Annotated in this window: 114 protein-coding genes and 3 tRNA genes (2 of these 117 cut by a window edge); 59 read left to right on the forward strand and 58 right to left on the reverse strand. The window is 61.6% G+C overall.

The annotated features are described in order from the left end of the window. Together PH603_RS03205 and PH603_RS03210 are read left to right on the forward strand one after the other, a co-directional pair. Nucleotides 1-123: the 3' portion of a tetratricopeptide repeat protein gene (locus PH603_RS03205; RefSeq protein WP_289504485.1), read on the forward strand. The gene continues 420 nt to the left of window position 1, outside the view; 123 of the gene's 543 nt are visible here — the last part of the coding sequence; its start codon lies off the left edge, out of view; the stop codon is at nt 121-123. 100 nt (nt 124-223) lie between these two features. Then, a complete protein-coding gene (locus PH603_RS03210) occupies nt 224-889 on the forward strand; it encodes a hypothetical protein (RefSeq protein WP_289504486.1) in 666 nt (221 codons plus the stop codon). Here PH603_RS03210 and PH603_RS03215 read toward each other — a convergent pair. The 5 genes from PH603_RS03215 to tsaD form a co-directional block, all read right to left on the reverse strand. Next, nucleotides 886-1266: a Rieske (2Fe-2S) protein gene (locus PH603_RS03215; RefSeq protein WP_289504487.1), complete on the reverse strand. Its 381-nt coding sequence runs from the start codon at nt 1264-1266 to the stop codon at nt 886-888. The genes PH603_RS03210 and PH603_RS03215 overlap by 4 nt on opposite strands. Before the next feature lie 10 nt (nt 1267-1276). Next, nucleotides 1277-1684 carry an EVE domain-containing protein gene (locus PH603_RS03220; RefSeq protein ID WP_289504488.1) on the reverse strand — a complete coding sequence of 136 codons (408 nt, stop codon included), beginning with the start codon at nt 1682-1684 and terminating at the stop codon, nt 1277-1279. 10 nt (nt 1685-1694) lie between these two features. Next, the gene (locus PH603_RS03225; RefSeq protein ID WP_289504489.1) at nt 1695-1997 is read right to left on the reverse strand and encodes a YciI family protein; all 303 of its coding nucleotides are present in this window, start codon (nt 1995-1997) and stop codon (nt 1695-1697) included. Nucleotides 1998-2016: 19 nt separating this feature from the next. Continuing rightward, entirely contained in the window at nt 2017-3009 is a 993-nt protein-coding gene (locus PH603_RS03230) for an NAD(P)H-dependent glycerol-3-phosphate dehydrogenase (RefSeq protein ID WP_289505661.1), read from the reverse strand. A 125-nt stretch (nt 3010-3134) separates the two neighbouring features. Continuing rightward, nucleotides 3135-4262 (reverse strand): tRNA (adenosine(37)-N6)-threonylcarbamoyltransferase complex transferase subunit TsaD, encoded by a 1128-nt coding sequence (gene tsaD, locus PH603_RS03235; RefSeq protein ID WP_289504490.1) that lies wholly within the window; start codon nt 4260-4262, stop codon nt 3135-3137. A 101-nt stretch (nt 4263-4363) separates the two neighbouring features. Here tsaD and hemC point away from each other — a divergent pair, with 101 nt between their 5' ends. The 6 genes from hemC (at nt 4364) to PH603_RS03265 (ending at nt 11046) form a co-directional block, all read left to right on the forward strand. Then, on the forward strand, nt 4364-5317 hold the full coding sequence (hemC, locus tag PH603_RS03240; protein ID WP_289504491.1) for a hydroxymethylbilane synthase: 954 nt from the start codon (nt 4364-4366) through the stop codon (nt 5315-5317). Then, nucleotides 5317-6039, forward strand: a complete 723-nt coding sequence (locus tag PH603_RS03245) for a uroporphyrinogen-III synthase (protein ID WP_289504492.1) — start codon at nt 5317-5319, stop codon at nt 6037-6039. Before hemC ends, PH603_RS03245 begins: the two co-directional genes overlap by 1 nt. Further along, nucleotides 6036-7163 carry a hypothetical protein gene (locus tag PH603_RS03250; protein ID WP_289504493.1) on the forward strand — a complete coding sequence of 376 codons (1128 nt, stop codon included), beginning with the start codon at nt 6036-6038 and terminating at the stop codon, nt 7161-7163. The genes PH603_RS03245 and PH603_RS03250 overlap by 4 nt, the downstream gene beginning before the upstream one ends. Beyond that, nucleotides 7160-8515 carry a heme biosynthesis protein HemY gene (locus tag PH603_RS03255; protein WP_289504494.1) on the forward strand — a complete coding sequence of 452 codons (1356 nt, stop codon included), beginning with the start codon at nt 7160-7162 and terminating at the stop codon, nt 8513-8515. Before PH603_RS03250 ends, PH603_RS03255 begins: the two co-directional genes overlap by 4 nt. A gap of 85 nt (nt 8516-8600) precedes the next feature. Continuing rightward, a tRNA-Thr gene (locus PH603_RS03260) sits at nt 8601-8676 on the forward strand. Nucleotides 8677-8757: 81 nt separating this feature from the next. After that, nucleotides 8758-11046 (forward strand): PAS domain S-box protein, encoded by a 2289-nt coding sequence (locus tag PH603_RS03265; RefSeq protein WP_289504495.1) that lies wholly within the window; start codon nt 8758-8760, stop codon nt 11044-11046. On the opposite strand, the gene PH603_RS03270 is transcribed toward PH603_RS03265, so the two are convergent. From PH603_RS03270 to PH603_RS03305, 8 genes are all read right to left on the reverse strand, one after another. Then, a complete protein-coding gene (locus PH603_RS03270; RefSeq protein WP_289504496.1) occupies nt 11003-12454 on the reverse strand; it encodes a TrkH family potassium uptake protein in 1452 nt (483 codons plus the stop codon). The two genes, PH603_RS03265 and PH603_RS03270, sit on opposite strands and share 44 nt — an antisense overlap. A gap of 128 nt (nt 12455-12582) precedes the next feature. Then, nucleotides 12583-12909 (reverse strand): HesB/IscA family protein, encoded by a 327-nt coding sequence (locus tag PH603_RS03275; protein WP_289504497.1) that lies wholly within the window; start codon nt 12907-12909, stop codon nt 12583-12585. Between the two features lie 15 nt (nt 12910-12924). Further along, a complete protein-coding gene (locus PH603_RS03280; protein WP_434783337.1) occupies nt 12925-13374 on the reverse strand; it encodes an SUF system Fe-S cluster assembly protein in 450 nt (149 codons plus the stop codon). Nucleotides 13375-13436: 62 nt separating this feature from the next. Then, the gene (locus tag PH603_RS03285; RefSeq protein ID WP_289504499.1) at nt 13437-14684 is read right to left on the reverse strand and encodes a cysteine desulfurase; all 1248 of its coding nucleotides are present in this window, start codon (nt 14682-14684) and stop codon (nt 13437-13439) included. Continuing rightward, entirely contained in the window at nt 14681-15898 is a 1218-nt protein-coding gene (sufD, locus tag PH603_RS03290; protein ID WP_289504500.1) for a Fe-S cluster assembly protein SufD, read from the reverse strand. Before sufD ends, PH603_RS03285 begins: the two co-directional genes overlap by 4 nt. Nucleotides 15899-15912: 14 nt before the next feature. Next, complete coding sequence (sufC, locus tag PH603_RS03295; RefSeq protein WP_289504501.1) at nt 15913-16659, reverse strand: Fe-S cluster assembly ATPase SufC; 747 nt, start codon at nt 16657-16659, stop codon at nt 15913-15915. Between the two features lie 13 nt (nt 16660-16672). Continuing rightward, nucleotides 16673-18142 carry a Fe-S cluster assembly protein SufB gene (gene sufB, locus PH603_RS03300; protein WP_289504502.1) on the reverse strand — a complete coding sequence of 490 codons (1470 nt, stop codon included), beginning with the start codon at nt 18140-18142 and terminating at the stop codon, nt 16673-16675. Nucleotide 18143: 1 nt separating this feature from the next. Further along, a complete protein-coding gene (locus tag PH603_RS03305; protein ID WP_289504503.1) occupies nt 18144-18578 on the reverse strand; it encodes an SUF system Fe-S cluster assembly regulator in 435 nt (144 codons plus the stop codon). A 210-nt stretch (nt 18579-18788) separates the two neighbouring features. On the opposite strand from PH603_RS03305, the gene PH603_RS03310 reads away from it, so the two are divergent. From PH603_RS03310 to PH603_RS03320, 3 genes are read left to right on the forward strand one after another with little or no spacing between them, the layout of a single operon-like run. Then, nucleotides 18789-19760, forward strand: a complete 972-nt coding sequence (locus tag PH603_RS03310) for a thiamine pyrophosphate-dependent enzyme (RefSeq protein ID WP_289504504.1) — start codon at nt 18789-18791, stop codon at nt 19758-19760. Beyond that, nucleotides 19757-20734: an alpha-ketoacid dehydrogenase subunit beta gene (locus PH603_RS03315; protein ID WP_289504505.1), complete on the forward strand. Its 978-nt coding sequence runs from the start codon at nt 19757-19759 to the stop codon at nt 20732-20734. Before PH603_RS03310 ends, PH603_RS03315 begins: the two co-directional genes overlap by 4 nt. After that, nucleotides 20731-21378 carry a cytochrome b/b6 domain-containing protein gene (locus PH603_RS03320; protein ID WP_289504506.1) on the forward strand — a complete coding sequence of 216 codons (648 nt, stop codon included), beginning with the start codon at nt 20731-20733 and terminating at the stop codon, nt 21376-21378. Before PH603_RS03315 ends, PH603_RS03320 begins: the two co-directional genes overlap by 4 nt. Here PH603_RS03320 and PH603_RS03325 read toward each other — a convergent pair. Both PH603_RS03325 and PH603_RS03330 read right to left on the reverse strand, forming a co-directional pair. Then, entirely contained in the window at nt 21363-21815 is a 453-nt protein-coding gene (locus tag PH603_RS03325; protein ID WP_289504507.1) for a c-type cytochrome, read from the reverse strand. The genes PH603_RS03320 and PH603_RS03325 overlap by 16 nt on opposite strands. A 36-nt stretch (nt 21816-21851) precedes the next feature. Next, nucleotides 21852-22265 carry a GcrA family cell cycle regulator gene (locus tag PH603_RS03330; RefSeq protein ID WP_289504508.1) on the reverse strand — a complete coding sequence of 138 codons (414 nt, stop codon included), beginning with the start codon at nt 22263-22265 and terminating at the stop codon, nt 21852-21854. A 159-nt stretch (nt 22266-22424) separates the two neighbouring features. On the opposite strand from PH603_RS03330, the gene PH603_RS03335 reads away from it, so the two are divergent. From PH603_RS03335 to PH603_RS03350, 4 genes are all read left to right on the forward strand, one after another. Further along, nucleotides 22425-23249 (forward strand): ABC transporter permease, encoded by an 825-nt coding sequence (locus PH603_RS03335; RefSeq protein ID WP_289504509.1) that lies wholly within the window; start codon nt 22425-22427, stop codon nt 23247-23249. 143 nt (nt 23250-23392) lie between these two features. After that, on the forward strand, nt 23393-24586 hold the full coding sequence (locus PH603_RS03340; protein WP_289504510.1) for an aspartate aminotransferase family protein: 1194 nt from the start codon (nt 23393-23395) through the stop codon (nt 24584-24586). 33 nt (nt 24587-24619) lie between these two features. Further along, nucleotides 24620-25570: an ornithine carbamoyltransferase gene (gene argF / locus PH603_RS03345; protein ID WP_289504511.1), complete on the forward strand. Its 951-nt coding sequence runs from the start codon at nt 24620-24622 to the stop codon at nt 25568-25570. A gap of 11 nt (nt 25571-25581) precedes the next feature. Continuing rightward, on the forward strand, nt 25582-26523 hold the full coding sequence (locus tag PH603_RS03350; protein WP_289504512.1) for an Hsp33 family molecular chaperone HslO: 942 nt from the start codon (nt 25582-25584) through the stop codon (nt 26521-26523). A gap of 11 nt (nt 26524-26534) precedes the next feature. Here the strand turns inward: PH603_RS03350 and PH603_RS03355 are convergent, their stop codons facing one another. Continuing rightward, complete coding sequence (locus PH603_RS03355) at nt 26535-27314, reverse strand: LytR/AlgR family response regulator transcription factor (RefSeq protein WP_289504513.1); 780 nt, start codon at nt 27312-27314, stop codon at nt 26535-26537. Nucleotides 27315-27427: 113 nt separating this feature from the next. On the opposite strand from PH603_RS03355, the gene PH603_RS03360 reads away from it, so the two are divergent. The 3 genes from PH603_RS03360 to PH603_RS03370 all read left to right on the forward strand — a co-directional run bounded on the left by PH603_RS03360 (nt 27428) and on the right by PH603_RS03370 (nt 31487). Beyond that, a complete protein-coding gene (locus tag PH603_RS03360; protein ID WP_289504514.1) occupies nt 27428-28777 on the forward strand; it encodes an alpha/beta fold hydrolase in 1350 nt (449 codons plus the stop codon). A gap of 153 nt (nt 28778-28930) precedes the next feature. Continuing rightward, nucleotides 28931-30094, forward strand: coding sequence for an acyltransferase family protein (locus tag PH603_RS03365; RefSeq protein ID WP_289504515.1), 1164 nt, complete (start codon nt 28931-28933; stop codon nt 30092-30094). Nucleotides 30095-30140: 46 nt separating this feature from the next. Next, entirely contained in the window at nt 30141-31487 is a 1347-nt protein-coding gene (locus PH603_RS03370) for an amidohydrolase family protein (protein WP_289504516.1), read from the forward strand. A gap of 82 nt (nt 31488-31569) precedes the next feature. On the opposite strand, the gene PH603_RS03375 is transcribed toward PH603_RS03370, so the two are convergent. Then, nucleotides 31570-31794, reverse strand: a complete 225-nt coding sequence (locus PH603_RS03375; RefSeq protein ID WP_289504517.1) for a hypothetical protein — start codon at nt 31792-31794, stop codon at nt 31570-31572. Between the two features lie 283 nt (nt 31795-32077). Between PH603_RS03375 and PH603_RS03380 the strand changes: the two genes are divergently transcribed. Next, nucleotides 32078-32785 (forward strand): PEP-CTERM sorting domain-containing protein, encoded by a 708-nt coding sequence (locus PH603_RS03380; RefSeq protein ID WP_289504519.1) that lies wholly within the window; start codon nt 32078-32080, stop codon nt 32783-32785. A 74-nt stretch (nt 32786-32859) separates the two neighbouring features. On the opposite strand, the gene PH603_RS03385 is transcribed toward PH603_RS03380, so the two are convergent. From PH603_RS03385 to PH603_RS03400, 4 genes are all read right to left on the reverse strand, one after another. Next, complete coding sequence (locus PH603_RS03385; protein WP_289504520.1) at nt 32860-34701, reverse strand: DUF885 domain-containing protein; 1842 nt, start codon at nt 34699-34701, stop codon at nt 32860-32862. A gap of 124 nt (nt 34702-34825) precedes the next feature. Continuing rightward, nucleotides 34826-35476: a PEPxxWA-CTERM sorting domain-containing protein gene (locus tag PH603_RS03390; protein ID WP_289504521.1), complete on the reverse strand. Its 651-nt coding sequence runs from the start codon at nt 35474-35476 to the stop codon at nt 34826-34828. Nucleotides 35477-35734: 258 nt separating this feature from the next. Further along, entirely contained in the window at nt 35735-36448 is a 714-nt protein-coding gene (locus tag PH603_RS03395) for a PEPxxWA-CTERM sorting domain-containing protein (RefSeq protein ID WP_289504522.1), read from the reverse strand. A 381-nt stretch (nt 36449-36829) separates the two neighbouring features. After that, nucleotides 36830-37543, reverse strand: a complete 714-nt coding sequence (locus PH603_RS03400; RefSeq protein WP_289504523.1) for a PEPxxWA-CTERM sorting domain-containing protein — start codon at nt 37541-37543, stop codon at nt 36830-36832. A 536-nt stretch (nt 37544-38079) separates the two neighbouring features. Here PH603_RS03400 and PH603_RS03405 point away from each other — a divergent pair. Both PH603_RS03405 and PH603_RS03410 read left to right on the forward strand, forming a co-directional pair. After that, complete coding sequence (locus tag PH603_RS03405) at nt 38080-38286, forward strand: cold-shock protein (RefSeq protein ID WP_289504524.1); 207 nt, start codon at nt 38080-38082, stop codon at nt 38284-38286. 203 nt (nt 38287-38489) lie between these two features. Beyond that, nucleotides 38490-38681, forward strand: coding sequence for a (2Fe-2S)-binding protein (locus PH603_RS03410; protein ID WP_289504525.1), 192 nt, complete (start codon nt 38490-38492; stop codon nt 38679-38681). A gap of 82 nt (nt 38682-38763) precedes the next feature. On the opposite strand, the gene bfr is transcribed toward PH603_RS03410, so the two are convergent. Further along, on the reverse strand, nt 38764-39240 hold the full coding sequence (gene bfr / locus PH603_RS03415) for a bacterioferritin (RefSeq protein WP_289504527.1): 477 nt from the start codon (nt 39238-39240) through the stop codon (nt 38764-38766). Nucleotides 39241-39426: 186 nt separating this feature from the next. Between bfr and trhO the strand changes: the two genes are divergently transcribed. Both trhO and PH603_RS03425 read left to right on the forward strand, forming a co-directional pair. Beyond that, nucleotides 39427-40407, forward strand: coding sequence for an oxygen-dependent tRNA uridine(34) hydroxylase TrhO (trhO, locus tag PH603_RS03420; RefSeq protein WP_289504529.1), 981 nt, complete (start codon nt 39427-39429; stop codon nt 40405-40407). A 250-nt stretch (nt 40408-40657) separates the two neighbouring features. After that, the gene (locus PH603_RS03425) at nt 40658-41095 is read left to right on the forward strand and encodes an OsmC family protein (protein ID WP_289504530.1); all 438 of its coding nucleotides are present in this window, start codon (nt 40658-40660) and stop codon (nt 41093-41095) included. On the opposite strand, the gene PH603_RS03430 is transcribed toward PH603_RS03425, so the two are convergent. Further along, entirely contained in the window at nt 41092-41784 is a 693-nt protein-coding gene (locus PH603_RS03430; RefSeq protein ID WP_289504532.1) for a metallophosphoesterase, read from the reverse strand. The genes PH603_RS03425 and PH603_RS03430 overlap by 4 nt on opposite strands. Before the next feature lie 165 nt (nt 41785-41949). Between PH603_RS03430 and PH603_RS03435 the strand changes: the two genes are divergently transcribed. Both PH603_RS03435 and PH603_RS03440 read left to right on the forward strand, forming a co-directional pair. Then, complete coding sequence (locus tag PH603_RS03435) at nt 41950-42300, forward strand: hypothetical protein (protein WP_289504533.1); 351 nt, start codon at nt 41950-41952, stop codon at nt 42298-42300. A 4-nt stretch (nt 42301-42304) separates the two neighbouring features. Next, nucleotides 42305-43846, forward strand: a complete 1542-nt coding sequence (locus PH603_RS03440; protein WP_289504535.1) for a methyl-accepting chemotaxis protein — start codon at nt 42305-42307, stop codon at nt 43844-43846. A gap of 70 nt (nt 43847-43916) precedes the next feature. Here the strand turns inward: PH603_RS03440 and PH603_RS03445 are convergent, their stop codons facing one another. Then, entirely contained in the window at nt 43917-45698 is a 1782-nt protein-coding gene (locus PH603_RS03445) for an aminopeptidase P family protein (RefSeq protein ID WP_289504536.1), read from the reverse strand. Between the two features lie 167 nt (nt 45699-45865). On the opposite strand from PH603_RS03445, the gene PH603_RS03450 reads away from it, so the two are divergent. From PH603_RS03450 to PH603_RS03460, 3 genes are all read left to right on the forward strand, one after another. Then, nucleotides 45866-47953 carry a S9 family peptidase gene (locus tag PH603_RS03450; protein WP_289504537.1) on the forward strand — a complete coding sequence of 696 codons (2088 nt, stop codon included), beginning with the start codon at nt 45866-45868 and terminating at the stop codon, nt 47951-47953. An 84-nt stretch (nt 47954-48037) separates the two neighbouring features. After that, nucleotides 48038-48829, forward strand: coding sequence for a M15 family metallopeptidase (locus PH603_RS03455; protein WP_289504538.1), 792 nt, complete (start codon nt 48038-48040; stop codon nt 48827-48829). Between the two features lie 20 nt (nt 48830-48849). After that, on the forward strand, nt 48850-50007 hold the full coding sequence (locus tag PH603_RS03460) for a hypothetical protein (protein ID WP_289504539.1): 1158 nt from the start codon (nt 48850-48852) through the stop codon (nt 50005-50007). Nucleotides 50008-50013: 6 nt separating this feature from the next. Here the strand turns inward: PH603_RS03460 and PH603_RS03465 are convergent, their stop codons facing one another. Then, complete coding sequence (locus tag PH603_RS03465) at nt 50014-50457, reverse strand: protein tyrosine phosphatase family protein (RefSeq protein ID WP_289504540.1); 444 nt, start codon at nt 50455-50457, stop codon at nt 50014-50016. A 170-nt stretch (nt 50458-50627) separates the two neighbouring features. On the opposite strand from PH603_RS03465, the gene PH603_RS03470 reads away from it, so the two are divergent. Then, nucleotides 50628-51257: an OmpW/AlkL family protein gene (locus PH603_RS03470; RefSeq protein ID WP_289504542.1), complete on the forward strand. Its 630-nt coding sequence runs from the start codon at nt 50628-50630 to the stop codon at nt 51255-51257. A gap of 114 nt (nt 51258-51371) precedes the next feature. Here the strand turns inward: PH603_RS03470 and PH603_RS03475 are convergent, their stop codons facing one another. Together PH603_RS03475 and PH603_RS03480 are read right to left on the reverse strand one after the other, a co-directional pair. Continuing rightward, nucleotides 51372-52001: a DNA-3-methyladenine glycosylase family protein gene (locus PH603_RS03475; RefSeq protein WP_289504543.1), complete on the reverse strand. Its 630-nt coding sequence runs from the start codon at nt 51999-52001 to the stop codon at nt 51372-51374. A 15-nt stretch (nt 52002-52016) separates the two neighbouring features. Beyond that, nucleotides 52017-53663 carry a serine hydrolase gene (locus PH603_RS03480; RefSeq protein ID WP_289504544.1) on the reverse strand — a complete coding sequence of 549 codons (1647 nt, stop codon included), beginning with the start codon at nt 53661-53663 and terminating at the stop codon, nt 52017-52019. Nucleotides 53664-53774: 111 nt separating this feature from the next. On the opposite strand from PH603_RS03480, the gene PH603_RS03485 reads away from it, so the two are divergent. Further along, a complete protein-coding gene (locus PH603_RS03485; RefSeq protein ID WP_289504545.1) occupies nt 53775-54446 on the forward strand; it encodes a nitroreductase family protein in 672 nt (223 codons plus the stop codon). A 4-nt stretch (nt 54447-54450) separates the two neighbouring features. Here PH603_RS03485 and PH603_RS03490 read toward each other — a convergent pair whose 3' ends face one another. Together PH603_RS03490 and PH603_RS03495 are read right to left on the reverse strand one after the other, a co-directional pair. Then, on the reverse strand, nt 54451-55227 hold the full coding sequence (locus PH603_RS03490; RefSeq protein WP_289504547.1) for a MipA/OmpV family protein: 777 nt from the start codon (nt 55225-55227) through the stop codon (nt 54451-54453). 214 nt (nt 55228-55441) lie between these two features. Then, on the reverse strand, nt 55442-56815 hold the full coding sequence (locus PH603_RS03495) for an MATE family efflux transporter (RefSeq protein ID WP_289504548.1): 1374 nt from the start codon (nt 56813-56815) through the stop codon (nt 55442-55444). A gap of 172 nt (nt 56816-56987) precedes the next feature. On the opposite strand from PH603_RS03495, the gene PH603_RS03500 reads away from it, so the two are divergent. The 6 genes from PH603_RS03500 to PH603_RS03525 are packed head-to-tail and all read left to right on the forward strand — an operon-like array spanning nt 56988 to nt 63632. Further along, nucleotides 56988-58775 carry an OPT family oligopeptide transporter gene (locus PH603_RS03500; protein ID WP_289504549.1) on the forward strand — a complete coding sequence of 596 codons (1788 nt, stop codon included), beginning with the start codon at nt 56988-56990 and terminating at the stop codon, nt 58773-58775. A 14-nt stretch (nt 58776-58789) separates the two neighbouring features. Continuing rightward, entirely contained in the window at nt 58790-59347 is a 558-nt protein-coding gene (locus PH603_RS03505; RefSeq protein WP_289504551.1) for a hypothetical protein, read from the forward strand. Beyond that, nucleotides 59344-60627, forward strand: a complete 1284-nt coding sequence (locus PH603_RS03510) for a Xaa-Pro dipeptidase (protein ID WP_289504552.1) — start codon at nt 59344-59346, stop codon at nt 60625-60627. Before PH603_RS03505 ends, PH603_RS03510 begins: the two co-directional genes overlap by 4 nt. An 11-nt stretch (nt 60628-60638) precedes the next feature. Further along, complete coding sequence (locus PH603_RS03515; protein ID WP_289504553.1) at nt 60639-61910, forward strand: M24 family metallopeptidase; 1272 nt, start codon at nt 60639-60641, stop codon at nt 61908-61910. Between the two features lie 18 nt (nt 61911-61928). Beyond that, nucleotides 61929-62264: a hypothetical protein gene (locus PH603_RS03520; RefSeq protein WP_289504554.1), complete on the forward strand. Its 336-nt coding sequence runs from the start codon at nt 61929-61931 to the stop codon at nt 62262-62264. A 30-nt stretch (nt 62265-62294) separates the two neighbouring features. Continuing rightward, nucleotides 62295-63632 carry an APC family permease gene (locus PH603_RS03525; RefSeq protein ID WP_289504555.1) on the forward strand — a complete coding sequence of 446 codons (1338 nt, stop codon included), beginning with the start codon at nt 62295-62297 and terminating at the stop codon, nt 63630-63632. Here PH603_RS03525 and PH603_RS03530 read toward each other — a convergent pair. Then, nucleotides 63629-63970 (reverse strand): iron chaperone, encoded by a 342-nt coding sequence (locus PH603_RS03530; protein ID WP_289504556.1) that lies wholly within the window; start codon nt 63968-63970, stop codon nt 63629-63631. The two genes, PH603_RS03525 and PH603_RS03530, sit on opposite strands and share 4 nt — an antisense overlap. 119 nt (nt 63971-64089) lie before the next feature. On the opposite strand from PH603_RS03530, the gene PH603_RS03535 reads away from it, so the two are divergent. Next, nucleotides 64090-65217 carry a glycosyltransferase gene (locus PH603_RS03535; protein ID WP_289504558.1) on the forward strand — a complete coding sequence of 376 codons (1128 nt, stop codon included), beginning with the start codon at nt 64090-64092 and terminating at the stop codon, nt 65215-65217. A 67-nt stretch (nt 65218-65284) separates the two neighbouring features. Here PH603_RS03535 and PH603_RS03540 read toward each other — a convergent pair whose 3' ends face one another. The 4 genes from PH603_RS03540 to PH603_RS03555 all read right to left on the reverse strand — a co-directional run bounded on the left by PH603_RS03540 (nt 65285) and on the right by PH603_RS03555 (nt 68967). After that, nucleotides 65285-65902, reverse strand: a complete 618-nt coding sequence (locus PH603_RS03540; protein WP_289504559.1) for a PEPxxWA-CTERM sorting domain-containing protein — start codon at nt 65900-65902, stop codon at nt 65285-65287. A gap of 333 nt (nt 65903-66235) precedes the next feature. Continuing rightward, nucleotides 66236-67114 carry a hypothetical protein gene (locus PH603_RS03545; protein WP_289504560.1) on the reverse strand — a complete coding sequence of 293 codons (879 nt, stop codon included), beginning with the start codon at nt 67112-67114 and terminating at the stop codon, nt 66236-66238. 399 nt (nt 67115-67513) lie between these two features. After that, complete coding sequence (locus tag PH603_RS03550; protein WP_289504561.1) at nt 67514-68281, reverse strand: substrate-binding periplasmic protein; 768 nt, start codon at nt 68279-68281, stop codon at nt 67514-67516. Between the two features lie 77 nt (nt 68282-68358). After that, on the reverse strand, nt 68359-68967 hold the full coding sequence (locus PH603_RS03555; RefSeq protein WP_289504562.1) for a trimeric intracellular cation channel family protein: 609 nt from the start codon (nt 68965-68967) through the stop codon (nt 68359-68361). A gap of 158 nt (nt 68968-69125) precedes the next feature. On the opposite strand from PH603_RS03555, the gene PH603_RS03560 reads away from it, so the two are divergent. From PH603_RS03560 to PH603_RS03580, 5 genes are all read left to right on the forward strand, one after another. Further along, on the forward strand, nt 69126-69806 hold the full coding sequence (locus PH603_RS03560) for an energy transducer TonB family protein (protein WP_289504563.1): 681 nt from the start codon (nt 69126-69128) through the stop codon (nt 69804-69806). Between the two features lie 81 nt (nt 69807-69887). After that, nucleotides 69888-70790, forward strand: coding sequence for a DUF3034 family protein (locus PH603_RS03565; protein WP_289504565.1), 903 nt, complete (start codon nt 69888-69890; stop codon nt 70788-70790). An 8-nt stretch (nt 70791-70798) separates the two neighbouring features. After that, nucleotides 70799-71206 carry a group I truncated hemoglobin gene (locus tag PH603_RS03570; RefSeq protein WP_289504566.1) on the forward strand — a complete coding sequence of 136 codons (408 nt, stop codon included), beginning with the start codon at nt 70799-70801 and terminating at the stop codon, nt 71204-71206. Continuing rightward, nucleotides 71206-73152, forward strand: coding sequence for a sensor histidine kinase (locus PH603_RS03575; protein ID WP_289504567.1), 1947 nt, complete (start codon nt 71206-71208; stop codon nt 73150-73152). The genes PH603_RS03570 and PH603_RS03575 overlap by 1 nt, the downstream gene beginning before the upstream one ends. Continuing rightward, nucleotides 73133-73462, forward strand: coding sequence for a plastocyanin/azurin family copper-binding protein (locus tag PH603_RS03580; RefSeq protein WP_289504568.1), 330 nt, complete (start codon nt 73133-73135; stop codon nt 73460-73462). Before PH603_RS03575 ends, PH603_RS03580 begins: the two co-directional genes overlap by 20 nt. Nucleotides 73463-73474: 12 nt before the next feature. On the opposite strand, the gene PH603_RS03585 is transcribed toward PH603_RS03580, so the two are convergent. After that, nucleotides 73475-74638, reverse strand: a complete 1164-nt coding sequence (locus tag PH603_RS03585; RefSeq protein WP_289504569.1) for a type III PLP-dependent enzyme — start codon at nt 74636-74638, stop codon at nt 73475-73477. A 167-nt stretch (nt 74639-74805) separates the two neighbouring features. Here PH603_RS03585 and PH603_RS03590 point away from each other — a divergent pair, with 167 nt between their 5' ends. Next, the gene (locus PH603_RS03590; RefSeq protein ID WP_289504570.1) at nt 74806-75381 is read left to right on the forward strand and encodes a response regulator; all 576 of its coding nucleotides are present in this window, start codon (nt 74806-74808) and stop codon (nt 75379-75381) included. Nucleotides 75382-75452: 71 nt separating this feature from the next. After that, entirely contained in the window at nt 75453-75668 is a 216-nt protein-coding gene (locus PH603_RS03595) for a SlyX family protein (protein ID WP_289504571.1), read from the forward strand. On the opposite strand, the gene PH603_RS03600 is transcribed toward PH603_RS03595, so the two are convergent. Continuing rightward, nucleotides 75662-76468 (reverse strand): type 2 periplasmic-binding domain-containing protein, encoded by an 807-nt coding sequence (locus PH603_RS03600; protein ID WP_289504572.1) that lies wholly within the window; start codon nt 76466-76468, stop codon nt 75662-75664. The two genes, PH603_RS03595 and PH603_RS03600, sit on opposite strands and share 7 nt — an antisense overlap. 101 nt (nt 76469-76569) lie before the next feature. Continuing rightward, nucleotides 76570-78003 carry an alpha-amylase family glycosyl hydrolase gene (locus tag PH603_RS03605; protein WP_289504573.1) on the reverse strand — a complete coding sequence of 478 codons (1434 nt, stop codon included), beginning with the start codon at nt 78001-78003 and terminating at the stop codon, nt 76570-76572. Between the two features lie 113 nt (nt 78004-78116). On the opposite strand from PH603_RS03605, the gene selD reads away from it, so the two are divergent. The 4 genes from selD (at nt 78117) to PH603_RS03625 (ending at nt 82688) form a co-directional block, all read left to right on the forward strand. After that, nucleotides 78117-79157: a selenide, water dikinase SelD gene (gene selD / locus PH603_RS03610; protein ID WP_289504574.1), complete on the forward strand. Its 1041-nt coding sequence runs from the start codon at nt 78117-78119 to the stop codon at nt 79155-79157. A gap of 3 nt (nt 79158-79160) precedes the next feature. Then, nucleotides 79161-80261 (forward strand): tRNA 2-selenouridine(34) synthase MnmH, encoded by a 1101-nt coding sequence (mnmH, locus tag PH603_RS03615; RefSeq protein WP_289504575.1) that lies wholly within the window; start codon nt 79161-79163, stop codon nt 80259-80261. Between the two features lie 36 nt (nt 80262-80297). Further along, complete coding sequence (locus PH603_RS03620) at nt 80298-81842, forward strand: class I adenylate-forming enzyme family protein (RefSeq protein ID WP_289504576.1); 1545 nt, start codon at nt 80298-80300, stop codon at nt 81840-81842. A 96-nt stretch (nt 81843-81938) separates the two neighbouring features. Further along, nucleotides 81939-82688, forward strand: a complete 750-nt coding sequence (locus PH603_RS03625; RefSeq protein WP_289504577.1) for a substrate-binding periplasmic protein — start codon at nt 81939-81941, stop codon at nt 82686-82688. A 31-nt stretch (nt 82689-82719) separates the two neighbouring features. On the opposite strand, the gene PH603_RS03630 is transcribed toward PH603_RS03625, so the two are convergent. Then, nucleotides 82720-85176 carry a methyl-accepting chemotaxis protein gene (locus tag PH603_RS03630; RefSeq protein ID WP_289504578.1) on the reverse strand — a complete coding sequence of 819 codons (2457 nt, stop codon included), beginning with the start codon at nt 85174-85176 and terminating at the stop codon, nt 82720-82722. A gap of 208 nt (nt 85177-85384) precedes the next feature. After that, complete coding sequence (locus tag PH603_RS03635; protein WP_289504579.1) at nt 85385-87475, reverse strand: methyl-accepting chemotaxis protein; 2091 nt, start codon at nt 87473-87475, stop codon at nt 85385-85387. A gap of 493 nt (nt 87476-87968) precedes the next feature. On the opposite strand from PH603_RS03635, the gene PH603_RS03640 reads away from it, so the two are divergent. Continuing rightward, a complete protein-coding gene (locus tag PH603_RS03640; RefSeq protein WP_289504580.1) occupies nt 87969-88889 on the forward strand; it encodes a NotI family restriction endonuclease in 921 nt (306 codons plus the stop codon). Nucleotide 88890: 1 nt separating this feature from the next. On the opposite strand, the gene PH603_RS03645 is transcribed toward PH603_RS03640, so the two are convergent. The 15 genes from PH603_RS03645 to PH603_RS03715 form a co-directional block, all read right to left on the reverse strand. Continuing rightward, a complete protein-coding gene (locus tag PH603_RS03645) occupies nt 88891-90024 on the reverse strand; it encodes a DNA cytosine methyltransferase (protein WP_289504581.1) in 1134 nt (377 codons plus the stop codon). Nucleotides 90025-90292: 268 nt separating this feature from the next. Beyond that, a tRNA-Phe gene (locus tag PH603_RS03650) sits at nt 90293-90368 on the reverse strand. Nucleotides 90369-90490: 122 nt separating this feature from the next. Further along, a complete protein-coding gene (locus tag PH603_RS03655; protein WP_289504582.1) occupies nt 90491-90679 on the reverse strand; it encodes a DNA gyrase inhibitor YacG in 189 nt (62 codons plus the stop codon). Nucleotides 90680-90683: 4 nt separating this feature from the next. Further along, on the reverse strand, nt 90684-92072 hold the full coding sequence (locus PH603_RS03660) for a ribonuclease E/G (protein ID WP_289504583.1): 1389 nt from the start codon (nt 92070-92072) through the stop codon (nt 90684-90686). Further along, a complete protein-coding gene (locus PH603_RS03665) occupies nt 92069-92662 on the reverse strand; it encodes a Maf family protein (RefSeq protein ID WP_289504584.1) in 594 nt (197 codons plus the stop codon). Before PH603_RS03665 ends, PH603_RS03660 begins: the two co-directional genes overlap by 4 nt. A gap of 16 nt (nt 92663-92678) precedes the next feature. Next, a complete protein-coding gene (infA, locus tag PH603_RS03670; protein WP_191250466.1) occupies nt 92679-92897 on the reverse strand; it encodes a translation initiation factor IF-1 in 219 nt (72 codons plus the stop codon). Between the two features lie 184 nt (nt 92898-93081). Beyond that, the gene (locus tag PH603_RS03675; RefSeq protein WP_289504585.1) at nt 93082-93513 is read right to left on the reverse strand and encodes an arsenate-mycothiol transferase ArsC; all 432 of its coding nucleotides are present in this window, start codon (nt 93511-93513) and stop codon (nt 93082-93084) included. Beyond that, entirely contained in the window at nt 93510-94007 is a 498-nt protein-coding gene (locus PH603_RS03680) for a UPF0262 family protein (protein WP_289504586.1), read from the reverse strand. The genes PH603_RS03675 and PH603_RS03680 overlap by 4 nt, the downstream gene beginning before the upstream one ends. Next, complete coding sequence (hisD, locus tag PH603_RS03685) at nt 94008-95312, reverse strand: histidinol dehydrogenase (RefSeq protein WP_289504587.1); 1305 nt, start codon at nt 95310-95312, stop codon at nt 94008-94010. Beyond that, entirely contained in the window at nt 95296-95961 is a 666-nt protein-coding gene (gene hisG, locus PH603_RS03690) for an ATP phosphoribosyltransferase (RefSeq protein ID WP_289504589.1), read from the reverse strand. The genes hisD and hisG overlap by 17 nt, the downstream gene beginning before the upstream one ends. 27 nt (nt 95962-95988) lie before the next feature. Then, on the reverse strand, nt 95989-96432 hold the full coding sequence (locus PH603_RS03695) for a DUF2948 family protein (protein ID WP_289504590.1): 444 nt from the start codon (nt 96430-96432) through the stop codon (nt 95989-95991). A gap of 51 nt (nt 96433-96483) precedes the next feature. Then, nucleotides 96484-97767, reverse strand: a complete 1284-nt coding sequence (gene murA / locus PH603_RS03700; protein ID WP_289504592.1) for a UDP-N-acetylglucosamine 1-carboxyvinyltransferase — start codon at nt 97765-97767, stop codon at nt 96484-96486. 100 nt (nt 97768-97867) lie between these two features. Beyond that, nucleotides 97868-98653 (reverse strand): FkbM family methyltransferase, encoded by a 786-nt coding sequence (locus PH603_RS03705; RefSeq protein ID WP_289504593.1) that lies wholly within the window; start codon nt 98651-98653, stop codon nt 97868-97870. A gap of 4 nt (nt 98654-98657) precedes the next feature. Further along, nucleotides 98658-99212 carry a dCTP deaminase gene (gene dcd, locus PH603_RS03710; protein ID WP_289504594.1) on the reverse strand — a complete coding sequence of 185 codons (555 nt, stop codon included), beginning with the start codon at nt 99210-99212 and terminating at the stop codon, nt 98658-98660. A gap of 23 nt (nt 99213-99235) precedes the next feature. Further along, nucleotides 99236-99394, reverse strand: coding sequence for a hypothetical protein (locus PH603_RS03715; RefSeq protein ID WP_289504595.1), 159 nt, complete (start codon nt 99392-99394; stop codon nt 99236-99238). A 163-nt stretch (nt 99395-99557) separates the two neighbouring features. Here PH603_RS03715 and PH603_RS03720 point away from each other — a divergent pair. Then, nucleotides 99558-99632, forward strand: a tRNA-Thr gene (locus tag PH603_RS03720). A 69-nt stretch (nt 99633-99701) separates the two neighbouring features. Here the strand turns inward: PH603_RS03720 and PH603_RS03725 are convergent. From PH603_RS03725 to PH603_RS03740, 4 genes are all read right to left on the reverse strand, one after another. After that, the gene (locus PH603_RS03725) at nt 99702-100115 is read right to left on the reverse strand and encodes an SRPBCC family protein (protein WP_289504596.1); all 414 of its coding nucleotides are present in this window, start codon (nt 100113-100115) and stop codon (nt 99702-99704) included. An 8-nt stretch (nt 100116-100123) separates the two neighbouring features. Further along, nucleotides 100124-100627, reverse strand: coding sequence for an SRPBCC domain-containing protein (locus PH603_RS03730; protein WP_289504597.1), 504 nt, complete (start codon nt 100625-100627; stop codon nt 100124-100126). Continuing rightward, nucleotides 100617-100946 carry an ArsR/SmtB family transcription factor gene (locus tag PH603_RS03735; protein WP_289504598.1) on the reverse strand — a complete coding sequence of 110 codons (330 nt, stop codon included), beginning with the start codon at nt 100944-100946 and terminating at the stop codon, nt 100617-100619. Before PH603_RS03735 ends, PH603_RS03730 begins: the two co-directional genes overlap by 11 nt. Nucleotides 100947-101049: 103 nt before the next feature. Further along, nucleotides 101050-101406: a DUF2794 domain-containing protein gene (locus PH603_RS03740; RefSeq protein WP_289504599.1), complete on the reverse strand. Its 357-nt coding sequence runs from the start codon at nt 101404-101406 to the stop codon at nt 101050-101052. Between the two features lie 219 nt (nt 101407-101625). Between PH603_RS03740 and PH603_RS03745 the strand changes: the two genes are divergently transcribed. The 9 genes from PH603_RS03745 to PH603_RS03785 all read left to right on the forward strand — a co-directional run. Continuing rightward, a complete protein-coding gene (locus PH603_RS03745) occupies nt 101626-102291 on the forward strand; it encodes a GIN domain-containing protein (RefSeq protein ID WP_289504600.1) in 666 nt (221 codons plus the stop codon). 13 nt (nt 102292-102304) lie between these two features. Beyond that, complete coding sequence (locus PH603_RS03750) at nt 102305-103000, forward strand: head GIN domain-containing protein (protein WP_289504601.1); 696 nt, start codon at nt 102305-102307, stop codon at nt 102998-103000. 311 nt (nt 103001-103311) lie between these two features. Then, nucleotides 103312-103998 carry a glutathione S-transferase family protein gene (locus tag PH603_RS03755; RefSeq protein ID WP_289504602.1) on the forward strand — a complete coding sequence of 229 codons (687 nt, stop codon included), beginning with the start codon at nt 103312-103314 and terminating at the stop codon, nt 103996-103998. A 96-nt stretch (nt 103999-104094) separates the two neighbouring features. Further along, complete coding sequence (locus PH603_RS03760) at nt 104095-105042, forward strand: ABC transporter ATP-binding protein (protein WP_289504603.1); 948 nt, start codon at nt 104095-104097, stop codon at nt 105040-105042. After that, a complete protein-coding gene (locus PH603_RS03765; RefSeq protein WP_289504604.1) occupies nt 105039-105776 on the forward strand; it encodes an ABC transporter permease subunit in 738 nt (245 codons plus the stop codon). The genes PH603_RS03760 and PH603_RS03765 overlap by 4 nt, the downstream gene beginning before the upstream one ends. Next, nucleotides 105776-107635, forward strand: a complete 1860-nt coding sequence (locus PH603_RS03770) for a Gldg family protein (protein ID WP_289504605.1) — start codon at nt 105776-105778, stop codon at nt 107633-107635. The genes PH603_RS03765 and PH603_RS03770 overlap by 1 nt, the downstream gene beginning before the upstream one ends. An 11-nt stretch (nt 107636-107646) precedes the next feature. Beyond that, nucleotides 107647-108702: a DUF4340 domain-containing protein gene (locus PH603_RS03775; protein WP_289504606.1), complete on the forward strand. Its 1056-nt coding sequence runs from the start codon at nt 107647-107649 to the stop codon at nt 108700-108702. 92 nt (nt 108703-108794) lie between these two features. Then, nucleotides 108795-110708: a molecular chaperone HtpG gene (htpG, locus tag PH603_RS03780; protein WP_289504607.1), complete on the forward strand. Its 1914-nt coding sequence runs from the start codon at nt 108795-108797 to the stop codon at nt 110706-110708. A 254-nt stretch (nt 110709-110962) separates the two neighbouring features. Continuing rightward, nucleotides 110963-111051 carry the start of a flagellin gene (locus tag PH603_RS03785; RefSeq protein ID WP_289504608.1) on the forward strand. It continues 1069 nt past the right edge of the window, so only the first 89 of its 1158 coding nucleotides appear in the window; its start codon is at nt 110963-110965; its stop codon lies off the right edge, out of view.

Raw genomic sequence — 111051 nt, forward strand, 5'->3', positions numbered from 1 at the left:
GGGCTCGATATCGCGCCTGAGGCAGAGATTATCGTCCGGAACATGTTGATCGTGGAACTGCGCGAGAATGCCAAAGGTGGCAACGCGGATGTCCGCCTGACGCCGGCCCAGCGCTATTTGTGACGGTTCACAGCACTTTCCTCACGGCTCGTCGCGCCCGGACTTTACCCCTTGCCGCGCAAGGTGTTATGAGGAACAGGTCGATCAGGGCGGAGCCGTGCGGTTGAAAAGGGTTTCTCGGATTGCCGGAATGGTGATGGCGCTGGCGCTTGCCGCTTGCGACGTTCCCGCACGCCCGGCCGCCGGCCCCAATGCCGAGGTCGGCACCCGCGCAATGATCAGCCGCCACGGGCAGGAGCTGGTTGCTGTTGTTACCCGCGTGCAGGACAAGCTGGTTACCACCGAATTCCAGTGGCGCGGCGAACTGATGGCGGCGCGCAATCTTTACCGCGGCCTTTATCCCGTCAGCGGCACCGAATATGGCTACCAGTTCGAACTTGATTTCGATGACGCGCTCCTTGAGCGCCTTTTCCCCCTGAAGGTCGGCAACGAAACCTCGTTCGGCGGCAATCTGAAGCTTATCGACCAGGGCAACGCCATCGACGTGTGGGTGCATATGGTGGTGACGGATGAACGCACGGTCGACCTGCCGTCGGGCTCTTACCCCGTTTTCGTGGTGGAAGTCACCAGCCGCTACGGCGATGGCCGCGACGCCAAGACCAAGCTCAACACGCTCTATTTCTCGCCCGAGCTTTCGATGGTCCTCAAATCCGTGATGCGCGAAGACGGTCGCCAGACCTATTGGCGGGTCGTTTCCATCGACAAGCGCGGCGGCAGCGTCCAGCCGACCCCTGCCCAGCAGCGCAATTCCGGCACGGTGATGATTTAGACCGTGTAAACCCCGCCGTCCCTGATCTCGTGGGCGACGGGGCGCAGCGACTGGCCCTTGCAGGGGCCGAGCGTGCAATAGCCGTCCTCGATACGGAAGCGGGCGCCGTGGGTGCGGCAGATGAGATGCGCGCCCGTAAGGTCCATGAAACGATCGTCAAAAAGATTGAGCGGCGTGCCGGCGTGCGGGCAGCGGTTCTCGTAAACGCCGATCACATCGCCGACTTTCTGCACGAAGACGCGGACCAGAAACTGGTCTTCCCTGAAGCTGATATCTTTGCCGCCATGGGCCGGCAGGTCGGCGATGACGGCAAGCAGCGTGCCCGGCGGCGGCCCGCCCGGCAGATCATCCAGATAAAGCGCGGGAAGCGGGCTCAAGGGAACTGCCTCAAAGCCCGCCAAGCTTCAGGAAAAGCGCAGCCGCGGCGTCGTCAATGGGCATCACCGAAAGACGCGACTGTTTGACAAGCGCCAGATGCTCGAACCGCGCATCGGCCTTGATGGCGGCAAGCGTCAGCGGCGTTTTGAACCGGGTGCCGGCTTCCATATCAACGAGCACGAAACGGCCTTTTTCGTCCTCGGGGTCGCCGTACGGCCCTTTGGCGACGCGGGCCGTGCCGACAACGGCCTTTTCCTTGCCGGTATGATAGAAGAATACATCGTCGCCTTCCGCCATCGCCGCCATATGCTTCTGGGCCTGAAAGTTGCGCACGCCTGTCCACGGGCTTGGGCCTGCCTTCGCCTGATCGTCGAAGGACCATTCCTCGGGTTCGGTTTTGACCAGCCACCAGCTCATGGCGCGATCCTCAGCTTGCTGCCGGAACCCATTCGCCGAGAACACCCTTCCAGGGGCGGATCTCGACGCGCTCGAAAAGGCCGGCGCTTGAATAGGGGTCATTGTCAGCGAACAGCTTCACCGCGCCTTCGCTTGCCGCATCGATCACGATGAGGCTGCCAACGGGATGCGGGTCATCGCCGGGGCTGAGGAGCGGGCCGGCTACCTTCACGCGGTTGCCCGCGTCCTTCAGGTAACGCAGGTGGGCCGGGCGGGTCTCGGCGCGGATGGCGCTTGAGCCGGGCTTGTCGTAGCACAGAACCATGAACAGCATGGGGTGTCTCCTTGGCTGGCTATTCGCGGGTGAAGGGGCGGGCAAGCAAGGCTTTGGTCACCTCGGCGACCGGCGCCCCTTCCTTCAGTATCTTGTAAACGGCTTCGGTGATCGGCATGTCGATGCCTTCGCGCTTGGCGATCACATGCAGGATTTCGACCGTATGGGCGCCTTCGGCAACGGTGCGGCGCTCTGCCATGATATCGGCCATGGTGCGGCCTTCGCCGATCTCGTAGCCGAGGCTCATGTTGCGGCTGGATTGGCTCACGCACGTCAGCACAAGGTCGCCAAGGCCGGATAGTCCCATCAGCGTTTCTGTTTCGGCACCGAAATGGGTGCCGAAACGTGCCATCTCGGCCAGTCCACGGGTGAGGAGGGCTGCACGCGCATTCTCGCCCATCTTGAGGCCGGCGACGATGCCTGTGGCAATCGCCATCACATTCTTCACGGCGCCGCCGATCTGCGCGCCGATCACATCGTCCGACAGATACGGGCGGAAGATCGGCAGGCCCATGGCGGCAACGAGCGCCTTGCCGATGGCCTCGTCCTTGGTGGCCAGCGTGAGTGCGGAAGGCAGGCCGCGGGCCAGCTCAGCCGCGAAGGTCGGGCCCGAAAGCACGGCAACCGGGCGGCCTGGCATGGTCTCGGCCAGTACGTCCGACAGGAACATGCCGGTTTTCACCTCGATACCCTTGGCGCAGATGATGACCGGCACGCCGGGCCTCAAGTGCGGCTGCAGCTTTTCGGAAAGCGGGCGCAGGTGCTGCGCGGGGCAAACCATCAGCACGGCATCGCGGTCGGCGAGCGCGGCGAAATCGCCCGTCGCCTTCAGCGCGGGATCAAGCGGGACGCCCGACAGGAACATCTTGTTTTCATGGGTATTGTTGATGGCGTCCACGACCTCGGGCTCGAAGGCCCAGATCAGGGTATCAAGCCCGGCGCGCGCGCTGGTGGCGGCAAGTGCTGTGCCCCATGCGCCGCCCCCGAGGACGCCCATCTTGCGGATTGTCATGTCCCCCACTCTATTCTCCCCTGAACTGTTGCGGTGCGGGTTGTGCTGCGCACGAGATTGCCGCGAAGCGACCGTCGCGGCAAGGACTTATGGCTGAGCGGGCCGAAGTGAAGTGCGTTTCAGGCTCACGCCTTAGCGCCTTTGCGGCCGGCACCGACGAGCGGTTCGGCGTCGCTATCGAGCGGCCAGCGCGGACGCGGGCTGACGTCACGGTCGTCAATATCGGGCTCGGCGATGAACCGTTCGAGCCCCGCCCAGGCGATCATGGCGCCGTTATCGGTGCACAGCGCCATCGGCGGCGCGTGGAAAACCATGCCGGTTTCTTCCGCCACAGCGGTGAGCCGCGTCCGAAGCGCCTTGTTGGCAGCTACCCCGCCGGCGACCACCAGCGGGAAGGTGCCGTCTCCGTGTACTTCGCGGAAGTCGGCGATGGCGTGGCGCAGCCGGTCCACCAGACAGTCGCCGATAGCCTTCTGGAAGCCGGCGCAAATGTCGGCGCGGTCCTGTTTCAGCAAAATGCCATGCTTGGCGACACAGGCCTCAGCCGCGCGGCGCACAGCGGTCTTGAGGCCCGAGAAGGAGAAGTCCGCACCCGGCTTGCCAAGAAGCGGGCGGGGCAGGTCGAACCGGTCGGCATCGCCCTCAAGGGCGGCGGCCTCGACCGCTGGCCCGCCGGGGTAACCGAGGCCCAGAAGCTTGGCCGTCTTGTCGAATGCCTCGCCGGCGGCATCATCGATGGTGGTGCCAAGGCGGCGATACTGGCCGATACCGGTCACGTCCAGAATCTGGCAGTGCCCGCCGGACATCAGCACCAGAAGGAACGGAAATTCGACTTCGCCGGTCAGCCGCACGGTCAGCGCGTGGCCTTCAAGGTGATTGACCGAAATGAAAGGCTTGCCCGCCGCCATGGCGATGGCCTTGGCCGTCATCACGCCGACCATCAGCCCGCCGACAAGGCCGGGGCCGGTGGTGGCGGCAACGGCGTCGATATCGTCAAACGAAAGCCCGGCATCTTCCATCAGGGCGGCCAGCAGCCGGTCCAGATGGCTGATATGATGACGCGCCGCGATCTCCGGCACCACGCCGCCATAATCGGCATGATCCTCGATCTGGCTGAGTACCCGGTGGGCGACCAGCCGCTTCGCCGGATCCGCATCCGCCGACACGATAGCCGCCGCCGTCTCGTCACAGCTCGTTTCGATGCCGAGGACAAGCGGGCGGGTAAAGGCAATCTTCTGGCGGGGCTCGGTCATTTTCCTCTTTGCGCTTTGGACTTGGGCGCCAATGATACTATATAAGCGCCGTTGAGACGGGCGCTTTTAATGCCGCCCGATTACCACCGAGAGAGGCCCCGATGCAACACCCGATCAGGATTGGAACCCGCGGCAGTCCGCTTGCGCTTGCGCAGGCGCATGAGGTGCGGGACCGGCTGGTTGCGGCGCATGCGGGCCTGACCGCCGACATGGTCGAGATCAAGGTGATCAAAACGACCGGTGACCGCATTCTTGACCGGCCCCTGACCACCGCCGGCGGCAAGGGCCTTTTCACCAAGGAAATCGAGGACGCGCTTCTGGACGGCAGCATCGATCTTGCCGTTCACAGCTCCAAGGACATGCCGACCCGCCTGCCCGCGGGCCTTGTGCTTTCAACCTTCCTTGAGCGCGAAGACGTGCGTGATGTGTTCATCAGCCCCAAGGCAGAGAGCTTCATGGCGCTGCCGGAAGGCGCCACGCTCGGCACTGCCAGCCTGCGCCGCCGGGCGCTTGCCCTGCGCCTTCGGCCTGATCTGAAGGTCGTCACCTTCCGGGGCAATGTGCAGACGCGGCTTTCGAAACTGAATGGCGGCGAGGCCGATGCCACTTTCCTTGCCCGCGCGGGGCTCAACCGGTTGGGGATGGAAGCCTATGCGACCGAAACCCTGAGCCTTGAAGATTTCATGCCGGCCCCGGCGCAAGGGGCAGTGTGCGTTGAAATCCGCGAAGGCGACGACGCGACCCGTGCGCTGCTCGCCCCCCTGCATCATCATGCGACGGCGGTGACCGTGACGGCGGAACGTGCCTTTCTGGCGGCCCTAGATGGCTCCTGCCGCACGCCGATTGCAGCTTACGCGACGCTCAAGGGCGGTGACGTGCACCTGAAAGCCATGCTTGTATCGCTCGACGGCACGGTCGTGTTCGCGGAAGAAGGTGTGGCCCCCGAGGCCGATGCAGCCGCCCTTGGCCACAGGCTTGGCCATGCGGTTCGCGCCAAGGCGGGGGAAGCCTTCTTCGAAGAGCTCGCGGCAGGGGTCGCCGCGCTCGTATCCTGATGCGGCTCATCGTCACTCGACCGGAAGAAGATGCAGGCAGCACCGCCGAGGCGCTGGCCGCCCTTGGCCACACGTCCCTGATCGCACCGATGCTGCGGGTGGAGGCTATGGACTTTGACCTGCCGGACGATAGCGCGACGCTTGTGATCACCAGCGCCAATGCGGCGCGCCACGGGCTTGCTCGCGTGCCGGGCCTTGGCCGTCGCCGCGTGTTTGCCGTGGGGGCCGCAAGTGCGGCGGTCGCGCGGTCGGTGGGCGCCACGGACCCTGTCACCGGGCCGGGCGACGCAGCGGGGCTTCTGCCGCTTCTTCTTGCCGATCATGCGGCCACGGGCTCGCATTATTGTCATCTGACCGGCGAAGATATTGTGTTCGATATCGCGGCGAAGCTGACGGCGCGCGGGGTGCGTGCCGAGCGGCGCACGGCTTACCGCGCGGTGCAAGCTGATGTGCTGCCGGATGACGTGGCGTCGGCCATCCGGGGTGGCAGCGTGGACGGTGTGCTTTTTTATTCGGCCCGGGCAGCCCTTGCCTTTGAACGGGGGTTGGAGGCAGCGGGCCTCGCCGCTATGCTGAAGGGCATGACGGCCTATGCCATGTCAAAGCGGATCGCGGCGGCGCTTGCAGCCCCGTGGGGTGGCGTGGTGGCAGCCGCAGAGCCGACCGAAGCGGCGGTTCTGGCGCTCATCGGCCCGGCAGGCAGTGAAGGAGAGAAGGCGTGAAGGCAAACGGCGATAGCGAACCGGTTCTCGAGGCCGAGGTGGTGGAAAAGACCCCGCCGAAGGCCGCCCGAGCCAAGGGCAGCTCCTTCGGGGCGAAGCTCGGCTGGGTGCTGGTGATCGTCCTTGCAGCCTTCATCGGTGGGGTTTATGCCGCGCCCGATATCCGCGCCCGGCTGGAAAGTGCCGGCCTCATCGAACCCCTGCTGCAAACCGCGATGACTGCGCCTTCGGTCGACCTGTCGCCGCTGCAGGCCGAGCTCGACCGGCACGAGGAAATGCTGATCCAGCATGAAGGCCTGATCTCGGCACTTGCCGAGGCGAGCTCGAGTGGTGCCACGACCACGGAACCTTCCGAATCGGACGAGTCGCCGAATCCGGGTGCCATCGCGCCCGCGCCCGACCGGCCGGAAATGACGGCGCTGCGCGAAGAACTCGCCGCGCTCAGTGAAACCGTGAAAGCCCGCCACAGCGACGACGCGAAAGGCCCGGCGCCGAGCGTGCTGGCCGCCCGGCTTGAAGCGTCGGAAGCCGAAACCGCCGGCCTGCGGGACCGGCTGGCAGCCCTTGAAGCTGCCCTTCAGGCTGTGGAAGACGCGCGGCTTGATACGAACCCGCGTGGACGGCTCCTCCTGTCCCTGTCGCGCCTTGAGGACCGCGTCCAGCGCGGTGAGGCGTTCGGGGCGGAGCTTGAAGCCATGACCCCCGATTTCTCGGCCCTGCCGGCGATTGACCAGCCGGCGCTTGGTGCCGCGCTCGAGACGCTCAGGGAACGCTCTGCCGGGGTGCCGGGCACCGATAGCCTGATCGCCCGCTTCGATCCGCTTTCCCGCGAGATCGGCATCGCGAGCGACAAGGCGGAAGGCCGTTTCCTTGCCTCGCTTTTCACCGTCCGGCGCACAGATGCAGCAGCAAGCGGCGATGACGCAGCCCTGCGTGACGCCGGCGAACGGCTGAAGGCCCGCGATTTGGCCGGTGCTGTCGCCGCCCTCGATACGCTGTCGCCCGAAGCGAAGAAGGCAGCGTCGGTGTGGATTTCGCAGGCGAATGACCGGCTGGCGATTGATGATGCCGTTGGCAAGCTCTTCCGCGTGGTGACCGATGACCGGACGGGAGGCGGCGCATGATCCGTCTGGCGCTTGCGTTCGCCATTGTCCTTCTTCTCGCCTGGGGTGCCACGTTCGTGGCGGATAATCCGGGGGCGGCCACGCTAGCCGTTGGCCCCTGGGTGATCGAGACGAGCGTTGCGGCGCTCCTGCTGGCCGCCGCCCTTTTGATGCTTGCGACTGCCCTCGCGCTCGCGCTTTATGCCTGGATGCGGCGTGACCTGCCGGTGATTGGCTCAAGTGCGGCGATCAAGCGCCAGTCGCGCGGGCTTGATCTTGTCAATCAGGCGCTGGTGGCGCTGGCGGCGGGGGATCACAAGCTCGCCCGGCGGCTGGCCGACCAGTCGACCCGCCTTCTGCCGCTGATGCCGATGGTGCATCTGATTGGCGCCGAGGCCGCGATGCGGGCGGGCGACCATGAAGCCGCACAGGAAAAGTTCAAGGCGCTCGAGGCCTCCGAAGCCGGCAAGCTGTTGGGCCTGCGCGGCCTTGTGCAGGAAGCCCGGCGTGCCGGGCGGTCGGCCGAGGCCCTGCGGCTGGCACGGCTGGCTTTTGCCGAGCAGCCGAAAAGCCCGTGGGTGCTGAAAACCCTGTTCGCGCTTGAGGTCGCTGCCGGTAATTGGGCAGAGGCGGAAGCCGCGCTCCAGAAGGTCGCCAAAGGCAAGCTTGTTGATACTGTCGCGCTGACCCGCCACAAGGGGGCGCTTGCCTTCGCGCGTGGCACGGAAGCGGCCCTCAAGGGCGACGCTGATGCCGCCCGCAAATTCTACACCGCCGCCCACAAGGCACGTGGCGATTTCGCCCCGGCGGATGCTGCACTTGCCCGCCTCGATCTCAAGGAAGGCAAGATCCGGCAGGCCGAAAAGCGCCTGAAGGCAGCCTGGGGCAAAGCCCCGCGTCCGGCGCTCGCCGCTGCATGGCGGGATATCGACCCGGCGGAATCAGCCGCCGACTCGCTTGCCCGAGTCCGCACGCTCACCGCTGGCAATCCGGCCCATCCGCTTTCCCGTGCGCTGATCGCCGAAGGGCTGGCCCGCACGGGCGAAACAGACGCCGCCATCACGCTTGTTGAAGGCCTGCTCGCCGAAGTGCCGAGCCGCGATCTCTGGACGCTTCGGCTGAAGCTTGCCGAAAAGCGCGGCGAGGATACGACGGCGATCGAGGCGGCCCTGGCGCAGGCTGGCCCCGGCCTTGGCTGGGAATGCGGTGACTGTGGCCACCGCCCGGTGGCGTGGCAGCCGCTTTGCCCGTCCTGCGGCGGGTTCGATACATTCGACTGGCTGGAGCCCGGCACCCCGCGCGCCGAGCCGCAACGCGACGGCAGCATGCTGATGCTGATGTCTGGCGGCCCCTCCGGCCCAGCGGTGGATTGAGCCCAAGGCCCGCGCCCTGAAAGGCTTTCAAAAGGGCTTGTCGCCTCCGCCCCCTTCGGTTATACGGTGGCCTGCCTGACGGTAGGCCGCAGTAGCTCAGTTGGTAGAGCACCTCATTCGTAATGAGGGGGTCGGGGGTTCGAGTCCCTTCTGCGGCACCACTTTTCCCCCGAAAAATCATAAAATTGCTTGCAACGTTGGCGCTTGCTTCTCATCCTTTACGGGTGATGATAGGGGCTGGCATGAATGACGGACGCACATCCGAACACGCCCATATGGACCGGCAGGTAAAACGCTGGGCCGCCGTTGCCGTTATCCTTATCCTGCTTGTTGCTACCCTTGGCGCTGCGACCACGGTCTCGGCCATCCGCTCCACCGTGCGGGCGGAGCTTCTGCAAACCATGACGGTGGTGCTCGATTCAAGTAACGATGCCCTCAGCGAGTGGGTGGAACACCAGCGACGCTCGCTCGATTACCCCACCCATAATTCCGAGGTGATGGCCGCCACCGATGAACTTCTGGCCACCGCTGCATCAGGCGGGGCCGGGGACCTTGCTGAGCATCCGGCGCAGCGTGCGCTGCGTGATGCTGTCAGCCTGTGGGTCATCGATCACGCCCTTGTCGGCTATATGGTTGTCTCGCCGGAACGGCTGGTGCTGGCTGCGGCAAGGCCTGCGCTGATCGGCAGTCATTTTGTGGCCTATCCCGGCAACCTTGACCTGTTCGGGCGGGCGCTGGCGGGCGAATCGGTGCTCACACCGCCCGTCTATGCCCGTATTCCCCTCGAGATGCCGGACGGGCACATCAGCCATACGGCAAGCACCATTTTCGCCATGGCGCCGATCTTTGGCCCTGACGGCACGGTGAAGGCGGTGTTTGCGGCCCGCGTCAATACTGCCGGCAGCTTCATGAGCGTGTTCCAGCGCGGCAGGCTTGGCCTGACGGGTGAAACCTATGCCGTCGACAAGTTCGGGCGACTGGCGAGCGAAAGCCGCTTCACTGACCATCTGCGCGAGATCGGGCTGATCGCGGCGGATGCGCCGAGCATGCTGAATATCGATGTGCGTGATCCGGGCATCAATCTGGTGACACACCCGCGCGAGCGCACGACGCCGCGCCCCGCCCAGCCGCTGACCAAGATGGCGCACGAGGTGACCAACGGCCGCAGCGGCTATGACATCAAGGGCTACCGCGACTATCGGGGCGTCATGGTGCTGGGGGCATGGACCTGGAATACCGACCTCGATATCGGCATCGCGACCGAGATCGATCGGGCGGAGGCCTACCGGCAGCTCGACCTGATCTCGAACGGTATATATGCCTTCGCGGCGGTTATCGCCTTCTTCTTCATGGTGCTGGTGTTCGGCAGCGCCGGCATCCTGCGCCGGCTGCGCACCAAGGATGCCGAGATCGAGGGGCGCGACCTGCAGCTGAGGATGATCCTTGATAGCGCCGGGGAAGGGGTTATCGGGGTTGATGCCACGCACCGCATGACCTTCGTCAATCCCATGGCCAGCAAGATCCTGGGGTATGAGCCGCAGGAACTGATCGGCCACAATATGCATGCGATGCTGCATCATGCCTATGCGAACGGCAGCCCGTACCCGGTGCAATGCTGCCCGGTCTTTGCGGCCTGCGCCGAAAGCCGGTCAAGCACGGTGGATAACGAGGTTTTCTGGCACAAGGATGGCCATCCGGTGCCTGTCCGCTATGTCAGCGTACCGATGAGCGACAGCGGACGGGTCAGCGGGGCGGTTGTGACCTTCACGGATGCGAGCCACGATTTCACCGAACGGCAGGCGAGCGACCGGGCACTGGTCGCCGCACGGTCGGAAAGCAAGGCAAAGTCCGAATATCTGGTGACGATCAGCGAGGAAATCCGCGCCCCGATGACCGACATCATGGGCGCCACCCGGATGCTCACCGATTCGCCCCTGACCGGCGACCAGCGCGAGACGATCGCCACCATCCGCTCGCATGTCACATCGGTCCTGATCATGCTTGATCAGGTCACCCGGTTCTCGGCGCGGATGCAGCGCGACCCGCATGACAATGCCCTTGATTTCGACCTTGTCGAGCTTGTGGAAGAAGTCCTCGATGGCCGTCAGGCGCAGGTTTCGGTTGCCGAGGCAATGCCGGTGGCAATCCACGCCGATACGGTGACGCTGAAACAGGCGATGGGGCATCTTGTGAATGCGGCCTATGCGGCGAGCGGCACAGGCGGGATCAGCGTGCAGCTGAGCGTTGACCAGCAGGTTGGCCCGGCGAATGCCGATGGTGCCTTCCTGATCAGGGTCACGGTCGAGTATCCGGGCGGTCGGCGCAAGGCCGATGACTATGGCATGGATGCGGCGGCCCTGATGACGCGCGATCTGGTGGCGGTTCTGGGGGGCACACACGGCGTTTCAACCGGGCCTGACGGCAGCCGCACCCACTGGTTCACCTTCCGCTGCCGCACGGCAGACAAGCGCCCGCCAGCCGGGGGGGTCAGTCTTTCCAGAAGTAAGGGTCGAACAGCAGGAACAGCGTGAAGATCTCGAGCCGGCCAAGGATCATGGTGAAGGATAGAAGCCATTTGGCCCCGTCCGGCAGGCTCGCGAAATTGCCCGCAGGCCCGATGATCTGGCCGAGGCCGGGACCAACGTTACTGATGGCCGTGGCAGCCGCCGTAAGCGCGGTGACGAGATCAAGCCCCATGAAGGTGAGCGCCAGCGTCACCGCAGCGGTCGACGCGAAATAGGCGGCAAGGAAGGCCAGCACCGAAATCAGCAGCGCTTCGGGCAGGCGGCGGCCCTGATAGAGCATCACGACGGTGCGGTGCGGGCTCATCAGCTTTTTCATCTGGCCGGTCATGGCGACCCACAGGATCTGGAAGCGGTAAACCTTGATCCCACCCGAGGTGGAACCCGCACAGCCACCGACGAAGGTGAGAAGGAAGAAGGCGCCAAGGGCGGCCTCCCCCCACGCTGTGTAATCGACGGTCGCGAAGCCCGTGGTGGTGACGACCGAGACGATATTGAAGGCGGTCAGGCGGATCGCATCCACAAGCGGCATGTGCGTCTTGAGCGACAGCCAGATCGCCATGACGCTGACCGTGATGATGAAGAAGCGCATCAGGGCCATGATCTGCGGATCGCGGAAGAAGGCCTTGCGGTCGCCGCGCATCAGGCGGATCCAGGCGTTGAAGGGCAGTGCGCCTGCGATCATGAAGAAGATCGCCACCCAGTGGATGAAGGGGTTGGTGAAATGCCCGAAGGAGGCGTCATAGTTGGCGAAGCCCCCGGTCGCCAGTGTCGACATGGCGTGGCAGATGGCATCGAAGCCGGTCATGCCGCCGATATAATAGAGAAGCGCGCACAGGATGGTGAGGCCGGTATAGGCGCCGGTAATCCAGTTCACCATCTCGGCGGCCTTGGGGATGATCTTTTCCGATTGGTCCGAGCTTTCGGTTTTGAAAAGCTGCATCCCGCCGATCCGGAGGAACGGCAACAGGATGATGGCCATCACGATGATCCCGATGCCACCGAGCCAGTTGAGGAAGGCCCGCCACAGGAGGATGCCGGTCGGCAGGCTGTCGAGCCCCGATATCACGGTCGACCCTGTCGTCGTGATCCCTGATACCGCCTCGAAATAGGCGTCGGCATAATCGAGGCCGAACTGCAGGAAGGGGAGCGCGGCGAACGCCGGCAGCACCATCCAGGCAAGTCCGGTGAGGAGGAACCCCTGCCGCAGGTCAAGGATCTGGGTGCCTTCGCCGCGCGTCGCCAAAATCATCAGAAGGCCCGCAAAGCCCGTGGCAGCGGCCGATACCTCGAAACCGATCAGCAGGTCGCCTTCTGCCCCCACATTCACGAAGAAGGGGATGAACATGAAGAAGGCGAGCCCCATCAGGAGGAGGCCGATAACATGAATGACGGGATTGTAGCGGGCTGAAAACACGGGCGGCCTTCGGGCTCCAGGGGCGGCACATGCCGGTCGGGTGGGCGCGTGGGGTCGTTGGGCGCCGAGTGTGCAGTCATTGCGAACGACTGTCAATCGGCGCCGGTCAGGCCCCCTTGATCAGGGAATCAGATGTGGAAGCTTTCGCCGCAGCCGCAGCGACCCTTCTCGTTCGGATTGGTGAAGGTGAAGCCCGTGGAGAAACGGCTTTCTTCCCAGTCCATCCGGGTGCCGAGAAGATACAGAAGCGACTTGCGGTCGACAAAAACAGCAACGCCGTTTGCCTCGACCTTTTCGTCCGCCGGGTCGGCTTCGGTCACATAGTCGATCTTGTAGCCAAGGCCCGAACAGCCCTTGGTGTCGGTGCCAAGCTTCAGCCCGATCGCTTCGGGGCGATTTTCAAGAAGCGCCTTGATGCGCTCGGCGGCCTTGTCGGTGATCTCGATCACACTCATGGGTCGGGTCCTTCCTTACAGCATGCCAAGCTCGAGCCGCGCTTCGTCGGACATCTTGCTCATGTCCCACGGCGGGTCCCAGACCAGCTTGACCTCGGAGCCGTTCACGCCCTCGACGGCATTCACCTTCAGCTCCACCTCGCCCGGCATTGATTCCGCAACCGGGCAATGGGGCGTGGTCAGCGTCATGGTGACGGTCACCTGGGCCTTGTCGTCCACATCCACCCCGTACACGAGGCCGAGCTCGTAGATATTGACCGGGATTTCGGGATCATAAATCTCGCGCAGGGCTTCCACCACGCGGTCGGCAATGGTTGCGGCCTCGGCGTCGTCGATGGCTTTGGCCTCGGCAGCTTCCTCGCCTTTCGGCTCAGTCAGAAACTTGTCGAGGAAATAGCCACCCTCATTCTCGCCCTCGGCTGATGTATCGCCAGCGCGCGGGCGGGTGGAGGGGCGGTTCGGCATATTCTCGGACGGATAATCGCCGCCGACCGCCATCACATCGCGTTCCGGTTTGCTCGTCTCGTTCATCCGAAAATATCCATCACTTTGTTCAGGCCGGCGACCAGCCGGTCGATCTCGTCGCGGGTCGTATAGATGCCGAAGCTGGCGCGGACGGTGCCCGGGATGCCGAAGCGGTCCATCACCGGCTGGGCGCAGTGGTGCCCGGCGCGGACGGCAATACCCTGCCGGTCGAGGATCGTGCCGATATCGTGCGGGTGCGCCATATCCATCACGAAGCTGACAAGCGCGCCTTTCTCGGGCGCAGTTCCAATCAGCCGTACGCTATTCAGGCTGCCAAGCTGCCGGGTGGCATATTCGAGAAGGTCGGCTTCATGGGCATGGATCGCGTCATGCCCGATCCGCTCGATGAAATCGACCGCCGCCTTGAAGGCGATGCCGCCCGCGATATTCGGCGTGCCGGCCTCGAACTTGTAGGGCAAATCGTTCCATGTGGTCTTGGCGAAGGTCACGGTCTTGATCATGTCGCCGCCGCCCTGCCACGGGGGCATGGCGTCCAGAAGCCGTTCTTTGCCGTAAATCACGCCGGTGCCGGTGGGGCCGTACATCTTGTGGGCCGAGAAGGCATAGAAATCGGCGTCCAGATCCTGAACATCGATCTTGAGGTGCGGGGCAGCCTGACAGCCGTCGATGAGGGCGACCGCACCGGCGTCATGCGCCAGCCGGATCATTTCCTTCACCGGATTCTGGGTGCCGATCGAATTAGAGATATGCGCTGCACCGACAAGCTTCACCCGGCCAGAGCCGAGCATGGCGCGGTAGGCATCCATATCGAGGCTGCCGTCATCGTTGATCGGCACTGCCTTTACAACAGCACCTTTTTCTTCGGCGAGGATCTGCCACGGCACGATGTTCGAATGGTGCTCCATCTCGGTCAGCAGGATTTCATCACCCGCCTTGATGTTCGCCCGGCCCCATGTCTGGGCCACAAGGTTGATGCCCTCGGTGGCACCGCGTACGAACAGGCATTCCAAGGGCTTGGCGGCATTGATGAAACGCGCGATGGCAACGCGGCTGTTTTCATAAGCCTCGGTCGCGTCCTGGCTGAACTTGTAAACACCCCGGTGGATGTTCGCATAATAATGCTCGTACAGGTCCTTCTCGGCCTCGATCACAGTGCGCGGCTTTTGGGCGCTTGCCGCAGTATCAAGGAAGGCGAGCGGTTTGCCGTGCACGGTTTCACCGAGGATCGGGAACTCGGCGCGGATGGCTTCCACGTCAAACGGGATAAGGGTGGCGACGGGGGCGGTCATGCAGCACCCCCTTCTTCATGCGCCTGCATCCAGCCTGCCACGATGGTGGAGACGGTTTCCATGAGGGTCTCGTCGGTCAGGCGCACCAGCGCGTCGCCCATGAAGGCCTCGACAAGCATCCGGCGCGCGGTAGCAGGATCAATGCCGCGGGAGGTCAGGTAATGGAACGCCTTGCGGTCCAGTTCACCCACCGTGGCGCCGTGGGCGCATTTCACGTCGTCGGCGTAAATCTCGAGCTCCGGCTTTGCGTTGGCGCGGGCCGTGCGGTCAAGGAGCAGCGCCTTGAAGGATTGGTTGGCATCGGTTTTCTGTGCCTGATGGGCAACCGTCACCTTGCCCTGGAAGGAGGCATGGCCTTTCCCGGCTGCAATCGCGCGGATCACCTGATCGCTATCCGCCCCGCCCACGGCGTGGGTCACATGGGTCAGGATATCGTGCGACTGGTGCGCGCCCGCCAGCATCACGCCATCGAAGCTGACATCCGCTTCTTCGCCTTCCACCCTCACATGCGCCTCGAACCGGGTGAGCGCGCCACCTGCCATGAGGCCGAAGCCGTGATAGGCACCGCCACCCGCGACGCGCAGATGGGCGCGGCCGGTGTGGAGGGTGGCCTCACCCTCTTCGATCAGACGCAGGTGCGTAAGGCGTGCGCCCTTCGCCACGGTCACGTCCATTGCCGGATTGGTCCAGGCGCGGGTGTCGCCCGTGAAGCGCTCGACAAGCGTCAGCGACGCGCCTTCGGCGAGGCTTACCTTGATGCGGGCATGGGCCGAGCGGCCCTCGGCAGGTGCAATATGGATAATCTCGAAGGCGCCGCCGTCGGTGCCGGCAGGCACGTCAAGCGCAAGGCCATGACCGGCGAAAAGGGCGGCCAGAAGCGCAGGTGCATCATCACCGAGCGCGAGGCCATCGGCGTTATCCAGCGTTTTGGCGAAGGTGGGTGCGGCTGAAAGGTCAGCACGGAAATGCCCGCCCACAAAAACGAGCTGCCCCATGCCAGCCACGAGCGGCGCCGGTACCTTGGCGTCCGCCGCGTCAGCGGGCGCGAAGGCTTCGGCCTTCAGGGCCTTCAGGTCGCTATAGCGCCAGGCTTCGGTCTTCAGGTGCGGCCAATCGGTCGTCGCCAGGCGTTCGCGCGCGGCCGCGCGGAAGGTGCCGAGCCCGTCCTGCGCCTCGGCGAAACCTTCATAGAGCGTATATGCAGCGTTCAGCATGGGTCTATCGTCCCTCACGCAACATCCGCGTAACCGCGTTCCTCAAGCTCGCGAGCCAGCGACGGCCCGCCCGAGCGCACGATTTTGCCCTTGGCCATCACATGAATGACATCGGGGCGCACATAATCGAGCAGGCGCTGATAGTGCGTGATCAGAAGGATCGCGGTATCGTCGCGGCGCTGGGCGTTGATGCCTTCCGAGACGATCCGAAGCGCATCGATATCGAGGCCGGAATCGGTTTCATCAAGGATGGCGAGCGTGGGGTTCAGGACCGCCATCTGCACCATCTCGTTCCGCTTCTTCTCCCCGCCCGAGAAGCCGACATTCACGAACCGCTTCAGCATGTCCATGTCCATCTTCAGCCCGGCGGCTTTCTCTTTCACGATCTTCATGAATTCGGCGGCCGAAACTTCGCTTTCGCCCCGGATCTTGCGCTGGCTGTTCAGCGCCGTGCGCAGGAAATTCAGGTTCGAAACGCCGGGGATTTCGACCGGATACTGGAAGCCGAGGAAGACGCCGGCGGCCGCGCGCTCGTGCGCTCCCAATTCAAGGAGGTCTTCGCCGTTGAAGGCGACACTGCCGCCGGTCACTTCATAATCCTCGCGGCCCGCAAGCGTGGAGGCGAGGGTCGATTTTCCCGCCCCGTTCGGCCCCATGATGGCATGCACTTCGCCCGGCTTCATCTGGAGCGTGAGGCCGTTCAGGATCTGCTTGTCGCCGACCTTGACGGTCAGGTTCTGGATATCGAGAAGATTGGTCATATCATTGAAGTCCTTAGCCGACGCTGCCTTCAAGGCTGATGCCGAGAAGCTTTTGCGCCTCGACCGCAAATTCCATGGGGAGCTGCTGCATCACTTCCTTGCAGAAGCCGTTCACAATGAGGGCGACCGCCTCTTCCTCGCCGAGCCCGCGGCTCATGGCGTAGAAGAGCTGGTCTTCCGAAATTTTCGATGTAGTGGCCTCGTGCTCGATCTGGGCCGAGGGGTTATGCACCTCGATATAGGGCACCGTGTGGGCGCCGCAGTCGCTGGAAACGAGCAAGCTGTCGCACTGGGTAAAGTTGCGCACGCCTTCCGCCCCCGCCAGCACTTTCACAAGGCCGCGGTAGGTGTTTTGCGAGCGACCCGCCGAGATGCCCTTCGAGATGATCGTCGAGCGCGAGCCCGAACCCATATGGATCATCTTGGTGCCGGTATCGGCCTGCTGGCGGTTGTTGGTAACAGCCACCGAATAGAACTCGCCGACCGAATTTTCACCCTGCAGCACACAGCTCGGATATTTCCAGGTGATGGCCGAGCCGGTTTCCACCTGCGTCCAGCTCACCTTCGAGTTTTTGCCTTTGCAGAGGGCGCGTTTGGTGACGAAATTATAGATGCCGCCCTTGCCGTCCTTGTCGCCGGGATACCAGTTCTGGACGGTCGAATATTTGATCTCGGCGTCATCAAGCGCCACGAGTTCAACGACCGCCGCGTGCAGCTGGTTCTCGTCGCGCATCGGGGCGGTGCAGCCCTCAAGGTACGAGACATAGGCGCCTTCGTCGCACACAATCAGCGTGCGCTCGAACTGGCCGGTATTTTCGGCGTTGATCCGGAAATAGGTGGACAGTTCCATCGGACAGCGCACGCCTTTGGGCACATACACAAATGTCCCGTCCGAGAAGACGGCGCAGTTGAGCGCGGCGAAATAATTGTCGCGCACCGGCACAACGGTGCCGAGATACTTTTTCACAAGGTCGGGGTATTCGCGCACGGCTTCCGAAATCGACATGAAGATGACACCGGCCTTCTTCAGTTCCTCGCGGAATGTGGTCGCGACCGACACGCTGTCGAATACGGCATCAACTGCCACCTTGCGCGCACCTTCAACGCCGGCCAGCACCTTCTGTTCCTCAAGGGGAATGCCGAGCTTCTTGTATGTCTCAAGAAGGGCGGGGTCGACCTCGTCAAGGCTCTTCGGTTTGTCCTGCGACTTCGGGGCGGCGTAATAATAGATGTCGTTATAGTCGATCCGCGGGAAATCGAGCTTCGCCCAGTCGGGCTCTTCCATCTTCAGCCAGGCGCGGTAGGCTTTGAGGCGCCATTCGAGCATCCATTCGGGCTCCTGCTTCTTCGCGGAAATGAAGCGGATCACGTCTTCGTTCAGGCCTTTGGGCGCCATGTCCATCTCGATATCCGAGACGAAGCCATACTTGTATTCGCCCGTCAGTTCGCGGACCTGTTCCCGGGTTTCTGTCGTGCCAGCCATATCAAGCTTCCTTGTGCCCGGCGGAGCAGCCGCCAGCGGGCGCTGCAAGCGCCGAGAGTTTCACGTCATCAAGTGCCCCGCGCACGGCGCCATTGATGACCTGCCAGTGCGGACGCACATTGCATGTATGATCGATGCAGCAGTCCGAGGTTTCGGTATCTGCGCAGTGGGTGACCGCGATGGGGCCGTCGACGGCCTCGATGATATCGGCGATCGAGATGGCCTCGGCGCCGCGGGCCAGCGTGTAGCCGCCAGCCACACCCCGGTGGGCCACCAGAACGCCCGAGCGCGACAGAAGATGCAGCACTTTCGATACGGTCGGCAGCGGAATGCCGGTCAGAAGCGACAGGTCCTGCGCGTTCAGCCGGTTGCCGCCGAGAGCCAGACGGCTCATCAGCACAACAGCATAATCGGCAATGTTGGTCAGCTTCAGCACATCATCCATCCGGGTGCGAGGTCAGGGCCGAACCGGGGGTTCAGCAAATCATGACCAAAATGTTCAGGTTTAATATGGGGTCATGGGGGGCAGAGTCAAGCGCCCGACCGCTGTGTGCGCCGCGCTTATGACGCAAATGTGCGGCAAATGCACGCACAAATGCTGCCTGCGTGACAAAATGCCAACTTCAGGGCTAGGGTGGGTCATCACTTGTTCGACATCAGGCAGTCCATGACCCCCGACGACCAGCTTGCCCTTTATGCCAGTGCCCGATTCGCCCGCGCCTTCGAAGCGGCGGTTGGCCGCGCCCGTGATGATGGCCTTGTGCCCGGCGTGGTACATCTGAACGGGGGGCAGGAGCTGGTTGAGCTGGGCGTGTTCCGCCAGCTGGATGGGGCGCGCGACCGGGTGACAGGTTCGCACCGCAGCCACGGCCTCGCGCTCGCCGCCGGTGTCTCGCCCGCTATGATCGCAGCCGAAATCATGGGACGCACCGGCAGCCTTTCGGGCGGGCTTGGCGGCACCCAGCATCTGGTGCCCGCAGGCGGGCTTTTCATGGGCTCGAACGGCATCGTCGGCGGGCAGGTGCCGCTGGCCGCCGGCGCCGCCTTTGCCGCGAAATCCAAAGGCAATGGGGGCATTGCGGTCGCTTTCTTCGGGGAAGGCGCAGCCCAGCAGGGCGGGGTGATGGAGACCATGAATCTCGCCGTGGTCCTTGGCCTGCCGCTCCTTTTCGTCTGCGTCAACAACGGCTGGGCGCAATCTACGGGGGCGGACGCCAGCGCCGGCGCACCGCTCGCCCCCCGCGCCAGGGCCTTCGGGATGCAGGCTGAAAGCGTTGATGGCGGTGATCTCGGCGCAGTCGATGCCGCCGCGCGCCATCTGGTTTCGCAGATCCGCACGAACGGCCAGCCAGCCTTTCTGGAAGCGCATGTCTCCCGCGTTGGCGGGCATTATCACGGCGAAGATCAGGGCTACCGCAAGGACGGCAAGCTCACCGATCCGCTCGACCGTCTGCGCGCCACGCTTGTGGAAGCCGGCGTGACGGCTGCGAACCTGCACCGGATCGAGGAAGAGGCCGAAGCCCGCGCCCGCGCAGCGTTCGCTGAAGCAGCGCTTGAGCCTGCGGATGACCCCTCGACCCTTGTCCTCTGGGCCCGTGATCTCGGGGGCTTCGCATGAAACAGATGACGATCCCCGCGGCGGCGGCGGAAGCCCTGTATCAGGCGATGGCGGCGGACGGCAGCGTCTTCCTGATCGGCGAAGACCTTGCCATGGGCGGCGTGTTTGGCGCTGCCCAAGGGCTGAAGGACCGGTTCGGCCCATCACGGGTGGTCGATACCCCGATTTCGGAAACATCCTTCCTCGGCCTTGGCATTGGCGCGGCGATGAGCGGCATGAAGCCGGTGGTCGAGATCATGTTCTGCGATTTTCTGGGTGTCTGCTTTGACCAGCTGATGAACCAGGCGGCGAAAACACGTTTCCTGTCCGGCGGGACGGTCAGCCTGCCGCTGGTGATCCGCACCACGATGGGGGCGGGGGACGGATCGGGTGCCATGCACAGCCAGTCGAACTATGGCCTTGTTGCCAGCGTCGCGGGCCTCCGCGTTGCTTGCCCGTCGAATGCAGCGGATGCGGCGGGGCTTCTGAAAACAGCCCTTGAAGGCCCGGACCCGGTGGTGATTTTTGAGCATAAAGGCCTGTTCGGGGCAGAAACCCCGGTCGATCCTGCGTTGCCACCCGTGCCGTTTGGCAAAGCGCGGACCTTGCGCCAAGGCGCGGATGTCACGCTCGTTGCAATCGCTGCAATGGTGCCGGTGGCACTCAAAGTTGCCGATAGCCTCGCCAAGCGCGGCATTGGGGTTGAGGTCATCGATCCCGTGACGATCAACCCGCTGGACCGCGCGGCGGTCCTCGCAAGCGTCCAGAAAACCGGCCGGTTCGTGGTGCTTGATGAAGGCGCTGCCTTCGCGGGTATCGCCGATGCGCTTGTCTCGATGGTTTCGCGGGAAGCATTCAGGTCGCTGAAGGCCGCACCTGCTGCGATCACCCCGCCGCATACGCCGGTGCCTTATGCCCCGGCGCTTGAGGCCGCATGGCTGCCGGATGCTGCCCGGGTGGAAGCGGCAATTCTGAACATGATGGAGGATGTATGAAGCGCATACAGGTGTGGGACCTGCCGACCCGGCTTTTCCACTGGGCTCTTGTGATTGCCGTTGCCCTTTCGGCCTATTCGGCGTTTGAGGACAAGTTCGGCGTCTGGGCCAAGGTGCATCTTTATGCGGGGCTCACCATCCTCGGGCTTATTCTGTGGCGCCTCGTCTGGGGCTTCATCGGCAGCGAGACATCCCGATTCAGCCATTTCCTGAAGGGCCCGAAGGCGGTTGCGGCCTATGCGCGGCAGGCAGATGCCGGGGCGCATGTCGGCCATAATCCGGTCGGTGGCTGGTCCGTCGTCGCCATGCTTGTGGTGACCTTCGCGCAGGCGGCGCTCGGGCTTTTTGCGACCGATGATATGTTTTTCTCGGGCCCGCTTGCATCGAAAATCGATGGCGGGATGACGGGCACGATCACCGAAATCCATGAGGTGCTGGGCTTCACGCTGTTCGGCCTGATCGGCCTGCATGTGGCAGCGGTTCTCTATTACCGGATCGTCAAACGGGTCGATCTGGTGCGCCCGATGGTGACAGGCAGCCGTGACGTGGCGCCGGAAACGAAAGAGCCCGCGCGGCGGCACGGGCTCTGGGCGATTGTTTCTGCCCTCCTGATCGGAGGCGGGGTCGCTTATTTTTCCTTGTAAACGTCGTGGCAGGACTTGCAGTTTTTGAAGGTCTTGCCGAGGGCTGCCATCGAAGCGCTCTTGTCGCCGGTTTTGGCGGCGGCAAGGAAGGCCTCGGTGTCGGCCACAAACCCATCCATGGCGGCTGAGAATTTATCCCATTCCGCCCAGATCTGGTCTTTCGCTTCACCCTTGCCGTGCACGGTGCGGGTATCGACCTTGAAGGCGGACTGCGAAACCTTGGCACCCGCCACGAGCGCTTCGGCCAGTGGCACCAGATTCTCGTCCGCGCCTGCCTCGCCTTTCAGCACCGTCATGGCACCCATCGCCGAATTCACGACGATCTGCATGCCCTGGTGGCGGAAGGCAACGGGCGGTGCCAGTTCCTCTTCGCCGTGTGCGGCAACCGGGGTCGCGATGATGGCAGCGGCCAGAAGGGCCTTCGACAGCGATTTCATAGGTCTCTCCCCCGAGATGAAAGGTGTGTCAGCGAATCAGAGAATCGGGCGCGGCGGCTGCCGGCGGTCGCGGCGCGGCGGCTGGGCCTGATAGGCTTCGGCGCAGTGCGAAGCGCAGTAGGGCATGCCGGGCTCGGAGGGCTTGCCGCAGAAATGGAAATCTTCGTCGCCCGGGTGGCCGTGCGGCCATTTGCACATGCGGTCGGTAAGATCGAGAAGGGTGACAAGCTTCTTGGCTTCCTTCTTCTCCACACGTTTCGGGGCTGCAGGAGCCTCCGGCTTGTCGGCCTTCACCGGCGACGGGCGCGACTTCAGGCCAAGGCGGTGGGCCTTGCCGATCACGGCGTTGCGGGTCACTCCCTCGCCCAGTTCCTTGGCGATCTGGCTGGCGCTCTGGCCGCTATCCCAGAGATTCTTCAGGAGTTCGATACGCTCGTCGGTCCAGCTCATAAGGCCCGTCCTTCGTTCTTATTGGTGGTTTATGCTTTTTGCCCGCCTTCACGGACAATCCGTCGCTTATATCGTTTTCGTGAGGCCCTTGCCAAGGGTGCACGGGCACATTTAATGATGGTGCACACGAAAAACACACGAAAGAGCGAGGCAATATCCATGGCCACGACCCCCCGTCCCGCGGCGGCCCCCATCGAAGGCCGCACCATCGGCACCATGAACTGGCTTGGGCTCTGGACCCTGTATCTGCGCGAAACCCGCCGTTTCATGAAGGTGTGGGCGCAGACGCTGGCCGCACCCGCGGTGACCACCATCCTCTTCATGGTGATCTTTTCGCTGGCGCTTGGCGGTGAGCGACGCGAGATCGCCGGCCTGTCGTTCGGCACCTTTCTCGCCCCCGGCCTGATTGTGATGGCGATCCTGCAAAATGCTTTCGCCAACACTTCGTCGTCGCTCCTGATCGCCAAGGTGCAGGGCAATATCGTCGATACACTGATGCCGCCCCTGTCCGCCAGCGAACTGACCCTCGGTTTTGTATGCGGCGGCGTGACGCGCGGGATTGTTGTCGGCTTCTCGGTCGGCTTCGCCTTTCTCCTGATGCCGGGTGTGGAGATGAAGATCACCCACCTGTGGGCGGTCGTCTATTTCGCCTTGTCGGCCTCGGTGATGCTGTCGCTTGCGGGTGTGCTGACCGGAATCTGGGCCGACAAGTTCGACCATGCGGCGGCCATCACCAACTTCATCGTGGCGCCCTTGTCGCTCCTGTCCGGTACTTTCTACACGATCGACCGGCTGTCGCCTTCGTGGCAGATCCTGTCGGCGGGCAACCCGTTCCATTATCTGATCGATGGTTTCCGCTATGGCTTCATCGGCCATCAGGACAGCGATATCGCAATTGGCGTCGTTTACACGCTTCTGATCAATATCGGCCTCGCCGTGTGGGTGTGGCGGGTCTTCCGCTCGGGTTACCGCCTGAAGCCCTGATAGCGCTCCCCGCCCGAAAAGCGGCAAAATCCGGCCTTTTTCACGCCGACCCGCCTTGACTATGGCGGGTCTCGGCGGCATCCTCCCCGCCTCGGGCGCCCTCTTGGCGCCCCATCACTCTTTTTATCCCAGGAGTTTCAAGCGTGATTACGCCCCTGATGCCCGTCTATAACCGGATTCCCGTCGCTTTCGAGCGCGGCGAAGGCATGTATCTCTTCGACACTAACGGTAAGAAATATCTCGACTTTTACTCCGGCATCGGCGTGATGTGCCTTGGTCACAGCCACCCGACGCTCGTGAAAGCGATCACCGAGCAGGCGTCGAAGCTGTGGCACACGGCAAACACCTTTGAGATTCCTCTTGGCAACCGTCTCGCCGAACGGCTGACGGCGGCGAGCTTCGCAGATACCGTTTTCTTCACCAATTCGGGGGCCGAGGCCATCGAATGCGCGATCAAGATGGTCCGGAAGCATCATTACGACCGCGGCAACAAGGGCCGCTACCGCATGATCACCATGGCGAACGCCTTCCATGGCCGCACACTCGCCGGGATTGCTGCTGCCGGCCAGGAAAAGCTGACGAAAGGCTTCGAGCCGCTTGTTGACGGTTTCGATGTGGTGCCTTTCGGCGATATCGAGGCGGTGAAAGCTGCGATCAAGCCGGAAACCGGCGGTATCATGATCGAGCCCGTGCAGGGCGAAGGCGGTATCCGCCTCCTCGACGATGCCAAGATGCGTGAACTGCGCGCTATTTGCGACGAGCACGACCTTCTTCTGGTGTTCGATGAAATCCAGTGCGGCATGGGCCGCACGGGCAAGCTTTTCGCGCACGAATGGTCGGGCGTGAAACCCGATATCGTGACGGCAGCCAAGGGCATCGGTGGCGGCTTCCCGCTCGGCGCGTGTCTGGCGACCGAACATGCGGCGCTCGGCATGACCGTCGGCACCCACGGCAGCACTTATGGCGGCAACCCGCTCGCCATGGCTGTCGGCAATGCCGTGCTCGACGAGATGCTGGCGCCCGGCTTCCTCGACCGTGTTGTCGCGATGGGTGATAAGCTGCAAGCCCGCCTCGGTGCCCTGCAGCAGCGCCACAGCGACATGATTTCGGAAGTGCGCGGCCGCGGCCTGATGGCCGGTATCCGCCTGCCCGATGTCGCCACCCGCGATGCGGTGGTGGATCTTATCAACCGCGGCCTCGTCCCGGCTGTTGCCGGCGACAATGTTGTCCGCATGCTGCCGCCGCTGATTATCGAAGACAGCCATCTTGATGAAGCGATGGAGACTTACGACCAGGCCTTCACCGACTGGAAACAAAACGGTGTGCCGAAGTCCTGACCCCAGGGCTTCCTGACCTCAACGAGTGCTATTATGACTGTGATGCCTAATCCCGTGGAACTGCGCCATTTCATCGATCTCAAGGACCTCAGCGGGGAAACCCTCCGCCTGATCCTCGATGTGGCGCGACGCTGGAAAACGGCACGCAGAGGCTGGCCCAAGGGAATGCCGGACATGCCGGCCCTCCTTTCCGGGCACACGCTCGCCATGATTTTCGAAAAAAGCTCGACCCGTACGCGGGTCAGCTTTGAAGTGGCGATGCAGCAGCTGGGTGGCCAGTCGCTTGTGCTGACGGGCGACAATATGCAGCTCGGGCGCGGGGAAACCGTGGGCGACACTGCCCGCGTGATGGGCCGCTATGTGGATGCCATCATGATCCGCGCCTATGCGCATGATTCGGTCGTCGAGCTCGCCCGCGACAGCGGCGTGCCGGTGATCAATGCGCTGACCGACCGCTCGCACCCCTGCCAGCTGATGGCGGATATCATGACGTTCGAGGAACATCGCGGGCCGATCCGTGGCCGCACGCTTGCATGGGTCGGGGACGGTAACAATGTCGCCACGTCGCTGATTGAAGCGGCTGTCCGCTTTGGCTTCAGCCTGCGGCTTGGCTGCCCTGATGGTTACAAGCCGGATGCCGAGGCTGTGGCATGGGCCATAGCCCAGGGCGGCGATGTGATGGTGACGGATGATCCGGTCGAGGCTGTGAAGGGTGTAGCCGCCGTATTGACCGATACATTCGTGTCGATGGGCGACAGCCGCACGGGCGGGCGCATGAAGGCCCTTGCACCTTATCAGGTGAATGCCCATCTGATGGCGAATGCCGCGCCCGATGCGCTGTTCCTGCACTGCCTGCCCGCCCACCGGGGCGAAGAGGTAACGGCGGATGTCATCGATGGACCGGCCAGTGTCGTCTGGGACGAGGCGGAGAACCGTCTGCATGTGCAGAAGGCTATCCTCGCCTGGTGTCTCGGCAAGTTCTGATCGAGAGTAAAATGAACGACAAACCGATTGTCATAAAAGACCCGGACTTCAGCCGGGACAATGAAATTCGCCCGTTCCAGATTGAAGGAATGGATGTGCGCGGCCGCGCCGTACGCCTTGGCACGGTCGCCGACCAGATTCTGGTGGCCCACGGTTATCCCGAACCCGTCGAGCGGATCGTTGGCGAGATGGCGGCTCTGGCCGGCCTTCTGGGCTCGATCCTCAAGTTCGATGGCATTGTGACAGTGCAGACCAAGTCACAGGGACCGATCCCGATGATGGTGGCCGATTATGAGCGCAAGGCGGATGGCACCGGCCATATTCGCGCCTGCGCCGAGATCGACCATGAGAAGCTTTCCACCTTCGGCGCCAATCCCTCTTTCAAGGGGCTGATCGGCTCGAAGAACGGCTATCTCGTGATCACCATCGATCAGGGCGCCGATATGGAACGCTATCAGGGCATCGTGGAACTGAAAGGCGACAGCCTTTCGGACGTGATCCATGCCTATTTTGAAAGCTCCGAGCAGACACCGACCGCCGTGCGGCTGGCGGCTGACCGCGACCCGGTTTCGGGTCACTGGCGGGCTGGCGGCATCATGGTCCAGCATCTGGCCCGCGGCGAAACCGGCCGCGAGCGCATCCTTGACCGCGAAACGGAAGAGCACTGGAATCGCGCCTCCACACTGATGCACAGTGTGAAGGAAAGCGAGCTTCTGGACCCGGCCCTGACGCTCGATGACCTTCTTTACCGTCTTTACAACGAAGACGGCGTGCGGGTGTTCGATGCCACCCGCGTGCAGAAGGGGTGCCGGTGCGAACGCGAACGCCTGCTGGCGGTCCTCGGCCAGTTCTCGGCTGACGACAAGGACCATATGGTCGTGGACGGCAAGATCGCCGTGAACTGCCAGTTCTGCAACAAGACCTTCGATTTCAGCCCCGAAGAAGTGGGCTGAGGCCGCCGGCTTCAGCTGATTGCGGCGGCCAGTTCCTCATCCGTTATTTCCTTGCCGCGAGGCAATTCTTCAGTGCCGATGACCACGGTTTCGGCACTGAAGGAACGGATGTGTTTCTTGTTGGCGATGAAGGAACGGTGAAGGCGCAGGAAATGATCCGGCAGGCCTTCCTGCGCGGCCTTTACGGACCCATGCACGACGAGCTTTTCCCCTGACCGCAGGCAATAGGTCACATAATTGCCCATGCCTTCGACATAGAAAATGTCGTCCGGATCGACGAGGTGGGTGCGGCGATTGGACCGGAGGCTGATCCGGCTTTTGCCCGCAGCATTGCGGCGCACCTCGATCCAGTAAAACTGGTACATCTTCACGGCGCCCACCACGATTGCCGTGGTGTTGACAAGAATGACGCTGCGCAGGATTGCGCCGGGGTCAGAAAGCGGCAAGCCGCCCGCATCCATCAGCCGTTCGTAGAAGAAATAGCCGGACAGGCGCTGCAGTGCGCCAGCCACCAGAAGCAGCAGGGCGTATCCCAGCAGAAACTCGCGGTATCTTTCCTGCAGCAGATAGCGCGGCATCAGGAAATAGATCAGCCCGTACACGGCAAGGGCACGGGGCGGCAACAGGACGAATTCAAGATAGAAGGAAGCAAACAGGCCTTCTTCCGGCCGCATCCAGATCAGGCTGAACAAGAGATAGTAGCCGAGCCAGAAGACGACATGTGTGAGCGGCCGGGACCCAAGAAGGTAAAACCGGCCTCGCACGTCCTGTTCTGCCGCTGTATCCGTCATGACAAATCCGCCGTTCGTGTAATTCCCGCCGGGTTTGGTGTAAGGCCGCCTGTTCCCCCGGTCCTTTTGCCCGCATTCCTGAGCGCTGCAAGTATGCACAATAGGGGAATGGCATGAACACTGATACGGCAAATATCCGGCGCGGCACCTTTGGCCTCAAGGCACTGGGCGCGGTCCTTGTCCTTGGTCTTTCATCACTTTCTGCAGCAGCAGACGATACTTTGCCACGGCGTGCCCAATGGGATGCGCGGTTCGAAGGCAATGGCGGCGCGGGCATCCGTATCCGCGAGCTGACCGATCGCTCGCCGCTGGCCAAAGCAGGGTTGAAAGCTGGCGATATCATGATCCAGGTGGATGGCCGCGCGATTGTCGGCGCGGCTGCGTGGGATGATCTGACCGACAGTCTGGTCGCGGGAAAGGATTATGCAATCCAGTACCGGCGAGGGGCGGTGGTGAAGGCTGCAAAGGCGCGTTTCCGGGCGATCCCGTATGAAGCCTATGACGGCATCGAGGTAAGCTACGACCAGATCACAAGCGACTATGGGGCGCGTCAGCGGGTCATCATCACCCGGCCGAAAGGGGCGAGCGGCCCTCTTCCTGCGGTCTTTGTCCTGCAGGGTCTCAGCTGTTCCAGCATCGAGAATATTCCGGGGCGCAATTCAAACTATATGCGGGTGCTCACGTCACTGGTGACCGAAACAGGCATGGTGGTGATGCGGGTCGAAAAGCCGGGCCTTGGCGACAGCGAGGGCAATTGCTCGGAAACCGATTTCAAGGCGGAACTGAACGGCTATGAGGTGGCACTCGCGAAACTGCAAAGGCTCGCCTACGTCGATCCTTCCCGGATCATCGTTTATGGCAACAGCATGGGCAGCGCCATTGCCCCCTATTTCGCCAACAAATACAGCCTTAAAGGCGTGATCGCGGATGGCACCTATTACCGTACATGGTTCGAACATATGCTGGAGATCGAACGCCGTATCCAGCGCATGCAGGGCGTGGAGGAGACCGTCATCAATGACCGGATCAACCGGGCCTATATCCCGCTTTATCATGGCATGCTGATCGCCAAGAAAAGCTATGCCGATGTGGTTGCCGAGCAGCCATTGCTGGCGGAACACAATTATCACGGCGGACATCACATGTACGGGCGGCCCATGCGCTTCTATCACCAGATGCAGGATTTCGATGTGGCTGGAAACTGGGCCAGCCTCAAGGTTCCGGTCCGCATTCGTTGGGGCACGAACGACTGGATCATGTCCGAATATGACAATGACATGATCATGGAAGTGCTGGGGGCCGCCGGGCACACAGACGCCGAGCTCCATAAATTTGACGGCATGGATCACTGGTCCACAATCCATCCGACCGCTGCTGCCTCCTTCAAGGGTGAGGCAGGCACCTGGGACGAAAGAATCGCCAGCCAGATTGTGACGTGGGCTCAGGACCTTGCATCCAAGTAAGGGCTGATACGCCCGCCCCGTTTGGCTTCCATGTGGCCGGAATCCGCACTGTTTCAGGGGTTCCGGCCGCAGTGAGCCTGACAAATAGAATTTGACATACCGATTGCTATGGTGTGCCATATTTTCGCCACATTTCAACTCGGAGGCGAAGATATGGCAACTGTTGCGGGGGCTGCAGGTGAGGCGGGCTATTTCAATGTCCGCACCAACAAGGAATATGCCGAGCGTATAGACCGATTGCGGATATTTGCGGTTCTCGGGATCATGATATTTCACTTGCCGCCGCTGGTGACATACCAGACGGATCCCGATCGGGCATTGCCGGTATTTTCCAGCGACTGGATTCTTTTCCTGAAGATCGCTTCCCAGACTTTGATCCCGGGCATGATGGTGCTGACCATGATCACCGGTCTGCTGATCTTTGGTGCCCAGCCGGCGCCCCCTTATGGCAAGAGCGTGCGAAAATGGACGCAGCGCCTGTTTGTGCCTTTCCTGATATGGACAGTGCCGTTCTCGCTGCTGGTCGCGGTTCTTCAGTCTTTCGGGCTTGGCAAGGAATATGGGCACCAGCTGGGTGACTTTGAACTCTGGCCCCTGATCGACAGCGTGTTCGGCATAACGACATTTCCGGTCAATGTGCCGATGTATTTCACCCGCAGCATGTTTGTGCTGCTGCTCCTGTCCCCTGTCATCTGGTGGGTGGTGCGGCGAACGGGGCCGTTATTGTTCCTGATTTTTGCCGCCCTCAAGATCGGGCAGGTGCAGGTGCCAGTCCTCTATTCCTGGTCGATCTGTGCCGGATTTGCGCTCGGCGCCTATCTCGTCCTGCAACCTGAGTGGCTGGATCATTTTGAACAGCATGGCGGCAAATATCTGGCGGCAGCACTTGGTCTGCTGATGGTCAGCGCGCTTATCCGGTTCATGCACTATGGGCAGAATGTAAGGATTGCCACTATCACCGCCGACATAGCGGATTTCTTCATGCTGCCGGGAACCTGGTGGCTTGGGCGATACTTTGCCTATCCAAGGCTTGCTGCCTTGTTCAAGCGCCTCAATCCCTATAATTTTGCCCTGTTTGCGGCCCATGTACCGCTTATCCATATTTACTGGAATCTTTTCGAAGCCTGGTTCGGGAGTAGTGCAAATCCGGCCTATACCGTCTTTTTCTTCCTTCACCCTGTACTTCTGGTGGTCAGCATCCTTTACTTGTCCAAGTTTGCCGAGTGGCTAAGCCCGACACTTTGGGGCTATGCGGTCGGCGGCAGAACCCGCAACGAACTGAACGTCCGCAAGGAGCGGGCGGTACAGACCGGGTAAGCGCAGTTTTTGCGCCACAGGATGAACTGATTTCGAAGGGGCCTACATGTTCGCCAAAGCGTTTCTAGTGACTGCCGTGTTGGCGGGGGTTCTTGCACCTGCGTCCGCGGCGGACGTGACGATCTACCGCGATGCCACGATCATCGACGGCAAGGGCGGGGCTTCCGTGCCGCATATGGCGGTGATTGTGGAAGGCGAGACGATCAGCGCGGTGACGCCGGTAGCGGACCTTTCGGCAACAGAGATGGACGGGGCCAAGGTCGTGGACCTAAGCGGGGCCTATCTGATGCCGGGGCTGATCGACAGCCACCAGCATATGGCAACCCCGCCGGACCATCCCCGTGCGCTCGCGCAGATGCGGCGGGATCTCTATGGCGGGATCACGGCGGTGCGCATCATGGCCGATGACCTGCGGGCAGTGGGCGATTATGCGCGCGCCTCGGCGCAGGGCGAGATCGCAGCGCCTGATATCTATTATGCCGCCCTGATGGCCGGCCCCGACTTTTTCGACGATCCACGCACGGCAGCCGCCGCCAAGGGGGTGAAGCCAGGCACTGCGCCCTGGATGCAGGCGATCACGCCTGATACCGACATGCCGCTTGCCATTGCGCGCGCCAAGGGCACGTCGGCGATTGGCGTGAAGCTTTACGACAATCTGCATCCGGCAGAATTGAAGCGCATCACGGCAGAAGCCCACAAGCAGGGCATGTTTGTGTGGGCGCACGGGATGGTGTTTCCGTCTGCCCCCGAAGATGTGGTGGCGGCAGGTGTCGATGTGATCTCGCATACTTGCTATCTTGCCTATCAGGTGATGAACCCGCGCCCCACCACCTACAAGGACCGCCGCCCGGTGGAGACCGAAAAGCTGCAGGGTGGGGATAATCCTGTGATGGCGAAGATATTCAGAGATATGGCGGCGAAAGGCATCGCACTTGATGCCACCATCCGCGTTTACCGCGAGATGGACGACCGCTATGCGGCAACCCCCAAGATGAAGCAGCCCTATTGCACGGCGGATCTTGCCGCGATCCTGACGAAACAGGCCTATGATCTGGGCGTGAAGATTGTCGCGGGCACCGATGTGGTGCCGCCGCGCGAGGCGGCCTTCCCTGCCCTTTATGACGAGCTTGTGCTGCTGAATGAAAAGGTCGGCATGCCGGCGGGTGCCGTGATCCGCGCAGCCACCTATGAAGGCGCGCGCATCCTTGGGCAGGATGGCACGTTCGGGACGATCGAGGCCGGTAAGCGCGCCGATTTCATCGTCACCGGCAGCGATCCGCTTGCCTCGCTTGCCAATGTCCGCGATATCCGCTTCACCGTGAAGCGCGGCAAGCGTTACGACCGTGCCGACTATAAGGGTATCACAGCCGCGGAAATGCCTGACGAGGAATAGGGCGGCGAGCGGCCATCTCCGAAAACATAAAACCCCGCCGGTGAGCGGGGTTTTCTCTGGAAGGCTGTCGTGCGGGCCGGGGTCAGATGGCAGCGGGGATGCGCTGCGGCTGGCGTTGGCGGGCCTGTTCGGCCATCTGGTTGGCAAATACCCACTGCACAAGGCGCAGCATCAAGGGCGTATTGGCGGACAGGTCCACCAGATGCGGATTGGTCTGCATAAGACTGGCGACGGCGATGATCGCGTTGCGATTGCCGCGTACAGCCCAGTTGATGAAATCGTCGGTGCTCAGTCCCTGATGCGCCATAAAACTACCCTATACTCACAGTCTTCTACCGTACGGGCAGCATAGGTTACCGCTAACGCTCGGGAAAACGGCCTCGCAGATTTTGTTAAAATCCAATGGACCGCCTTGAATTCTTGAGGGAATTTCAGCGTCCTTCCTTTGCCCCTTCGGGGCTGCGGTCGCGCGGCGGTACCCGAATCGTCTTTTCTCCCTGTGTGTCGGTCAGTTTGATCCCGGTCAAAGCACCGATATCCCGGTTCGGTTATGCTGTCCTCATGAGACAATCTAACGGGAGGTTTGGACGATGTCGGGCAGGTTCGGGCGGTTGGTCATGGCGACGGCACTGTGTCTTGGTCTTGCCGGGGCCACAGAGGCCTATACATACCAGATCACGGGTGACCTGAGCTTTACTTCGGCAGAGCAGGCCGGGCTTTTCGGCCTCTCGTCGCCGGAAGGGGGCGCCTTCAAGGCGCGTTTCGAAGCAGACGGGACGGCGACGACTGATGATGCCATCTATACGGCGCTCGATCCGATCACGGGCGACTTCATCTATGAAGCCGTTTATGCGCTTCCGCTGACTCAGCTCGTTCTTGGCAATGTGTCGCTATTGTATCCGGATACGGGTGGCGCCGGATCCTGGATGCAACTGACCTTCTTCTACGAATATAGCTATATCAGGCTCGGATTCGAGACAGACATGCCGGTACCGGGTTCTGCAAACGGGTTGACGGTCACAGATGTCGACCTGCTGGCGCTTGACTATAGCGTGCTGTTTTATGACGCCAATTTCGACAGCATCGAGACATTCAACAGTTTCTATGATCGCAGTGGCGACATCAGTTTTGCCTACGGCGACGGGCATACGGGCACAGCCAACATTTCCAATCTGACATTGACGGTCTTGCCCGGGGGCATCCCCGAACCTTCGACATGGATGCTGCTGATGATGGGCTTCGGCTTCAGCGCCATGGCTGCCCGGCGGCGCAGACGGGCCGTGGTGTCTGGCGCCTGACTGGAGATATGAAACTGGAGATATAAAAAGGGGCGACCGAATCTGGCCGCCCCTTTTTGCATTTTGCTGGTGGATCAGCCCTTGCTGGCAGCGATCCAACCGTTCACCTTTTCCTCGAGGATATCGAGCGGCAGGAAGCCATGCTTCAGCACCACATCGTGGAAATCTGCATAGGTGAACTTGTCGCCAAGCTCGGTTTGCGCCTTGGTACGCAGTTCCATGATCTTCAGTTTGCCGATCATATAGGCTGTGGCTTGGCCCGGCATGACGATGTAGCGCTCGATCGCGCTTGTCGAATCGCCTTCGGGGTTCGGCGTATTGTCGATCAGATACTGGATCGCCTGTTCGCGGGTCCAGCGCTTGTCATGAAGGCCGGTATCGACCACCAGGCGGCAGGCGCGCCACAGTTCCATCGCCAGGCGGCCGAAGTCGCTATAGGGATCGGTATAGAAGCCCATGTCCTTGCCAAGCTCTTCGGTGTAAAGGCCCCAGCCTTCCGAATAGGCGGTGAAGCCTGCCGACCGCTGGAAGAGCGGAACGCCTTCCAGTTCCTGCGTCACAGCGATCTGGAAATGGTGGCCGGGTGCCCCTTCGTGATAGGCCAGCGCCTCAAGCTGATAGAGCGGCATGTCGCGCACATTCTTGAGGTTTGCATAGAAGGCGCCGGGGCGTGAGCCATCGGGCGCGGGGCGCTGGTAGAAGGCCTTGCCGGCCGAGGTTTCGCGGAATTTTTCCACGGCGCGGACTTCAAGCGGGGCTTTCGGCAGGCGGTGGAAGAACTCGGGCGCCTTCTGCATCACCTGATCGATATAGCCCTTGGCCGTATCGATATAAAGCTGGCGGCCAGCGTCGCTGTCTTCCACGAAGAAGCGGTCGTCGGTGCGGGTAAACTCGAAGAAGTCCTTGAGGCTGCCTTCGAAGCCGACCTTCTTCATGATGGCTTCCATCTCGCTGTGGATGCGGGCCACATTATCAAGGCCGATCTGGTGGATTTCCGCCGCCGACAGGCTGGTCGTCGTATAATCCTTCAGCTTCTGGGCATAGAAGGCTTCGCCGTCCGCGAATTTCCAGACGCCGGCATCCTCGTTCGCCAGACCTTCCTGACGGGTCAGTTCAGCAATCACGCGGTCATAGCCCGGCTTCACATGCTCAGTGAGGGCTTTCTCGGCACTCGCGATAATGGCGGCGCGGTCTTCGTCGCTCATCTCGATGTCGGCGATCTTGGTTTTCAGGTGGGCAAGCAACACGTTATCGGTGCCGCTGTCATCGAAAGGCGCGCCCGCGACGATGCGTTCGATCGAGGTCAGGACACGGGGATAGACAAACTTGGGCGGCAGGACGCCGGCTTTTTCGGCGCGCAGGGCGCGGTCGACTTCTTCACCGAGATAGGCATCGAAGGTGGCAAGGCGGGTGACAAAGGCCTCCGCATCTTCTTTCGATTCCAGCCGGTGCACGGTCAGCAGGTGCGTTACCGGGCGGGTGTGGGCGCCGTACATCTGGTTGAAGACATAGGTGTCGTTCCGGAACTTGTCGTCTTCGATATTACGGGTCCAGAGCTTCTTGAAGAGCGTCAGGCTGAGGGCCGATGCTTCGGGCAGCACGCTGGCGTCAAAGCCTTCGGCTTCGGCGAGCTGCGCCTTGGTCAGCGCCAGTTCCTGATCTTGCGCTTCGACCGTCGAGCTCGGCCACTTGTCATGCTGGCTGTGGTCGCCGAGGCTTTCCTGATACAGCGGATTGAGCGCCAGCTGGTCCTGCATGGCTTTTTCGAAGAAGGCGTTCAGGCGCGCGACTTCGGCCTCCGCTGAGGGCTTCTCGGTGGCGGGTGCGGCGGTTGTGCTGTCATTCTTCTGAGCAGCGGGCTCGCACGCGGCGAGGGCAAGGAGCAGCGAAAGCGCGCTCACGGATGTTCTGAGCATGGTGTTTCCCCCAAAGGTTCTAGGTTGTTTGTGAGGCGGCAGCCTAAGGCAAGCGAAGCCACCCGCGCAAACGAAAAGGGCGGCCAATGGCCGCCCTTGAACGTTCGTTTAGGCGCTTCGCGGATCAGGCTGCAGCAGCAACCGAACGGCGACGCGAGGCGATGCCCACAAGGCCGAAGCCCATGATCATCATCAGCCAGGTGGCCGGCTCCGGAATTGCCGAAACGGTCAGGCCGGCAACGCGGAAGTCGGAATTGGCGTCATGAGCGGCGATCGCGAACTTCTGGGTGCCGAGGCCGCCGTTGAAGTCATAGGGGTTCTCGGCGAGGTTGCCGTCGAACAGCGACCAGCTGCCGTTGCTGAAGCTGTAGATATTGAAGGCGTCAGCGGCTTCCGGGAAGGTCCACCACAGGAAGCTCTCGGTTTCGGTGTTGAAAAGGCTGAGCGCGATCGACTGGGCGGAAACAACCCAATCGAACTCGAAAACAAGCGCTTCGGTGGTGAAGAGGTCACCATCAAGCTCGTTGTCATCTTGCGGGTAGCCATGCACGCCAAGGCCGGCGCTGTTTTGGCTGACCTGGTCGGGCAGGAAATCGAGACCGATATAAAGGAGCTCGTAGCCGGTAACGGTCACATTGAGGCCGTTGTCACCGGTGAAGGACATTTCGTTGGCAATCGAAGGGCTGCCGGTGAAATCGAAGGTATTAACAGCAGCACTTGCCGGTGCGGCGAGACATGCGAGCGCGGCAAGGGCGCCAAGGGTTTTGCGGATCATATTTAACTCCAACGGGAAAAATTGAAACTTGGGATGCTCGAACAAGCCTGAAAATTAACGTTTGGTTAACATGTGAAAGCTGTTCATCCAAGACCGGATTCCGGATAAATTTAAAATTGAAATAAAATTACGGAAACCGGGGTCATACAGGCTCAAGTTGTTTCAAAATGAGGCATAAAAAGGTAAAGGGCGGCTCCCGGAGGAACCGCCCTTCACATGGGATCAGGCTTGGCAGCCGTTGATCTGGATCGCTATGCCTCAGGCAGCAGCGGCAACCGAACGGCGGCGCGAGGCGATGCCCACAAGGCCGAAGCCCATGATCATCATCAGCCAGGTGGCCGGCTCGGGGACACCGCTGGTGATTTCCAGAACGGTCAGCGAGCGGATCTTGAACTCGTCATTGCTATCGTGGGCACCTACACCGAGCTGGTCGGAATAAGGAACCAAAGCGAGCGACGCCCAGGCAACGCCATCGCCGTTGTATCCGTCAGGATTATAGTTGGTTCCGAGCAGGGTCCAGGGATTGCCGGTCAGCAGCGAGAATTCATCGTCGCCTTCAGAGCCTACGAGATCCCAGTCATAGCAACCATAGCGACCCCAATTGGTGCATTGCCAGTTGTATTCGACGTCCCAATGGGAGAACGAGATGCTTTCCAGCGCTACGGTTTTGTCAAAACGGAAAATCAGCAGGTCGTTATTGCCGTTGCCGTCCACATAGTGTTCGTCAGTGCGGCCGGTATCGACACCGAGGCCGGTCGAATAATGGCCGACCGCATCGGTGTACATATATTCGACTACGTTGCTGCCATCGAAACGGCCAGCCGTCACTGTGACGGTGATGCCGTCCGACGAGAAGCTCTCAGAAACAGATGTGTGGTTCGTACCACCGGTGAAATCGAATGTCGTCGAAGCACTGGCCGGTACTGCCATCAGGGCAGTCAGGCCGATTACGCTCAAAGCTTTACTAAACATTTTAGCCTCCTGAGCCCGGTTGGGGCTTGTATAGTTACGAATGGATACTCAAACAAAAACTGTGGTTAACGATCTGTTAACATCCTCCCTGAAGCCGGGCAAAGAGAAGATGAGAGGGCCTCAGCTTTTGAAACAAAATTAGCTGAAATTGAGTCTTTGCTGCCGGATTGTGTTTCATTCTGGAACGAATCGCCTGAAAACAGCCATGAGGGGCGAGACTGATGAGGTTGTACAACCACGAATCAGTAATGGCTCATTGTGTGCCAAAAGTGGCAAAAGCCGATCTTGTCTTCCGTGAGCATGGCGCAGTGAAGTGCAGGCAAGTAAAAAGGCGACCCCTTGCCGGGATCGCCTTTCTGATTGTTTGGATATGATCGTCGGTCAGGCGCGGACGAGGCTGCTGCGACGGCGCGAAGCGATGCCGACAAGGCCGAAGCCCATGATCATCATCAGCCAGGTGGCCGGCTCGGGGACACCGCCGGTGATTTCCAGAACGGTCAGCGAGCGGACCTTGAACTCGTCATTGCTGTCGTGGGCACCCACACCGAGCTGGTCGGAATAGGGAACCAGAGCGAGCGATGCCCAGGCAACGCCATCGCCGTTGAATCCGTCGGGATTATAGTTGGTGCCGAGCAGGGTCCAGGGGTTGCCGGTCAGCAGCGAGAATTCATCGTCGCCTTCATAGCCGACGAGATCCCAGTCATAGCAACCATAGCGACCCCAGTTGGTGCATTGCCAGCTGTAGTCGACGTCCCAATGGGAGAACGAAATGCTTTCCAGCGCTACGGTTTTGTCAAAACGGAAAATCAGCAGGTCGTTGTTGCCGCTGCCGTCCACATAGTGTTCGTCAGTGCGACCGGTATCGACACCGAGGCCAGTCGAATAATGGCCGACCGCATCGGTGTACATATATTCGACTACGTTGCTGCCATCGAAACGGCCAGCCGTCACTGTGACAGTGATGCCGTCAGACGAGAAGCTCTCAGAAACGGATGTGTGGTTTCCGCCACCTGTAAAATCAAATGTTGTCGACGCCTGGGCGGGGACTGCCATAAGGGCAGCAAGGCCGAGTACGCCAAAAGCTTTACTCAACATGGTCACCTCCTGAGCCCAATTCTGGGCTTGTATAGTTGAAAGTTGGGATACTACACAAAACTCAGCGTTAACCATTTGTTAACACAAAAGGCAGAAATGGGGCAATTGATTCAACTGACAGGGTAGAAAGTTGAAATAAAGTTTCGTCAAATTTGCAGGAAGATACGAAATATGTATCAAAATGAGACGTACTGTGACGGAATCTATCATCCCTGTAGGGGTGGGACCGGTATCAACCACCCAATTTCCGCGAATCAAATACAACTGATGCAAAAAAGTGACGGTGGCTGACTCCCGTGCACGATAAAGTGAATCCGCTTGCACTTATCCACAGTCCCGATAACAATATTCTGGCATTCGAGGATTGAGACGGCTTTGACGAATGTGAAGACTTGTCTGCAGGCTTTGCCAGTGACTTGGGACTTTGCACTAACCGGAAATCGTCCCCCAAGAACGCGGGTGCATTTTGACGACCCGGCAACGAGCAGTGGTGCACCATGCTTGTTGTTCGGTACAAGGCCTGAAAGGACGCTACAATGGCTACCGGTACTGTAAAATGGTTCAACGCTACCAAAGGTTTCGGCTTCATCCAGCCGGACGAAGGCGGCAATGACGTGTTTGTTCATATTTCTGCGGTTGAACGCGCTGGTCTGAAAGGCCTGCGTGACGGCCAGAAGATCCAGTATGAAATGGCGGAAGACCGCCGCGGCCGCATGTCGGCTGATTCGCTGCAAGTTCTCTGATCTAGCCGCACTATTGAATTAATGGAAGGGGAGGCTTACGCCTCCCTTTTTTCATGCCCGGCGCCGAGATTCTTTTTGTGACAATCACTTGCAGGACGGCCCGGCACCCCGTCGCCAACCGCTGTTCTGATCCGCTTGACGCGCGCTTCGCGGTCCGCTAATGACTTTGCGAACTATTCGCATAACAAGAGCGGTCCAGACCCATGTATGTGTGCCTTTGTAACGGTTATACCGATAAAGACATCCGCAAGGCAGTAAGCGCCGGCGGTGTGCAATGTGCGGACGATGCCTACAAGGCACTTGGCGGCGCCTTCTGCTGCGGCTGCTGCCGCGACTGCGCGAACGAGATCCTCGACGAGGAACTCCCGAAGGTCAGTTTCCTCGCCGCTGAATAGCGCGGGGCGCCGCATATAAGAAACAAGGGCCGCAAATGCGGCCCTTTTCTTTTGGTCGTAGTGCTGCCCGATACCCGGCGTGTCAGCTGGCCGATTTCGATTGCAGCAGCACGTAATTCTCGAGGCCCATCTGTTTGATGAGGTCCAGCTGGGTTTCCAGCCAGTCGATATGCTCTTCTTCGGATTCGAGGATGCGTTCCAGAAGCTCGCGGCTGCCGTAATCCTGCACTTCCTCGCAATATTTGATGGCGTCCTTGAGGTCGGTATGGTTCGCGATCTCCATCTTGAGATCGCAGCCAAGCACTTCCTTGACGTCTTCGCCGATCATCAGCTTGCCCAGATCCTGCAGGTTCGGCAGGCCATCAAGGAAAAGGATGCGTTCGATGAGCTTGTCGGCATGCTTCATCTCGTCGATCGATTCCTCATATTCATGATGACCGAGCGACTTCATGCCCCAGTTGTCGAGCATGCGGGCATGCAGGAAATACTGGTTGATGGCCGTCAGCTCGTTCTTGAGGATGACATTCAGATGTTTGATGACGCCGGGGTTGCCCTTCATCGCTCTTCTCCGCACTTTTGAATTGAGCGAAGTATAGACCCGCCGCAGCGCACAAAAAAGAAAAATCCTTGCAAATCAATCGCATGAGCGCATTTTGTCGCACCCCGCACCGCTGCCTTGCAGGATGGGCCTGCGAGGTTTATTCAATGCCCACGGAAATGCACACCCCTAAAGGGCCAGACTGTCATGACAAAAGCCGCCAACGATCCCGGTTATCTCGTTGCCGCCCTCTATAAATTCGTCGCGCTGGACGACTGGCGCGATATGCAGCCGCGCCTGCAGGCGGCCGGTGAGGCCAAGGGTATTGTCGGCTCGCTCCTGTTGGCGCGCGAGGGCATCAACGGCACCATCGCGGGCCGTGAGGCCGATCTTCGGGCGTTTCTGGATAATGACCTTCTGATTGACGCGCGCTTCGCCGGCCTCAGCCTCAAGGAAAGCCATGCGGCCCATAAGCCCTTCCGCCGGCTGAAAGTGCGGCTGAAGAAGGAAATCGTCACGATGGGGGTCGATGGCATCGATCCGCGCCAGATTGTCGGCACCTATGTGAAGCCCGCTGACTGGAATGCGCTTATCGACGACCCGGACGTTGTGGTGATCGACACCCGCAACGATTACGAAGTGGCGATCGGCACCTTCGAGGGGGCGGTGAATCCCAACACCAGATCCTTCCGCGAGTTTCCAGCCTGGGCCAAGAATTATCAGGGCCTCCATAACAAGCCGAAGGTTGCCATGTTCTGCACCGGCGGCATCCGCTGCGAGAAATCGACCGCATGGATGAAGGAACAGGGCTTTGACGAGGTCTATCACCTTGAAGGCGGCATCCTGAAATATCTTGAGGAAGTGCCGGCCGAAGAAAGCCGCTGGCAGGGCGAATGCTTCGTGTTTGACGAGCGCGTCTCTGTCAGCCACGGGCTGAAAACAGGCGACTATACGCTCTGCCGCGGCTGCCGCCGGCCCCTCTCGGCCGAGGACCGCGCCTCGCCGCTATACGAGGAAGGCATCACCTGCCCGCATTGCCATGACGAGCTTTCCGACGACCAGAAGGCCCGCTTCGCCGAACGCCAGCGCCAGATGCGCAAGGCGCGCGAGGAAGGCTATGTCCATTTGGGCGCAAAGCCTGAGGACGCACAAAAGAAGGAAACCGCAGCGGATAAACCGCGCGGCTGAGGTGCCTTCGGTGCTTGGTTCAGGAGGTGGCCGCTGTCGTGTCCGGGCCGGGTCGGAGAATTGGTGAAGGGTGCTCCTTGTTCTTGAGGTGACCCTAGCGGGTCGCGGGCGGGCGCGCATTCGCCTTGCGATGAACGGACAGCGCCCTGCGATCAGTCGAATCTGTATCCCCCTGATCTCCGGACTGGAAAGACCGCGCGCCCTGTGGCAGATCAGGGACAAGTATATTCAAGATTTCGGAGAAAATGGCATGAGCGACACCCCGCGCAAGGCCCGCGTCAAATGGGCGGGCGACCTGACCTTCATCGGCGAAAGCCCCACGGGCCATACGGTCGTGATGGATGGCGGCGCTGATTCCGGCGGTCGCGACCATGCGATCCGCCCGATGGAAATGCTGCTTCTTGGCATGGGTGGCTGCTCCAGCATCGATGTCATCCTGATCCTGAAGAAAGCCCGCCAGAAGGTCGTCGACTGCTGGGTGGAGCTTGAAAGCGAACGCGCACCGGAGCCACCGCGCGTCTTCACCAAGATCCATGCGCATTTTGTGGTCGTCGGCCACAATCTTGATGACAAGCATGTGGAACGCGCGATCCAGCTTTCGAAGGAAAAATACTGCTCGGCCTCCGTGCAGCTCGGCGCACTTGCCGACATCACCACCAGCTTCGAGACCCGCGCCGCCGAGGTCTAGGCGAAGGTTACCGCAGCCTCCGCCTCAATCAGCGTCAAGCGGCCGCCGTAAACACAGCCTGTATCGATAAAGAGCGCGTTGCCGACGCGCTTGGGTGCCTTGATGGGCGTGTGGCCGTGGACGGTCAGCGCCACGGCAGGGTCACCCGGTGCCGCGCGCTCGCCGCGGATCGTATCGCGGGACCAGATCAGCAAGCGGCGGAAGTCCGCTTCCCCGATGGTTTCCTCCATGCAGCGCCAGCCGGTCGGAGGGGGCTCGGCGTGGGTCACCCCGATGGGTTTGCCGCCCGAACGTTCCAGCCGGATTGCTGTGGGTAGCGCCCTCGCAAGGCTCAGCGCTTCCTCCCGCTCGGCAAGCCCGAGCCCCGTGAACCAGCGACCACCATTGGCATACCAGAAGGCGGCGGCTTCCTCGTCGCCGTCGGCGTCGAGCATCATGATTTCATGATTGCCGCGTACGGCGAAAAACCAGGGCTCGCGGGTCAGCCGCAAGGCCCCGAGGCTATCCGGCCCCCGGTCAACCAGATCACCGACCGAGATGATCCTGTCAGCTGCCTTGTCGAACTCTGCGGCCTGCATGGCGGCGGCGAGTTCCTGAACCATGCCGTGCAGGTCGCCAACGAGGAAATCGCGGCCTGCCCTGTTGGGCGGCAGTGTGATCAGATGGCGGCTGGTGTGGCGTGCAGGCATAATGGATTGATCCATGCGTATTTGGCGCGCGTAGAAGAAGATTATAACGCAAATTGGCCGCTGGGTTGAGACATAGCGCCGCAGCCCCGTTTTCTTGGCGTTAAACTTTTTCTACTATAGAAGGGCTTACGCGATGGGGGTCGCTGGTCCGGAGACTGTGTGCCGATGCTGAATGCCTCTGCAGGTGCTGCGGATGCCCCCCTCCGTTCTCGCCAGACATGGTTCTGGGTCGGGGCCTATGTCTTTGCGGGCTTCTTGGGGCTCGTTGCCCTTCTCACCAATCCTTCAGACAGCAAACGGCTTCTTCTGGTGCTCGACCGCGGCGTCGAGGCCCAGTCGGCCTGGCCGCTGCTGGATGATCTCGATGCCGAGCTGGTCGCTGTTGTCGCCCCGCGCATCATTCTTGTTGAAAGCACACATCCGATCTTACCCGCCAGGGCGCGCGCACGCGGTGCGCTTCTCACCTTCGACGGCTCGGCCCTTCGTGGCTGCGGGCCGGCGACATTGATGGATTGATCCAATGCTTGATAAGATTCGCTCCCAGTTTTCCCGTTGGCTGATGCTGCTTCTGTGGCTGCATGTGCCTGTTGTGGCGCTTGCTGCCTTCCTCGTGGCGCCCGAGGGGCGCGGTGTGGCCGGGGAAATTGCATTCTCGGTCTTCCTTTGCCTTGGCCCGACTGTCGCCTATTGGAAAGCCGGACACGGCCCCTTGTTCCGCTATCTCTTCGTCAGCGGCTATGTGTTGATGGCGGCGCTTCTGGTCTTCATCTTCCGGGGGCATCCGTGGCAGATCGACATTCATATGTATTTCTTCGCGGCCCTTGCGATCTCGGCAGCCCTTTGCGACTGGCGCGCGGTGCTGCTGGCGGCGGGCGTCACGGCGATGCATCACTTGCTCCTCAATTTCCTGGTTCCCGCATGGGTCTTCCCCGAAGGCGCTGATTTTGGCCGCGTGGTGCTGCATGCCGTTGTCGTGGTGCTGGAAACGGCAGCGCTTTTCCTGCTGATCCGCAAGCTGGAAGCATCGTTCGAGCTCGGCGCAGCGGCGGAGCGTGCTGCGCAAGATGCGGCCGCCCTTGCGAAGGCTGAAGCTGACGGCGCCCGTCAGGCGCAGGCTGCTGCCGATGCCGCCCGCGCCGAAGCCGAGGAATATGCCCGCGAGGCCGCCCGCCTGAAGGACGAGGCAACCGCGACCCTTGAAGAAGGCCAGAAGCGCCGCCGCGCCGAACGGCTGAAGGTCGCCGAGGAACTGGAAGCGTCGGTCCATGGGCTGGTCGAGGAAATCCGTACCCTTGCCGCCTCGCTCGGCAGCCGGTCGGGGGAGCTTGCCAATGAAGCCTCAACTGCCGACACGAGCGTGCAGCAATCGTCCGAAGCTGCCCGCATGGCAGCCGCGAACGTGGGCACAGTGGCCGCCAGTACAGACGAAGTGGCCGCAGGCATCAGCGAGATCTCGCAGCAGATCACGGCAAGTGCCGGTGTTTCGAACTCGGCCAGCGAATGCGCCGAGCGCGGCCGCGCTTCGATCCAGACACTTGTCGACTATGCCAATCAGGTGGCCGACGTGCTGCAGATGATCAGCGACATTTCGGAACAGACCAACCTTCTGGCCCTCAATGCCACGATCGAGGCCGCCCGTGCGGGCGAGGCCGGCAAGGGCTTTGCGGTGGTGGCGAGCGAGGTGAAGAACCTCGCCGGCCAGTCGGCAACCGCTGCCGGCGATATCTCCAAACTCGTCGATTCGATCAAGGCAGCGTCCGAAGGGGCGGTTGCGGTGAATGACGAGGTCGCCCGCTTCATGGAGCAGATCAGGTCCAACATCACATCGGTTTCGGCAGCCATCGAGGAACAGACGGCAGCGGTCAGCGAAATCGCCCGCGCGGCCCAGCTGACGTCCGAGGAGGTCGGTCGCACCGATCACGCACTGCAACGGATCGGCACGCTTGTCGGCAAGGTTCGCCAGTCGTCCGATGATACGCGCAGCACGGTCGATATGCTGGGCGGCAAGGCGGATGAACTTGCCGCCGGGCTTTCCCGCGCCCTGGCCGCCATGCGCACCTGAAACGAACCTGAAACAAAAAGGCCCGCGAGGTAACCCCTCTGCGGGCCTTTTCTACTTATGGACTTGCCAGTCAGGCAGCGAGGGGCGCGGTCGCCTCCATGAGCCATGCCTTGGCTTCTTCGGCGATCAGTGGCGCGATGCGCTGGCGGACTTCCGTGTGATAGCCATCAAGCCACGCAATTTCACTGGCGGACATCTGGGCGACATCGATCAGGTTCTTGTCGATAGGGGCCCAGGTCAGGTTCTCGAAGCCGAGCATCGGCCATTCGGTGCCTTCGCCCACCGGCTGCACCATCACCAGATTCTCGATGCGGATGCCATAGGCGCCGACCTTGTAGTAGCCCGGTTCGTTCGACAGGATCATGCCTTCGGCAAGCGGCACGTCGGTGCCGAACTTGGCGATGCGCTGCGGGCCTTCATGGACAGACAGGTACGAGCCCACACCGTGGCCGGTGCCGTGGTCATAATCCACGCCGGCTTCCCACAGGGGGCGGCGCGCGATGGAATCAAGCGCCCGGCCCGCCGTGCCGATGGGGAAACGCGTCTGGCTCAGCGCAATATGGCCGCGCAGAACCCGGGTGAAGCGGTCCTTCATCTCGTCAGACGGCGTGCCGACGATGATGGTGCGGGTGATATCGGTGGTGCCATCGAGATACTGGCCGCCGCTATCGACGAGATAAATTTCATCGATCTTGATGGGGCGGTTGCTCTCCGGGCTCACCCGATAGTGCGGCAGCGCGGCGTGCGGGCCGGCAGCCGAGATGGTGTCGAAGCTTTTGTCCTTCAGCATGCCTTGCTTCTGGCGGAAGGCCCACAGCTTGTCGGCGGCTTTCAGCTCGTCCAGCCCGCCCTTCGGCGCCTCGACCGACAGCCAGTGCAGGAATTCGCTGACCGCGACGCCGTCGCGCACATGGGCGTCACGCGCACCTTGCTGCTCGACACGGTTCTTGCGGGCCTTCATCAGGACGCAGGGATCTTTTTCCTCGATGAGCTTGGCGCCGGCCGCCTTCAGCGTTGCAAAGACCTTGGCATTGTTGGTGGCGCGGTCCACGAGGACAGACTTGCCCTTCATGCCGGCAAGGGCGGGATAAAATTCGTCGCGCGGGCGCAGGCGCACGCCGTTTCCGAGATGGGTGCGCAGGGCATCCGTCACCTTGGCTTCGTTGATGAACAAGTCACCCGTGCCATCGGCATTCATCAGCGCGAAGGCGTGGGTCACCGGCGTGTTCGAAACGTCGGTGCCGCGAATGTTGAAAGCCCATGCAACGCTATCGAGCATCGTGATGACGGCGGCATCGGCGCCCGCAGCCTTCAGGTCTGATGCGATGCGGGTGCGTTTCTCAGAGGCGGATTCGCCTGTGTAGCCATCGCTATGGGCCACAGCGGGCGCGAGCGGCGCGGCGGGCTGATCGGCCCAGACGGCATCGATGGGGTTGCCCTCTACCGCGACAAGCTCGATCCCCTTCATGGCAAAGGCCTCGCGGGCGAGGGCTTCCCATGCGACGGTCGCCAGTTCCTGATCGTAGCCGATCTTCGCGCCCTTCGCCGATTTCTCGACCGTCCATTTCAGGAGCGGGAATTTCTCGAAATGGTGGCGCTCGATATATTTGTCGTCCACTTCGTCGACCACCTGCACGGTATAGCGGCCATCGACAAAGATCGCGGCCTTGTCGAGCAGTACCACGGCATTGCCCGCCGAACCGTTGAAGCCGGTGACCCACGCCAGCCGCTGCGCATAGGCGCCGACATATTCGCTCATATGCTCGTCGGTCAGCGGGATGATGAAACCGTCAAGGCCGCGCGCTTTCAGCTCGCCGCGCAGCGCCTCGAGATGGGCAGGATTGGTCGCCAATTTCCGGACTCCTTGGGGGACTTTTTCTCTGCCCGCTTTCTCGCAAGACCGGCGCCTTTTGGCAAGGGGGCGGCGCGTGCCTTGTCGGGCGGTCGTGCTTTACAGCGGGTAGGCTGCGGGGGTAGGGATGAAGGATATTTTCCTTCCAAGGCCCGGATACTAACGCCATGCATCACCAGCTTCTCGCCCCCGAAAGCCCTGCCGCCCCGAAGGCCGAGCGCCGCCCGTTCAGCGTCACCCATCACGGGGTCACGCTTGAAGACCCGTATGCCTGGCTGAAAGACCCTACCTATCCGGAGGTGAAGGACGAGGATATCCTTGGCTATCTATCGCAAGAAAACGCTTATTTCGAATCCGTAATGAAACCCTATGAAGGGCTCACCGAAACCCTTTTCGCCGAGATCAAGGGCCGGGTGAAGGAAGATGATGCGGGCGTGCCGTGGGCGGAAGGGGCCTATGATTTCTACTGGGCCTTCGTGCCCGGCGCCCAGTACCGGACATGGTATTACCGTCCGCGTGCGGCCAGCCCGTTTGCGGCAGGCGACTGGCAGGTTTTGCTGGATGAAACAGCCGAGGCTGGTGAGCGCGAATTTTTCCGCCTCGGGGCGCTCGCCGTCAGCCCCGATGGCCGGTATCTCGCCATGAGCGCCGACACATCGGGCGCCGAGCGATTCGCAATCCGGGTGAAGGATCTGGCCACCGGTCTCTGGCACGATACCGAGGTTGAGGAAAGCTCGGGCGAGGTGGTGTGGACGAGCGATTCATCCGCCTTTTATTTCGTCCGGGTTTCCAAGGAATGGCGGCCCTTCCTTGTGTGCCGGCAACCGCTGAAGGGCGGCAAACCGGTGCCGCTCTATGAGGAAAAGGACGCCAGCTTTTTTGTCCATATCGCCGAATCGTCCTCGAAGGCGCAGATGATGATTCGAATCAGCGATCATGTGACGGCAGAGGCCTGGGCCGTGCCGCTTGGCGAGGATGAACCGCAGCCGGTATGCCTGTCACCGCGCCGCACCCATCATGATTATTTCGCCGATCATGGCGCGGACGGCTTCTATGTGCGGTCCAACAAGGATCACAAGAATTTCGGCCTCTATCACAGCGATGATGCCGCCGCTGGCGAAGCCGCATGGGTGCCGGTGCGCATGGGGGACGACCGGCTTTATATCCACGGCTTTTCGCTCTTCAAGGGTTTTACAGTCCTTGAGGAACGCGAGGAAGGGCTGGACCGTATCCGCATTCTGGCAGCAGGCGGCGAGCATACGGTCGATTTCCCCGAAGATGTGGCCGAAGCCGCGGTTGGCCATAACGCGGAATATGACCAGCCCTTCGTGCGGCTGGCGTACTCCAGCATGATCACGCCCGCGACCGTTTATGATTATGACGTCGCCGCGCGCGGGCTGACCGTGCGCAAGGTGCAGGAAATCCCCTCAGGGTACGACCGCGATGCCTATCACACCGAACGGGTGATGATCGAAGCGCGCGACGGCACGCTGGTGCCGGTGAGCCTTGTGTACCGCAAGGACTGGATCCGCGGCACGGCGGCGCCGATGCATCTTTATGGATACGGCGCTTACGGCCTTGGTATGAGCCCCAGCTTCTCGGCCTCGCGCCTTTCGCTTTTGGATCGCGGTTTTGCCTATGCCATCGCGCACATCCGGGGCGGGGACGAGCTGGGTTATGGCTGGTACGAGGCAGGCAAGCTTGATCGCCGCACCAATACGTTCAACGATTTTGTCGATGTGGCGAAGGGGCTGATCGCTTCGGGTTACACCACCGCCGGGCATATCAGCATTTCGGGTGGCAGTGCGGGCGGCGAACTGATGGGGGCGGTGGCCAATCAGGCGCCGGAGCTTTTCAAGGCCGTGGTGCTGCATGTGCCGTTCGTCGATGTGCTGAACACCATGCTTGATGCCGACCTGCCGCTCACCCCCATCGAATGGCCCGAATGGGGCAATCCGATCGAGGATGCGGCAGCGTTTGAAATCATCCGCAGCTATTGCCCCTATACGAATATCGAGGCCAAGGCCTATCCGCCGATGATGGTGACTGGCGGGCTGAACGATCCGCGGGTGACCTATTGGGAACCGGCGAAATGGACGGCCAAGCTGCGCGCCACCAAAACGGATAACAATCTGCTCGTCATGAAGATCAACATGGGCGCGGGCCACGGTGGCAAGTCAGGCCGGTTCGAGCGCCTGCACGAGGTTGCCGAGGAATTCACCTTTGTCCTGATGGCCTTCGGCAAAGCGGACTAGGGCACCCTCCCTTGTTGCGCTGCCCGTGCCGCTTGCCTAAGGTTGCGACTGAAGTGTCTGAAAAACCATGTGCTGCAGGCTGTTATGACATCTGATCCGACCGAAAAGCCGATCAGGCATCCGGGCAAGGAAGTCTCCACGAGCGATGCCTCGGGGGCCCGGTTCAATGTCGATCCGGCCACGAATGCCGAAGGACTGGTGGACGCGGCAGCGACGGGGTTCCGGGTCTGGCCCGTCTATGCCCGCTACACGGCCGCGGACGCCCCCTATTTCGGCACGTTCGATACGGCGCTTGATACCGTCTGGGTGCGCGAGGGGCTTGTTGACCGTTTGCGGGCGGCGGATGCAGCGCTTGCCCGTGAAGGCCTCGCCTTGCAGCTTCTGGATGGCTACCGCCCGATTGCCTTCCAGCGGGAGCTCTGGCGCTGGTTCCTGGCGGAAGCCGCCCGCCGCACCGGCAAGCCGGAGGCGGACGCCGATACCATCCGGCTGGCGCAGCGATATTGCTCGAACCCCGCGATCTTCAAGGAAGATGACCCGACGAGTTTTCCACTGCATTATAGCGGCGGTGCGGTGGATGTGTGGCTTGTGCGGCGCGAGGATGGGTCACCTGTCGATATGGGCGGTATTTTCGATGACCCGAGCGATGTCAGCACCACGACATGGTTCGAGGACCAGCCCTGCGACACGGCAGCGGATAAGGCAGCGCGCCGTCACCGCCGCCTGCTCTTTTGGGCGATGATTGACGCCGGGTTCGTCAATATGGCGTCTGAATGGTGGCACTATGAATATGGCAGCCGGACATGGTGTCAGGCGCTGGGGCACGACAGGCTGCTTTATGCGGCACCACCCGGGGGGCTGCCGGGGGCGGACTGAACGCACGGATTGGGGGCAAGATGAGCACGGACGCACAAACGGACCGGTCCTATCTCGGGGCCTTTGTCACGGTTCTCTCGGCAACGCTGATACTGGCGCTGCTGAAATATTACCTGATCGACCAGGGCTATGTCGCGCCCGACAGCATCTTTGATTATCTCCTCGGGATCGTGGTGGACGGCCTTGTCGTCGTCGCCGTGCTTGAAATCCTCCTGCGCTACCAGGACAGCAACCTGATGCGCCGGGTCATCGCTGCCTCGATCACGCAGGTGCTGACCGGCAAGCTCAAGGCGCTCGACAAGGAGGTCCAGAACACCATCGTCAAGGAATCGATCAACAGCCGCCTCGGCGACCATTATGGCTCGATCCTGTTCAACGAATTCATCCAGCCCTATATCGGCGGCTACAAACATTACCGCGACAATTTCCATTACAGCGTGAAGTTCAAGGGCATGGCGGCGGACAGCATGCCGGTCGTTGAGGGCGCAGGCAGCGCCTTTGTGGCGGCCCTTGCGGCAAACACCGAACGCTACAACTGGAACGTCCAGAATATCCGCTATATCCGCAAGGGCTACACCGACGGGACGGCGGCGGCAGGCTTTGTTTCGGTCCACTTCTATTTCACGGATGATGATCTTGAACGCTCCTTCCGGCGCGACGATGTTTTCATGCGCGAAGTGCTGTCGCTTGACCCCAAGGAGCGCGAGGCCCTGCATGAACTGCTGAGCGACGAAAAGGCGCTCGAAGCTGTGATACGGGACGTGTTCGGCTTCCGGGCGTGGGGCGTTGAAAGCCAGAAGCCGCTCACCTTCACCGTCGTCGGGCACAAGGGCACCCTGACGAACGTCACCTTCATCGAAATTCAGGTGGAAAATGAAAGTGGCCATCTCGAGGGTTCAGGCTGCGAGATCGAGTTCCGCATGCCGTGGCTCAAGGAATCCACCAAATTTGTGATGATGCTGCCGGTGCCGACCACGCCGGGCGCGCAATTGCGGTTCGAAAAGACCGAAAACCAGCGCGACCTCAGCATGACATCCTTCCTGTCGCAGCTTGATCACGATTGCTACACAACCCGCATCTTCCCGCGCACGGGCTCGGCCACCGAAACGATCGAGATCGAAACCACGAAATGGACCTTCCCCAAAAGTGGGGTGGTCTATCACTGGCGGCAGGTCTGAGGCCTGTCAGGCCTCCATCGCCCGCAGGTTTTCGAACATCGCGGCCATCGGGGCGAGGTCGTAGCCGGCCACTGCCCCGCGTTCGATCAGCTCGTCGGTCGAAAGCCCTTTCGTGTAAGCCTCGGCCATCGCCCAGAGCACGCAGGAACGCGTGCCGGAGCGGCAATAGGCCAGCACCTTCTCGCCGTCTGCTTCCTTCAGCGAGGCCGCCATCTGCTGCACGGCATCCAGCGTGAACTGCCCCGAGGCAATCGGGATCAGCACCAGCGGAATGCCCTTCGCGGCGGCGTGCGCCTTCAGCTCGGCAAGCGGCGGCTGGCCCGCTTCCTCGCCGTCTGGTCGGTTGCAGATGATAAGCTTCACGCCGTCTGCGGCGGCGCGGTCGATATCTTCCTCGCTGATCTGCGGAGCCACGCTGATCAGGTCGGTCACTTGACGGAAATCGGTCATGGTTGCCCCCTTGTCACTCAACACCGGTGCATTGTTCAGGCTGCGACAAGCTGACGCAACCGAAATTGATCTATCGCAAAGGAAAACCAAGCAAAAAAGCGCTTTATGCGGGCATTGAAACGGCGCCGGCTGCCTCCCCAATGGCGGGCGCCAAGTCAGGGAGACAAACAATGACCCTTTCCGCAAAGTTCCTTTCGGGTGCGGCCCTTGCTGCGATGCTGATCTCGGTTCCTGCCTCGGCAGAAGCCGGTGACTGGCTGATGCGCCTGCGCGGCGTTTATGTGAAAGCCGATGACAGCGCCACGATCAGCGCGATTGGCGGCACCAGCGATGTCGGCACCGAATTCACGGGCGAAGTGGACTTCACCTATTTCATCACCGACAAGTTCGCTGCCGAGCTGATCCTTGCCACCACCAAGCATTCGGTGGCCGCTGTGGACACCGCCCTTGGTGATGTGGACCTCGGCTCCGTGTGGCTGCTGCCGCCGACCCTGACCTTCCAGTATCACCCGCTGGCGGGCGAGAAGGTCAGCCCCTATATCGGCGCCGGTGTGAACTACACCATGTTCTATAACGAAGATGCACCGGGCGGCACGGTCACCGCGATCGACTACAAGAACAAGTTCGGTCTTGCGGCCCAGGCTGGCGTGGACATCGCGATGGGCGAGAAATGGTTCATCAACTTCGATGTGAAGAAAATCTGGCTCAACACCGATGTCTCGCTCAATGGCGGCGCCATTACCGCCGACGTTGACATCGATCCCTGGATCTTCGGCGCGGGCTTCGGCTTCCGCTTCTGATCCAAGGCCTTATCCCTGGCAAGGGGGTCGCCCTCCTCAAGCACCCCCTTTCCTCTTGGGCGCCAGTTTCCTCGCTACCCCGGGGAACGGCGCCCGTTCTTTTGGGGTAAGGCCCTAAAGCGGCGCGTTTGAATAATAGTGCCAGGCGAGCAGCGCCACGGCGCTCCGATGCGGGCGCCAGCGTTCGCCGATTTCGTCCAGCGCCTTCGGGGTCGGGCGGTCTTCGTGCCCGATGATACGGCCCACGCCCACGCGCACCGCAAGGTCATCCACCGGCCACATGTCGGCCCGGCCGAGCGCGAACATCATGTACATCTCGGCGCTCCAGCGCCCCAGCCCTTTCACGGCGGTGATCGCCTTTACCGCTTCGGCGTCTGACATATGCGGCAGCTTTTCGAAATCGAGCCGGCCTTCCATGATCTCCACCGCGAGGCTGCGGGCATAACTGATTTTCTGGCGCGACAGGCCGGCGCCGCGCAGGGGCTCGTCTTCCAGCGCCATCAGGGCTGCGGGCGACACGCCGTCCGTCATCAGGGCATAGACCCGTTCGCGGATCGTGGCGGCGGCCTTCACCGAGAGCTGCTGGCCGGCGATGACGGACAGAAGCGTCTTGAAGCCATGCTCGATGCGGCGCTCGTTCGGGAAGCCGACAAGTTCTACCGCGGCGGCGATATGCTTGTCCTTCCTGCCAAGGCTTTCGAGCATCAAGCGGATATCGGCCGCAGTCAGGGCATAGTCGGTCATGGGCGCAATTCTTTCTCAGGTGGCGCTGAAGCTGGAGGCAAGCCCCCAGATGCCGGCGAGGATAACGGTGGCAAGCCCGGCAAGGCCAAGCACAAGGAGGTGAAATCTCGTGAGCAGATTTCTCGGCGGCGCCGGGTCCTTGAGGAGCGCCAGCATCATGAGTGTGAGACCCATCGCGGCAAGAAGCCCGGTGAAAAGCACGACCCGCGCGGCGGCTATCAGCCAGGGCATATCGAGATCATAAAGGGCCGGCGCCCAGAGATACAATTCGCCGAGGGTTCCGGCCCCGACGAGCAAGATGGTGGCGATGGACAGCCCGCCGGTGAAACGCCAGCCGCCATGTTCTGCAACGCGCAGGAAGGCAGCACCACTGATCAGGATGGGCAGCAGGAAGGCGATGGGCCTGAGGGCGTAGCGCGGATCGGCAGTTGGCGCGACACGCTCATATAACTTGCCGTCCAGTATGAAGCGGTCAAAGGGGGCGGCAGGGTCCAGCACCAGCACCCGGCCATTACCGGTTTCCCACCGCCAGCCGTCCTTGCTGCTGATCGCCACCCGCACGTCCTTGTCGACCTTCAGATATCCCTCTCCTTCGAGCGGGGCATGGAGGCCGATGGTGGGCGCCAGCACCTGACGGAAGCGCGCCTGCAAGGACGGGCTCGGGGCATCGGGCCGGGCGCGGAACAGGCCGTCCACTGGCTGCAGGCGGGTGGGCAGCAAGGGGTCGGCGAAGGTCACATCGGGTGTGGGCGGCACGAAGCTTGTGGCCACCATCGTGGTGAAGCCGCTGATGTCCGTTTCGCGCGTGCAGGGGGTGACGGGTTTGAAAATCAGGGTCAGGTCAGCGTCCGGGAAGGCCGCGAACGTGACACCGCAGCCGGGCAGGCTCGTGAGATATCGCCGCCCCTGCCAGTGTCGGAGCATCAGGCCGCCTGTCCGTCCGTCCCGTGTCAATGGTGTCTCCCACGCCAGACGAATGGTCAGGGCATCGAACATGTCGGGCGAAAGGTAGCGCCCGCCCGCTGCATCGCGGTTACGCGTCATCAGCCGGGCGAGGGTGGCCACCAGCCGGTTGCTGCCCTTCGCGGATAGGGCAGCAAGCTGGGCCTGCGGGCCCTTGCCTGCTTGCCAGTCGGCAGCTGTGAGGCCGAAGGGCATGAGCACTTCGTCGCGCACGATATCGCCAAACGGCTTGCCAGCGGCGGTTTCCAGAATGGCCACCAGAAGCGCCCAGCCGGCGGCATCGTCGCGCGGCCAGATGCCGGGCGGATCGCTGCGTTGCAGATAGGGGGCGAGACTTGTGGTCCGACCGATATAGGGCGGCACGGCAAAGCCGCCGGTCTCGGCCATCAGCTGGCGGGCTGTCGGCCAGTGTTCGAACAGAAAGCGGTCATGCAGGCCGGGATAAAGCCGCTTCACCGGGGCATCGAGATCGAGAAGGCCCTGCTCCGCCAGCCGCAGCGCGCTGAGGGCGACCACAAGGCGCGACGCAGGCCCGAGATCGAGCATGTCAGCATCGGCCCCAAGGTGCATGATACGCGGGCCGTTCACATGCGCGATGCGGCCTTCCATGTCGGCGTCGGCGATCATGGCATCCAGCGCATCGGCAGGCACGACAACGGACTGCGCCCATGCAGGCACTGCTGCAAAGGCCAGTGCCATGCAGGCGACCAGCCACCGCGTCGCTCGCTTTATCGTTATTCTGGAAGCCTTTGACATGGCCTTCCCGCTGCCCTTAACTGCTGCATCCATCCTTAAAGGAGCCCTTCCATCATGACAAAGGCGAAATACCATCCCCTTGCAGGATACCAGCGGAATCCGGACGCCGATATGGTGGCGCGGGCCGAGGGCTTTTTCGAGGAAATGGCGCGCCGCCGCACGGTGCGTGACTTCGCGGCCGACCCTGTGCCACGCGCCGTGATCGAGGCCGCTATCGCAACGGCCGGCCGGGCACCGTCAGGCGCCAACAAGCAGCCGTGGCATTTCGTGGCAGTCTCCAGCACCGATATCAAGCGCCGTATCCGCGAAGCGGCGGAAGAGGAAGAGCGGGCCTTCTATGGCGGCCGCGCCGGCGACGACTGGCTCGCAGACCTCGCGCATCTTGGCACCGATGAACACAAGCCGTTTCTGGAAACGGCACCTTGGCTGATCGTCTGTTTCAAGGCGCTTTACGGCGAAGACGCCGAGACCGGCGAACGCGAGACCAATTATTATGTCCATGAAAGCGCGGGGATCGCCTGCGGCTTCCTGATCGCGGCCTTGCACAGGGCGGGGCTTGCCACGCTCACCCACACGCCGTCGCCCATGAAGTTCCTGTCGGAAATCTGCGGGCGGCCAAAGAATGAAAAGGCGATGATGATCATCGTGGCCGGCCACCCGGCAGCGGGTGCCGAGGTGCCGGTGATCACCAAAAAGCCGCTCGCGGAAATCTCGACATGGCTTTAAGGGCCTAGAATTCGAAAGTGAGCGCCGAGCCGACCACGGCCTGCGTGCGCGAGCCCACGCCGTTCGCGACCAACGGGCTTTCAGCCGCACTGCCGACAAGCCGGCCGAGCGACAAGATGCTCACGACCCGAGCCCGTTTGGTGACCCGGTAGGCGGCAATGCCGGTGAGGCTGACTTCCGAAAAACCGGCGGAAGCCGTGAAGGCCGGCAGGCCAAAGCCCGAGCGGTCGCTTTGCATGCGGGTGAGGCCAAACTCGGTCTGCGCCGCTTTCCGCGAAATTGCTTTGGCGCGGGCGGCCACGCCGATAAGCCATTTCTCATCGCGGTAAACGCCGTGGCCGACCGTGAGGCGCACCGTGCGACCAAGGGCAGACGACAGCGCCTGGCTCATTTCAGCCGAAATCAGCAGGCTTTTGGTGTGATAGCGGGCGAAACCGCCCACTTCGACCGTGTTGCCGATGTCGCCGAGCCCTTCGAGGGCGGCGTTGGCGCTTTCATTGCGGCCAAAACGGTAGCGGATCAGGGGGCCGGCTTCAAAACCACCGCTCCGGTACGCGGCAAAGGAAAAGCGGGTGCCATCCAGCCGCCACACATCCTTGTAGCGCACTTCGACAAGTGGCAGCACATGTAGGCGGTAATTATCCGATCCGGTATAATCCGGCACGAAGCCGAGGCCGGCACCGAGCCTGAGCGTCAGGTCTTCCGGGCGTTCTTCCGGGGGCCACAGGTCGTCGATGCCTTGCTCGACCGCTTCAACGGCACTTTGCAACCTGTCGGTCACAGAGAAAGTATCGTCCGCTGCGTAAGTGCCTGTCGACTGCCCGAAACAAAGGGTGCCGAAGCAAAGGCTGAAACAGGTTATTTCACGTCCAACTCGAAACCGCATGACAGGGATCCTCCACTGGAGTGCGATCACGGCTCGTCATGTCTCTAGTCAGCCAGAAATGTGTTAACAGTAAGGAAAAACCGTGCAAAGGCGCGGGCAGCCTCGGTTTTCAACGGTTCTCCGGCCGCAACAGCCAATGGAATCGGGCCAGTTGCAGCACCCACGAGACGAAACAGCCGATGATCGTGCCGATCATCAGGCCCTTGAGCCCGAGCCCCGCGGGGAAGGCGAGCAGCCAGCAGGCGGGCAGCATCACCCCCATGAAGGAGATGGCCTGCAGCAGCGTAGGCCACCAGGTTTCCTTGAATCCGCGCAGGAGCGAAGAGACAACCATCTGGGCGGCATCAAACACCATGCCGAAGGTGAAGAAGATGGTCAGCGGCACCAGCATGTCGATGATGCGGGCGTCATCGGTGAAGACGCCGAGGGCCGGCTCGACGAACACGAAGATGATCCCGGTAAAGATGCCGGTGACGGTGAAATTGAGCATGATGCCCGATACGCCGGCCAGCAGCGTGTCGTAGCGGTCGCGCCGGGCGAAGGCGATGCCCACGCGCACGCTGGCGGCGACGCCGATCCCGATCGAGATCATATTGGGCAGGCCGATGATCTGCCATGTCACGCCCTGTGCTGCCAGCGGCAGGGTGCCGAGCCAGCCGGCGAAGATGGCGAGGCCGCCAAAGGCCACAACCTCGGCGGCGATGGCGACGGCGGCGGCATAGCCGACCATGCGCTGGTCGGCCCAGTCGCGCCAGCGCTGGCCGTGGGGATCGCGCACGCCGAACTCGCGGATCGCCGGGCTCCACCAGACATAGGCAAAGGCAATGGCGGCAAGGAACCAGCGCACGGCGGTCGATGCCCAGGCCGAGCCTTCCGCCCCCATTTCAGGGAAGCCGAAGCGACCGAACACCATGCCGTAATCGAGAACAAGATTGACGATATTGGCGGCAAGCATCAGCCAGAAGCCGATCTGGCCGCGCTTCACGCCTTCAAGGAACATGGTGCAGCTGAGGAACAGGAGGTGCCCCGGAATGCCGAGGCCGAGGACGCGGATCAGGTTACCCGAAATCCTCGCGTCTTCCTCCGACTGGCCAAGCAGCGAAAGCCACAATTCCCCCGGCCATGTGGCGGCGGCGATGATCACGCCCGACCAGATGGTGAAAGGGATGCTGCGCCGCCAGACCCGGCCGCAGGCCTTGAGGTCGTCGCCGCCAAATTCGTTCGCGGTGAAGACAAGGATCGAGGACATCAGCCCGATCCCGACGACAAGCGCGAACATGATGACCGACTGGTTGGCGAGATTGAGCCACGCCAGATCGCGCGTCGCATAATGGCCGACGATGGCCGTGTCGACCATCGCAAGGCCCAGAATGCCGATCCGCATCAGGACCGCCGGCGTGGACAAGCGGAACAGTTCGCCGAAATGGCGTTTGAACCGTTCAAGGACCCAGGTCCTGTCTCTTGCTTCGTCAGGTTTCCACATGATGCCGTCGAGTGTTAGGGCAATTGCGCCTGATTGTCGGACAGGGCTTGCCTCGAATGGGTCGGATAGTGCTATGCTCCTTTCCGTCGTCTGGCAAGCCGGTTATGCTCGCCGGGGCGAAATGCTCGAGAGCCGTTTTTCAAGGCGGCCGGGTCAAGGGGGAAATCGTTCAATGAGTTTGGGGACGCCGAAACCGTCGCCGGCAACAGCCTCTTTCTCGTCAGCCGGACCGCTTACACGCGGCGCCTATCCGGAGCTGACGACCCATGCGCTTGTCGTTGGTTATTTTCTCGGTGCGCTGATTGCGCTTTCAATCGGCTATGCAGCCCTCAAGCTAGGCTTCTCGATCGAGGGGTCGGAACTCGCGGCCATCCTCGGCTTCGGTGTGCTGCGGGGCGTGCTGCGCCGCCGCTCCATCGTTGAAAACAATATCGTCCAGACGATTGCGAGCGCGGTGAACGGTGCGTCTTCGGGCCTCATGTTCTCGGTGCCTGCGATTTTCATCCTTGGCTATGGCACGGAACTGAATCCCTATGTGATCGCTTTCGGTGCCATGGCAGGGGCTATCCTCGGCATCGCTTTCATCATCCCCTTGCGCAAGCATATGATCGATTTCGAACGGCTGACCTACCCTGGCGGGGTGGCGGTTGCCTCGATCCTGCGCGCACCGGGCGCGGGCATCGTGAAGGCCAAGCTGCTGCTCGGCGCCATGGCCCTTTCCGCGCTTGTCCATGGCTTTGTCCTTTATTATCAGGCCGAATATTTCGATCTCTTCGGCTGGCTCGATGGCCTGATGGGTGTTGATATCTTCCCTGAATATCTGAACGGCATCTGGTTCGTCTCGCTGATGACGATGGGGGTTGGCTATATCGCGGCGCGCGGCGGCCTTGCCTTCATCATCGGCGGCTTCCTCTGTTACTGGCTCCTTGCCCCCATGGTCGATCTTGCTGGCCTGTTGCCGATCGAGGCGGGCGAAGTGGTGACCAACCCCTCGCGCCTGCGCGTCTTGCTGTTCCAGCCGGTTGGTATCGGCATGCTGATCGGCGGCGCGGTGATCGGCGTGGCCTTTGCCTTCCCGCTGCTGCGCTCGGCCATTGCCGCGATGCAATCGGCCGACAAGGCACGCAGCATTGCGGCCAGCGACGAAATGCCGATCCGCTTCCTTTATATCGCGGTTATCGCATCCACCATTCTCCTCGGTGTCATGGCCGTCAGTTCGACCAGCGAGGTCGGGCTGGTGCGTGGTGTCCTGATGGCGCTGCTCGGCACGGCATGGGTCTGGATGTCGGGGATCATCCTGTCGGAAGCCATCGGTCGCACCAACTGGTCGCCGCTTTCGGGCATGACCCTGATCGCCGTCACGCTGCTCATTATCATCACCCAGTCGATGGGCGGGATGGACCGTGGGCCGGCCATCGTGGCGGCCGTCACCGTGGGTGCGGCGACCTGTGTGGCCATGAGCCAGGCGACCGACCTGATGATGGACCTGAAAACAGGCTATCTGGTAGGCGCCACACCGCGCCAGCAGCAGATCGGCCAGATGCTTGGCGCATGGCTCGGGCCGATCCTCATCGTCGGCCTCGTCTATGTGCTGCACCAGGCCTACGGGCTTGGCTCCGAGGCGCTGCCGGCGCCGCAGGGCCAAGCGCTTGCCTCGATGGTTGACGGCATCCTCGGCGGCAATGTGCCGGTTGAGAAATACGCGGCCGGCGCCATGCTCGGTGCGCTGCTTTCTGCCGTGTTCGGCGGGCTTGGCATCACGGTCGGGCTTGGCTTCTACCTGCCTTTCTCGATTGTGCTGACCTATTCGCTCGGTTCGTTGCTGCGCGAGATTACCGACCGCAAGCTTGGCGAGCGCTGGTCAGAACACAAGGGCATTCCGGTGGCTGCCGGTTTCATCGTTGGTGAAGCGCTCGTCGGTGTTGCCTTCGCCGTCAATACCATTGTGGCCGCGAGCTGAGGGAGGGGCAGTCCATGACCATTCTTCTCTCCCGCCTAGTGGTTGCCGCCGCCTTCGTCGGCGGTGCCTTCATTGCCGTGATCGACCCGGCGGCTATCGACTGGAAGACCTTCCTGCCGGTGGTCGCTGCAGGCCTCGTGGGCCTCATCGTCCTCAAGGTCAGTACCGGTGCCGCGGCGCGCGCCGATAGCGTGCTCATCGCCAATCGCCGCATTCTCAATGATAGCCTCCATGCCATTGTGCTCAATCTGGAGGAACTGAACGGCCGCCGCGACAAGATCCCGACCTATGAAATGCGGTTCGAGATCGACCGGCTGTTCCGCGATGATCTTTTTGCCTTCGCCGACGCCCGTGACAGCCTGAAGCATATCTTCGGGCTTTCGGCCTATGCCGAGATCATGTCGAGCTTTGCGGCGGGCGAACGTTATCTCAATCGTGTCTGGTCGGCTTCAACCGATGGTTATGTCGACGAGGTTCTCGTCTATATCGAAAAGGCCCTGGGGCAGTTTGTCGAGGCGGTAGACGCTTTCGACCGTGCCGATACGGCCGCAAGGAAGGAAATGTCCAAATGACTGCAACGAAATGGATCGCCGCCGCCCTTTCAGCCGCCACGATGCTGACGGCGACGGCCTCGGCCGGCGATATCTATATGACGGCCGCCGCGATGATTGACGTGGAAAGCGGCAAGACGATTGAAAACCCGGCCATCGTGATCCGCGACGACCGGATCGTTGCCATCGGCCGCAAGGGCCGCCTGCCGGCGCCTATCGACGCCAAGCTTGTGGCGCTTGACGGCATGACCATCATGCCCGGCCTGATGGACATGCATGTGCACCTGATGGGCGACGCCGAAGCCGGCTTCTTTGACGGCATGACCCAATCCGTGCCGCGCCAGACCGTGATCGCGGTGAAGAATGCGAAAGTCACCCTGATGCAGGGCTTCACCACCGTGCGTGATGTGGGCGACGAGGCTTATGGCGTTGCCGGTGTGCGCGACGGCATCAATGCTGGCGATATCATCGGCCCGCGCATCTTTGCGTCCGGCCCGGCCCTCGGTGTGACCGGTGGCCACTGCGATAACAATGTCTTCCCGCCCGAAATGCATATCAAGGCAGATGGCGTAGCGGACGGCCCGTGGGAAGCCCGCCGCAAGGTGCGTGAAGTGCTGAAATACGGCGCCAACACGATCAAGATTTGCGCCACCGGCGGCGTTTTCTCGAAAGGTACGTCGGTTGGCGGCCAGCATTATACGTTCGAGGAAATGAAGGCGATTGCTGATGAAGCTCATATGCGGGGCGTGATCGTGGCAGCCCACGCCCACGGCACCGACGGCATCAAGGCGGCGATTGTGGCCGGGATCGACAGTATCGAACATTCGAGCCTGATCGATGATGAGGGCATCGCGCTCGCCAAGGAGCATGGCACCTATCTGTCGATGGATATCTACAATACCGATTACACGCAGGCGACGGGTGCCGAGCGCGGCGTGCCGGAAGAAAACATGCGCAAGGACCGCGAAGTGGCGCAGGCCCAGCGCGATAATTTCGCCAAGGCCGTGAAGGCGGGCGTGAATATGGTTTATGGCACCGACACCGGCGTCTATCCGCACTCGCAGGCGGCCCGCCAGTTTGCCGTGATGGTGCAATATGGCATGACGCCGCTGCAGGCCATCCAGGCCGCCACGATCAATTCGGCGCGTCTGTTGAAACAGGAAAACGAGTTCGGCGCGCTGAAGGAAGGCCTCAAGGCCGATATCGTTGCGGTGAAGGGTGACCCCCTGAAAGACGTCACGCTGCTGCAGAATGTGCAGTTCGTGATGAAGGACGGCCAGGTTTACAAGCAGGTCAACTGAGGATGCGGACGATGAAGGCCACACGCCGCGATCTTTTCAAGCTGGGGGCAGGGCTGGCGGCCCTGCCGCTTGTCTCCCGCGCCAGCTTCGCGGCGGGCGCGGATGCCCCGACCCTTGCCTCGCTGACGGGCGGTGTGCAGCCGATCACGGTTGAGGAACGCAAGGCCCGCATCAAACGCGCGCAGGAACTGATGGAAGTCGCCGGGATCGATGCGCTGGTGATCGAACCCGGTGCCGCGATGCTCTATTTCTCCGGCATTCGCTGGTGGCGGAGCGAGCGGTTGACGGCTCTTGTTATCCCTGCCAAGGGCGAGATTGGCGTGGTGACGCCTTTCTTTGAAGAACCGAGCGTGCGCCAGTCGCTGACCTTCGGCGATGACGTGCGCCCGTGGCACGAGCATGAAAATCCGTTCAAACGCGTGGCGCAAATCCTTGCTGACCGCGGCCTGACAACAGGCCGGATCGGGCTTGAAGGCACGGTTCGCTATTTCGTTGCGGACGGGCTGAAGAAAGCAGCATCAGGGTTCGAGATTGTCTCGGGCGAGGCCGTCACGCGTGGGTGCCGCATGATCAAGAGCCCGGCCGAGATCGCGCTTCTCCACAAGGCGAACGAAATCACGCTGGCGGCCTACCGCCATGTGTGGCCGCAGGTGAAAGCCGGCATGACGCCCGCTGACATCGGCGCGATGATGCATCAGGCCCAGAAGGCGCTCGGTGGCAGCGATACATGGGCGCTGGTGCTGGTGGGTGAGGCAAGCGCCTACCCGCACGGCTCCGAAGCGCCGCAGGTGGTGAAGGACGGCGAGATTGTCCTGATGGATTGCGGCTGCGCGGTCGAAGGCTACCAGTCCGACATTTCCCGTACCTTCGTGTTCGGCACGCCGACGAGCGACCAGCGCGAGGTCTATGCCCGTGTGCGCAAGGGGCAGGATGTGGCCTTCAAGGCCGCACAGCTTGGCGCACCCGCCGGCAGCATCGATGATGCGGTCAGGGCCTATTACGAAAGCCTCGGCTACGGCCCCGGCTACAAGACACCCGGCCTTTCCCACCGCACCGGCCACGGCATCGGCATGGAAGGCCATGAAAGCCCGAATTTCGTGCACAGCGAGGCGATGCCGCTGGCACCGGGGATGTGTTTCTCGAACGAGCCGGGCATCTACAGCTTCGGCAAGTTCGGTGTGCGGCTTGAGGATTGCCTGCACATGACGGCGGACGGCCCTGTCTGGTTCACGGTGCCGCCCGAAAGTCTGGACGAGCCGTTCGGGGCGCTCGGTCCGATCTGATTTTTGTTGGGGGTAGTGATGCGTATTGTTCGGGGGTTGTGGGTTGCGGGCCTGTTGCTGATGTCGGCGCCGGCGATGGCGTTTGAAGTGGAAGACCAGCTGGCGGCGCTGGCGCGGCAGCACGGGTGGGAATTCCACTGGTCGGCGTCCGCGCATTTCGAAAGCAGCCAGCAGGCGGACTTCGGCAACAGGGACTTTTTCAAGGCGGCCCACGATTATATCAGCCCGATCCTGCGCGACGAACCCCACGACGGTATCATCGTCTGCTACCACGCCGGGCGGCGTTTCATGACGGTGGTGGATGCCAAAGTCGGCATGATGGATGGCGCCAGCTGTTTTCTCTATAAGGGCTGAGTGAGACTATTTCCCTGGAAGGACGAATGAATGAGTGACGACACCCCGGCCGCGCGGCCCTTCGGTTTCTGGCAGGCCTGGGCGCTTGTCGTCGGCTCTGCGATCGGCTCCGGCGTCTTCATGATGCCGGCACTGCTGGCGCCGTATGGCCTTCTGGGTCTTGGCGGCTGGCTGATTTCCGGGATCGGCATCATGCTCGTCGCGCTCAATTTTGCGCGCATGTCGGCGCGGTTGCCGAAGCTTGGCGGGCCATACGCCTACGCGCGCGGCGGGCTGGGCGATTTCGCGGGCTTCCTGATTGCCTGGGGTTTCTGGATCAGCCAGTGGACGGCGATTTCGGCGGTGGCCGTGGCGGCGGTTGGCTATATGGCCTTCTTCCTGCCGGTGCTGAAGGAGCCTTTGCCCGCGCTCGCCGCTGGTCTTGCCTGCATCTGGGCGCTTGCCTTCCTCAATCTTCGCTCGCTTGACGGGGTCGGCAAATTCCAACTGGTCACCACTGTCCTCAAAGTCCTGCCGCTGGCGCTGATCGTTGTGGCGGGCGGTATGGCGGCGGGGGATGCGACCCTGCCCGAGATGAACCCGTCTGGCGGCAACCCCATCTCGGTTCTGGCGACCTCCGCGATGCTCACCATGTGGGCGCTTGTCGGCATGGAAGCGGTGACGGTGCCTGCTGAAGCCATCCAGAACCCGGAAAAGACCATCGCCCGCGCGCTTGTCGTTGGCGTCATCACCCTTCTCGTCATCTATTTCGCCTCGTCGGCGGCTGTGATGCTCCTTATCCCCGGTGATGTGCTTGCGGCATCGACCGCACCTTTTGCTGACGCTGCCACACTGCTGATCGGCCCCGTGGGAGCGTCGGTCGTTGCCATCGGTGCCATCATCGCGACCGTCGGCGTGATCAACAGCTTCCTTCTGGTTTCGGGGCAAGTGCTCGTCGCGCCCGCGCGCGAAGGGCTGATCCCGGCCTGGTTCGGCAAGCTGTCGCGCCATGGCACCCCTGCCCGCGTCATCCTGATTTCGGCAACGCTCGCGAGCCTCCTGATGGCGATGAATTATACGAAGGGCCTTGTGGCTGCCTTTGAATTCATGATCCTTCTCTCCACGCTCACCACCCTGATCCCTTATGTGTTCACGGCGGTGGCAGAGATGTGGTTCATCAAACGCGATATACAGAAGGGCGACCGCTCGACCCGCGTGAAGCGCAACCTGCTGCTCGCGGTGCTGGCCTTCCTCGCCACGCTCTTCATCATCGTCGGCTCGGGGGCCGAGACCGTCTTCTGGGGCTTCATGCTCCTGATTGTCGGCATGCCGATCTATGTGCTGGCGCGTGAGGACAGGACGGAAGGTGCAGCGCGGGCTACCGACTAGCAGCCCTTGCCGTGCGCCGCTGCGGCAGCGATGACGGCGGCAAGGTCGGCTTCATTGAAATCCTTCATGGACCGGAGGCGGATGCAGCTTTTGCCCGCCTTCGGGAAGCGGTCGCGGAACCCGTCGAGCACTTCGGGATTCACATAGATACTGACATGCTGAACCTGCGCCGCCAGATTGAGGGTCCCGGCGATATGCAGCATGCCATAGCTGATACCTTCAGCCGCTGAAGGCGCGGTCTTGAGCACCAGGCTGCGCACCGCCTGGAAGAGCGGACGCTGGTTTTCAGGCACAGCCGCGCAGTAAGCTTCGGGGGAGGAATGGTCGCGGGTCACCATGGCATGTCTCCTTCGCAGACGAGTGTAATGCCGGAAGGCTGACGAAGCCAGTCTCGCCCTTGAGTCCGCACCTGCGAAAAGCTAGTCTCTTCATCACGCTAGCAGCATGGGGGCAGGGAATGACGGTGACCACGGAAACCAAGGATGCGATGGCGTCAGTCCGGCCGATCCGGGTCAGCATCGTCTCGCCGACCTATAACGAGCGGGGCAATGTGGGCGAACTGGCCCGGCGGCTGGATGCCGTGCTCGGGGCCACCGGCTGGGAGGTCATCTTTGTCGATGACGACAGCCCGGATGGCACCGCTGCGCTTGTCCATGAAATGGGCCGGGCCGACCCGCGTGTACGCTGCCTGCACCGGGTGGGGCGCCGGGGGCTATCGTCAGCCGTCGTTGAAGGCGCGCTCGCGGCATCCGGCGATCTTGTCGTAGTGATCGATGCCGACCTGCAGCATGACGAAACCATCATCCCGAAGATGCTGGTGCATTTCGATGATGCGGCGGTCGATCTCGTCGTTGGCAGCCGTCACGTTGAAGGCGGCGGGCTTGGCGAATGGGGCGCGGCGCGCGTCGGCATCAGCCAGTTTGCCACGGTGCTCGCCAAATTTGTGCTGAAGGCCGATATCAGCGACCCGATGAGCGGCTTTTTCGCCTTCCGCCGCGACCTGATGGTGGAGGCGCTGCCGAACCTGTCGTCCATCGGTTTCAAGATTCTCCTCGATATGATCACCTCGGTGAACCGCCGCCTGACGGTGCGCGAGGTCGGCTATGTGTTCCGCAACCGGATCGAAGGCGAAAGCAAGCTTGATAACAAGGTGATCTGGGATTTCCTGATGCTCCTCGCCGACAAGTCGGTCGGGCGCTATATCCCGGTCCGGTTCCTGTCGTTCAGCGCGGTTGGCACTGTCGGGCTAGTGGTTCACTTCGCGGTACTGACGCTGATGTTCAAGCTGATGGGCTTGCCCTTCTTCTGGGGGCAGACGGCGGCAACCTTTGTGGCCATGACCACGAACTTCCTGATGAATAACGAGCTGACCTACAGCGACCGCAAGCTGCGCGGGCGGGCCATGCTGAAGGGCTGGGCGAGCTTCGTGGCGGCCTGCTCGATCGGCGCGGTTGCCAATGTGGGGGTCGCTGAATTTCTGTATGCGGGCGACGCGGAATGGGCGCTCTCGGCGCTGGCCGGCATCGTCGTCGGCACCGTCTGGAACTATGTGGCGACCGCCTGGTTCACCTGGGGCCGCAAATAACAGACAGCTGAAAAAGAAAACGGCGACCCGATGGGCCGCCGTTCTTCTATTCTTTATGCTTCACCGTTCAGGCGATGGTGCGTGCCATGTGCGTGCGGCGGCGGGTGGCAACACCCACGAGGCCGAAGCCCATGATCATCATCAGCCAGGTGGCCGGCTCAGGGATGCCGCCAACCGGAACGGTCGACAGGACATAGAGCGACAGGTGGCTGAGGCCCGGGTTCTTGCCGCCGTTGTTCAGGAGTTGCGGCATGAAGATGTTGCCATCGGCAAACACGCTTTTGCAGGTGCCGTCGGTGCACCAGTTGTCGCCGGTTTGCGCGCCGAGATCGCCGTAGTCAACGAACAGGAAGGTGTTCGAGCCCTTGATCACGAAGCCGTTCACGCCGAACGACGAGGACCAGGTGCCCGATTTGCCGGGCGTGCCGGTGATGGTGAAGGTTTCACCGGTGAAGCCACCGGGGTTTTCTTCATCGGGCACGTCATACTTGGCAACCTGATAGTAGCCGGTTTCAGCCAGAAAGGCCGCCCAGTCGGCGTTCGAAGCCGGCTCGTCATTCGGGCCTTCCCAGATGCTGTAGGTCACGCCGCCATCGGTGGCGGTGAAGGTGACGGCTGCTTCGGCAGCAAAGGCCGCAGTAGCGGTCAGCGCAGCAGCAGCGAGAATATTCTTCAGATACTTCATTTGTACGCTCCAAGTACGATATGTCGTCGGGGAAACGGAACGATTAACTATTTGTTTACCTATCACGTCTGCCTACTCAAGTCAGCGGAAATGCTGCAAATATGCCCTCTTGCGAGCAGGTATTAACAAAATTGTCTAAAATTGATCCAATTTGAAACATGTGCACCCAACCGATGGGTGAGTGTGCAAATTCTGCACACGTTTCAGGCGATTGACGGTGCCACCGATTCCTGACAGTGCGAATCGGGCCCGACACAAACACCATAGAAAAAGGGCCACCCGAAACGGGTAGCCCCCTGGTCATGTCTGGTGCAAAAGAGTCCGGATCCGGGATTATTCGCCAAGCTTGCCGGCAAGGGCCTGCTGGGCGGCGATGGTCGCGCGGGTACGGTCGTAAAGCGCCAAGAGCTTCTGGCCCGAACGACCTGCGGCCTGCAGCTCATCAAGCATGTCGGCAGCTTTCATTTCCTGCATGTCGCTCGTCGAGACTGTCCATTCGCCTTCTTCGGCTTCTGCAGCCTGCGAGGAAGCTTCCGAACCGGTCGCGATGCCGACTTCCACAGCCATCGGATCGGCTTCCGAGAGGGCAGCGAGGCTGGCAAGTGTCAGGAACATGCTGCCGGCAGCGGGCTGGGTGTCGTTCAGCTCGGCTGCAGTCGGGGCAGCGGCGGCGGTCTCTTCACCCACGCGGCCGAGATAGGCCAGGCGGTTGATGGTGGCGAGATTGACGCCTTCGGCGTTCGTCTCAACCAGAAGCGCCTGATCGAAGGTCGAAACGCGCTTCGAAATCGCCGCCATGGCGGTGTTCAGGAGCGTGCCGGCTTCTTCGTTGCCCTGACGGATCGCAGCCATTTTCTTGGCGCGCTTGTCAGCCGGCATGGAGGCGAGCTTGGCTTCGGCGGCACTGAAGCAGTTGACGCTTTCCTGCACGGCAGCTTCGACCTTTTCGAAGTTTGCGGCTTCGTTGTCGATGGCGGTGCTGTAGGCGTTCAGGCGGGCCTTGGCATCGTTTTCGTATTTCGCGTGCATGGCGGTCACGGTTTCGCCGGCGTCCTTGCCATTGCCATTGATGGCAGCAGTGGCAATTTCACGTGCCTTGGTGAGGCTGGCGTCGCAGCCCATGCCGGCGCTGGCGGGCATGGTCCCTGCAGCGGCAAGCACGGTAGCACCGGCGAGCGCGCGGATCAGGGTTGATTTGGTCGTCTTGAACATCGGTTTACTCCCCAATTTGTTCTTCGCGGTGCTCGCCCCCGCGAGCCACCCCACTCTGCCCGCAGTATAAACAAACTCGGCCATTTGCAAAAAATAACCGTATGATCGCATGGCGTTTTTCGGGCACGACGGCAGCTTGCACGGCCTGTGCCAGCTTCACCCGGAAGCTGCCCCTTCACCGAAGATCGATAAAATTTTACGAATAAGTCATTGGTAAATAAAGTGTTAACAAATGACTGTTGCGGCTTGCCCTGTTCATCCTTCGGGGCCTTCAGGACGCCAACCTGTGCATGCCCGGTAGGATGCCCATCCAGACCTATTTGTCCCGGAATGGGACGTGGACTGGTCTCGGGCCAGTCGGGGACGAGGCAGATCAGGACCCGACTCGGGCGCCTTTGCCTATCGGGGCGTCCGGTAACTGTCGATGATGGCGGTGATCCGGCCATCGCTTTTCATCCGGGCCAGAATAGTGTCGAACCGGTCGCGCAGGTTTCGGTCAGCGAAGCAGAGCGCATGGGGCGAAGGCGGGAAGTCAGCAGCGATCACATAGGGGCGCTTGTCCAGTTCATCGCCGTAAAGCGTGACCCAGAGGTGGTCGAGCGCCCAATAGTCGCCAAGATAGGCGACAACGCGCCCGCGGATGATGAGCCGGAGCGCCATATAATATTCGGTGGCGATGATCGGCTGTTCCTTCTGGAGGTCCAGTCCCTCGAGATGAGGGCCAAGCACGGTCGCCGCCTTCGGGAACATGGCGAAACGCTTTCCGGCAAGGTCTGCCGGTGTCTTGACGGCGTCTGCAAATTCACGGGCAACCACCAGTCCGTCATGCCAGTGGTTGAAAGGCTTGCTCGCGGCGCAGGCTGGATTGGGTGCCACGGTGACGGACGCATTCACAAGCTTGTCGGCCAGCAGGCCATCAAGCCGGGAAAGTGGGACGTGAATGAAGGTTGTCGTTGCACCGAGCTCGTTAAAGGCCGCCCGGATGATGTCGATATCCATGCCGCTGCTCGGATTCTCGATCACGTAAGGCGGCACCGAATTCATGATGCCGACAGTGACATGGCCCGGTGTCGTAAGGACTTCCGCAGCGGCCATCCGCCATGGGGCAAAGATCGCAATTAAAGCGACGAGCCACTGCCGCATGTCTGTCGATTGGCGCTTGGTCATTCCGGCGGTAATCCTCCGTATGGCCGACCCCTTCTCCGTGATCGTACCTGACGCGCCCCGCCTGTCAATGCGGGGCCTTAGCGCAGGCGCTCATTCTGCGGCAGTTTCAACCCCCAGATGATGCCGGCTGCCCGGATTGCGAAACCGACCGAAACGGCAGCCCAAAGGGCGATGGGCCCGGCAAGGCCGAGGGCGGCAAAAAGGCAATAGGCGGCGGAGCCCGCAATCGCGGCGGTCGCATAAATTTCCTGCCGGAAAACGAACGGCTTGTCGCCGGCGATCACATCACGGATGAGGCCGCCGACCACGCCCGTGGTGGTGCCGAGCATGATGGCGATGAGCGGATCACCGGTGACGATCATGGTTTTCTGCGCGCCGACGACGGCAAAGAGCGCAAGCCCGAAGGCATCGGCCCACAGAAGAAGCGCCCGCCGGCTTTCCACATGCGGGGCGGCGGCCCATGCCACGATGGTAGCGGCGAGTGTCAGCCAGATGGCGCGGGTGTCCTCCACCCAGAAGACGGGGACATCAAGGACCAGGTCGCGAACTGTGCCGCCGCCAACGGCGGGGAGAAGTGCGATCACCATCACGCCGACGATATCGAGATTCTGCCGGATCGCCGAAATGGCCCCGGAAAGGGCGAAGACGAAGATGCCGAAACTGTCCAGAAACATCATGATGGTCATAGAAGGCTTCCCTGAATGCGTACCGGGCCGACATGCATGCCACAGCTCTGTGGTGGCGACTTTACTTCTTTTTAAACAAACGATGGTTAATGAAGGCCCCAGATGCGCGTCTTTAAAAGAAGGCGCAACCGAATTCTGTGACAACACGGAGAAACCTGATGATCAAGAGAAGCCTTCGTCTTGTGGTGGCTGCCGCATTCCTTGCTGCCACGGGCGGCGTGCAGGCCGCGACCGATATTGCCGAGTGGCAGGACGCGACCGTGAAGGCGCTGGTCGCCAAGCAGCGCTATCCGCGCACGGCGCTGGATGCGAGCGCGGAGGGCACCGTGAAGGTCCGCCTCGCGGTGGCGCCCTCGGGCGATGTGATGGGCTACGAGATCGTGGAATCGTCCGGCTATGCCGTCCTTGACGCCTCGGTCCTTGATCTTCTGGCGCGGGTCAGCCCGCTGCCGGCGCTGCCGGTGCAGGAACAGGGTATCTCGGTTGTCGTGCCGCTGACCTACAAGCTGGACCGTGCGGTGATGGCGGCGGATGTGGCTGTGGCCGATCCTGCCCAGTCGCTGCAGGAATGGCGCCGCGCGGCGGCGCGTGCCTTTGCCAAGGTGCAGGAATATCCGGTCGAGCTTTACAATCAGGGTGTTGAAGGCACGGCGCGCATTCAGGTTGCCGTTGACGCGCTGGGCAATATCGTATCGCAGGAACTGATCCAGTCATCAGGCAATGCCATGCTTGATGAAGAATCGATGAGCATGCTGCGCCGCGTGGGGCTTTTGCCCGAACTGCCTGAAGGCACCGATTCGCTGCGCTTCACCCTGCCGGTGACCTACAGAATCCGCTGATCGCTGCGGCAGTTGTTGGCTTCGGCCCCAAAGTTTGGCAGTCTGGGGTGTGTCGGATTGCTCTAACTTGCGGGGAAGACCATGAAATCCACAATGCGGCGTTTCGCCTGCATTCTCTCAGCAGTGGCCTTTCCGGTCTTCCTTTGTGTCCCGTCCGCGCTCGGTGACGACAGCGCAAAACCCCTGTTCGACCGTGGCAAGCTTTTGGCCACTGGCGGTGTATCGCAGGTAGAAGGTGCGGGCGGCGCCGGCCTCACTACCTGGGCGCTGATCGGCGGTTATGGCAGCGACCATGGCCTTGGCCTCACGGCGCACGGCACGCTCGTTCCCCTTGATGATTTCACCTTCCGCGCCGCGGGGCTGGCGCTTGGCGTGTTTGACCGGCTGGAGGTGAGCTACAGCCGTCAGTGGTTCGATACCGGCAGCACGGGGGCGGCCCTCGGGCTTGGGGAAGATTTCACCTTCGGGCAGGATATTTTCGGCGCCAAGCTCCGGATCGCGGGCGATGCGGTCTACGATCAGGATCGCTGGTTGCCGCAGATTGCCGTTGGCCTGCAGCACAAGCGCGCCAAGCAGGGGGCCATCCTTGCTGCCGTTGGTGCCGCCCACGACAAGGGCACGGATTTCTATATCGCCGCCACCAAGGTTTTCCTGAAATACAGCCTTCTCGCCAATGCTACGGTGCGCTTCACCAAGGCCAATCAGTTTGGCCTTCTGGGGTTTGGCAGCGCCGATGACGGCTACAAGACGACCGTTGAAGGGTCGCTCGCGTGGCTCATCACCGATCACTGGGTGGCGGGGGTCGACTATCGCACCAAGCCCGATAATCTGGCCTTCGCGAAGGAAGAAGATGCCATGGCCGCCTATGTTGCCTGGTTCCCTTCAAAACATGTGTCGGTAACGGTGGGCTACGCCGACCTTGGCGAGATCGCCCTGCAGGATGACCAGCAGGGGCTTTATCTTTCGCTCCAGATGGGGTTCTGACCATGCGCATGGCCATCCAAATCGCACTGTCCCTTCTGTTGATCGCCGCCCCAGCGCACGCCGAAACATTGTTTGAACGGCTCGGCGGGATGGACACGATCACCCGGATTTCCGACCGCACCATCGATATCGCTGCTGCCGATCCGCTGATCGGCCCGCACTGGGAAGAATCGAATCTGGTGCGGGTGAAGGCAAAACTCGCCGAGCAGATTTGCGAACTCGCGGGCGGGCCCTGCAAATACACCGGCAACGACATGGTGCAGGTGCACAAGCCCTTCAAATTCACCAATGCCGATTTCAACCGGCTGGTCGAAAATCTGCAGCAGGCGATGGATGAAAGCGACATCGACCATGCCACACAGAACCGCCTTCTGGCCCTTCTGGCCCCCATGCAGCGCGAGATCGTGACCCGGTGATGACAGAGCGCGCCGTGAACAGCGAGGCAGCCGAGACCAGATCATCGCCGTGGCGGCGGATGCTGGTGTCCGTTCGTGCCAAGCTGTTCCTCGGTTTTGCGGCGATGGGGCTTCTGGTGGTCGGGGTCGGCCTTTATGCCTATGTGGCCATCGGCCGGGCCGGCGAGATTGTGGAAGACATCTACAACCGCCCCCTGATGGCGATCAATTTCACGCGCGCCGCAAGCTTCGACTTTTCGCAGATGCAGGCGCGCTATCTGAAGCTTCGTGAACGGGGCGAGAAAAGCGGCAAGTCGCTTGATGAGCTGCACGAACTGGTACATGACGACCTCGCGGTCGCGCATGAGCGTGCACTTACTGACCGCTCCCGCCGCATGATCGAACAGCTGCGCCGTGATATTGATGCGTGGGTCTATACGGTAAAGGGGCTGCTGATCACGCCCGATCCGCGTGCGGTCGCCAACCTTGATGCCACCACCGACGACATTATCGAACGCTTCGATATCGTGGTGGAATTGCAGTCGGCCGCGGGGTTTGAGGAGCGCCAGAAGGCCGTCACCGAGATTGCCACCACCGTGCGGGTGAATGTGGCGGTGACGGGCGTCGCGCTTATGCTGGCGATTGCGGTGACGCTGCTGCTTGCCCGGCTGCTGCTCGGGCCGCTGCTGTCGGCGTCCGAATCTGCGTCACGGATTGCCAAGGGGGAGCTCGACACGCCGATCCCCGAAGGCGGCGCGGATGAAACAGGGCGGCTGCTACGCGCCCTTCGCGTGATGCAGAAGTCGATCATCGATCTGGTGTCGCGCGAGAAATACCAGAAACAGAAAGCCGAAGACCGGCTGCTCGATGCGCTTGCCAACAGCCGCGAGGCCATCATCATCGTCGATGCGGACGGGTTGATCGTGATGGTGAACGACACGGCCTCGGCACTTTTCAGCCGCCTCGGGCCGCTGGTCGGCGAACGCTTCAACCGGCTTTTCTATACGAACGGTGTGCCGGTGGCCGAAGAGGACCGCGCGGTCGCCGTGGCGTCAGCAAGCAGCGAGCCCGGTGCCGCGGTCGAAATGCAGCTTGAGAACGGCAACTGGTTGCGCCACAGCCGCAGCCGCACGCGTGATGGCGGCCTTTTCGCGCTGTGGTCCGATATCACCGAAGTGAAGGCACGCGAAGTGCAGCTCCTTGTCGCCAAGCAGGAAGCCGAGGCCGCGAACGAGGTGAAATCGCGCTTCCTGTCGAACATGAGCCACGAGCTGAGGACCCCCCTCAATGCCATCATCGGCTTTGCGGATGTGATCGTCACTGAAACGCACGAGCAGGAGAGGCTTGCGGGCATCACCGGCCATGCGAGGGAAATCCAGTCGGGCGGCGACCATCTCCTGCGCATCATCAATAACGTGCTCGATCTCACCCGTCATGATCATGGCAAGGTCATTGTCCGCTTGCAGCGAACGGACCTAGGCGCACTGCTGGAACAATGCCGGGGGATGATGATAGCCGAAGCCGAAGCGCGCGGTATCCGGCTGCGCTATCAGGAGCCGGTCGGCACGGCCTGGAGCAAGATAGACCCTGCCCAGATTCTGCAAAGCCTTCTGAACATCCTGTCGAATGCCATCAAATTCTCGCATGATGGTGCGGCGGTGGATATTTCCATCGATACCCATATCGGCAACGAGCATCATGTCCGCATCAGCGACGCGGGCATCGGGATCGATCCCAAGGATATCCCGGTGGCACTGACCGCCTTCGGGCAGGTGGAATCAAGCCGGGACCGCCATTATGAGGGCACCGGCCTTGGCCTCACCCTTGCCAAAGCGCTTATCGAGCAGAATGGCGGGCGGCTTATCCTTGAAAGCGAGCTCGGGGTCGGTACGATGGTGACCGTTGCCTTGTCGGTGGACGGCGAGGAATCGCAAACCGTGGAATTCGATGATGACGACTTTATCTAGATCAGCCCTTCTCCGCCTCGCCGCCCTTCTCACGCTGGGCGCGCCGGCGTGGGCGGCGGATCATGTGGTCAGCCAGCAGGGCAGGCGTTTTCACCCGAGCGAAATTGCCATCAAGGCTGGCGACACCGTCACCATCTCGAACGATGACGAGTTCCTCCACCATGTCTATATCAAGGGGGAAGGGATGGAATACGATTCTGGCGGGCAGCCGATCGGCACCTCGCTCACCATCCCTTTTCCTGCAAAGGGTGTGTTTGAGGTGCGCTGCGACATCCATCCCAAAATGCGGCTGACCGTGACGGTCGAATAAGCCCTGAGGCGTTTAGATATAATGCGCCTGCAGCGGCGGGAAGCCGTTGAACTCGATCGCTGAATAGCTCGTTGTATAGGCACCGGTCGAGAACCAGTAGAGCCGGTCGCCGATCTGAAGATCGAGCGGCAACGGATATTTGAAGTCCTCATACATGATGTCGGCGCTGTCGCAGGTCGGGCCTGCGATGGTGCAGCCTTCAAGCTCGCCGCTGCGGTCGGTATAGATCGGGTATTTGATAGCCTCGTCCATCGTCTCGATAAGGCCTGAAAACTTGCCAACGTCTGTGAAGACCCAGCGGTTGAGCGAGGTGTTGCCCTTGCGGCTGATCAGCACGACTTCGGAGACGAGGATGCCGGCGTTGGCCACGAGCGAACGGCCGGGCTCGAGGATGATTTCCGGCATTTCGTCGCCGAAGTCTTCCTCAAGGAAACGGGTGATTTCTTCGGCATAGGTCGCGGTGTCGTTGGTGCGAACGATATAGTTGCCGGGGAAGCCGCCGCCCATGTTGATCATCTTCAGCGTGATGCCGTCTTCGTTTTTCAGGCGGTCGTAGATCAGCTTCACCTTGCCAAGGGCAGCGTCCCACGCGCCGATGTCGCGCTGCTGCGAGCCCACATGGAACGAGATGCCATAGGGCACAAGGCCAAGCTCGCGAGCGAGGATCAAGAGATCCAGCGCCATGTCGTTCTGGCAGCCGAACTTGCGGGAAAGCGGCCAGTCGGCGGTCAGCGTACCTTCGGTGAGGATGCGCACATAGACCCGGCTGCCGGGCGCTTCCTTGGCGATATTGCGGAGGTCGGCCTCGGAATCGGACGCGAAAAGCCGGACGCCTTTTTCGTAGAAATAGCGCACGTCGCGCGCCTTCTTGATGGTATTGCCATAGGAAATGCGGTCGGGCGTAACCCCCTCGGCGAGCACCTTGTCGAGCTCGTAGCGCGAGGCGATATCGAAGTTCGACCCCTTGTCCCTCAGAAGGCTCAGAATCTGCGGGGCCGGGTTCGCCTTCACCGCATAATAGATTTTGGCAAAGGGAAAGGCGGACGTCAGTTCGTCATAGCCTTTGCCGATGATCGAGGTGTCCACTACCAGGAAGGGTGTTTCGTGTTTGGCGGCTTCGGCCTTGATTCGCGCGAAACTATCGTTCGAGTAAAAGTCTGTGGCGTTGATTTTCATGGCTTTTCCCTTCTGCGTTTCAAGGCGGGACAGGTGAGGGGAACGACGCTAGGGCGAAAGGGGCAATCGGGTCAAGTGACCAGCCCCCATGTGATGCAGGTTGACTCTTGGTCCGTCGCCGCTTGAAATGGTCATCGGGTTGAGTTGCACTATTGCAGGGAACTGATATGGAGCCAACCGGACGGTCGACAGAAGAGGCAGTGCGCCGCGAAACCCTGAAAGGGGTTGCCGGCAGCCCGAGAATCCTTCTTGTGGAAGACATAGATTTCATGGCCCGGCTGGTAATGGCGCAACTGCAGGCCGCAGGCTACAAGAGTGTGACAATCGCACATGACGGCGCCGAGGCAATGGAAGCGCTCGTCCAGAAGCCCTATGACATGCTGATCACTGACTGGATGATGACACCGGTTGGCGGGCGGGAGTTGTGCCATAACCTGCGCCGTGCCGCTGACAGCCCCTGTCCCGGCATTGCGATCATCGCGGTGTCTGCACATATCGACCACAATGCCATAGATGAAATGCTGAAGGCGGGGGTGGATGAAGTTGTGGCAAAACCCATCGCGCTTGATGAGCTGCTGAAGCGTGTCCGCACTGTTACCACAGAACCCCGCCAGTTCGTTCGGACCAAAACATATTTCGGACCCGACCGCCGCCGGCGTTACAAAGCTGACTTCGGTCTAGAGGACCGGCGCAAGACACAGGCCCGCCTCGAAGCCCGTCCGGCCTCGCGCCACGAGCGCTGAACGGCCTTTTCATTCCGGCACAAGCACGCCATATAAGGCGCGTCTGTGCGACTTGCCGAAAGGATTGGCCTATGGGCGACCGGGAAAAGATCGAGGAACGCCTCGTCACGCTTGAAACGCGGCTCGCCTTTCAGGACGAGACGATCGAGACGCTCAATAGCGTGGTGAAGGACCAGTGGGCGGAAATCGACCGGCTGCAGCGCATGCTATCCCGTTTCGATGGTCGCCTTGCTGAAATTGAAGACAATATCGAGATCGCCCCGCCGCAGAAGCCGCCGCATTATTGAGGCGGTACGTTCCCATCGGCCTCTGCCTTCGGCAGCCCGTCGAGGAGCGTTTTCAGGAGGCCCGGATCGATAGACTTCGGGGCAGCAAGCCAGGGCGAATTGGCGGCGGTGATCGGCATCCTGACGATCAGGAGATCACCGATAGGCGTGCCGTCTTCATCCCTGTCGGAAAGGTCGCCCGGAATTTCGGACAGGAAATCCACCCGCCCGCGCAGCAGCATCTGCTCGGCAAGGCCGTGATGCGCTTCTGACACCTCGATGATCCTGTCTTCCGAAAAGCCGAAATCCCGAAGTGCCTGGCATTGGGCCGAGCTTTTGACGCAAGCGGCCTTGCAGGTGCTTTGCATGATATCGTCACGGGTCATGGATTCCTGCGGCGATCCGCGCCGCGCCACCAGATGGATCGCCTCGCCCCGTTCCATCGAGATCAGCCAGTGGAACAGGTTTTCGCGCGCCGGGGTGCGCAGCAAGTTGAAAATCAGCGCATTGTCGCGCTGTTGCACCATGCGGTAGGCGCGGCTCCAGGGCACGAAGACAAAGGCATAGCGGAGCCCGGTTCCATCGAGATAGGCGCTGATGCGGCGGCGATCAGCCTCCGATTGGGTGCGGTCGCTACCCTGGCCTATATCCAGCGAGGTGAGGTTGCCGAAAACGATCAGGTCCGGCTGTGCGTTCGGCCCGTCGGCCATGGTGGAAGTCAAGGGGGTCGGCTGCCCGGGTGCAGCCCCGGCCAGCATCAGGAAAGCCGCAACCGCAGCCAGCGTCCGTCCGATCCGTCCTGCTGTGCGCGACGGGATCATGGTCCGTTACTTCCCCTTGGTCGGGCCGGCGGTCGATCGCGAGCCCTGAGGGAAGCTTATACCGCTCCTGAAATAATGCAACCTATTCAGAGGGTTGCAGTTTATTTGCCGGCTGGGTCGGAAAAGACCCGGTATCCCCATGGCGCCAGTTCGAAGCGTGTATCGGCTGAAAGGGTCGCGGGCGTTGAGACCTCGGGCGCGCGTCCGGAGGCAAGTGTTTCGGCATAGTCGCCCACAAACATCGGCTCCTTGAAACCAACGGTGACGGGCTTGTCCGTCATGTTGAAAACGGCAAAGAGCTTCGCCTTGCCCTTCTGGCGCACGAAGCTGAAAACCTCGCTCGGGCGGTCGTTCACCACGCGCACCATGCGCGCACCCGCGGCACCGTTCCAGAGGGCCTCGTTTTCATCCACCATCTTGAAAAGGCGGGTGTAGAAACCTTCAAGCGGCAGCTTGGCCGGCCAATCGATGGGGTCGCGCTCGAAAAATTCGAGCCGCTTGTCGAGCCCGGCTTCCTGCCCGTTATAGATCATCGGCATGCCTTCGCCGACGATGGCCAGCACCGTGGCAGCCTCGAACCCCTTGCCGAACAGCTCGGCGTCCGTGCCTTCCCACGCGTTCTTGTCGTGGTTCGAGGTGTAGGTCATGCGGTAACCATCTTCGGGCCAGCCGCTTTCATTGTTGGAATAATAGCCGAACAGCGCCCCGACATCGGCCTTGCCCTGCGCCACGCCCTTCATGGAATCGAACCATTCCCAGCTGTAGGTGGCGTCGAACGCCTTGGCCATCAGGTCGCGGCTTTGCCATTCGGCCAGCATGAAGACGGGTTTGACGGCATCAAGCTCGACCCGCACCTTTTCCCAGAAATCGAGGGGTACATAGCCCGCCACATCGCAGCGGAAGCCATCGAAGCCCACGTCCTGCACCCAGAATTTCATGGCGTCCGCCATATAGGCGCGGACCTCGGGCTTCGAATAGTCGAGGTCGATGATGTCCTCCCAGTCCCACCAGGGTGTGGGGCGGAAGTCACCTTTCCAGTCGCGCTCGTACCAGTCGGGATGATCGGCGGCGAGCGCATTGTCCCACGCCGTATGGTTGGCGACCCAGTCGAGGATGACATGAAGGCCAAGCGCGTGGGCTTCCGCCAGAAATGCTTTCAGCTCCTCCATCGTGCCGAACTCGGGATTGACCTTGTAATAATCCTTGATCGAATAGGGGCTGCCGAGCGTGCCCTTGCGGTTCTGGACGCCAATTTCCTGCACCGGCATCAGCCACAGGATATCGACCCCCATCGCCTTCAGGCGCGGCAGCTGTTTGGCCGCTGCCGTGAAGGTGCCCTCAGGCGTGAACTGGCGGGTGTTGATCTGGTAGATCACCGCCTTTTTCGCCCATTCGGGATGGGTGAGTTTCACATAAGGCTCGGGCTGATGCGCAGCGAGCGCCGCTTCGTCGGCGGCGCGGGCGGGAAGTGCCCCAAGGAAGGCTGCGGCCAGCATCAGCGGCAGCAGGATCGGCAGGCGGCGTGCGGTCATCATATGTCCCCTTGTCCCTCAAACAGGTACCCAGAATGGTTTGGCACGCGGGCCTTCGTCAAGCTGGCGTATGGCAACGGGCACGGCTATGAAGAGGCAACAGGGAGGAGATCACCATGACGACCGAACCGATCCGGCTCACCGAATATAGCCACGGAGCCGGCTGCGGCTGTAAAATCTCGCCGAAGGTGCTGGATACGATCCTTGCCTCCAGCGTGATTGCGCCGCCGGACGCTTCCCTTCTCGTTGGCAATTCCAGCCGCGATGATGCGGCGGCCTATGATATCGGCGGGGGGCAGGCGATCCTGTCGACCACCGATTTCTTCATGCCGATTGCGGATGACCCCTATGACTTCGGCCGGATCGCCGCGACAAATGCGATCAGCGATATCTATGCGATGGGTGGCAGGCCGCTGATGGCCATTGCGATCCTCGGCTGGCCGGTCAATGTGCTGCCTCCCGAAGTTGCCCGCCGGGTGATCGAAGGTGGCCGCGCCGTTTGCGCCGACGCCGGCATCCCGCTCGCCGGCGGCCATTCGATCGATGCGCCAGAGCCCATCTTCGGCCTGGCTGTCACCGGGCAGGTGGCGATTGAAGACCTGAAGCGCAATGACACGGCAGCCGAAGGCGATCTCCTTTATCTGACCAAGCCGCTTGGCGTGGGTATCCTGACAACGGCGCAGAAACAGAAAAAGCTGCGCGCGGAACACGCGACCCTTGCCCGTGACACCATGTGCATTCTCAACAGCATCGGCAGCGAGCTGGCCCGGATCGACGGTGTGAATGCCATGACGGACGTGACCGGCTTCGGTCTCCTCGGGCATCTGGCCGAGATGGCGGAAGGCAGCGGGCTGACGGCGGAGATCGACTTTGACGCCGTGCCGGTGCTGGCGCCTGCGAAAGACTATCTCGCCGAGGGCTGCGTGCCCGGTGGCACGCTCCGCAATTTCGACAGCTATGGCCACAAGGTCGCGACACTGGATAGCGACCAGCGTGCCCTACTTGCCGATCCGCAAACAAGCGGCGGGCTGCTGGTTGCGGTGCGGCCGGGTGCGGCGGTGGCGGTGGAAGCCTGCCTTGGTGCGCGCGGGCTCCATGACAAGCCGATCGGGCGCCTGATGGCACCGGCGTCCGGGCCGGTGATCCGGGTGCGCTGACCGATGAAAGGCCGCCTCAGCGAGGACTATCGTGCGATCTTCATGGGCGACACGCCGATGATCGACCTGCGCTCGCCGGGCGAATTTGCACGGGGGTCTTTCCCGCACACTGTCAACCTGCCGCTGATGACGAACGAGGAACGCGCCTTCGTCGGCACCACCTACAAACAGGAGGGGCAGGCGGAGGCCATCAAGCGCGGCCATGCGCTTGTCTCAGGTGCGGTGAAAGAAGCCCGCGTGGCGGCATGGGCGGCGTTCGCCCGCGCGCACCCGAATGGCTTCCTCTTCTGCTGGCGAGGCGGGCTCCGGTCGGAAATCACACAGGGTTGGCTGCGTGATGCGGGGGTGGATTATCGGCGTGTGGCGGGTGGCTACAAGGCGCTCCGCCGCTACCTGATCGATACGGGCGAGCGCATCTGCCGCGAGGCGGATTTCGTCGTCGTCGCCGGGCGCACCGGCACCGGCAAGACCCATCTGCTGAATAGCCTCGCCGGCAGCGTTGACCTTGAAGGCCTTGCCCGGCACCGGGGATCAAGCTTCGGCCGTTGGCCCGGCGACCAGCCAAGCCAGATCGACTTTGAAAACCGGCTGTCCATCGCCCTGTTGCGCACCGAAGCGGCAGGCAGTGCCGTGCTGATCGAGGATGAAGGTAACCGCATCGGCCAGCGTGCGCTGCCGCCTGCGCTCATTGCCCGCATCCAGTCGGCGCCGCTCCTGGTCGTGGAGGAACCTTTCGAGGCACGGGTGGAGACGATCCTTGGCGACTATGTCACCGACATGCTGGCCGAACATGTTGCCTATTACGGCGGGGAAGGGTTCGAGCGGTTCGCAGCCTTCCTGCAGGATGCCCTTGCCCGTATCGCCAAACGGCTCGGCGGCCTGCGCTACGGCGAAATTGCTGCGCTGATGGCAGACGCCCTCGCGCACCAACGCGACACCGGCGACGCGGCCCTGCACCGCGCGTGGATCGAACGCCTCCTCCGCGACTATTACGATCCCATGTATGACTATCAGCTCAGCCAGAATGCGCGGCCCGTCCTCATGCGCGGCAGCCGGACGGAGATCGCCGCTTCTTCTTGGCAAGCGGGGACGGGCAAGCGATAATCCGCAAAGGATAAGGCCCTTTGGGGAGAGCGGACCTTGCACAGCATTCACGAGCGGATTCACGACCATATCGAGGCAGGCGCCGCCGCATCGCCCGATCATGTCATCTGGTATCTGGGCGAAGACGGCTGGAGCCATGCCCGCATCAAACAGGCGGTTGACAGCTTCGCCACGTCGCTTCTTGCACTTGGCTACAAACCGGGTGACCGGGTCGGTCTTCTCGCGCTCAATCAGCCTGAATGGCTTGTCGCTTTCATCGCCTGTTGCAAGCTCGGCCTCACCGCAGTTGGCCTCAGTGTGCGCTACAAGCCCGATGAAATTACCTTCATCCTTGGGCAATCGGGCGCTCGCGGTGTGGTGACGCTGAAAGCCTTTGGCGAGGTCGACTACGCGGCGCTTTTTGAAGGCCTGAAGGCGCGGGTGCCGTCCCTTCGCGACGTGATCGTGATCGGCGATGCTGCATCGCTTGCCTTCCACGATCTTGCAGCAAAGGCACCGGACGTTGCAGCAATCGCTGCCGCTGATGCTGGTGTGCACGGCGCCACGCCCTGCATGATCATCTATACCTCCGGCACCACCGGGCGCCCCAAGGGGGCGACGCTCACCCACCGCAGCATTCTTGCCTCGGCCTACGCCCAGGTGCAGCATACGGGGCTAAGCCGCGCCGACAGCCTGCCGCTTGTCCTGCCGCTCAATCATGTGGGCGGGCTCGTGTGCGGGGCGATGGCCTCGCTGGTGGCGGGGGCACAGATGCACCTCATTCCCGGCTTCTCGCCCGCGTTGCTGATCGACCTTCTGTCGCGCACAAAAATCACCGTCCTGGGGGCGGTGCCGACCATGTATACGCTGCTTCTGGCGCAGCCCGCGTTCGCGACGCTCGATATGGGCGGCCTGCGCCTCGCGCTTGTCGGTGCGGCAGCACCTACCCACGAACTGATCGGTGCGATGCGTGCGAGCTTCCCGCATGCCGAAATCATGAATGTTTACGGCATGAGCGAAACATCCGGCATCGTCGTGATGAATGATCCGGGCGAAAGCGCGGACCATATCGCCGCCTCTATCGGGCGCCCGCTTGGCAGCTTTGAAGCGCGGATTGCGGGTGAGGATGGCGCGCTGCTGCCCCCCGGCAAGATCGGTGAACTGCAGATGCGCGGGGACGCGGTCATCGCCGCCTATCACGCCCTTCCCGATGCCACGGCCGAGACCTTCATCGACGGCGGCTGGATCCGCACGGGCGATCTCGCTTACCGCGATGTGGACGGCCGCATCTTCCTGAAGGGCCGGCGCAAGGAGATGTATATCCAGGGCGGTTTCAATGTTTACCCTGTGGAAGTCGAGAATGTACTCGCCGACCATCCGGCCGTGATGATCGCCGCCGGGATCGGGGTGCCGGACGCCATATTGGGCGAAGTCGGGAAATATTTTATCATTCCGCGTCCCGGTGTTGCCCCCACTGCCGACGAGCTGATCGCCCATTGCCGCGACCATCTCGCCGACTACAAGGTGCCGCGCATCATCGAGTTCCACGCCGAGCTGCCGCTGACCCCCGCGGGCAAGGTGATGAAGGCCGCACTCCAGTAGGCGGATTCTGCCGTCTTGACGCCGCCGCCGTCTTGGATCATGGTCCGCCGCGCCGCCAGAAGGGTAGGCAGGGGACAATCGGAACCGGGGGCTGGGATGACCAGACGGACGATGATGCAGAATGCAGTGAAAGGACTGGCAGTTATTGTTGCCGGCCTCTGGGCGAGCGTTGCCCGCGCGGATGATGCAGCACCGCTCACCGAGATCACTCTTTATACCGCGCACAATCCGCCGCATTCGATGCGCGACGCGGCAACGGGCGAGTATCGGGGCATTGGTCACGACATTGTCACCGAATTGCTGCGCCGGGCCGGGGTTTCCTACGATATTGTCCAGATGCCTATCGAGCGTGCGCTTGCAGCGGTCGACGAAGACCCGGCGGCCTGCTTCTTCATCATGAACCATACGCCCGAGCGGGCCGATCGCTTTGCCTGGGTGAAGCCGATCTCTACCGGTGGCTGGGGTGTGTTCAAGCTGAAGGGTTCGCCAATCACCGTCACATCAGTCGATGACCTGAAACAGTATCTGATCGTCACCCGCAACCAGGTGGCGGTGACCAGCTATGTTGACAGTATCGGTATTGAATCCGTGAAGGTGGATACGACCGCCAAGATGCTGGAGCTTCTGTTTGTAGGTCGCGCGCAGCTCCTGATCTATGGCACGCGCGATACGCCGCGCCTTGTGGCGGCCTCGGGCCATGAGCCGCTGGAGCTTGCCCTGCAATTGACCCACACGGAAATCGGCATGGGCTGCAATCCCGCCATGTCGACTGATCTCATCGCGCGCCTCAACGAAATCAATGCGGGCCTCGATGACGTCCGCGAGGCGGCTTACGCGCGCTACTGACCACCCGACGCGGATGAGGCCGGGTGTTCTGCTACGCGGCCGAGACGGCCCCTTCATCGATCGCATATTGCAGCGACCGGGTCAGCATCGCGGCTTCCGCAGTATCCAGATACGCAAGGCCAAGCTGGCCGTTTTCAACCCAGGCAACGCGGGCGGCGGCGAACTTGCCGTCATAATAAAGATCGACCGCATCGTTCGCCTTGGCTGCGAGGGGAGCGATCCCTTCTGCGCGGATGCCGGTTGCCGAAGCGTCGAGAATGCTGATGGTGTGCGATTTTCCGTCAGGGTCGGTGATCTGTGCTTCAGGATAAGGCCGGGCAAGCGGATGGCGTGTGGCACCGCGCCGGTCAGACATGGCGCGGTTGTCCTCGATCACATGCTCGAGGTTGGATTTCAGCGTCGTCATGCCGCCTTCGATTTCGCGGATGATGGCCTCGATTTCCGCCCCGATGCTGTCCAGCGCGGCTACTTCATCCACCATGTCGCCAATCTTGGTGGAGACATTCTCGACGCTTTTGCTTGAGGACTGGGTGGCCCGGCTGATTTCCTGCGTGGTGGCCGACTGCTGGGTGATGGCGGATGCCACGCCGCTGCTCGCCTCCGCAATATGGCTCATACGGCCGACGATCTTCTTGACCTCCGACACAGCCTTTTCCACCTCGCCCAGCATGCTTTGCACCAGACCCTGGATTTCCTCGGACGATTTCGCGGTCTGGTTGGCGAGGCCTTTCACTTCGCTGGCAACCACCGCAAAGCCCTTGCCGGCGTCCCCGGCGCGGGCGGCCTCGATCGTGGCATTGAGGGCGAGGAGGTTTGTCTGGTCGGCAATGTCGCCGATGATGGTGACCACATCGGTGATATGTTCGGCTGCCGACGTAAGCCCGCCGAGCGAGCGGCTGACATCTTCGGCTTCCATGGTCATGGTGCTGACCAGCTCCTGCGAGCGTTGCACCTGCACCGAGATTTCGCGGATCGAGGCATCAAGCTCTTCGGATGCTGCCGCAATGGCCTGCGCGTCGCCCAGTGCCGTGCCTGATGCGGATTTCACGGTGTCCATCACGTCGGTCATTCTGGTGGTGGCGTCCGACAGGCGTGTGCCTGTGCGGGCGGCGGTGTTCGATGCCTCGACGATCGAGGCAACCATGGTGCTAAGTTCGTTTTCGACAAGGTTGGCAAGCTTGGAAAGGCTTTCGGCTACTGCGGCCTGCCGTTCGCTCGCAGCTTTCTGGGCTGCCATCTTGGCTTCAAGCTCGGCCCGTTTTTCGCCTTCCTCGCGGCGCTGTTCTTCCTGCGCGATGCGGATGTCTTCTTCGCGTTTCTGCTGCCGCATTTCCTCAATGTCCTTGAGGTTGTTGCGGAAGGTGTCGAGGTTCCTTGAAAAGGAGCCGATCTCACTCTTCTGTCTTTGAAAAGGGATAACCGTATCGAACTCTCCGGCCGAGATTTTGTTGGTGATTCCCATCAGGCTATAGATGGGACGGCGGATGCTTTCGCTGAGAATGAGCGACAGGCCGATCATGACAAGCATGGTGCCGATATTGAAAGCAGCGGTCCAGAGGAGGGCGGTTGCGGCAGCGGCACTCCGTTCTGCGGCCAATGCAGAAAGCTCACCCGAGAGGGACTTTTCGAGTTCGTAAAGACGGTCGATCCTGTCTGTTGCTGCCTCAAACCAGTCGGCGCCGGTGACGCCGCCGGTGTCGCCTGACGTGAAGCTGGCGAGGGCTGTGGCGCGCAGGGTATTCACCTTGCCGGCTTCAGGGCTTGCCAGAACAGCGTCCAGCTGCCGGACCTTTTGTTTATCGGCCATGGCGCGGAAGAAGCTGAGGAAAGCCTCCTGCTGGGCGATCATGCTGGTAAAGTTGCGGGCGATTTCCGGTGAAAAGCTGCCGGCACCGAAGCCGGAGGCGCCCATGGCGCGTTCAAGCCCCGCCCGTTCCTTGGCCTCAAGAAGCGCCAGAAGTGCGGCACCACGCACCGTGATCTCGCTGTCTGCGCTATCCTTGATCGTGTCGGCATAAAGCCTGAGAAGCTTGCCGATGGTGCCGGTATAATAGCCGGCCATCTCGGGAACGCTGAGATTGAGCGCCGATACATCAGCGCGGACGGTGTCGATCTTGTCGAGTTCGCTGCGGATTTCCATCACGAGCAACGAATAGTGCTGCGCCACCGGATTGAGACCAAAGCTGTTAATGAGCCTTTCAAGCCGCGTATCGGTTTCGCGTCGCTGGCTTGTCAGGTTGTCGGCCAGTCTGCCGTTCCCGCGCGAGCCGATATAGCCCGCACTGGTGCCCCGTTCCTTTTGCAATTCATGCACAAGGGCGCTGGCGGATTCCGCAAGCTCCACGCCGCTGATCGTGACAGTGGCGCGGGATCGGGTCTCAACGGCTTCAAAAATTCTGGGAACGCTGAACAGCAGAATGGTCACTGTTGCAAGGCCGACGATCAGCAGCAAACGGGACCGGATCGACAGGTCATCCAAGAAGCGCATAATACAACTCCTTATATCCCAAACCTGTAGGGTGCCCGATTGTGAGCTTGAGTCAAGTTTACCGGCCGAAAGGCGTCAATTCGGGCTAATGACGCGAAAAAATGGCCAATTGAACGGTCATTTTACGCGTTATTGGCAAAATCGCGCCGACTGCGGGCGACTCCGGCGATACCCGGATAAGGAGTTTTCGGCTTCGGCAGACGCCGCCCTATGATGCCTTGCGGATATTATCGAGGAAGGTCGAGATCGTACTGCTCATGCTGCCCGATTGATCGACCAGCCGGTTGGCGGAAGAGAGAACCTGCGTGGCTGCTGATCCGGTCGTCTGCGCCGCCTCGCTGACCCCCTGGATGTTCGAGGTGACGTCATCGGTGCCGGCGGCGGTCTGCTGCACGGTTGTTGCGATCTCGTTGGTGGCTGCCCCCTGTTCCTCCACGGCTGCTGCGATCATCGACGAGATTTCATTCATCGAGGCAATCGTGCGGTTGATGCGATCGATCGAGGAGACGGCCTTCTGGGTTTCGGCCTGGATTTCCGAAACCTGCGTGGTGATTTCCTCGGTGGCCTTCGCAGTGTGCTGGGCCAGCGATTTGACCTCGCTTGCCACCACCGCAAAGCCGCGCCCGGCATCGCCCGCCCGCGCGGCCTCGATGGTCGCGTTGAGCGCCAGAAGGTTCGTCTGTTCGGCGATATCGTTGATCAGCTGCACCACATTGCTGATGCGGTCGGCCGTTTCGACAAGGCCCTTGATGCCGGCGTCGGCGCTGCGGCCTTCGTCCACCGCCACCTGCGCCAGTTCGCTGCTGCGGCTGACCTGGCGGCTGATTTCATGGATCGAGGCGCTCAGTTCCTCTGCACTTGTCGCCACGGCCTGCACATGGGCAGCTGTCTGCTGCGCGGCGGATGCCACGGTGGTGGCCTGCGTACCGGTTTCCTCGGCGGTCGAGGACATCAGCGAGGCAGTCTCCTGCAGCTCCCGCCCGGCCTGACCAAGCGTGGAGAGGAGCGCCATTGCCGCGCTGTCGAAATCGCGGATCAGGCCATCGATATAGGCCTGCCGTTTGCGCTCGGCCTCCATTTGCGCTTCCTTCTCGCGTTCGCGCTCGGCCCGTGTTTCCTCCTCGGCGATCTTGCGGAGACGCTCTTCTTCCGCTCGCGCGGCTTCCTGCTCTGCCATGCGGCGGTTATCGAGAAGTTTTTCGCGGAAGATCTCAAGCCCCGCCGCCATCTTGCCGATCTCGTCCGCCCGGTTGCGGCCGGAGACATGGATATCGAGATTATCGGCGGCCAGCGCATCCACATCCCCCGTGATCGCCACGATGGGCCGCGCGATGCCGCGCCCGATAAAGACGGCTGCCCAAACACCAAGCCCGATGGCAACCAGCGAGACAATGATGGTGAAGATCAGGCCGAACTGCAGCGCGGCGTCAGTTTCGGGGCCGAGGGTATCCTGCTCTTTCTTGATATCCAGCTTGAAGGCTTCAAGGTCATCGGCCACCGCCCGCCCGGTTACATCAAGTTTATTTCTCACAACATCATTGCGTGTGTCCGTCAGCCCCTTCAGCTGCTGAAACGTCTCGGTATAGTCCCGCCGCGAGCTATCCAGTGCCGTGACTGCATCCCGGTGATGGGAAGCGGCAGGCGCTGCAGGGATATCGGAAAGCCCTTCGCCGGCGGCAGCGGCATGCTGCATGGCCTGCGTGTAATCATGCTCATTGCCCGAAAGCAGATATTTGTTGGCATGCAGGCGCATCATCATCATCGGATACAGGGCTTCGTTGACGGCGATCATCAGCGCCATGTTATCGGCAACACGGGCGGCTTCACCGATCGACAGGAGCCCGGATTGCAGGTCCGGCCCCAGCCGGTCCAGCTTTTCGGACACCAGCACGTGCTTTTCGCGCTCCAGCGAGGTGATCTGTTCGAAATGTTCCGAATAGGCGCGAATATCGTTTCCTGCCTCTGCAACGAATCCGCTGTGGGCCGAGCCCTCCATCATCGCCATCAGCTCCTGCTGCGCTTCAAGCGTTTGGGCGGTTCGGTCCTTTACCCGGTTCGCTGCGTCATCTGATGCAGCGATCAGAAAATCCTTGGCGGCGATCCTGGCAAGCAACAGATTTGCCTGCACGCGCCCGGCTTGAACTGCCTGACGAGCTGTTGCCCGATATTCAGCAAAGGCATAGCGGCCGGTGAATAGCTCGAGGCTCGCGACCAGTGTGACAATGAAGAAAAGCGCGATAACAGCGCCGAAGCCAGCGGCAATGCGGCGGGAAATGCTCAGTTTATCGAAGCGGGACAACACAGATGGCCTCCTGTCGGTTCAGGGAGGGGCACCGCAATGGGACGACGCCCGGATCACACCTTCCCCGGCAACAGGCACGGGGGGCGAAACGCACGAACAAGGAAACGTCAAAGACGGCATGATACCGGCAGCAGGGGCAGGTGATCAACAGTAACCGGTTGGGGGGTAATGGTGTTGCGATGCACGGGGGAGGTGGCATGGTAGCATGTTGCGCAGAAGTGGTCGGTCTATCCCCTGCGTGTCTGAAAACATCTCAGCTGTTCTTTCTAGGGGCACAATGTCTCAGGTTGCAGGCGCCCAGTGTTTGGAAGGTGCTGCTGAAAATGCAGGCCGTCGGATAGAATTAATGTGCCACTCTAAGTTTGTTAGTTTGTCGACCGCCTAATAATCTGTGTTGAGTGGCCGTTAATGTGATCTACATTTTCGATCCATGATTGACACCGTGCGTTGATACTGCATCCTGCTTCAATAACCTTTCAGGGAGCAAGTTATGGCGTTGAAGATCATAGAGTTTTTTGGCCACAAACCTCTGGATCCAGCTGCCAAACAATTTAGTGACAACAAGCTTTGCCCTTATATCGAAAGTGCCTGTTCAAAGCCGAACCATGGTGCCTGCTCGGTCCGGCAGACAAGCGGTGATCCGGTCATTTGCTGCCCTAACCGTCTCTATGCGGATAGCTACCGTCTGCTCACCGATGTTGGCGTTGAGGCGTTTGGCCAAGGTATTGAAGTTATTAAGCCGGATGAATGGAAAAACCGACAACAGTTCAGGGAGCTGAATGGAAATGAGGTGGTGGCATTCGGGCACCGCTGGGGGCGTGAGCTCCCACTGCCTACTCCACCTGGAAGCACACAGGCCGAAAAAGGGAAATTCTATGTCGACTGGGTGCTGGCGAAACTGACCGCTCAGGGCGACTTGGAGCAGATGACGGCGCTCGAAGTTCAGACTATCGACACGACCGGAAATTATTCCGACCAGTCTAGGGCCTTTTTTCTAGGCCAGCCCTTTCATGATAAGCAAGGCCGCGAGCTGGGGTACAGTAACAGCGGCTTGAATTGGGAGAACGTAAATAAACGCATCCTGCCACAGCTCATCTATAAGGGGCATGTTCTGCGCCGTGAGCCAAAGTGTACAAAGGGTCTCTTTTTTGTTTGCCCTCAGCAAGTTCTAGAGCGCATCCGTGTGCGGCTAGGGGATAATCTGCACGACTACCCCTTGGGTGCAGGAACGATCACGTTCAGGAGCTATTCGCTTGGCGAACCGAATGCGGAGACTGCCAGACGAGATTTTGCCTTTGCATGCCAATTCACCACAACGGTTGATCAGGTCGCCTTGGCGTTTACCTCCCCCAGAAACTTGCCTGACATGGGTGTCTACGAAGGCGCCATTGGGGCTTTCCTGAGGCGTTAAATTATTCAGCCGCAATGCCGGTCGTTTGCGCCCGTTCCATTTCCAAAATCTGCAACGCTACACTCCGGCCAAGCAGCGGTGGCACAGCATTGCCGACTTGAACATATTGCTCAGTCTGTGAGCCTTGGAAGTCGAAGAAGTCGGGAAAACTTTGAAGGCGGGCAGCTTCGCGGACCGTAATTGCGCGGTCTTGGAAGGGGTGGATATATGCACCCCAGTGCACATCGCACTTTGTCAGGATGGTGCAGGATAGACCATCAGGGCGCATACGCCCGTAGCGCTTAGTGTGATCGCTCCGCTTGGCCCGCTTCATACCCTCCGGCAACAGTTCCAATGGGATATCGCGCCACGACCCACCGATTGGAATATGCTTCATCCGTGCAACATTAATTGCGCCGAGCTTCGGTGACGAGTGATTGAACAGTGCTGATGCCTCTTCGCGGAGGCTTGCCTGATAGGCATTTAGGGGCCTACAGGCATATCCAAGGCCGATGCCCTTTTCCCCATTTTCTAACTCAGGCAAATCGCCAATGGCATCCCAGATGCTGGTGAAGGGGATGCCGCCATTGCCGTATGTTTGGTTTGGGAAGGAAACAGGAATTCCAAGCCTGTTGGCAATGAAGAAAATGCGGCGGCGCTCCTGTGGAACACCATAGTCCTCCGCTTTCAATATCTTGGAATCAATGTCGTGGTAGCCGAGCCTGCGTAGTTCGGCTTTGATCGTTTCGACGACACCACCACCAGCGATGCTGGTGATGCCTGTGACGTTCTCCATCACCACCCATTCGGGGGCGGTTCCCTCAACAATCCTGAGATATTCTTTAAACAGGGACGCCCGCTCGTCATGCATGCCGCGTTGGTGGTTATACACTGAATAGGCTTGGCACGGTGGCCCGCCCAAAAGCACTGAAAGCTCACCTTTCCTTAGGCCAGCAGCCTTTAGCAGATCATTGGCGGTCACATCCTGAATGGGACGATCGATGAACTCGGCTTCCTTGTGTGTGAGCTTGTAGGTTTCTCCGGCTGCGGGAAATAAGTCGTTGCCAGCTAGAACATGATAACCCGCTTGGCGAAATCCTTCAGAGAGGCCGCCGGCGCCACAAAATAGATCGATAGCGGATTTTTGAAGCGCCATATTCAGCCCCCTGAGTTCAGTTAAGCCAACCTAGCAAATCGGAAGAATCATGAAAAGTTTCCTGATCTTCTTTATCGTGATAGCCCGCTCGGATCAAGAACAAAAATAGAACAAAAGACGAAGCCTCCGGGTGGCTATTCTAGTACAATATGATCAACACTTTGCCCTTCACGTCCGTACCGATTTGTTCTGCGACGGAACTCCGGTTCGATCGGAGTGACCCGCGAAAGGCATAAAAAAAGCCACCCGTAAGGGGTGGCCTTTTTGATGGTGCCCGGGGCCGGAATCGAACCAGCGACACGCGGATTTTCAATCCGCTGCTCTACCAACTGAGCTACCCGGGCATCTGGGCATTTTGAGCGGGCGCCAAGGTGCGTCCGTCAGTCAGCGAAGGGGCTTGTAGCCAATCTTATCCGGCCTGTCCAGCCTTGGATTCAAAAAAATGCCGCGCCCGTGGCCGCTGCTTTCAGTGGCGTGTGGGCTCGCTGTCCTCGCCGTCGTCTTCCATGCCCTGATCGATATCCTGGCTTGCTGGCAGCACATAGTCCTCGTTGAACCATTTGCCGAGGTCGAGGTCGGCGCAGCGCTTGCTGCAGAAGGGCTTATAGGTATCGACAGTTGCCTTGCCGCATTCGGGGCATTTTCCATCGGCCATCGGGTCACTCCTTCACGATTGCCACGCCGCCCGGCGTGGCGGTGGTCAGCTTCACCTGCCGCGCGGTCGCTGCACTGAGGGCTTCTGTAAGCGCGGGGCGGGCTTCCAGCCAGCCGGTTACCGAAGCCTCGGCACGGATCTCGATCAGGCCGGGCGTGTTGCCCATGCCGGTGCGGCGCGCTTCGCGCAGCAGCTTCAGCGCGGCGCCTTGCGCCCGCATCGCGGGCTTGCGGGCAACACTCAGGCGGTCCCGCAGGCTGAGGCCCGTACGCTTGCGGGCGATTTCCACAAGGCCGAAGGTCGAGATGCCGGTATGCTGCACGGGCACGGTATCGGCCTTAAAGGCGTCGTCCATCGCGGCCATCAGCTCGGCGGCGTGGCCCTTGGCGCCCATATCGATGAAATCGACGACGACAAGCCCGCCGATATCCTGGAAGCGCAGATGGAAGGCGACGGCCTGCGCGGCTTCAAGGTTAACCTGCAGCTTGGCATCCACGGCGCGGCGGCCCTGCAGGGCGGCGCCCATGTTCACGTCTATCGCGGTCATGGCGGGGGTCGGGTGGATGCCGATCCAGCCGCCTGAGGGCAGCTCGATGCGGTCGGCAAGTGCCTCGTCGATGGCTTCCTCCACACCCGTGGCTTCAAACGCCGGATGGTCGCCTTCATAGAGGGCGACACGGCGGAACAGGTCGGGCCAGCGGTTGCGGGCAAGGCCCTGGGCTGCATGCAGCGCATCGATATCGGTGAGGAGGACCGGGGTGTCGCCGTCGTCGACGGCCAGCAAGGCCTGCTCGATAGGGGCGAGGGAGAAGACAAGGCCTTCGGTTTGGGGTGCGGTCAGCGCTTCGGCGAGCCAGCGGGCTTCGTCGGCAACGGCTTCGGGCGTCACGCTGCCGGCGCGGCTGCGCACCACCAGTGCCACCTCATCGGCGATGGGGGCCAGGAGCTCGGTCAGCTCCTTCACCGCCTTGGGGCCAAGGTCTTTCGAGAAATTCAGGCGGCTCGCGCCGGCTTCCGCCACCACATAGCGGCCGGTAAGGCGCGGGCGGGGGGTGACGGGCAAGGCCTTGTCATCCAGAAGCGAGGGCTCGGCCACCACCTGCACGCGGAGGCGTTCGCCTTCTGCCACGCAGTCGCTAATCGATTGCGCGCCGCCGCCGACGATCAGCTTGGCGCGGCGCAGGTTGAGGATGCCCGAACGCTTGCCGTCAAGGTCAAGGAAGGCGATGTCGCTGGCGGTATCGAGCCTGGTGACGCGTGCGTCGAAAATGGCGTGAAGCGGGGTGAGCGCGGCCTCGGCATGGAAATCGAGCGCGACGGGCAGGCCGTCTTCGTCGATCACAGCGCTACGCCATTCGCCGATACCGGCTTCGATCAGGGTGCAGGCAGTCATTCGGATATTCCGTTGAGTGTGTAGGGCGCGTGGGCGACAAGCCAGCCGTTCACTTCAAAGAGCGGCAAGCCCACGACAGCAGTGTAGGAGCCCGACAGGAAGCGCACGAAGGTGGAGCCATGCCCCTGCACCGCATAGCCGCCGGCCTTGCCGTGCCATTCGCCGCCCGCGATATAGGCGTCGATCTCGGCCGGCGACAGCACCTTGAAGGCAACCGTGGTGGTGACCGATTTGGTGCGCTGCTTGCCATCGGCGGTGACGAGCGAAATGCCGGTGATCACGCGGTGGCGGCGGCCCGAAAGCGCCTTCAGGCAGGCGCGCGCAGTGGCCTCGTCTTCGGCTTTCGGCAGGATGCGGCGGCCAAGCGCCACGACCGTATCGGCGGCGAGCACGATGGTGCCGGGCTCACCAGCGGCGACAGCGGCGGCCTTTTCGGCGGCCAGTCGCTCGGCATGGGGCAACGGCAGCTCGCCCTTCATCGGCGTTTCGTCGATGTCGGCAGGGGCGACGGCATCAGGCGTCACCCCGATCTGGGCGAGAAGGGCCAGACGACGCGGCGAGGCCGACGCAAGGATGAAGCGCGGCGGCATAGCCGGATGCGGCCCGTTACTTGAAGCGGTAGGTGATGCGACCTTTGGTGAGGTCGTAGGGGGTCAGCTCGACGAGGACATCGTCGCCAGCCAGAACGCGGATGCGGTTCTTGCGCATCTTGCCGGCGGTGTGACCGAGAATCTCGTGGTCGTTTTCAAGCTTTACGCGGAACATGGCGTTCGGCAACAGCTCGGTTACCGTACCACGCATCTCGAGGACTTCTTCTTTAGCCATTCTTGCTCCTGGACAGTGCCAATAACGGCGCTGGGACCAGGCCCACGCCGTTCAAGTTTCATAAACGCGGCACATACATGATCCGATCGCGGCAGAAATGCAACATTTTTGGCGCGTTTCGCCGCAGGCTGCCTGCATCAACGATAGATGAGTGCCGAAAAGTGTGGCCCGGATGTCACGGAAATTAAGTGAAGTGGAAGCGATCCGCGATGCGGACTTCGAGATGGTCGCGCACCAGCCGGTAGCTGTCGATCACGCGGTCGCGGTGGCCTTCGGCGTCACCGGGATCGGGCGTTGCCCAATATTCGAGCTTCGGGTTATCGGCGCCAAGCGTGCGGGCGAGCTTCATATGACTTTCGGGCGTCAGCGCCACTACTAGGTCGAAATCGGCGGGATCGACTTCAGACAGCGTCTTCGGGGCATGGTCGGCGATATCGATATCGTCTTCCGCCATCACCGATACGGTGAAGGGGTCGGCGGCACCCGCGATCAGGCCAACCGATTCGACAAACATGCGCCGCCGGGCCAGCTTCTGCGTGATGGCCTCGGCCATCGGACTCCGGACAGAATTCTGGTTGCAGACGAAAAGGACGCTTTTCGGGTGCAGGAATGTCATAGCGGGCCTCGGCCTTCCTTCAGGTGCAGGACGCAGATCAGCGTGAACAGGCGGCGGGCCGTCTGCATATCGATTTCTATCTTGCCGTCGAGGCGCTCGCGCAACAGCTCGCTGCCTTCGTTGTGGACACCGCGGCGCCCCATGTCGATCGCCTCGATCTGCGACGGGCTGGCCGAGCGGATGGCTTCATAATAGCTGTCACAGATGGCGAAATATTCGCGGATGATGCGGCGGAAGGGCGTCATGGCGAGCCGGAAGCTCATGAGGTCCGACCCGTCGGACGCGCGCACATCAAACCCCAGCCGCCCTTCGATGGTGGAAAGATGCAGCTTGTAGGGGCCTTCGTAAGTCTCGTCTGCGGATTTCAGGAGGGAGAAGCTGTTTTCCTCCAGAAGGTCGAAGATGGCAATCCGGCGCTCATGCTCGACATCGGCGCTCCAACGGGCGACCGTCGAATCGTCTAGCGTGACATCGATGAGCCGGCGATCTGCCATCTAGCCTCCCTGTTTTTCCGGCAGCCGGATGGCAACCGACAGCGCGTGGGCGCCAAGCCCTTCGGCTTCGGCAAGCTTCACGGCAGACGGCCCGATGGCCCTGAGGCCTTCGTCATTCATCTGCACGAAGGTGGTGCGCTTCATGAAATCATAGACCGAAAGGCCGGACGAGAAACGCGCGGTGCGCGAGGTCGGCAGCACATGGTTCGGCCCGGCGATATAGTCGCCGATGGCTTCGGGCGTCAGGCGGCCGATGAAGATGGCGCCGGCGTGGCGCACGCGGGCGGCAAAGGCCTCGGCCCCTTTGATGGCAAGCTCCAGATGCTCGGCGGCGATCCGGTCTATGAGCGGCAGGGCGGCATCGAAGCTTTCAACCGTGATGATGGCGCCGTTCGTCTCCCAGCTTTCGCGGGCGATGGCGGCACGCGGCAGGGTGGCGAGATGTGCCTCGACGGCGGCGGCCACGGCATCTGCAAAGGCCGCGTCATCGGTGATCAGGATCGACTGGGCGGCGGTATCATGCTCGGCCTGGGACAGGAGATCAGCCGCAATCCAGGCGGGGTCGTTGCGGTTGTCTGCAACGACGAGAATCTCCGACGGGCCAGCAATCGAATCGATTCCGACCGTGCCGAACACCTGCCGCTTGGCTTCTGCCACGAAGGCGTTACCGGGGCCGACGATCTTGTCCACCGGGGCAATCGTCGCGGTGCCGAAGGCGAGGGCTGCAACGGCCTGTGCGCCGCCCACGCGGTAAATCTCGGTCACGCCTGCTTCGCGCGCGGCAGCGAGCACGAGGGGGTTGGTTACGCCCTCGGGCGTCGGCACCACCATCACAACGCGCCCGACGCCTGCAACGGCGGCCGGGATCGCATTCATCAGCACGCTGGATGGATAGCTGGCGAGGCCCCCCGGCACATAAAGCCCGGCGGCGTCCACGGCGGTCCAGCGCTCGCCCAGATGGATGCCGGCCTCGTCCGTGAAGCTGAACCCGGCGGGGCGCTGGCGTTCGTGATAGGCGCGGATGCGGCTGGCGGCCACGCGAAGTGCTGCAAGCGTATCGGCGTCCACTGCCTCAACTGCAGCGTCAAGCTCGGCAGATGTAATCGCAAGGCCATTTGTTTCGACATCGAAACGGTCGAAGCGGCGGGTATAGGCGGCAAGCGCTGCGTCACCGTTCGCCTTCACGTCCGCAAGGATGGTGGCAACCGTATCGCGCACGTCCGGCGCGCTTTCGCGCTTCAGCGACAGAAGCGTGCGGAAATGCGCCTCGAATTCGCGCTCGTGGATATCAAGCCGCCGCGCCACCAACTGCCTCCCTGAAACGTTCGATCCAGTGGCTGAGCGCCGCCGGGCGCGTCTTGAAGGCCGGGCGGTTGACAACAAGCCGCGAGGACACGTCGGCAATCACCGAAACTTCCTTCAGGCCGTTGGCCTTGAGCGTGCCGCCGGTGGAGACAAGGTCCACGATGCGTTTGGAAAGGCCCAGAGAAGGGGCCAGCTCCATCGCGCCGTTCAGCTTGATGCATTCAGCCTGCACGCCAAGCCCGGCGAAATAGGCGCGGGTAAGGTTCGGATATTTGGTGGCGACCCGGATGTGCGAATGGGCGCGCGGGTCATCGTCCGCTTCCTCGACCGGCATGGCGAGCGACAGGCGGCAATGGCCGATCTTCAGATCAAGCGGCGAATAGAGGTCCGCATAGTTGAATTCGGTCAGCACATCGTTGCCAACGACGCCGAGATGGGCTGCGCCGAACGCCACAAAGGTGGCGGCATCGAAGGCGCGCACGCGGATGATCGAAAGCCCCGGCACGTTCGTCGCGAACTCCAGCTGGCGGGATTTCGGGTCGTCAAACGCGGCTTCGGGCTCGATACCGGCCGCGCGGACAAGCGGCATCACTTCATCAAGGATGCGGCCCTTGGGGAGGGCGAGGACAAGTTTTTCCGGGGCGGCCATAGGGGCTCTTCCAATCCGTTCAGTCAATCAATCATGGTTCGGGCGGGCACCGGCTGGCCATGGCTCCGAAAGGTCGCTCATGATCCCGTCGATACAATCGGCCTTCAGGCGCACCGAGGAGCCACCCGCGAAGGTCAGCACGATTTCGAAGGCTTCGTCAATCGCTTGCGCGTCGATGGCGAGAAGGGCGCCAACGGCATCGGGGTCGCCAAGGGCGATATTCTTCGTCGTTGCCGCCGTCACATCATTCAGATGGAGGCCGGTGCGCACGCGCTCCCCCTTCGCGCCTACAAGGCGGGAGAAGAGGCCGGGCGCGGCCTCGTGGCGGTAACGGTTGCCGATGAGGGCAAAGCGGCGGGCCGTGGCATCAAAGGCCATGTCAACGGCAGCCACCACGCAGTCTTGCATCAGCGCGGAGGCGACGGACAGGTCCTTCCCGTCGGTGATCCTGAGTTTCAAAGTTTCGGGCATTCGGCCAAAAAATTCCTGAATTAAGCGCGTCGAATGCCGGTGAATGTAGGGTCAGCCGGGCACGCGATCAACATCGGCGCCAACGCCGCGCAATTTTTCTTCGAGCCGCTCGTAGCCGCGGTCGAGGTGATAGAGGCGGTTGACGGTGGTTTCACCGCTTGCCACGAGGCCCGCAAGCGCCAACCCCATCGAGGCGCGCAGGTCGGTCGCCATCACGGGGGCGGACTTCAGCTTCTGCACGCCGCGCACGGTGGCGCTGGCCCCGGTCACGGTGATATCGGCACCCAGACGGCACAGTTCCGGCACATGCATGAAGCGGTTCTCGAAAATCGCTTCGGTGATGATGCTGGCACCGTCCGCGACGGTTGCGAGCGCCATGAACTGGGCCTGCATGTCGGTCGGGAAGCCGGGGAAAGGCTGGGTGACGATATTGAAGCCCTTGATGCCACCCGCGCCCGCCTTCACGCGCACGCCGTCAGCCTTTTCTTCCACAATGCCGCCGGCTTCGCGCAGCTTGTCGAGGATGGCGCCCATGTCGTGGGCAACGGCGCCTTCCAGAAAGACATCGCCGCCGGTCATGAGCGCGGCGACGGCATAGGAGCCCGCCTCGATCCGGTCGGGCATCACGGTATGGGTGCAGCCATGCAGGCGGTCCACCCCTTCGATGGTGATGGTTTCATGGCCCGCACCGGTGATCCTAGCACCCATGGCATTCAGGCATTTGGCGAGATCGACGATCTCGGGCTCGCGCGCAGCATTCTCGATGGTCGTTGTGCCCTTGGCGAGGGTGGCGGCCATCAGGGCGTTTTCGGTGGCACCGACCGAGGCAAACGGGAAGCGGATCAGGCCGCCTGTCAGCCCGCGCGGGGCGGAGGCGCGCACATAGCCTTCTTCAAGGTCGATCTCGGCACCGAGGGCGGCGAGCGCCTTCAGGTGCAGGTCGATCGGCCGGTTGCCGATGGCGCAGCCGCCGGGCAGGCTGACGATGGCCTCGCCGGCGCGGGCGACAAGGGGCCCGAGCACGATGATCGAGGCGCGCATCTTGCGGACGAAATCATAGGGCGCGACCGTATCGTTGATCTCGGCGGCCGAGAAAGTGAGGCTGCGGCCGCGGATGCGCCCGCCCTGGCCGGCAGCGATGGTGATCGCCACGCCCATGTGATTGAGAAGATCGGCAAGCGTGTTGATATCGGCGAGGCGAGGGAGGTTCTCAAGCGTCACCGGCTCATCGGTGAGGAGCGGCGCGCACATCAGGGGAAGGGCGGCATTCTTGGCGCCCGACACCGGGATTGTCCCTTCGAGCCGTTTTCCGCCCCTGATGACCAGCTTTTCCACGTTTCTTCTCCTCGCGCGATTGATTGGCGACGCGCACCTTGCCCCGACATAGCGGCAGGACGGGGGCAGCGCAAGGGCGGAAGCGGGGCCGCCAGCCGTGTCAGAGGCTGGCGAGCCTTTCTATCGCATATTGCGGCAAGCGGGGTGGAATATCGGTGCGCTCAACCGGCACGCCGAAATAGTCCCAGCAGACGCTCGGCGACGACCAGTCGTCCCGCGTGAAGGGCATCCCGCCGACGGAATAGAGGGCATAGCCGTGCGTTTCAAAGAAACCGAAGAAATCGTCGCGGTTGAAGCCGTAAAGATTGCCCGAGCTCTGCCGGCCGCATTCGAAAGCGAGGAAGGGGCGGGACTTTGTGAGGGTGCGGGTGGCACCGCGCAGGGCATCAAACTCACCGCCTTCAAGATCAAGCTTGATGAAGGCCACCTTGCCGAAGAAGCGCGGCACCAGATCGTCCATCAGGACTTTCTGGACGGTGATCGTCTCCCGGCCGCCTTCGGCATCGTCAAAGGGCGTTTGGCGCCGCTCGAGCCCGCTATAGGCCGGGAAGTCGCGGAAGGCGACGAACGAGGCCTCGCCGCGGCTGTGGCTGAGGGCAACCCTGTGTCGTTTGACATTGTGGAGATGGCGCTTTTTCAGTTCGCGGCCCAATCGATCGTAGAGCCATGGCAAGGGCTCCACCGCATGGACATGGCCCCAGCGTCCGACCAGCTTGGCAATCGGGAAAAGGTGACGCCCGATATGGGCGCCGCCATCCACCACCCGGTCCCCCGGTTTCAGAATGTCGGTATAGGCCAGTTCGAGAATGTCTTCGAGGAGCCCGCCATAATTCAGGTCGCGCGCGTCTGCAGCAGCCTTCAGGCTGAGGAGGGAGGTTTCATCCATGATGTCAGAGTTTCGGCAGGGTGACGCCGGTCTGACCCTGGTATTTGCCGGCACGCATCCTGTAGCTCACCTCGCAGGGCTCGTTGCCCTGCAGGAACAGGAACTGGCAGGCGCCCTCGTTGGCGTAAATCTTGGCAGGGAGCGGCGTGGTGTTTGAAAATTCGAGCGTCACATGGCCTTCCCAGCCGGGCTCCAGCGGGGTCACATTCACGATGATGCCGCAGCGCGCATAGGTGGATTTGCCAAGGCAGATCACCAGCACATCTTCAGGCACCCGGAAATATTCAACCGTGCGGGCAAGGGCAAAGCTGTTGGGCGGGATGACGCACACATCGGTGTCGCGGTCCACAAAGCTTTTGGGATTGAAATCCTTGGGGTCCACCACCGCCGAATCGACATTGGTGAAAATCTTGAACTCGCGCGATACGCGTGCGTCATAGCCGTAGGACGACAGACCATAGGAAATGTTGCCCTCGCGCACCTGGCGATCGGCGAAAGGCTCGATCATGCCTTTCTCGAGCGACATTTGACGGATCCATTTGTCCGACATGATGGCCATCGATATTCCCCCCGTATAGGCGTTTACTGGGCGTCGTCCGCGTCGTCGCGGTCGCGCGCCTGTTCCTTGCGGCGCCGGAGATTGGCCCGAAGTGCTTCGGCGAGCCGGGCTTCACGCTCGGCGGCCTCGCGGGCGACGTGCGAAAGAGGCGCTTTTGCATCGGGCTTGTCTGCAGTGCTCATGGCTCAAGCTATGCCCAATGCCCGGCGGAATGACAAGCCCCCGGCTGGGGTTTCGCGCCCGCAGCCCAAGATTCTTTTCAAAGCCTATTGACGGGGGTGGCTACAAACCTTAGAAGGGCGGCGTTTCGCCTGCCGGGCATCTGCCCCGGCAAGTTATCGGCGGGCCGCTGTAGCTCAGTGGTAGAGCGCGTCATTGGTAATGACGAGGCCGGCAGTTCAATCCTGCCCAGCGGCACCATCCGAACAAAAAGCCCCGCCTTTCGAGCGGGGCTTTTGTTTTTCGGGATTTTGGAGCCGTTAGCGAGGCTCAGGCCTCGGTGTATTTCTTGAAATTGTTCAGGATCGCCTGCCAGCCGTCGCGCTGCATCTCGACCGGGTTTTGTGCTTCGGCATCGAAGGTGGTGGTGACCTTCGTGGCACCGCCTGCTTCCTCGAAGCTGACGACGGCGGCGCGGCCATCAAGCATTGTGTAGGCGATGCGCTGCATCGGCACGACCTCATCATAGATGACCTCAAAATCGAAGCCGAAGCTGCCGTCTTTCGCTTCCATGCGGGCGGAATATTTGCCACCGGTCCGGAGGTCGTTTGTGGCGTGCGGGCAGCACCAGTCATCGGACGCGAAGTTCCATTTGGTGATGTGGGCGGGTTCCGTCCAGCATTCCCAAACCTTCGCCGGGGTGGCATTGACGGTGGCTTCGATGGTGATTTTTGTCGCTGTCATGACTCTTGTTATCCAAAGGTTGCGAGAAGCTCGTCGAGCCGCTCAAGGGTTGAAGTAAGGCCCTCCTGCATGCCCATCTGCAGCACGGTCTCAAGGTCGGCGAGCGAACCATAAACCACAATGGTCGTGACCATGGTGCGGCCGGAGGGGGCGTCGGTGAAGGTTGCGTCCCAGGTGGAACGGGGCATGTCCATGTTCGGAGCGCCGGTTTCGTCCGAGAAGCCATCGTAGGCGCTGTAACTGTCGATCGGGCTGATCGACCGGTATTCCTGCAGGCTCCAGTATTTCTTGCCCTCGGGGTCGATCATCGCGAAGTGCCAGTGGCCGCCTTCGCGAAACTCCATGGACTTTGTTTCGGTGGTGAAGGGCTTCGGTGCGAACCAGCGGTCCAGAAGCTCGCTTTTCGTGTGGCAATCCCACACCGGCTGGCGGCCGGCATTGAATTCGCGGTGAATGGTGACGGCGTTCTTTTCCTTGTCGACAAGGAAATCGAACCGGAGATCAGGCTTCATGGCTTTTTTCTTCCTTAAGGGTGGCGAGAAGGCTGTCGAGCTGGCTGTAGCGGGTTTCCCAGAGCTTTCTGAACTGTTCGAGCCACATATCGATCTCCTGCATCTTCTCGAGCTTGAGCTGGTAGTGGATTTCGCGCCCCGCCTTTTCCTGATCCAGAAGCCCGCATTCATTGAGGATCTGGATATGTTTGGAGATGGCCTGGCGCGACACCTCGAAATGGTCGGCAAGTGCGTTCGGCGTCATCGCGTGGCCGGCGATCAGCACAATGATGGCCCGGCGGGTGGGGTCGGCTATGGCCTGGAAGATGTCACGTTTCATCGTCGGAACCTCATTGGCAACTGATCGGTTGCATGTTTATACGCAATCAATCAGTTGCGCAATAGAAAAATGCATTCACTGACAACCCAGCCGTTGTGGCTTGTCAGTCCACGGCTTTCAGGAGTTTGGCGTCGAAATAGGCGAGGAGCTTGTCGAGGTCATGGCCGCGTTTCAGGATCTGGCCGGCTGTTCCCGTGATGCGCCACATGCCTTGCGCGGCACTCAGCGCCGGTTCCTTGACGATGGTATAAAGCGGCATTTCGCTGGCGCGCCGGAAAATCGAGAAGATGGCGCGGTCGGGCAGGTGGTCGATCGCATAGTCTTTCCATTCGCCGGCGGCGACCATGCGGCCATAATAATTGAGGATTTTGGAAAGCTCTGGGCGCAGCATATAGACCCGGGCGACGGCGCGGCCGTTGCCGGGGTGGGAAAACAGCGGTATCGGGTTACTGTCCTCCATACGCTCCCGTGGGTCCCGAAAGGCCGGCGCTTCCGACCTTTGTGACAGAAAGTTTGCCGCAAACAGCGGGGTTTGGCAAGCTTAGGGGACATCTGCGGGGCACAGCTCTTTCGGCTTGACCTCGGGGTGCTTGGGCGTAGTATATATCAACCTGATATAAAGAAGCCCGCCCAAGCGGGTATGAACGACAGACACAAAGACGAGCGAGGAGACTGCGAAATGACTATGCCCAAAGTTGCCGTTGGCCTGATGGCTGCTGTAGGCGTCGGCGCCCTGCTGATTGCCAGCCCGATTGCGGCAGGCGACACCAAGACCGAAACCCGTGACGTTGACGCCTTCACCGAGATTGAAGTGCGCGGCGCCGTGACGCTGGATGTGACCGGCGGCAAGGACCAGAAAGTCACGGTTGAAGCCCCGACTGACTATCTTGAAAAGGTCGTCACCGAGGTGAAGAATGGCAAGCTGATCATCGATCTGGAGCGCAAGAAGAGCTGGTGGGGCGGCAACGACACGGAAGACGTGACCGTGACGATCACTGTGCCGACGCTTGAAGCCCTTGATGTGGGCGGCGCGGTTGATGGCAAGCTGAAGGATATCAAGGCCGAGAAATTCTCGATTGATGTGGGCGGTGCCGTCCATGTCTCGATCGATGGTGAATGCGGTGATCTTGATGTGGATGCTGCGGGTGCGGCCGACATCGATGCCCGCGACTTCAAATGCAAGAATGCCGATGTTGATATCGCCGGTGCCGGCAATGGCCGCATCTATGCGAGCGAAAGCATCCGCGCCGAAATCTCGGGCGTTGGCTCGCTCACCATCTATGGCAAGCCTGCCAAGGTGAAGAAAGAGATCAACGGCATCGGCTCCATCAGCGACGCTGACTGAGGAAGGTATATCCATGAGCAGCATTTTCAAAGCCGGCCTTTTGGCCGCGATCATCACCTCGCCCGGCGTTTATGCGGCTGACAAGGCTGTCACCGAAACGCGTGATCTGGCGAGCTTCACCGAAATCGAGGTCGATGGTTCGTTCGACGTGTTTGTGAAGGTCGGCCCTGCCCAGTCGGTGAAGGTGACGGCCGACGCCGACATCATGGACCGCGTGGTGACCGAGGTCAGCGGTGATGAGCTGACGATCAAGATGAAGCGCGGCAGCTACCAAAATATCCGCGAGCTGCGGGTCGATATCACTGTCCCGTCGCTTACCGAGGCTTCGATGAATGGCTCAGGTGATATCGAAGTGGACGGCGCCAAGGGCGAAAGCTTCGAGCTTGCCGTCAATGGTTCGGGCGATGCCTCGCTCAAAAATGCCATGGTCGGCAAGGTTGAGCTTTCGGTGAACGGTTCGGGTGATGTTGATGCATCCGGTACTTGTACCGAAGTCGAAGCTGATGTGAACGGTTCGGGCGATGTGGACGCGAGCGGCCTTAAATGCGAGGTCGCGGTGGCGGACGGCAGCGGTTCGGGCGATATCCGGGTGCATGCCACGAAGGAAGTTAAAGCCTCGATGAGCGGTTCGGGCGATATCACCATCACCGGCGCACCGGTCAAGGTGAAAACCAGCGTGAACGGCTCGGGCGACGTTTCGGTCGAATAACCGGTTCAACAAGCAAGATTTTTCCGCCAGCGAGGCTTTGCCGCTTCGCTGGCGGATTTCTTTTCTGCGCCGGTCGCTTTCCGGAAAAGCAAATTGCCACATTCTTGCCACATTTGGGCCCGCAGAGGGCCGCAATGCGGGCCGACCATCTGATTGTTGGCCTCGACTGGCCCAGCCACTGCGAAGAACTGAACCCCTAGCCCCCTCAATCTTCGCATACCCCCGGCTGGGCCAGTTTTACTTTTCTCGACTTTCCCTTTCAGCGTGCACCGCTTTTCCGCTAGGCTTCGGCAAAGACCGACGGGGAAGCCATGGTACGTCAATTATTCGAACTATGCGGGCGCGATCCCGCCCTTCGTTTCAGCCCCTATGTGTGGCGTGTCCGGCTGATCCTCGAACACAAGGGGCTGGCCTTCGAAGGCATCCCGTGGCGTTTCCTCGATAAACCGAGCATCGAACCCGCCGGGTCGAAAACCGTCCCGGTGCTGAAAGACGGCGCCCGCTGGGTCGCCGACAGTTTCGATATCGCCTGCTATCTCGATGCCGCCTACCCCGACCGCACGGTGTTCGGCGGGGAAGAAGGCCGTGCGCCAGCGCGTTTCTTCAATGAATGGCTCAATCGTACCGTCGTTCTTGGCATCTTCCCGATGATTGTCGCCGATATCGCCTCGGTGCTGGATGACGAGAATGCCGTCTATTTCCGCCAGACCCGCGAAAAGTACCTAGGCCGCAGCCTTGAAGAGGCGCAGGCCGGGCGCGAGGCAGCGCACGCCCAGTTCCTGAAGGGCCTTGCCCCCGTGCGGGCCACACTTGAACGCCAGCCCTATCTTGGCGGCAACCGGCCGGGCTTTGCCGATTTCGCCCTGATGGGTACGCTGATGTGGCCGCATGTGGTGAGCGGCTTTGACGTGCTCGAAGGCGCTGGCCCGATTGTCGACTGGCGCACCCGGATGGATGCCGAGATGGGCGGCGTGATGGACCGGGCAACGCGCGCCTGAACCGGAGTGGGGCTTGCAAGCCCACCCTCCTTGGCCTATCTAGCGAACAGAGCGGCAGGCCCCTGCCGACCCACAGCCAATCGGGGGATTTGACGGATGGATGTGCTTCTCGAAGCGCGAGACCTGAAGAAACACTTCGGGCCGCTTCGCGCCGTGGATGGTATCTCGCTTTCTGTGAAGAAGGGCGAAGTGCTGGGCTTCCTGGGGCCCAACGGCGCCGGTAAAACCACCACCATGAAAATGCTGACGGGCTTTCTGGCGCCAAGTGCCGGGTCGGCCATCGTGTGCGGTGAAACCGTCACCGCCGGCAATGCCGCCGCGCGCCGCCGCATCGGCTACTTGCCGGAAGGCGCACCGCTTTACGGCGACATGACGCCGGCTGGCTTCCTTGCCTTCATCGCTGCTGCCCACGGTATCGAAGGGGCTGCTGCCGAAAAAGCCGTGCGCGACGCTGCCGGTGCCGTGCAGCTGGAAAAGGTGATGGAGCAGCGGATCGAGACCTTGTCCAAGGGTTTCAAGCGCCGCGTTGGCCTTGCTGCCGCCATCCTGCACGCGCCTGATGTGCTGATCCTGGACGAGCCGACCGATGGCCTTGACCCCAACCAGAAGCATGAAGTGCGCCGCCTGATCGGCGCGATGTCGGCCGAGCGCGCCATCATCATCTCGACCCATATCCTTGAAGAGGTCGAGGCACTGTGCAGCCGCGCGGTGATCATCAATGCCGGACGCATTGTGGCCGATGGCACGCCTTCTGCCCTGAAGGCACGGTCGATCTATGTGGGTGCTGTGACGATGCTGGTGCCGTCTGCCGACGCCGACGCCGTGGCGGATGCCGCCCGTGCGCTTGAAGGGGTCGCTGGCGTGGAAACCGCGGGCGAGGGCGACCGTACCCGGCTGACGATCCTCGCCAAGCCCGCAGCGCAAATCGCCGATGCGGTCGGTGACCTTGTGGCCAAACACGGCTGGCACGTCAGCCAGTTCTCGGTCGATGGCGGCCGGCTTGACGATGTGTTCCGCAGCGTAACGACGGGGAAGGCAGCATGAAGGATATGATGACCATCTTCCGGCGCGAATTCGCGAGCTATTTCGCCACGCCGCTTGCCTATGTGTTCCTTGTGATCTTCCTTGTGATGCAGGGGCTGTTCACCTTCTATGTCGGCCAGTTTTACGAGCGCGAGCAGGCCGACCTTGTCTCCTTCTTCGCCTATCACCCGTGGCTTTACCTGTTCCTCGTGCCGGCCATCGGCATGCGCCTTTGGGCGGAAGAACGCAAATCCGGCACGCTTGAGCTGCTCCTCACCCTGCCAGTGAACACCGGCGCGGTGATTGCCGGCAAATATCTCGCGGCCTTTGCCTTCACCGGCCTTGCGCTGGCGATGACGCTGCCGATCTGGATCACCGTCAACTGGCTTGGCGATCCCGATAACGGCGTGATCGTCACGGGCTATCTTGGCTCCCTCCTCATGGCGGGCGCCTATCTCGCCATCGCGGCCGCCATGTCGGCGCTCACCAAGAACCAGGTTGTGGCCTTCATTCTGGCCGTATCCGTCTGTTTCCTTTTCATGGTGTCGGGCCTGCCGATGGTGCTGGACACCGCAGGCGGGCTCCTGCCCGGGCCGCTTGTCGGCATGGTCGCCGATCTGTCGTTCCTTGCGCATTTTGAAAATCTGCAGAAGGGTGTTGTCGGCCTTTCCGACGTTGTCTATTTCCTCACCGTGATTGCCCTCTGGCTCGGCATCAACCGGGTGATCGTTGAAAGCAAGCGGGAGGCCGGTTGATGGGTAACCTCATGTCCAGACTGACGGCGCGCCCCGGGGCGCTGATTGCGCTGATGGTGCTGCTGTTCCTGTCGGTCACCATCCTTGGCGACCGGTTCCTGCGCGGGGTCAGCCTCGACCTCACCGAAGACGGGCTTTATACCCTGTCGGATGGCACGATCGAGACAATCGCGGCGCTGGGCGAACCCGTGACCTTCGATCTCTATTTCTCGCGCGCACTCGCCACGCCCTATCCGCAGCTCCTGTCGTTCGGCAAGCGGATCGAGGATCTGGTGGCGACGCTCGCCAGCCGGTCGGGCGGCAAGATCATCCTGAATGTGATCGAACCCGAGCCTTTCTCGGAAGACGAGGACCGCGCGGTGGAAGCCGGCCTCAAGGGCGTGCCGCTTTCGGATGGTTCGACGCTCTATCTGGGCCTTGCCGCACGCAACGCGGTGGACGGCGAAGCCTCGATCCCCTTCTTCAGCCAGGAGCGCGAGCAGTTTCTTGAATATGATCTCGTCAAACTCATCGGGTCGCTTTCGGACGCGGGCAAGAAACGGCTGACGCTTCTGACCGCACTGCCCATGCAGTTCGGCCCCGGTGGCCCGCAGGCCATGATGTCGGGTCAGGCACAGCCCTATGTGCTTTATGAGCAGCTTCGCGAATTTTACGACGTGCAGGAAATTGCCGAGGACTTCACCGAAATCCCGGCTGAAACCGATGTCCTGATGATCGTGCAGCCGCCGGCCTTGAACGACGACCAGCTTTTCGCCATCGACCAGTTTGTGTTGAAAGGCGGCCGCGCGCTTGTGTTCCTTGATCCGCATTCGGAAGCCATGAACCCGCGCGCCATGGAACCCTCGCCGTCAGCCCTCGGGGTCCTTCTGAAGGCCTGGGGCGTGGAGATGCCGGAAGGCAAGGTTCTGGGGGACGCTGCCCTCGCCCAGCGGGTGCAGATGGGCGGTTACGGGCCTGATTCGGTCAAGGATTATGTCTTCTGGCTGAATATCGGCAAATCGAACCTGAACGCGGACGATGTGGTGACCGGCACGGTCAACACGCTCAATCTGGCGAGCACAGGTGTGCTTGAGCCGGTGGAAGGTGCCACAACGACCGTGACGCCGCTGATTACCTCAAGCTCGGCCTCGATGCTGTTCGATGCTTCCCGCGCGGTTGGCATGCCGGACCCGGACGGGCTGATGCGCGATCTGGTGTCGGACGGCAAGAATCACATCATCGGCGCGCGCCTTTCCGGCCCCGCCAAATCCGCCTTCCCGGACAGGGTGAAGGTGGACGCACCGACGGTGGATGCCGGTGGCGTAGCCGAGGGCAGCATCAATCTGGTGCTGGTGGCGGACAGCGACCTTTTCGATGACCGTTTCTGGGTACAGGTCCAGAATTTCATGGGCGAACGCATGGCGGTGCCTGTGGCCGGCAACGGCAGCTTCGTGCTGAACCTTGCCGACCATATCGCGGGCTCCGAAGCGCTGCTTGATCTGCGGGCCCGCGGCATTGCCCGTCGGCCTTTCGTGAAGGTCGAGGAAATGCGCCGCGAGGCAGATGCGCACTACCGGTCGGAAGAACAGGCGCTGGAAGAAAAGCTGCAATCCGCCGAACAGCGCCTTGCCGAGCTTGAAGGCCAGGTACCGGAAGGCCAGACTGTCTTCTCGCCCGAGCAGGAAGCCGAAATCGAACGTTTCCGCACCGAGCTTGTGGAAACCCGAAAGGCACTGCGGGAAGTGAAGCGCGAGCTGCGCGCCGAAATCGAGGGGCTTGGCCACCGCCTTGCCTTCATCAACATTGCGCTCATACCGATCCTTCTGGTACTCGCTGCACTCGGCCGGGCGTATGTCCGGCGCCGCCGGACCGCCGGTTGAAGGGAAGAGAGATGACCGAACGCACCACCAATATCCTTGGCTGGCTGACCCTTGTGGCCGTGCTGGCTGCCATCTGGGTCCTGTTCGGGGAAGACCCGACCCGCGAGCATGGCGCCCGCGGCGAGCCGACCTTCCCGGGGCTTGAGACCAGTATCAACGAGGCGGTGAAAGCCAAGGTCTGGACCAAGGACGGCAAAGGCCATGTCACCCTCATGAAGGGCGACGCAGGCTGGACCCTTGAGGAACGCGGTGGTTACCCGGCGGACGAAGCCAAGGTGCTGACCTTCCTGCGCGGCCTTGTTACCTCCACCCGACGCGAACCCAAGACGGGCAGCGAAAGCGGGCTTGTTGAAGTGGGCCTCGGGCCGGATGCCCCCGCCATCGAGGTGATGGGCGCCAATGACAAGATGCTGGCCGCCTTCAAACAGGGCAAGCGCCGCGCGCATCCAGATGGCAAGTCGCTCACCTATGTGATCCGCCCGGATGAGGAACGCTCGTGGCTCGTCACCGATATGGCCGAGGTGTCGGCCGACCCCGCTTTCTGGATCGAACCGCAGGTGTTTGACATCAAGGAAAGCCGGGTGGCGGAAGTGACCCTTTCAGGCGTGACCCTGTCGCGCGGCCTTGATGCCACCGATTTCAGCGTGCTGACGGCGCGTGAGGACGAAAAGCCGGCAGGCGCGTGGAAACTGCGCGAACCCGCCCATATCCTGACGGCGCTGACGGCCACCGATGTACGGTCGTTTGAAGGGCTGGAAGTGGCACCCGAGCAGACCGTATCGCTGAAAACCTACGACGGCCTCACCATCATGCTGGAGCTGTATGCGCTCGATGATGCCACCTGGGCGCGGCCTGTTGCCTTCTTCGATGCCACGGCGCGCGATCAGGGCGAGCCCGGCATCCTGCCCGACGCACCCGAAGACGGTGCCGCCGAGGCGGAGGCCATCAAGGCCAAGGTGAACGGCTGGCTATACAAGCTTGCCGAGACGGATGCGAAGGTCCTTCTGAAGGATCGTTCGGGCTTTGTGACGCAAACAGAAGTCACCTCGTCCCTCGACCAGTCTTGAATCCGCGAAAGCGTTCCCTAAATCGGGGGCATGGAGTGGCACGCGCCATTCCGGCCCCTTTCCATTTTTGATGAGTGAAACAGAGGACAACCATGGCTGATGATGTGAAGCAGGCAGCAGAGACCGCAGAAACCCGTGGGTTTGAGGCGGAAGTATCGCGCCTTCTGCATATGATGGTTCATTCCGTTTATTCCGACCGCGAGATTTTCCTGCGCGAGCTGATTTCGAACGCATCGGACGCGTGCGACAAGCTGCGCTACGAAGCGCTGACGAACGCCGCGCTGATTGCCGGTGACCCGGCCTTCAAAATCTCGGTCGCGGTGGACGAAGCCGCCCGCACGCTGACCGTTTCCGACAACGGCGTCGGTATGAGCCACGATGACCTGATTGCCAACCTTGGCACCATCGCGCGCTCGGGCACTGCAGGCTTTGCCGAAAAGCTGACGGGTGATGCCAAGAAAGACGTACAGCTGATCGGCCAGTTCGGCGTCGGCTTCTATTCCGTCTTCATGGTGGCCGACAAGGTGACGGTGACCTCGAAGCGCGCCGGCGAAGACGTGGCGCATGTGTGGGAAAGCAACGGTGAGGGTACCTATACCGTGGCACCCGCCGCGAAGGCATCGCGCGGCACCGATATCGTGCTGCATATCAAGGAAGATGCCGACGAATTCCTGAAGAAATTCCGGCTTGAGACCATCATCCGCACCTATAGCGACCATATCGGCGTGCCGATCACGCTGGCGGTGAAGGCGAAGGATCAGGCTGAGGACGCCGAAGCCGCTGCCGTCAACGAAGGCTCCGCCCTCTGGACCCGCCCCAAGGCGGATGTGACGGAAGAGCAGTATAAGGAATTTTACCACCATGTCGCCCGTGCGTGGGACGACCCGGCCCTGACGCTGCATTACAAGGCCGAAGGCATGCAGGAATATACCGTGCTTCTGTATATTCCGGGCGCCTCGCCGATGGATCTTTTCGATCCCGCCCGCAAGCCCAAGGTGAAGCTTTATGTGAAGAAGGTCTTCATCACCGATGATACGGGCGAGCTGGTCCCCGGCTGGCTGCGCTTCCTGAAAGGCGTGGTCGATAGCCAGGACCTGCCGCTCAATGTCAGCCGAGAGATGCTGCAGAACAATCCGCTCGTCACCCGTATGTCGAAAGCCATCGTCAAGCGCGTGCTGGGCGAGCTCGAAAAGCTTGCCGAAAGCGACAAGGACAAGTTCGAGGCTATCTGGGCGAACTTCGGTGCCGTCCTCAAGGAAGGCATCTATGAAGATCACGAGCGCCGCGAGCAGCTCCTCAAGCTCGCGCGCTTCAAATCGACGAACGGCGATGGCTGGACGACCCTTGCCGACTATGTGGCCCGCATGAAGGAAGGCCAGAAGGCCATCTATTATGTCACCGGCCCTGACGAAGCCGCCGCCCGCCGCCTGCCGCAGCTTGAAGGCTTCAAGGCCAAGGGCGTTGAAGTGCTGGTGCTGGCGGATGCGGTCGATGAATTCTGGCTGCAGATGGTGACCGAGCATGAAGGCCATGCCTTCCAGTCGATCACCCGTGGCGGCAGCGACCTGAAGGACATCAAAGGCGAAGACAAGGCGGAAGACGCCGAAAAGCCCAAGGCCACCGAAGGCGCCATGGCGGCGCTGACCGTGCTGATGAAAGAGGTGCTTGGTGACAATGTGAAGGAGGTCCGCGCCTCCGACCGTCTGACCGAAACGCTGGCTTGCCTTGTGGCCGATGAAAGCGCCATGGACATGCATCTTGAGCGCCTGTTGAAGGCACACAAGAAGCTCGATCACCTGTCGGCGCGTATTCTGGAAGTGAACCCCGGCCACCCGCTGATCGTGGCGCTGGCCACCAAGGCGGGCGAAAAGGGTGCGGCCGACAGCCTGAAGGATGCCGTGCATCTCGTTTATGATCAGGCCCGCATTCTCGAGGGCGAAGTACCGGAAGACCCGGCAGCTTTCGCCCGCCGCGTGGGTGAGGTGATGGTCAAGGCGCTGGGTTGAGCGGCAAAAATTGCCTGTGTGGGCGACGGCATATGTTGCCGCCCTGCAAAAATTGCCTACATCGAAAAGATGAGTCGGAACGGGGTGTTAGCGCGCCCCGTTTCCTTTTGCGCGGATTCCTGCGGGGAATCTGAAAATGAATCACTTTTCCCGGATCGGCACGCCGTTTGCATAAAATTTTATCGGAGCAGTATGCCCCACCGGCAAGAATGCCAAGGCGCCGCCGAAAGCGGCACGTGTAGTAGCAGAAGCTGATGTTCTCGGTGAACACCAACGCAGGCGCGTTCAAGGCCCTGCAAAATCTGACGACGACGAGCAGCTCGCTTGAGCGCTCCCAAAGTCG

It is taken from the genome of Gimibacter soli, assembly GCF_028463845.1.
Lineage (GTDB): Bacteria > Pseudomonadota > Alphaproteobacteria > Sphingomonadales > Kordiimonadaceae > Gimibacter > Gimibacter soli.

What these genes read in the sequence shown, in the direction of transcription:
- PH603_RS03715 (WP_289504595.1), bottom strand. Translation starts at nt 99,394, where the DNA reads ATGAGCACTGCAGACAAGCCCGATGCAAAAGCGCCTCTTTCGCACGTC.
- PH603_RS03680 (WP_289504586.1), bottom strand. Translation starts at nt 94,007, where the DNA reads ATGGCAGATCGCCGGCTCATCGATGTCACGCTAGACGATTCGACGGTC.
- PH603_RS03460 (WP_289504539.1), top strand. Translation starts at nt 48,850, where the DNA reads ATGAGCACGGACGCACAAACGGACCGGTCCTATCTCGGGGCCTTTGTC.
- PH603_RS03285 (WP_289504499.1), bottom strand. Translation starts at nt 14,684, where the DNA reads ATGACCGCCCCCGTCGCCACCCTTATCCCGTTTGACGTGGAAGCCATC.
- PH603_RS03735 (WP_289504598.1), bottom strand. Translation starts at nt 100,946, where the DNA reads ATGAAACGTGACATCTTCCAGGCCATAGCCGACCCCACCCGCCGGGCC.
- argF (WP_289504511.1), top strand. Translation starts at nt 24,620, where the DNA reads ATGACTGTGATGCCTAATCCCGTGGAACTGCGCCATTTCATCGATCTC.
- PH603_RS03595 (WP_289504571.1), top strand. Translation starts at nt 75,453, where the DNA reads ATGGGCGACCGGGAAAAGATCGAGGAACGCCTCGTCACGCTTGAAACG.
- PH603_RS03405 (WP_289504524.1), top strand. Translation starts at nt 38,080, where the DNA reads ATGGCTACCGGTACTGTAAAATGGTTCAACGCTACCAAAGGTTTCGGC.
- PH603_RS03730 (WP_289504597.1), bottom strand. Translation starts at nt 100,627, where the DNA reads ATGAAGCCTGATCTCCGGTTCGATTTCCTTGTCGACAAGGAAAAGAAC.
- PH603_RS03440 (WP_289504535.1), top strand. Translation starts at nt 42,305, where the DNA reads ATGCTTGATAAGATTCGCTCCCAGTTTTCCCGTTGGCTGATGCTGCTT.
- PH603_RS03605 (WP_289504573.1), bottom strand. Translation starts at nt 78,003, where the DNA reads ATGATGACCGCACGCCGCCTGCCGATCCTGCTGCCGCTGATGCTGGCC.
- sufB (WP_289504502.1), bottom strand. Translation starts at nt 18,142, where the DNA reads ATGGCTGGCACGACAGAAACCCGGGAACAGGTCCGCGAACTGACGGGC.
- PH603_RS03350 (WP_289504512.1), top strand. Translation starts at nt 25,582, where the DNA reads ATGAACGACAAACCGATTGTCATAAAAGACCCGGACTTCAGCCGGGAC.
- PH603_RS03570 (WP_289504566.1), top strand. Translation starts at nt 70,799, where the DNA reads ATGGCCATCCAAATCGCACTGTCCCTTCTGTTGATCGCCGCCCCAGCG.
- PH603_RS03515 (WP_289504553.1), top strand. Translation starts at nt 60,639, where the DNA reads ATGAAGGCCACACGCCGCGATCTTTTCAAGCTGGGGGCAGGGCTGGCG.
- PH603_RS03220 (WP_289504488.1), bottom strand. Translation starts at nt 1,684, where the DNA reads ATGAGCTGGTGGCTGGTCAAAACCGAACCCGAGGAATGGTCCTTCGAC.
- PH603_RS03275 (WP_289504497.1), bottom strand. Translation starts at nt 12,909, where the DNA reads ATGAGTGTGATCGAGATCACCGACAAGGCCGCCGAGCGCATCAAGGCG.
- PH603_RS03535 (WP_289504558.1), top strand. Translation starts at nt 64,090, where the DNA reads ATGACGGTGACCACGGAAACCAAGGATGCGATGGCGTCAGTCCGGCCG.
- PH603_RS03330 (WP_289504508.1), bottom strand. Translation starts at nt 22,265, where the DNA reads ATGAGCTGGACCGACGAGCGTATCGAACTCCTGAAGAATCTCTGGGAT.
- PH603_RS03385 (WP_289504520.1), bottom strand. Translation starts at nt 34,701, where the DNA reads ATGCTCAGAACATCCGTGAGCGCGCTTTCGCTGCTCCTTGCCCTCGCC.
- PH603_RS03675 (WP_289504585.1), bottom strand. Translation starts at nt 93,513, where the DNA reads ATGACATTCCTGCACCCGAAAAGCGTCCTTTTCGTCTGCAACCAGAAT.
- infA (WP_191250466.1), bottom strand. Translation starts at nt 92,897, where the DNA reads ATGGCTAAAGAAGAAGTCCTCGAGATGCGTGGTACGGTAACCGAGCTG.
- PH603_RS03705 (WP_289504593.1), bottom strand. Translation starts at nt 98,653, where the DNA reads ATGGATGAAACCTCCCTCCTCAGCCTGAAGGCTGCTGCAGACGCGCGC.
- PH603_RS03575 (WP_289504567.1), top strand. Translation starts at nt 71,206, where the DNA reads ATGACAGAGCGCGCCGTGAACAGCGAGGCAGCCGAGACCAGATCATCG.
- PH603_RS03435 (WP_289504533.1), top strand. Translation starts at nt 41,950, where the DNA reads ATGCTGAATGCCTCTGCAGGTGCTGCGGATGCCCCCCTCCGTTCTCGC.
- PH603_RS03600 (WP_289504572.1), bottom strand. Translation starts at nt 76,468, where the DNA reads ATGATCCCGTCGCGCACAGCAGGACGGATCGGACGGACGCTGGCTGCG.
- PH603_RS03335 (WP_289504509.1), top strand. Translation starts at nt 22,425, where the DNA reads ATGGCCACGACCCCCCGTCCCGCGGCGGCCCCCATCGAAGGCCGCACC.
- PH603_RS03450 (WP_289504537.1), top strand. Translation starts at nt 45,866, where the DNA reads ATGCATCACCAGCTTCTCGCCCCCGAAAGCCCTGCCGCCCCGAAGGCC.
- PH603_RS03465 (WP_289504540.1), bottom strand. Translation starts at nt 50,457, where the DNA reads ATGACCGATTTCCGTCAAGTGACCGACCTGATCAGCGTGGCTCCGCAG.
- PH603_RS03280 (WP_434783337.1), bottom strand. Translation starts at nt 13,374, where the DNA reads ATGCCGAACCGCCCCTCCACCCGCCCGCGCGCTGGCGATACATCAGCC.
- PH603_RS03740 (WP_289504599.1), bottom strand. Translation starts at nt 101,406, where the DNA reads ATGGAGGACAGTAACCCGATACCGCTGTTTTCCCACCCCGGCAACGGC.
- PH603_RS03390 (WP_289504521.1), bottom strand. Translation starts at nt 35,476, where the DNA reads ATGATCCGCAAAACCCTTGGCGCCCTTGCCGCGCTCGCATGTCTCGCC.
- PH603_RS03530 (WP_289504556.1), bottom strand. Translation starts at nt 63,970, where the DNA reads ATGGTGACCCGCGACCATTCCTCCCCCGAAGCTTACTGCGCGGCTGTG.
- PH603_RS03225 (WP_289504489.1), bottom strand. Translation starts at nt 1,997, where the DNA reads ATGCTGTTCATGGTTCTGTGCTACGACAAGCCCGGCTCAAGCGCCATC.
- PH603_RS03265 (WP_289504495.1), top strand. Translation starts at nt 8,758, where the DNA reads ATGAATGACGGACGCACATCCGAACACGCCCATATGGACCGGCAGGTA.
- PH603_RS03560 (WP_289504563.1), top strand. Translation starts at nt 69,126, where the DNA reads ATGATCAAGAGAAGCCTTCGTCTTGTGGTGGCTGCCGCATTCCTTGCT.
- PH603_RS03625 (WP_289504577.1), top strand. Translation starts at nt 81,939, where the DNA reads ATGACCAGACGGACGATGATGCAGAATGCAGTGAAAGGACTGGCAGTT.
- trhO (WP_289504529.1), top strand. Translation starts at nt 39,427, where the DNA reads ATGACAAAAGCCGCCAACGATCCCGGTTATCTCGTTGCCGCCCTCTAT.
- PH603_RS03750 (WP_289504601.1), top strand. Translation starts at nt 102,305, where the DNA reads ATGAGCAGCATTTTCAAAGCCGGCCTTTTGGCCGCGATCATCACCTCG.
- PH603_RS03480 (WP_289504544.1), bottom strand. Translation starts at nt 53,663, where the DNA reads ATGGCACTGGCCTTTGCAGCAGTGCCTGCATGGGCGCAGTCCGTTGTC.
- PH603_RS03525 (WP_289504555.1), top strand. Translation starts at nt 62,295, where the DNA reads ATGAGTGACGACACCCCGGCCGCGCGGCCCTTCGGTTTCTGGCAGGCC.
- PH603_RS03775 (WP_289504606.1), top strand. Translation starts at nt 107,647, where the DNA reads ATGACCGAACGCACCACCAATATCCTTGGCTGGCTGACCCTTGTGGCC.
- PH603_RS03320 (WP_289504506.1), top strand. Translation starts at nt 20,731, where the DNA reads ATGAAGCGCATACAGGTGTGGGACCTGCCGACCCGGCTTTTCCACTGG.
- PH603_RS03745 (WP_289504600.1), top strand. Translation starts at nt 101,626, where the DNA reads ATGACTATGCCCAAAGTTGCCGTTGGCCTGATGGCTGCTGTAGGCGTC.
- dcd (WP_289504594.1), bottom strand. Translation starts at nt 99,212, where the DNA reads ATGGCCATCATGTCGGACAAATGGATCCGTCAAATGTCGCTCGAGAAA.
- PH603_RS03430 (WP_289504532.1), bottom strand. Translation starts at nt 41,784, where the DNA reads ATGCCTGCACGCCACACCAGCCGCCATCTGATCACACTGCCGCCCAAC.
- PH603_RS03660 (WP_289504583.1), bottom strand. Translation starts at nt 92,072, where the DNA reads ATGACTGCCTGCACCCTGATCGAAGCCGGTATCGGCGAATGGCGTAGC.
- PH603_RS03365 (WP_289504515.1), top strand. Translation starts at nt 28,931, where the DNA reads ATGGCAACTGTTGCGGGGGCTGCAGGTGAGGCGGGCTATTTCAATGTC.
- PH603_RS03360 (WP_289504514.1), top strand. Translation starts at nt 27,428, where the DNA reads ATGAACACTGATACGGCAAATATCCGGCGCGGCACCTTTGGCCTCAAG.
- tsaD (WP_289504490.1), bottom strand. Translation starts at nt 4,262, where the DNA reads ATGACCGAGCCCCGCCAGAAGATTGCCTTTACCCGCCCGCTTGTCCTC.
- PH603_RS03765 (WP_289504604.1), top strand. Translation starts at nt 105,039, where the DNA reads ATGAAGGATATGATGACCATCTTCCGGCGCGAATTCGCGAGCTATTTC.
- PH603_RS03325 (WP_289504507.1), bottom strand. Translation starts at nt 21,815, where the DNA reads ATGAAATCGCTGTCGAAGGCCCTTCTGGCCGCTGCCATCATCGCGACC.
- PH603_RS03655 (WP_289504582.1), bottom strand. Translation starts at nt 90,679, where the DNA reads ATGGCCGATGGAAAATGCCCCGAATGCGGCAAGGCAACTGTCGATACC.
- PH603_RS03425 (WP_289504530.1), top strand. Translation starts at nt 40,658, where the DNA reads ATGAGCGACACCCCGCGCAAGGCCCGCGTCAAATGGGCGGGCGACCTG.
- PH603_RS03455 (WP_289504538.1), top strand. Translation starts at nt 48,038, where the DNA reads ATGACATCTGATCCGACCGAAAAGCCGATCAGGCATCCGGGCAAGGAA.
- PH603_RS03470 (WP_289504542.1), top strand. Translation starts at nt 50,628, where the DNA reads ATGACCCTTTCCGCAAAGTTCCTTTCGGGTGCGGCCCTTGCTGCGATG.
- htpG (WP_289504607.1), top strand. Translation starts at nt 108,795, where the DNA reads ATGGCTGATGATGTGAAGCAGGCAGCAGAGACCGCAGAAACCCGTGGG.
- PH603_RS03395 (WP_289504522.1), bottom strand. Translation starts at nt 36,448, where the DNA reads ATGTTTAGTAAAGCTTTGAGCGTAATCGGCCTGACTGCCCTGATGGCA.
- PH603_RS03510 (WP_289504552.1), top strand. Translation starts at nt 59,344, where the DNA reads ATGACTGCAACGAAATGGATCGCCGCCGCCCTTTCAGCCGCCACGATG.
- PH603_RS03585 (WP_289504569.1), bottom strand. Translation starts at nt 74,638, where the DNA reads ATGAAAATCAACGCCACAGACTTTTACTCGAACGATAGTTTCGCGCGA.
- PH603_RS03695 (WP_289504590.1), bottom strand. Translation starts at nt 96,432, where the DNA reads ATGCCCGAAACTTTGAAACTCAGGATCACCGACGGGAAGGACCTGTCC.
- PH603_RS03760 (WP_289504603.1), top strand. Translation starts at nt 104,095, where the DNA reads ATGGATGTGCTTCTCGAAGCGCGAGACCTGAAGAAACACTTCGGGCCG.
- PH603_RS03545 (WP_289504560.1), bottom strand. Translation starts at nt 67,114, where the DNA reads ATGTTCAAGACGACCAAATCAACCCTGATCCGCGCGCTCGCCGGTGCT.
- PH603_RS03315 (WP_289504505.1), top strand. Translation starts at nt 19,757, where the DNA reads ATGAAACAGATGACGATCCCCGCGGCGGCGGCGGAAGCCCTGTATCAG.
- PH603_RS03355 (WP_289504513.1), bottom strand. Translation starts at nt 27,314, where the DNA reads ATGACGGATACAGCGGCAGAACAGGACGTGCGAGGCCGGTTTTACCTT.
- PH603_RS03580 (WP_289504568.1), top strand. Translation starts at nt 73,133, where the DNA reads ATGATGACGACTTTATCTAGATCAGCCCTTCTCCGCCTCGCCGCCCTT.
- PH603_RS03375 (WP_289504517.1), bottom strand. Translation starts at nt 31,794, where the DNA reads ATGGCGCATCAGGGACTGAGCACCGACGATTTCATCAACTGGGCTGTA.
- PH603_RS03630 (WP_289504578.1), bottom strand. Translation starts at nt 85,176, where the DNA reads ATGCGCTTCTTGGATGACCTGTCGATCCGGTCCCGTTTGCTGCTGATC.
- PH603_RS03400 (WP_289504523.1), bottom strand. Translation starts at nt 37,543, where the DNA reads ATGTTGAGTAAAGCTTTTGGCGTACTCGGCCTTGCTGCCCTTATGGCA.
- PH603_RS03230 (WP_289505661.1), bottom strand. Translation starts at nt 3,009, where the DNA reads ATGACAATCCGCAAGATGGGCGTCCTCGGGGGCGGCGCATGGGGCACA.
- hemC (WP_289504491.1), top strand. Translation starts at nt 4,364, where the DNA reads ATGCAACACCCGATCAGGATTGGAACCCGCGGCAGTCCGCTTGCGCTT.
- hisG (WP_289504589.1), bottom strand. Translation starts at nt 95,961, where the DNA reads ATGGCCGCCCCGGAAAAACTTGTCCTCGCCCTCCCCAAGGGCCGCATC.
- PH603_RS03540 (WP_289504559.1), bottom strand. Translation starts at nt 65,902, where the DNA reads ATGAAGTATCTGAAGAATATTCTCGCTGCTGCTGCGCTGACCGCTACT.
- PH603_RS03565 (WP_289504565.1), top strand. Translation starts at nt 69,888, where the DNA reads ATGAAATCCACAATGCGGCGTTTCGCCTGCATTCTCTCAGCAGTGGCC.
- sufC (WP_289504501.1), bottom strand. Translation starts at nt 16,659, where the DNA reads ATGACCAATCTTCTCGATATCCAGAACCTGACCGTCAAGGTCGGCGAC.
- PH603_RS03520 (WP_289504554.1), top strand. Translation starts at nt 61,929, where the DNA reads ATGCGTATTGTTCGGGGGTTGTGGGTTGCGGGCCTGTTGCTGATGTCG.
- PH603_RS03665 (WP_289504584.1), bottom strand. Translation starts at nt 92,662, where the DNA reads ATGCCGCCGCGCTTCATCCTTGCGTCGGCCTCGCCGCGTCGTCTGGCC.
- PH603_RS03475 (WP_289504543.1), bottom strand. Translation starts at nt 52,001, where the DNA reads ATGACCGACTATGCCCTGACTGCGGCCGATATCCGCTTGATGCTCGAA.
- PH603_RS03505 (WP_289504551.1), top strand. Translation starts at nt 58,790, where the DNA reads ATGACCATTCTTCTCTCCCGCCTAGTGGTTGCCGCCGCCTTCGTCGGC.
- PH603_RS03640 (WP_289504580.1), top strand. Translation starts at nt 87,969, where the DNA reads ATGGCGTTGAAGATCATAGAGTTTTTTGGCCACAAACCTCTGGATCCA.
- PH603_RS03380 (WP_289504519.1), top strand. Translation starts at nt 32,078, where the DNA reads ATGTCGGGCAGGTTCGGGCGGTTGGTCATGGCGACGGCACTGTGTCTT.
- PH603_RS03370 (WP_289504516.1), top strand. Translation starts at nt 30,141, where the DNA reads ATGTTCGCCAAAGCGTTTCTAGTGACTGCCGTGTTGGCGGGGGTTCTT.
- PH603_RS03645 (WP_289504581.1), bottom strand. Translation starts at nt 90,024, where the DNA reads ATGGCGCTTCAAAAATCCGCTATCGATCTATTTTGTGGCGCCGGCGGC.
- mnmH (WP_289504575.1), top strand. Translation starts at nt 79,161, where the DNA reads ATGAAAGGCCGCCTCAGCGAGGACTATCGTGCGATCTTCATGGGCGAC.
- PH603_RS03500 (WP_289504549.1), top strand. Translation starts at nt 56,988, where the DNA reads ATGAGTTTGGGGACGCCGAAACCGTCGCCGGCAACAGCCTCTTTCTCG.
- bfr (WP_289504527.1), bottom strand. Translation starts at nt 39,240, where the DNA reads ATGAAGGGCAACCCCGGCGTCATCAAACATCTGAATGTCATCCTCAAG.
- PH603_RS03245 (WP_289504492.1), top strand. Translation starts at nt 5,317, where the DNA reads ATGCGGCTCATCGTCACTCGACCGGAAGAAGATGCAGGCAGCACCGCC.
- PH603_RS03495 (WP_289504548.1), bottom strand. Translation starts at nt 56,815, where the DNA reads ATGTGGAAACCTGACGAAGCAAGAGACAGGACCTGGGTCCTTGAACGG.
- sufD (WP_289504500.1), bottom strand. Translation starts at nt 15,898, where the DNA reads ATGCTGAACGCTGCATATACGCTCTATGAAGGTTTCGCCGAGGCGCAG.
- selD (WP_289504574.1), top strand. Translation starts at nt 78,117, where the DNA reads ATGACGACCGAACCGATCCGGCTCACCGAATATAGCCACGGAGCCGGC.
- PH603_RS03555 (WP_289504562.1), bottom strand. Translation starts at nt 68,967, where the DNA reads ATGACCATCATGATGTTTCTGGACAGTTTCGGCATCTTCGTCTTCGCC.
- PH603_RS03590 (WP_289504570.1), top strand. Translation starts at nt 74,806, where the DNA reads ATGGAGCCAACCGGACGGTCGACAGAAGAGGCAGTGCGCCGCGAAACC.
- PH603_RS03255 (WP_289504494.1), top strand. Translation starts at nt 7,160, where the DNA reads ATGATCCGTCTGGCGCTTGCGTTCGCCATTGTCCTTCTTCTCGCCTGG.
- PH603_RS03550 (WP_289504561.1), bottom strand. Translation starts at nt 68,281, where the DNA reads ATGACCAAGCGCCAATCGACAGACATGCGGCAGTGGCTCGTCGCTTTA.
- PH603_RS03485 (WP_289504545.1), top strand. Translation starts at nt 53,775, where the DNA reads ATGACAAAGGCGAAATACCATCCCCTTGCAGGATACCAGCGGAATCCG.
- PH603_RS03770 (WP_289504605.1), top strand. Translation starts at nt 105,776, where the DNA reads ATGGGTAACCTCATGTCCAGACTGACGGCGCGCCCCGGGGCGCTGATT.
- PH603_RS03725 (WP_289504596.1), bottom strand. Translation starts at nt 100,115, where the DNA reads ATGACAGCGACAAAAATCACCATCGAAGCCACCGTCAATGCCACCCCG.
- PH603_RS03410 (WP_289504525.1), top strand. Translation starts at nt 38,490, where the DNA reads ATGTATGTGTGCCTTTGTAACGGTTATACCGATAAAGACATCCGCAAG.
- PH603_RS03755 (WP_289504602.1), top strand. Translation starts at nt 103,312, where the DNA reads ATGGTACGTCAATTATTCGAACTATGCGGGCGCGATCCCGCCCTTCGT.